This is a genomic window from Paenarthrobacter sp. UW852 (genome assembly GCF_024608385.1).
Taxonomy (GTDB): Bacteria; Actinomycetota; Actinomycetes; order Actinomycetales; family Micrococcaceae; genus Arthrobacter.
The window spans coordinates 57,672-169,733 of the sequence record NZ_JAMSGY010000004.1 but is presented as its reverse complement, the minus strand read 5'-3'; the positions used below and the strand labels follow the sequence as shown (position 1 = coordinate 169,733).

The 112,062-nt window shown below is 63.7% G+C and carries 113 protein-coding genes, 1 tRNA gene and 2 riboswitches (2 of these 116 running past the window's edge); of the genes, 67 read left to right on the top strand and 47 right to left on the bottom strand.

Going from position 1 to position 112,062, the window contains the following annotated elements; genetic code table 11:
* Positions 1-221, top strand: the end of a protein-coding gene (locus NEK97_RS08960) for a discoidin domain-containing protein (RefSeq protein WP_257369479.1). Its footprint begins 3,220 nt before the window's first position; only the last 221 of its 3,441 coding nucleotides appear in the window; the start codon falls outside the window, past its left edge; it ends in the stop codon at positions 219-221.
* 141 nt (positions 222-362) lie between these two features.
* Here the strand turns inward: NEK97_RS08960 and NEK97_RS08955 are convergent, their stop codons facing one another.
* The 4 genes from NEK97_RS08955 to NEK97_RS08940 form a co-directional block, all read right to left on the bottom strand.
* Positions 363-1,163, bottom strand: coding sequence for a GNAT family N-acetyltransferase (locus NEK97_RS08955; protein WP_257369478.1), 801 nt, complete (start codon positions 1,161-1,163; stop codon positions 363-365).
* A 104-nt stretch (positions 1,164-1,267) separates the two neighbouring features.
* Positions 1,268-3,157 (bottom strand): DUF2264 domain-containing protein, encoded by a 1,890-nt coding sequence (locus NEK97_RS08950; RefSeq protein WP_257369477.1) that lies wholly within the window; start codon positions 3,155-3,157, stop codon positions 1,268-1,270.
* The gene (locus tag NEK97_RS08945) at positions 3,157-4,308 is read right to left on the bottom strand and encodes a LacI family DNA-binding transcriptional regulator (RefSeq protein WP_257369476.1); all 1,152 of its coding nucleotides are present in this window, start codon (positions 4,306-4,308) and stop codon (positions 3,157-3,159) included. Before NEK97_RS08945 ends, NEK97_RS08950 begins: the two co-directional genes overlap by 1 nt.
* On the bottom strand, positions 4,305-6,269 hold the full coding sequence (locus NEK97_RS08940; RefSeq protein ID WP_257369475.1) for a heparinase II/III-family protein: 1,965 nt from the start codon (positions 6,267-6,269) through the stop codon (positions 4,305-4,307). The genes NEK97_RS08945 and NEK97_RS08940 overlap by 4 nt, the downstream gene beginning before the upstream one ends.
* Before the next feature lie 164 nt (positions 6,270-6,433).
* Here NEK97_RS08940 and NEK97_RS08935 point away from each other — a divergent pair, with 164 nt between their 5' ends.
* From NEK97_RS08935 to NEK97_RS08910, 6 genes are all read left to right on the top strand, one after another.
* Positions 6,434-7,447: a hydroxyacid dehydrogenase gene (locus NEK97_RS08935; protein WP_257369474.1), complete on the top strand. Its 1,014-nt coding sequence runs from the start codon at positions 6,434-6,436 to the stop codon at positions 7,445-7,447.
* Between the two features lie 60 nt (positions 7,448-7,507).
* A complete protein-coding gene (locus NEK97_RS08930) occupies positions 7,508-8,788 on the top strand; it encodes an ABC transporter substrate-binding protein (RefSeq protein ID WP_257369473.1) in 1,281 nt (426 codons plus the stop codon).
* Between the two features lie 112 nt (positions 8,789-8,900).
* Positions 8,901-9,827, top strand: coding sequence for a carbohydrate ABC transporter permease (locus tag NEK97_RS08925; protein ID WP_089596338.1), 927 nt, complete (start codon positions 8,901-8,903; stop codon positions 9,825-9,827).
* On the top strand, positions 9,827-10,768 hold the full coding sequence (locus NEK97_RS08920) for a carbohydrate ABC transporter permease (RefSeq protein ID WP_257369472.1): 942 nt from the start codon (positions 9,827-9,829) through the stop codon (positions 10,766-10,768). Before NEK97_RS08925 ends, NEK97_RS08920 begins: the two co-directional genes overlap by 1 nt.
* Positions 10,765-11,475: a DUF624 domain-containing protein gene (locus NEK97_RS08915; RefSeq protein ID WP_374111526.1), complete on the top strand. Its 711-nt coding sequence runs from the start codon at positions 10,765-10,767 to the stop codon at positions 11,473-11,475. The genes NEK97_RS08920 and NEK97_RS08915 overlap by 4 nt, the downstream gene beginning before the upstream one ends.
* A gap of 19 nt (positions 11,476-11,494) precedes the next feature.
* Positions 11,495-13,246: a beta-galactosidase family protein gene (locus NEK97_RS08910; RefSeq protein WP_257369470.1), complete on the top strand. Its 1,752-nt coding sequence runs from the start codon at positions 11,495-11,497 to the stop codon at positions 13,244-13,246.
* A 247-nt stretch (positions 13,247-13,493) separates the two neighbouring features.
* On the opposite strand, the gene NEK97_RS08905 is transcribed toward NEK97_RS08910, so the two are convergent.
* The 3 genes from NEK97_RS08905 to NEK97_RS08895 all read right to left on the bottom strand — a co-directional run bounded on the left by NEK97_RS08905 (position 13,494) and on the right by NEK97_RS08895 (position 16,818).
* Positions 13,494-13,835 carry a hypothetical protein gene (locus NEK97_RS08905; protein ID WP_235517772.1) on the bottom strand — a complete coding sequence of 114 codons (342 nt, stop codon included), beginning with the start codon at positions 13,833-13,835 and terminating at the stop codon, positions 13,494-13,496.
* A 206-nt stretch (positions 13,836-14,041) separates the two neighbouring features.
* Positions 14,042-15,760, bottom strand: coding sequence for an amidase (locus tag NEK97_RS08900; RefSeq protein WP_257369469.1), 1,719 nt, complete (start codon positions 15,758-15,760; stop codon positions 14,042-14,044).
* On the bottom strand, positions 15,760-16,818 hold the full coding sequence (locus NEK97_RS08895) for an agmatine/peptidylarginine deiminase (protein ID WP_257369468.1): 1,059 nt from the start codon (positions 16,816-16,818) through the stop codon (positions 15,760-15,762). The genes NEK97_RS08900 and NEK97_RS08895 overlap by 1 nt, the downstream gene beginning before the upstream one ends.
* An 82-nt stretch (positions 16,819-16,900) precedes the next feature.
* Here NEK97_RS08895 and NEK97_RS08890 point away from each other — a divergent pair, with 82 nt between their 5' ends.
* The 3 genes from NEK97_RS08890 to NEK97_RS08880 all read left to right on the top strand — a co-directional run bounded on the left by NEK97_RS08890 (position 16,901) and on the right by NEK97_RS08880 (position 18,737).
* Positions 16,901-17,566, top strand: a complete 666-nt coding sequence (locus NEK97_RS08890) for a TetR/AcrR family transcriptional regulator (RefSeq protein WP_257369466.1) — start codon at positions 16,901-16,903, stop codon at positions 17,564-17,566.
* A gap of 10 nt (positions 17,567-17,576) precedes the next feature.
* Entirely contained in the window at positions 17,577-18,227 is a 651-nt protein-coding gene (locus NEK97_RS08885; RefSeq protein ID WP_257369465.1) for a hypothetical protein, read from the top strand.
* Positions 18,228-18,314: 87 nt separating this feature from the next.
* The gene (locus tag NEK97_RS08880; RefSeq protein ID WP_257369464.1) at positions 18,315-18,737 is read left to right on the top strand and encodes a hypothetical protein; all 423 of its coding nucleotides are present in this window, start codon (positions 18,315-18,317) and stop codon (positions 18,735-18,737) included.
* Positions 18,738-18,767: 30 nt separating this feature from the next.
* On the opposite strand, the gene NEK97_RS08875 is transcribed toward NEK97_RS08880, so the two are convergent.
* Positions 18,768-19,070, bottom strand: a complete 303-nt coding sequence (locus NEK97_RS08875; RefSeq protein WP_257369463.1) for a DUF3040 domain-containing protein — start codon at positions 19,068-19,070, stop codon at positions 18,768-18,770.
* Positions 19,071-19,326: 256 nt separating this feature from the next.
* Here NEK97_RS08875 and NEK97_RS08870 point away from each other — a divergent pair, with 256 nt between their 5' ends.
* Positions 19,327-19,719, top strand: a complete 393-nt coding sequence (locus NEK97_RS08870) for a hypothetical protein (RefSeq protein ID WP_257369462.1) — start codon at positions 19,327-19,329, stop codon at positions 19,717-19,719.
* A gap of 19 nt (positions 19,720-19,738) precedes the next feature.
* The gene (locus tag NEK97_RS08865) at positions 19,739-20,137 is read left to right on the top strand and encodes a nuclear transport factor 2 family protein (protein WP_257369461.1); all 399 of its coding nucleotides are present in this window, start codon (positions 19,739-19,741) and stop codon (positions 20,135-20,137) included.
* Here NEK97_RS08865 and NEK97_RS08860 read toward each other — a convergent pair.
* The 7 genes from NEK97_RS08860 to NEK97_RS08830 form a co-directional block, all read right to left on the bottom strand.
* Entirely contained in the window at positions 20,134-20,562 is a 429-nt protein-coding gene (locus NEK97_RS08860; RefSeq protein WP_235517781.1) for a heat shock protein transcriptional repressor HspR, read from the bottom strand. The two genes, NEK97_RS08865 and NEK97_RS08860, sit on opposite strands and share 4 nt — an antisense overlap.
* A gap of 9 nt (positions 20,563-20,571) precedes the next feature.
* Entirely contained in the window at positions 20,572-21,552 is a 981-nt protein-coding gene (locus NEK97_RS08855; protein ID WP_257369459.1) for a DnaJ C-terminal domain-containing protein, read from the bottom strand.
* 169 nt (positions 21,553-21,721) lie between these two features.
* On the bottom strand, positions 21,722-22,381 hold the full coding sequence (locus NEK97_RS08850) for a nucleotide exchange factor GrpE (protein ID WP_257369457.1): 660 nt from the start codon (positions 22,379-22,381) through the stop codon (positions 21,722-21,724).
* Positions 22,382-22,383: 2 nt separating this feature from the next.
* On the bottom strand, positions 22,384-24,249 hold the full coding sequence (gene dnaK, locus NEK97_RS08845; protein ID WP_257369456.1) for a molecular chaperone DnaK: 1,866 nt from the start codon (positions 24,247-24,249) through the stop codon (positions 22,384-22,386).
* Between the two features lie 331 nt (positions 24,250-24,580).
* Positions 24,581-25,468: a DUF817 domain-containing protein gene (locus NEK97_RS08840; protein WP_257369455.1), complete on the bottom strand. Its 888-nt coding sequence runs from the start codon at positions 25,466-25,468 to the stop codon at positions 24,581-24,583.
* Positions 25,461-26,252 (bottom strand): oxygenase MpaB family protein, encoded by a 792-nt coding sequence (locus NEK97_RS08835; protein ID WP_257369453.1) that lies wholly within the window; start codon positions 26,250-26,252, stop codon positions 25,461-25,463. Before NEK97_RS08835 ends, NEK97_RS08840 begins: the two co-directional genes overlap by 8 nt.
* A gap of 23 nt (positions 26,253-26,275) precedes the next feature.
* The gene (locus NEK97_RS08830; protein WP_257369451.1) at positions 26,276-26,998 is read right to left on the bottom strand and encodes a TetR/AcrR family transcriptional regulator; all 723 of its coding nucleotides are present in this window, start codon (positions 26,996-26,998) and stop codon (positions 26,276-26,278) included.
* Positions 26,999-27,140: 142 nt separating this feature from the next.
* Here NEK97_RS08830 and NEK97_RS08825 point away from each other — a divergent pair, with 142 nt between their 5' ends.
* Genes NEK97_RS08825 through NEK97_RS08805 form a run of 5 tightly spaced genes read left to right on the top strand, consistent with a single transcriptional unit; the run spans position 27,141 to position 31,191 of the window.
* Entirely contained in the window at positions 27,141-28,073 is a 933-nt protein-coding gene (locus tag NEK97_RS08825) for an NAD-dependent epimerase/dehydratase family protein (RefSeq protein WP_257369450.1), read from the top strand.
* Positions 28,074-28,133: 60 nt separating this feature from the next.
* Positions 28,134-28,853 (top strand): phosphatase PAP2 family protein, encoded by a 720-nt coding sequence (locus NEK97_RS08820; protein ID WP_257369448.1) that lies wholly within the window; start codon positions 28,134-28,136, stop codon positions 28,851-28,853.
* Positions 28,850-29,533, top strand: a complete 684-nt coding sequence (locus NEK97_RS08815) for a DedA family protein (protein ID WP_257369446.1) — start codon at positions 28,850-28,852, stop codon at positions 29,531-29,533. The genes NEK97_RS08820 and NEK97_RS08815 overlap by 4 nt, the downstream gene beginning before the upstream one ends.
* Before the next feature lie 4 nt (positions 29,534-29,537).
* Positions 29,538-30,212 (top strand): response regulator transcription factor, encoded by a 675-nt coding sequence (locus NEK97_RS08810; RefSeq protein WP_257369445.1) that lies wholly within the window; start codon positions 29,538-29,540, stop codon positions 30,210-30,212.
* Positions 30,205-31,191 carry a HAMP domain-containing sensor histidine kinase gene (locus NEK97_RS08805; protein WP_257369443.1) on the top strand — a complete coding sequence of 329 codons (987 nt, stop codon included), beginning with the start codon at positions 30,205-30,207 and terminating at the stop codon, positions 31,189-31,191. Before NEK97_RS08810 ends, NEK97_RS08805 begins: the two co-directional genes overlap by 8 nt.
* A 93-nt stretch (positions 31,192-31,284) precedes the next feature.
* On the opposite strand, the gene NEK97_RS08800 is transcribed toward NEK97_RS08805, so the two are convergent.
* Entirely contained in the window at positions 31,285-31,893 is a 609-nt protein-coding gene (locus NEK97_RS08800; protein WP_257369442.1) for a dihydrofolate reductase family protein, read from the bottom strand.
* A gap of 195 nt (positions 31,894-32,088) precedes the next feature.
* Between NEK97_RS08800 and NEK97_RS08795 the strand changes: the two genes are divergently transcribed.
* Complete coding sequence (locus tag NEK97_RS08795) at positions 32,089-32,748, top strand: hypothetical protein (protein WP_257369440.1); 660 nt, start codon at positions 32,089-32,091, stop codon at positions 32,746-32,748.
* Between the two features lie 48 nt (positions 32,749-32,796).
* The gene (locus NEK97_RS08790; protein WP_257369438.1) at positions 32,797-34,032 is read left to right on the top strand and encodes a pyridoxal phosphate-dependent aminotransferase; all 1,236 of its coding nucleotides are present in this window, start codon (positions 32,797-32,799) and stop codon (positions 34,030-34,032) included.
* Here the strand turns inward: NEK97_RS08790 and NEK97_RS08785 are convergent, their stop codons facing one another.
* Complete coding sequence (locus NEK97_RS08785) at positions 34,033-35,070, bottom strand: zinc-dependent alcohol dehydrogenase family protein (RefSeq protein WP_257369436.1); 1,038 nt, start codon at positions 35,068-35,070, stop codon at positions 34,033-34,035. It abuts the gene before it with no gap.
* Positions 35,071-35,163: 93 nt separating this feature from the next.
* On the opposite strand from NEK97_RS08785, the gene NEK97_RS08780 reads away from it, so the two are divergent.
* Both NEK97_RS08780 and NEK97_RS08775 read left to right on the top strand, forming a co-directional pair.
* Positions 35,164-35,622 (top strand): carboxymuconolactone decarboxylase family protein, encoded by a 459-nt coding sequence (locus NEK97_RS08780; protein WP_257369434.1) that lies wholly within the window; start codon positions 35,164-35,166, stop codon positions 35,620-35,622.
* A gap of 17 nt (positions 35,623-35,639) precedes the next feature.
* Positions 35,640-36,536, top strand: coding sequence for a sigma-70 family RNA polymerase sigma factor (locus NEK97_RS08775; protein WP_257369432.1), 897 nt, complete (start codon positions 35,640-35,642; stop codon positions 36,534-36,536).
* Here NEK97_RS08775 and NEK97_RS08770 read toward each other — a convergent pair.
* The 3 genes from NEK97_RS08770 to NEK97_RS08760 form a co-directional block, all read right to left on the bottom strand.
* Positions 36,514-37,845, bottom strand: a complete 1,332-nt coding sequence (locus NEK97_RS08770) for an APC family permease (protein ID WP_257369431.1) — start codon at positions 37,843-37,845, stop codon at positions 36,514-36,516. The two genes, NEK97_RS08775 and NEK97_RS08770, sit on opposite strands and share 23 nt — an antisense overlap.
* Before the next feature lie 87 nt (positions 37,846-37,932).
* Positions 37,933-38,397, bottom strand: coding sequence for a hypothetical protein (locus NEK97_RS08765; protein WP_257369428.1), 465 nt, complete (start codon positions 38,395-38,397; stop codon positions 37,933-37,935).
* Positions 38,369-40,336: a primary-amine oxidase gene (locus NEK97_RS08760; protein ID WP_257369427.1), complete on the bottom strand. Its 1,968-nt coding sequence runs from the start codon at positions 40,334-40,336 to the stop codon at positions 38,369-38,371. The genes NEK97_RS08765 and NEK97_RS08760 overlap by 29 nt, the downstream gene beginning before the upstream one ends.
* Positions 40,337-40,458: 122 nt before the next feature.
* On the opposite strand from NEK97_RS08760, the gene NEK97_RS08755 reads away from it, so the two are divergent.
* Entirely contained in the window at positions 40,459-41,049 is a 591-nt protein-coding gene (locus NEK97_RS08755; RefSeq protein ID WP_257369425.1) for a TetR/AcrR family transcriptional regulator, read from the top strand.
* On the opposite strand, the gene NEK97_RS08750 is transcribed toward NEK97_RS08755, so the two are convergent.
* Positions 41,050-41,694, bottom strand: coding sequence for a LysE family translocator (locus NEK97_RS08750; RefSeq protein ID WP_257369423.1), 645 nt, complete (start codon positions 41,692-41,694; stop codon positions 41,050-41,052). It abuts the gene before it with no gap.
* A 161-nt stretch (positions 41,695-41,855) separates the two neighbouring features.
* On the opposite strand from NEK97_RS08750, the gene NEK97_RS08745 reads away from it, so the two are divergent.
* The gene (locus tag NEK97_RS08745) at positions 41,856-43,268 is read left to right on the top strand and encodes an aldehyde dehydrogenase family protein (RefSeq protein WP_257369422.1); all 1,413 of its coding nucleotides are present in this window, start codon (positions 41,856-41,858) and stop codon (positions 43,266-43,268) included.
* Between the two features lie 57 nt (positions 43,269-43,325).
* Here NEK97_RS08745 and NEK97_RS08740 read toward each other — a convergent pair whose 3' ends face one another.
* Positions 43,326-43,961, bottom strand: coding sequence for a flavin reductase family protein (locus NEK97_RS08740; RefSeq protein WP_257369420.1), 636 nt, complete (start codon positions 43,959-43,961; stop codon positions 43,326-43,328).
* Between the two features lie 66 nt (positions 43,962-44,027).
* On the opposite strand from NEK97_RS08740, the gene NEK97_RS08735 reads away from it, so the two are divergent.
* From NEK97_RS08735 to NEK97_RS08720, 4 genes are all read left to right on the top strand, one after another.
* The gene (locus tag NEK97_RS08735; protein ID WP_257369418.1) at positions 44,028-44,753 is read left to right on the top strand and encodes a helix-turn-helix transcriptional regulator; all 726 of its coding nucleotides are present in this window, start codon (positions 44,028-44,030) and stop codon (positions 44,751-44,753) included.
* 97 nt (positions 44,754-44,850) lie between these two features.
* Positions 44,851-45,708, top strand: a complete 858-nt coding sequence (locus NEK97_RS08730) for a prephenate dehydratase (RefSeq protein WP_235517805.1) — start codon at positions 44,851-44,853, stop codon at positions 45,706-45,708.
* 49 nt (positions 45,709-45,757) lie between these two features.
* Entirely contained in the window at positions 45,758-46,213 is a 456-nt protein-coding gene (locus NEK97_RS08725) for a prevent-host-death protein (RefSeq protein WP_235517806.1), read from the top strand.
* Positions 46,214-46,216: 3 nt separating this feature from the next.
* Positions 46,217-46,558 carry a hypothetical protein gene (locus NEK97_RS08720; RefSeq protein ID WP_257369416.1) on the top strand — a complete coding sequence of 114 codons (342 nt, stop codon included), beginning with the start codon at positions 46,217-46,219 and terminating at the stop codon, positions 46,556-46,558.
* Positions 46,559-46,572: 14 nt separating this feature from the next.
* Here NEK97_RS08720 and trxB read toward each other — a convergent pair whose 3' ends face one another.
* Together trxB and NEK97_RS08710 are read right to left on the bottom strand one after the other, a co-directional pair.
* Positions 46,573-47,550, bottom strand: coding sequence for a thioredoxin-disulfide reductase (trxB, locus tag NEK97_RS08715; RefSeq protein WP_257369414.1), 978 nt, complete (start codon positions 47,548-47,550; stop codon positions 46,573-46,575).
* Positions 47,551-47,735: 185 nt separating this feature from the next.
* Entirely contained in the window at positions 47,736-49,901 is a 2,166-nt protein-coding gene (locus NEK97_RS08710) for an MMPL family transporter (RefSeq protein ID WP_257369413.1), read from the bottom strand.
* Between the two features lie 165 nt (positions 49,902-50,066).
* Here NEK97_RS08710 and NEK97_RS08705 point away from each other — a divergent pair, with 165 nt between their 5' ends.
* The 7 genes from NEK97_RS08705 to NEK97_RS08675 all read left to right on the top strand — a co-directional run bounded on the left by NEK97_RS08705 (position 50,067) and on the right by NEK97_RS08675 (position 56,268).
* Positions 50,067-50,579 (top strand): MarR family winged helix-turn-helix transcriptional regulator, encoded by a 513-nt coding sequence (locus tag NEK97_RS08705; protein WP_235517812.1) that lies wholly within the window; start codon positions 50,067-50,069, stop codon positions 50,577-50,579.
* A gap of 69 nt (positions 50,580-50,648) precedes the next feature.
* The gene (locus tag NEK97_RS08700; RefSeq protein ID WP_257369412.1) at positions 50,649-51,464 is read left to right on the top strand and encodes a methyltransferase domain-containing protein; all 816 of its coding nucleotides are present in this window, start codon (positions 50,649-50,651) and stop codon (positions 51,462-51,464) included.
* A gap of 110 nt (positions 51,465-51,574) precedes the next feature.
* Positions 51,575-51,934, top strand: a complete 360-nt coding sequence (locus NEK97_RS08695; RefSeq protein WP_235517814.1) for a YciI family protein — start codon at positions 51,575-51,577, stop codon at positions 51,932-51,934.
* Positions 51,935-51,958: 24 nt separating this feature from the next.
* Complete coding sequence (locus tag NEK97_RS08690; protein ID WP_308292473.1) at positions 51,959-53,158, top strand: DUF6596 domain-containing protein; 1,200 nt, start codon at positions 51,959-51,961, stop codon at positions 53,156-53,158.
* 182 nt (positions 53,159-53,340) lie between these two features.
* Positions 53,341-54,807, top strand: a complete 1,467-nt coding sequence (locus tag NEK97_RS08685) for a C40 family peptidase (protein WP_257369410.1) — start codon at positions 53,341-53,343, stop codon at positions 54,805-54,807.
* Positions 54,808-54,894: 87 nt separating this feature from the next.
* The gene (locus tag NEK97_RS08680; RefSeq protein WP_257369409.1) at positions 54,895-55,212 is read left to right on the top strand and encodes a hypothetical protein; all 318 of its coding nucleotides are present in this window, start codon (positions 54,895-54,897) and stop codon (positions 55,210-55,212) included.
* A 72-nt stretch (positions 55,213-55,284) separates the two neighbouring features.
* Positions 55,285-56,268, top strand: a complete 984-nt coding sequence (locus NEK97_RS08675) for an aldo/keto reductase (RefSeq protein ID WP_257369407.1) — start codon at positions 55,285-55,287, stop codon at positions 56,266-56,268.
* A 27-nt stretch (positions 56,269-56,295) separates the two neighbouring features.
* Here NEK97_RS08675 and NEK97_RS08670 read toward each other — a convergent pair whose 3' ends face one another.
* Entirely contained in the window at positions 56,296-57,387 is a 1,092-nt protein-coding gene (locus tag NEK97_RS08670) for a DNA polymerase IV (RefSeq protein WP_257369404.1), read from the bottom strand.
* A gap of 660 nt (positions 57,388-58,047) precedes the next feature.
* Between NEK97_RS08670 and NEK97_RS08665 the strand changes: the two genes are divergently transcribed.
* Together NEK97_RS08665 and NEK97_RS08660 are read left to right on the top strand one after the other, a co-directional pair.
* Positions 58,048-58,671: a LysE family transporter gene (locus NEK97_RS08665; RefSeq protein WP_257369402.1), complete on the top strand. Its 624-nt coding sequence runs from the start codon at positions 58,048-58,050 to the stop codon at positions 58,669-58,671.
* A gap of 35 nt (positions 58,672-58,706) precedes the next feature.
* Positions 58,707-59,060, top strand: coding sequence for a hypothetical protein (locus tag NEK97_RS08660; protein WP_257369401.1), 354 nt, complete (start codon positions 58,707-58,709; stop codon positions 59,058-59,060).
* A gap of 12 nt (positions 59,061-59,072) precedes the next feature.
* Here the strand turns inward: NEK97_RS08660 and NEK97_RS08655 are convergent, their stop codons facing one another.
* A complete protein-coding gene (locus tag NEK97_RS08655) occupies positions 59,073-60,101 on the bottom strand; it encodes a LacI family DNA-binding transcriptional regulator (RefSeq protein ID WP_235517822.1) in 1,029 nt (342 codons plus the stop codon).
* 174 nt (positions 60,102-60,275) lie between these two features.
* On the opposite strand from NEK97_RS08655, the gene NEK97_RS08650 reads away from it, so the two are divergent.
* From NEK97_RS08650 to NEK97_RS08625, 6 genes are all read left to right on the top strand, one after another.
* Complete coding sequence (locus tag NEK97_RS08650; protein WP_257369720.1) at positions 60,276-61,313, top strand: nucleoside hydrolase; 1,038 nt, start codon at positions 60,276-60,278, stop codon at positions 61,311-61,313.
* Positions 61,313-62,755, top strand: coding sequence for an MFS transporter (locus NEK97_RS08645; RefSeq protein ID WP_257369400.1), 1,443 nt, complete (start codon positions 61,313-61,315; stop codon positions 62,753-62,755). Before NEK97_RS08650 ends, NEK97_RS08645 begins: the two co-directional genes overlap by 1 nt.
* Entirely contained in the window at positions 62,752-63,726 is a 975-nt protein-coding gene (locus NEK97_RS08640) for a ribokinase (protein WP_257369398.1), read from the top strand. The genes NEK97_RS08645 and NEK97_RS08640 overlap by 4 nt, the downstream gene beginning before the upstream one ends.
* Before the next feature lie 125 nt (positions 63,727-63,851).
* A complete protein-coding gene (locus tag NEK97_RS08635) occupies positions 63,852-64,718 on the top strand; it encodes an AraC family transcriptional regulator (protein WP_257369396.1) in 867 nt (288 codons plus the stop codon).
* A 30-nt stretch (positions 64,719-64,748) separates the two neighbouring features.
* Positions 64,749-65,243, top strand: coding sequence for a GNAT family N-acetyltransferase (locus NEK97_RS08630; RefSeq protein WP_257369394.1), 495 nt, complete (start codon positions 64,749-64,751; stop codon positions 65,241-65,243).
* Positions 65,244-65,359: 116 nt separating this feature from the next.
* Positions 65,360-65,683: a hypothetical protein gene (locus NEK97_RS08625; RefSeq protein WP_257369393.1), complete on the top strand. Its 324-nt coding sequence runs from the start codon at positions 65,360-65,362 to the stop codon at positions 65,681-65,683.
* Positions 65,684-65,736: 53 nt separating this feature from the next.
* Here the strand turns inward: NEK97_RS08625 and NEK97_RS08620 are convergent, their stop codons facing one another.
* Entirely contained in the window at positions 65,737-66,057 is a 321-nt protein-coding gene (locus NEK97_RS08620) for a hypothetical protein (RefSeq protein WP_257369391.1), read from the bottom strand.
* Positions 66,058-66,157: 100 nt separating this feature from the next.
* On the opposite strand from NEK97_RS08620, the gene NEK97_RS08615 reads away from it, so the two are divergent.
* The 3 genes from NEK97_RS08615 to pabB all read left to right on the top strand — a co-directional run bounded on the left by NEK97_RS08615 (position 66,158) and on the right by pabB (position 69,454).
* Positions 66,158-66,769, top strand: coding sequence for a TetR/AcrR family transcriptional regulator (locus NEK97_RS08615; protein WP_257369390.1), 612 nt, complete (start codon positions 66,158-66,160; stop codon positions 66,767-66,769).
* Positions 66,770-66,863: 94 nt separating this feature from the next.
* On the top strand, positions 66,864-67,424 hold the full coding sequence (locus tag NEK97_RS08610; protein ID WP_235517831.1) for a low molecular weight protein-tyrosine-phosphatase: 561 nt from the start codon (positions 66,864-66,866) through the stop codon (positions 67,422-67,424).
* Positions 67,421-69,454 carry an aminodeoxychorismate synthase component I gene (pabB, locus tag NEK97_RS08605; protein WP_257369388.1) on the top strand — a complete coding sequence of 678 codons (2,034 nt, stop codon included), beginning with the start codon at positions 67,421-67,423 and terminating at the stop codon, positions 69,452-69,454. Before NEK97_RS08610 ends, pabB begins: the two co-directional genes overlap by 4 nt.
* 4 nt (positions 69,455-69,458) lie before the next feature.
* Here the strand turns inward: pabB and cls are convergent, their stop codons facing one another.
* Positions 69,459-70,931 carry a cardiolipin synthase gene (cls, locus tag NEK97_RS08600; protein ID WP_257369719.1) on the bottom strand — a complete coding sequence of 491 codons (1,473 nt, stop codon included), beginning with the start codon at positions 70,929-70,931 and terminating at the stop codon, positions 69,459-69,461.
* Positions 70,932-71,017: 86 nt separating this feature from the next.
* Here cls and NEK97_RS08595 point away from each other — a divergent pair, with 86 nt between their 5' ends.
* From NEK97_RS08595 to NEK97_RS08585, 3 genes are all read left to right on the top strand, one after another.
* Positions 71,018-71,959: an aminodeoxychorismate lyase gene (locus tag NEK97_RS08595; protein ID WP_257369386.1), complete on the top strand. Its 942-nt coding sequence runs from the start codon at positions 71,018-71,020 to the stop codon at positions 71,957-71,959.
* Between the two features lie 251 nt (positions 71,960-72,210).
* Positions 72,211-73,665, top strand: a complete 1,455-nt coding sequence (locus NEK97_RS08590; RefSeq protein WP_235517835.1) for an amino acid permease — start codon at positions 72,211-72,213, stop codon at positions 73,663-73,665.
* 321 nt (positions 73,666-73,986) lie between these two features.
* Positions 73,987-74,469: a carboxymuconolactone decarboxylase family protein gene (locus tag NEK97_RS08585; protein WP_257369384.1), complete on the top strand. Its 483-nt coding sequence runs from the start codon at positions 73,987-73,989 to the stop codon at positions 74,467-74,469.
* 248 nt (positions 74,470-74,717) lie between these two features.
* On the opposite strand, the gene NEK97_RS08580 is transcribed toward NEK97_RS08585, so the two are convergent.
* The 3 genes from NEK97_RS08580 to NEK97_RS08570 are packed head-to-tail and all read right to left on the bottom strand — an operon-like array spanning position 74,718 to position 78,678.
* Positions 74,718-75,791, bottom strand: a complete 1,074-nt coding sequence (locus NEK97_RS08580; protein ID WP_257369383.1) for a PLP-dependent cysteine synthase family protein — start codon at positions 75,789-75,791, stop codon at positions 74,718-74,720.
* On the bottom strand, positions 75,785-77,350 hold the full coding sequence (locus NEK97_RS08575; RefSeq protein ID WP_257369382.1) for an aromatic amino acid ammonia-lyase: 1,566 nt from the start codon (positions 77,348-77,350) through the stop codon (positions 75,785-75,787). The genes NEK97_RS08580 and NEK97_RS08575 overlap by 7 nt, the downstream gene beginning before the upstream one ends.
* Positions 77,350-78,678 (bottom strand): NtaA/DmoA family FMN-dependent monooxygenase, encoded by a 1,329-nt coding sequence (locus tag NEK97_RS08570; RefSeq protein ID WP_308292459.1) that lies wholly within the window; start codon positions 78,676-78,678, stop codon positions 77,350-77,352. Before NEK97_RS08570 ends, NEK97_RS08575 begins: the two co-directional genes overlap by 1 nt.
* Positions 78,679-78,843: 165 nt before the next feature.
* Positions 78,844-78,957, top strand: a riboswitch (SAM riboswitch).
* 13 nt (positions 78,958-78,970) lie between these two features.
* Between NEK97_RS08570 and NEK97_RS08565 the strand changes: the two genes are divergently transcribed.
* The 3 genes from NEK97_RS08565 to NEK97_RS08555 are packed head-to-tail and all read left to right on the top strand — an operon-like array spanning position 78,971 to position 80,850.
* Positions 78,971-79,234, top strand: coding sequence for a DUF1737 domain-containing protein (locus tag NEK97_RS08565; RefSeq protein WP_211713632.1), 264 nt, complete (start codon positions 78,971-78,973; stop codon positions 79,232-79,234).
* Positions 79,231-79,641 (top strand): rhodanese-like domain-containing protein, encoded by a 411-nt coding sequence (locus tag NEK97_RS08560; RefSeq protein ID WP_257369377.1) that lies wholly within the window; start codon positions 79,231-79,233, stop codon positions 79,639-79,641. Before NEK97_RS08565 ends, NEK97_RS08560 begins: the two co-directional genes overlap by 4 nt.
* The gene (locus NEK97_RS08555) at positions 79,642-80,850 is read left to right on the top strand and encodes an O-succinylhomoserine sulfhydrylase (RefSeq protein ID WP_257369375.1); all 1,209 of its coding nucleotides are present in this window, start codon (positions 79,642-79,644) and stop codon (positions 80,848-80,850) included.
* 11 nt (positions 80,851-80,861) lie between these two features.
* Here the strand turns inward: NEK97_RS08555 and NEK97_RS08550 are convergent, their stop codons facing one another.
* Positions 80,862-82,385 carry a UDP-N-acetylglucosamine 1-carboxyvinyltransferase gene (locus NEK97_RS08550; protein WP_257369373.1) on the bottom strand — a complete coding sequence of 508 codons (1,524 nt, stop codon included), beginning with the start codon at positions 82,383-82,385 and terminating at the stop codon, positions 80,862-80,864.
* 210 nt (positions 82,386-82,595) lie between these two features.
* On the opposite strand from NEK97_RS08550, the gene NEK97_RS08545 reads away from it, so the two are divergent.
* Together NEK97_RS08545 and NEK97_RS08540 are read left to right on the top strand one after the other, a co-directional pair.
* Positions 82,596-83,195, top strand: coding sequence for a hypothetical protein (locus NEK97_RS08545; RefSeq protein WP_257369372.1), 600 nt, complete (start codon positions 82,596-82,598; stop codon positions 83,193-83,195).
* Positions 83,192-83,665 carry a hypothetical protein gene (locus NEK97_RS08540; protein WP_257369371.1) on the top strand — a complete coding sequence of 158 codons (474 nt, stop codon included), beginning with the start codon at positions 83,192-83,194 and terminating at the stop codon, positions 83,663-83,665. The genes NEK97_RS08545 and NEK97_RS08540 overlap by 4 nt, the downstream gene beginning before the upstream one ends.
* Here the strand turns inward: NEK97_RS08540 and NEK97_RS08535 are convergent.
* Positions 83,662-84,396 (bottom strand): siderophore-interacting protein, encoded by a 735-nt coding sequence (locus NEK97_RS08535; protein WP_257369370.1) that lies wholly within the window; start codon positions 84,394-84,396, stop codon positions 83,662-83,664. The genes NEK97_RS08540 and NEK97_RS08535 overlap by 4 nt on opposite strands.
* An 83-nt stretch (positions 84,397-84,479) precedes the next feature.
* Here NEK97_RS08535 and NEK97_RS08530 point away from each other — a divergent pair, with 83 nt between their 5' ends.
* On the top strand, positions 84,480-86,618 hold the full coding sequence (locus NEK97_RS08530) for a penicillin acylase family protein (protein ID WP_257369369.1): 2,139 nt from the start codon (positions 84,480-84,482) through the stop codon (positions 86,616-86,618).
* Between the two features lie 48 nt (positions 86,619-86,666).
* Complete coding sequence (locus NEK97_RS08525) at positions 86,667-87,266, top strand: GNAT family N-acetyltransferase (protein ID WP_257369367.1); 600 nt, start codon at positions 86,667-86,669, stop codon at positions 87,264-87,266.
* Here NEK97_RS08525 and NEK97_RS08520 read toward each other — a convergent pair.
* Genes NEK97_RS08520 through NEK97_RS08510 form a run of 3 tightly spaced genes read right to left on the bottom strand, consistent with a single transcriptional unit; the run spans position 87,263 to position 90,239 of the window.
* Complete coding sequence (locus NEK97_RS08520; RefSeq protein ID WP_257369366.1) at positions 87,263-88,057, bottom strand: energy-coupling factor transporter transmembrane protein EcfT; 795 nt, start codon at positions 88,055-88,057, stop codon at positions 87,263-87,265. The two genes, NEK97_RS08525 and NEK97_RS08520, sit on opposite strands and share 4 nt — an antisense overlap.
* The gene (locus NEK97_RS08515) at positions 88,054-89,619 is read right to left on the bottom strand and encodes an ABC transporter ATP-binding protein (protein WP_257369364.1); all 1,566 of its coding nucleotides are present in this window, start codon (positions 89,617-89,619) and stop codon (positions 88,054-88,056) included. The genes NEK97_RS08520 and NEK97_RS08515 overlap by 4 nt, the downstream gene beginning before the upstream one ends.
* On the bottom strand, positions 89,619-90,239 hold the full coding sequence (locus NEK97_RS08510; protein WP_235517858.1) for an ECF transporter S component: 621 nt from the start codon (positions 90,237-90,239) through the stop codon (positions 89,619-89,621). The genes NEK97_RS08515 and NEK97_RS08510 overlap by 1 nt, the downstream gene beginning before the upstream one ends.
* A 77-nt stretch (positions 90,240-90,316) precedes the next feature.
* Positions 90,317-90,453, bottom strand: a riboswitch (TPP riboswitch).
* A gap of 269 nt (positions 90,454-90,722) precedes the next feature.
* On the opposite strand from NEK97_RS08510, the gene NEK97_RS08505 reads away from it, so the two are divergent.
* The gene (locus NEK97_RS08505) at positions 90,723-91,406 is read left to right on the top strand and encodes an NUDIX hydrolase (RefSeq protein ID WP_257369363.1); all 684 of its coding nucleotides are present in this window, start codon (positions 90,723-90,725) and stop codon (positions 91,404-91,406) included.
* A gap of 36 nt (positions 91,407-91,442) precedes the next feature.
* Positions 91,443-91,703, top strand: a complete 261-nt coding sequence (locus NEK97_RS08500) for a DUF4235 domain-containing protein (RefSeq protein WP_257369362.1) — start codon at positions 91,443-91,445, stop codon at positions 91,701-91,703.
* An 83-nt stretch (positions 91,704-91,786) separates the two neighbouring features.
* On the opposite strand, the gene mnhG is transcribed toward NEK97_RS08500, so the two are convergent.
* Genes mnhG through NEK97_RS08470 form a run of 6 tightly spaced genes read right to left on the bottom strand, consistent with a single transcriptional unit; the run spans position 91,787 to position 98,071 of the window.
* Positions 91,787-92,176 (bottom strand): monovalent cation/H(+) antiporter subunit G, encoded by a 390-nt coding sequence (gene mnhG, locus NEK97_RS08495; protein WP_257369361.1) that lies wholly within the window; start codon positions 92,174-92,176, stop codon positions 91,787-91,789.
* Entirely contained in the window at positions 92,166-92,444 is a 279-nt protein-coding gene (locus tag NEK97_RS08490) for a monovalent cation/H+ antiporter complex subunit F (RefSeq protein ID WP_211713617.1), read from the bottom strand. Before NEK97_RS08490 ends, mnhG begins: the two co-directional genes overlap by 11 nt.
* Positions 92,441-93,007: a Na+/H+ antiporter subunit E gene (locus NEK97_RS08485; RefSeq protein WP_257369360.1), complete on the bottom strand. Its 567-nt coding sequence runs from the start codon at positions 93,005-93,007 to the stop codon at positions 92,441-92,443. The genes NEK97_RS08490 and NEK97_RS08485 overlap by 4 nt, the downstream gene beginning before the upstream one ends.
* The gene (locus tag NEK97_RS08480; protein ID WP_257369359.1) at positions 93,004-94,572 is read right to left on the bottom strand and encodes a Na+/H+ antiporter subunit D; all 1,569 of its coding nucleotides are present in this window, start codon (positions 94,570-94,572) and stop codon (positions 93,004-93,006) included. The genes NEK97_RS08485 and NEK97_RS08480 overlap by 4 nt, the downstream gene beginning before the upstream one ends.
* Positions 94,569-95,069, bottom strand: a complete 501-nt coding sequence (locus tag NEK97_RS08475; RefSeq protein WP_257369358.1) for a Na(+)/H(+) antiporter subunit C — start codon at positions 95,067-95,069, stop codon at positions 94,569-94,571. Before NEK97_RS08475 ends, NEK97_RS08480 begins: the two co-directional genes overlap by 4 nt.
* Positions 95,066-98,071: a Na+/H+ antiporter subunit A gene (locus NEK97_RS08470; protein ID WP_257369357.1), complete on the bottom strand. Its 3,006-nt coding sequence runs from the start codon at positions 98,069-98,071 to the stop codon at positions 95,066-95,068. The genes NEK97_RS08475 and NEK97_RS08470 overlap by 4 nt, the downstream gene beginning before the upstream one ends.
* 159 nt (positions 98,072-98,230) lie before the next feature.
* On the opposite strand from NEK97_RS08470, the gene NEK97_RS08465 reads away from it, so the two are divergent.
* The 3 genes from NEK97_RS08465 (at position 98,231) to NEK97_RS08455 (ending at position 101,382) form a co-directional block, all read left to right on the top strand.
* Positions 98,231-99,631, top strand: coding sequence for an MFS transporter (locus tag NEK97_RS08465; RefSeq protein ID WP_257369356.1), 1,401 nt, complete (start codon positions 98,231-98,233; stop codon positions 99,629-99,631).
* 63 nt (positions 99,632-99,694) lie between these two features.
* Entirely contained in the window at positions 99,695-100,177 is a 483-nt protein-coding gene (locus NEK97_RS08460; RefSeq protein ID WP_211713611.1) for a cation:proton antiporter regulatory subunit, read from the top strand.
* 5 nt (positions 100,178-100,182) lie between these two features.
* A complete protein-coding gene (locus NEK97_RS08455) occupies positions 100,183-101,382 on the top strand; it encodes a cation:proton antiporter (RefSeq protein WP_257369354.1) in 1,200 nt (399 codons plus the stop codon).
* A 109-nt stretch (positions 101,383-101,491) separates the two neighbouring features.
* Here the strand turns inward: NEK97_RS08455 and NEK97_RS08450 are convergent, their stop codons facing one another.
* The 3 genes from NEK97_RS08450 to NEK97_RS08440 all read right to left on the bottom strand — a co-directional run bounded on the left by NEK97_RS08450 (position 101,492) and on the right by NEK97_RS08440 (position 103,961).
* Complete coding sequence (locus tag NEK97_RS08450; protein ID WP_257369353.1) at positions 101,492-102,067, bottom strand: endonuclease domain-containing protein; 576 nt, start codon at positions 102,065-102,067, stop codon at positions 101,492-101,494.
* Positions 102,068-102,613: 546 nt separating this feature from the next.
* On the bottom strand, positions 102,614-103,189 hold the full coding sequence (dcd, locus tag NEK97_RS08445; protein ID WP_011776299.1) for a dCTP deaminase: 576 nt from the start codon (positions 103,187-103,189) through the stop codon (positions 102,614-102,616).
* A 604-nt stretch (positions 103,190-103,793) separates the two neighbouring features.
* Positions 103,794-103,961: a hypothetical protein gene (locus NEK97_RS08440; protein ID WP_257369350.1), complete on the bottom strand. Its 168-nt coding sequence runs from the start codon at positions 103,959-103,961 to the stop codon at positions 103,794-103,796.
* A gap of 64 nt (positions 103,962-104,025) precedes the next feature.
* Between NEK97_RS08440 and NEK97_RS08435 the strand changes: the two genes are divergently transcribed.
* Positions 104,026-105,294 (top strand): CAP domain-containing protein, encoded by a 1,269-nt coding sequence (locus tag NEK97_RS08435; protein ID WP_257369349.1) that lies wholly within the window; start codon positions 104,026-104,028, stop codon positions 105,292-105,294.
* Positions 105,295-105,345: 51 nt separating this feature from the next.
* Here the strand turns inward: NEK97_RS08435 and NEK97_RS08430 are convergent, their stop codons facing one another.
* Positions 105,346-105,789, bottom strand: a complete 444-nt coding sequence (locus tag NEK97_RS08430) for an SRPBCC family protein (protein ID WP_235517880.1) — start codon at positions 105,787-105,789, stop codon at positions 105,346-105,348.
* A gap of 241 nt (positions 105,790-106,030) precedes the next feature.
* Here NEK97_RS08430 and NEK97_RS08425 point away from each other — a divergent pair, with 241 nt between their 5' ends.
* The 4 genes from NEK97_RS08425 (at position 106,031) to NEK97_RS08410 (ending at position 109,161) form a co-directional block, all read left to right on the top strand.
* Complete coding sequence (locus tag NEK97_RS08425; RefSeq protein WP_257369348.1) at positions 106,031-107,488, top strand: D-alanyl-D-alanine carboxypeptidase family protein; 1,458 nt, start codon at positions 106,031-106,033, stop codon at positions 107,486-107,488.
* 99 nt (positions 107,489-107,587) lie between these two features.
* Positions 107,588-107,661: transfer RNA gene (locus NEK97_RS08420), tRNA-Gly, on the top strand.
* 211 nt (positions 107,662-107,872) lie between these two features.
* The gene (locus tag NEK97_RS08415) at positions 107,873-108,007 is read left to right on the top strand and encodes a hypothetical protein (RefSeq protein WP_011776304.1); all 135 of its coding nucleotides are present in this window, start codon (positions 107,873-107,875) and stop codon (positions 108,005-108,007) included.
* Positions 108,004-109,161 (top strand): N(5)-(carboxyethyl)ornithine synthase, encoded by a 1,158-nt coding sequence (locus NEK97_RS08410; protein ID WP_235517883.1) that lies wholly within the window; start codon positions 108,004-108,006, stop codon positions 109,159-109,161. Before NEK97_RS08415 ends, NEK97_RS08410 begins: the two co-directional genes overlap by 4 nt.
* A 51-nt stretch (positions 109,162-109,212) precedes the next feature.
* Here NEK97_RS08410 and NEK97_RS08405 read toward each other — a convergent pair whose 3' ends face one another.
* Positions 109,213-110,613, bottom strand: a complete 1,401-nt coding sequence (locus NEK97_RS08405; protein WP_235517884.1) for an MFS transporter — start codon at positions 110,611-110,613, stop codon at positions 109,213-109,215.
* A gap of 166 nt (positions 110,614-110,779) precedes the next feature.
* Here NEK97_RS08405 and NEK97_RS08400 point away from each other — a divergent pair, with 166 nt between their 5' ends.
* Positions 110,780-111,634: a LysR substrate-binding domain-containing protein gene (locus tag NEK97_RS08400; RefSeq protein ID WP_024818365.1), complete on the top strand. Its 855-nt coding sequence runs from the start codon at positions 110,780-110,782 to the stop codon at positions 111,632-111,634.
* Between the two features lie 48 nt (positions 111,635-111,682).
* Positions 111,683-112,062, top strand: partial view of a GNAT family N-acetyltransferase gene (locus NEK97_RS08395; protein ID WP_257369344.1) — the 5' portion only. The gene runs 187 nt beyond the window's last position; the window shows 380 of its 567 coding nt (coding positions 1-380); its start codon is at positions 111,683-111,685; its stop codon lies beyond the right edge, outside the window.

Genomic DNA, 112,062 nt, shown 5'->3' with positions numbered 1-112,062 from the left:
ACCCGCTGGACACGAACGCAAAGGTGACGGTTCAGCAGGCAACGGCGGAAAGCCCGACGGCGGTAATCACCGTGACAGCGCCCGACGGCACCACGAAGGAGTATCGCGTGAGTGTGTCCACCGGCAAGGACGCGTGCAAGAACGATGGGTGGAAGACGAGTCCGTCACCCGTATTCAAGAACCAGGGGCAGTGCGTGAGCTTCTTCGCGGCTGGTAAGTAGTGGATTCTTGAGCCAGCGAGGCCCCTCCGGATGTGGATCCTGGGGGGCCTTGCTGTGTCGTTACCGAAGCGGGACGAGCGCGCGCAAATGAACAGCGCATGGAACAAGGTAATTCCTTGGCCCTCAAAGCCGTCTGAGCCTTCAGCCACGCACCCAACGGTACGGCGTCGTCGTCGAAACTTTGAGCAGCCCGGAGCGCTCCAGGATTGGCCTCGAGAATTCGGTGGAGTCGCTGTGGATGAGTGTCTTTCCCAGCTCAAGGGCGGCCTGAGCGCGGCGGGCGGTCAATGCCCGGTAAATCCCCCGGCCGCGCCACTCCTCCCTTGTGGCACCACCCCAGATCCCGGCGAAGCTTGTGCCGGGCACTGGCTCCAGGCGTCCGGCGCTGACCATCCGGCCCTCCGCTTCGGCCACCCACAGTTGCATCCCGTCACCCAGCGAGAGCCGTCGCAGCAAGGCCTCAGCCATCTCATCCGACACCGGTTCGCCAAAGACTTCATCCTGCATCGCGCTCATGGCCCGAACGTCCGGCTCGTCCCTGACTTGCCGCAGCGTCACGCCGTCGGGAAGTGGCACGGCTGTGTTCAGAGCCTTCGCTTCACCGATCATGATCGACTCCGGCTCGTCCTGGGCGAAGCCGTTCTCAATGAGCGCCTCGTGCAAACCCGGAGCGTGATCGTGCCCGCGGGATTTCCATTCCACCCTGGTGATCTCAGGTTCAGCACGGAAGTAGGCGCCTGCCTCAGCGACGAGCCGCTTCACGGTCGGCGCGTCCGCATCATCCAGATCCCTGTACGTGACGAACCCGCGACCCTTCATGAAGGTCACCAAGCGCAGGGGGCCATACTGGGTCACTTTGAGGGCACTTGGGGTCTCAGCGTCGGTGCGAAGGTCCTGGTCATAGGCCGCGAGGAAGCGTGCCCGATCATCGGTTTGGCTCATCCAGCGAGCCTACTGCAGACCCTCGTGGGCTCCCCACGCACGCCCCGGGCAACCGACTCGATGGTTTGCTGCGCGTTAGACGGTAGGAGTCGTCTACTGTGCAGCTAGGCGTCGAAACGGGCGAGCCGCGCGAGGGCCACAGAGGCGCCGTCGGGGAACACGAAGCGGCCGCCATCCTCTCCGGCAACAAACGTGACACCAGTATCCGCCGCAGCACCTCCGTCACCGGCGAGAACCACGACGGCGGCGTAGTCGCCATCGTGCGCGGTGCCCAAGGTGCCCACCCACGGAATGGCGAGTTCCGACCCCATGGGGTGTGCGCCAGAACGGACGAAGGTCCCCGATGTATCCAAGGACAACCCAAACCCAGGCACGGGAAGCACCGAGCTAACCACGGAGGAGGCACTGTCCACCGGCCATCCCCCAATCCTGAGCGGAGCGACCGAAGAACCGGCAACGCGTACCAACCGCAGCTCAACAGCACCCCGCGTCGCTGACACCACGGTTACAGAAGGCCCAGGGGTCGCGGTGCCGGTGACGCCGCTGCCGTGATCGGGTCCGGCGTCGGGGTCGGGTTCGATCCAGTGGGCAGTGAACCGGGAAGCGCCCACCTGGACGCCGCCCTCGGCAAAGGAGCCCAAGTACTCAAACCCGGTCCGATGCGTCAAGGCGCCGTCAGGGGAAAGGAACACCACGGCATTGTCCCGGGATTCCGGGTTCAGGTCGGGGAACGTGTGCGTGGAGTAGCCAAAGCGGGCATACAGCGGAGAGTCGGACACCAAGGCCCCGGGAACGGCGTGATCCGTGGCATGGTTCCGGATCCGGACAACCCCGTCCGCCGCAGTCCCGTCCACCTGCCACCCCGGAGCAGTGATGAGGCGCTGCGTGTCGGCAACCTCAACGGGCAAAGGCGCCTCCACCGCAGTCCACACCCGGTGATCCGCGGGCAGCGCGAGCCCGAGCATGCCTTTCGCGGCCCAATACGGGGAGCCAAAGCCGGAGTACGCCTGCTTCATGCCCGCGAACTCGCCATGCCAACCGATGGAGAGGAGGCCGTCCTCAGTGATGGAGCCGTGGCGGGCAAAGTAGTCGAGCATCCCTGAGGCAGCCCGGCGGGCCATGCCCGGCGCCAACCGCGTGTGCCCGGACAATTCCCCTACCCAGAAGGGGGCGGCCGCCGCGAATCGGTAGATCAGGCTCCTGCCTTGGATCAGCGGAGCTCCGTTCGCACCGACCAAATACGCAGCGTCGTCCAGGTAATCTGCCAGCCGGTCGCCGTCGAGCGCTTTCCGGGCAATCACCCGCGGATCGTTGGGTGCCATCAGGGCCCACAGCTGCGGATAAACCTGAAACGCCCAACCCACGTAGTGGTCATACGCGCGCTCGGGACCGTCCGCGAACCAGCCACCGCCCCGGTACAGCGAGTCATGGATGGCGAGCCCTGCGTCGATGTCCTCGTCCGAAGACCGCCCGCCCACCGACGCCAGGAACGTCTCCACCACGATCTGGAACCACACCCAGTTGATGGGCGGATATTCCTCGCCGATCACGGTCTCCAACCACGCGATGAGCTGCTCCTGCACGCGCTCCGGCAGTTTGTCCCACAAAACGTCGCGGGTCAGTGCCAAGCCAACAGCCAACGACGCCGCCTCCACCTTCGCCTGCCCCAGCTCGCCCGGCGTCGGCCACCGGTCTGGATTCGCGGGGTTGGTTCCGGCATCAAGGCCCGCGGCGTACCAGTCGGCGATCCAGCCGGTGGTAGCTGGGTCGCCCGCGATTCGGAACGAGGCCAACAGGAAGGTCCGGGCGAAGGCTTCCAGTGAATCACTCCGCGGGCCGTACCGGCTGTTGGCCCCGGGAAGGTGGATGTTGGCGTGATCCGGGGTGCCAAAGTGGTGCGCCGAGCGCAGGAGGTGGTCGGCGTAAGCACACCAGTGTTCGCGGGTGAGGCCGGTGCAGGGTGAGAGCTGGTAATCCAGGGGCGGCAAAAGCATCAGAGCGAATCCTCCAAGACGACTCCAGCCAACCCTCGCGGTGCGCCTACGGATGATTCCCGGACAATGAGCTCCGGGTTCAGGTCAATTCGATGCACGGGGCGCATCCTTCCTTCGGCCAGGCGTGCAGCCATGAGCTGCACCGCAACCTTGCCGACGTAGCTTTTGGGAGGCCGGACGGCGGAGATGGCCGGTTCAGCCAGATAGGCGACTTCGTCGTCGTAGCCCACGATCGCCATGCTTCCGGGAACGTCCACGCCACGGTCCACGCAGTGCTGCACGAATGCCACAGCCTGGGTATCCGAATGCACCAGCATGGCGGTGGTCCCGGTGGAGCGGCAGAGTTCCAGGACGTGGTCGAAGTGCTTGGCACGGTCGCCGTTGTCCAGCTTCGCCGAATCCTCATGGATTGATGCGTCCAGCGGGATTTTCAGCGCAGCCAGTGCCTGCTTCCAGCCCCGGACCACGTGGGGACTGGTGGGGCTGGTGGAGTCCGTGAGGCAGCCAATCATGCGGTGCCCCTCCTGCCAGAGATGGCGTACGGCCATGCCGGCACCGAAGGAGTGATCGGTGGCGACCCACTCGAGCCGGTGCGCGGGGATTTCCGCCGGTGCCCGCCGTTCGGCCAGGATCACGGGAATCGGCAGGGCATTGAGCCAGCGGAGCAACTCCTTGCCGTGCTCGCCACCCATGTCCGGTGCCACGATCAGCCCGTCGATGTTCTGGGTGTCCAGCAACGCCTGGACTTGGCGGCGGTTGTCTGCGGCATCGTAGGCGGAGCCCCGGACCAGGATCCGGAGGTTCTGCGCTTCGGCCTCCCCGCGCGCACCGGAAATGACCTGCGGCCAGTAATAGTCCAGCGATGGAACCACCATGCCGATCGAATAGCTGTGCGCCGCCGGCCGTCCCACCGCCACCGACCGGTCCAGCGGACTCGGCAGCGTCGCCCCACCGTGGACGCGGGAGACCAGTCCTTCGTCCGCGAGCGTGTTCACGTCGCGCCGGATAGTCAGCTCACTGACGCCCAGTTTCGCGGCAATATCGCGGACCGTGATGGCCCCGTGGGCCCGTAACTCCTCCATCAGCCGTTCACGGCGCTGCAGGGAAAAGAGGGACTTGCCGCCCGTTTCCGGGGTCTGTTCGGAACTCAAGATGTTGCCTCCACCGTGAGGGTAAACGCGCCCGAGGCGCGGTTTTCGGCGGGCATGCGGAACCGGATCCGGGTCAGTTTCCCGCCCCAGATATCGCTGAGGAGCGGATCGTCGAGGTGCCATTCGTCCACCAGCACGACGGCGGTGGCGGGCTTCCAGCGGAGGTGCAGTCCCCGCCCGCCACTGACGGTTGGAATACCGTCGGGCGTGATGGTCGCCGTCGCGTCTGTACCGATGTGGACGGTGCCGGCAACCAGATAGGTGATGTCGACGTCGGGCGTTCCTTCGGGCGGGTGCATTCCCTCAGGCGCCTGTTCGGGCAGGTTCCAGCGGTCGTCAATCACCACGGACCCCTGCTCACGGTTCACTACCGAGGTGCGGATCCATTGCTCAGCGTGGTCCAGTCCGTAGGCGGCCCCGAGCCCGAGCGCGAGGGTCGGCTCCCCGGGAGTGGGCTCCTGGAGAACGGCCGCTTTGAATTCCGCGCCGGTCCCCTGTTCCAAGCCGAAGGGCGCCGGGACGCTGTGCCAGGCACTCTGCATGGCCCGGATCCGGTACCGATCAGGGCCGAACGTTTGCGCGGTGTATGTGGGCTGCCCGGCGTCGACCAGCAGGGGCACGCCATCGACGGCAACCACCACCGAACCGACGTCGCGGTGGTTGTGGTGCTCGCCGTTGTGTCCGCCCTTGGCCGCGAGCGTGAGCCCATCGCTGGAGCCTGGATTCTGGCGCGCGACCATGATCTGCACCGATGGCAGGTACGTCCCCCCACCAGGTAACGACAATTGTCCCGATGGACCCCCATTGCGAGGTCTGCTGTCGCTTAGTTGGGTGAGGACGCGGCCCAGGCCGGCGGCGGCGTTGGGCTCGGGCTCTGCCTCCATGAACGCGGCGGCGAGCCAGGCTGCTTCGGAGTCACCCAGCCGGACGGCCCAGCGGTGCAGCATGTCCCACGGGAGTCCTTGATGGGCACGGGCGGGGCCATCGGCAACGTTGAGGAACCACCGGTCCCCCAGGTGCATGCGGTGCGGGAAAGCGACCAGGGCGCGGATCACCGGCAAGTCCGGGTTGAGCACACCGCCACTGGCTTCTTCCAAGAGGGCGAGCCCTTCCAGCGCGCGGCCGGCACCATTCCACCAGTAGGCGAAGCCCTCGTCGATGGCGCCGTCTGCCGGGATGGAAGCGAGGAAGCGGTCCAGGCCCTCGATGCACCGGACAACAACCTGTGCCCGCAGCTCGGGATCGTCCACCAGCAACAGCGCGGCCACAATGATGTTCGAGTGGATCCACGGATTCCAGTTATGGACGTCTCCACGCAACCCCAGCCAGTGCCAGTCGAGGCGGTCCAGGAATGGTCGGATCACACGCTCGTGCGTCTCGAGCCGGAGGCGTTTCCGGAGGCCCGGGGCCCGCTCGTCCAGCGCATCACCGAGCACATGGTCCAGCCACGCCAACTGGGCCACCACTTCTCCGGCTCCCAGGTCCAGATAAGGCCGGGAACGATCCGGGACCACGTCGCCATTGCGGGTAAACACGTCGTCGTGCGCCGCCCAGCTCCACGAACTCTGCTCGCACAGGAGGTATGCCCCGTCGATCACCTCATCGAGCCAATTGGGCTCACCCACCGCAGCCATCACGACGGCGCGCGTCAGCCGTTGCTGTCTGCTCGCCACGAGCCCCTCGTATGCCGTGCGATTGCCGTCGCGGAAGTAGCGCGCGTAGTGGGAGACCAGTGGTTGGGGCCACGCGCTCCCCTTCTCCGCCGCTGCTTGGGCGCGCAGCTCCGTAAGGGGCTGGGCAGCAGCGCGCTGCCATCCGGCGTCGGACGCTGGACGGACGGTGAGGCGGTCACACGAGCCGCGGAGCGAATTCACCAAGGAGGGCGCGGCGGCTGCGGAGCCCCAGGCACTTCGCAAGGGATACAGGGGTGGCACCTCAACGGCGGCGATGCCGGTTGCCATAGGGATTCTTCTCTCATTTGTTCGAGTTTGAACGTTTCAGAACAAGTTCGATTGAGTTGAATGAACTGTCTTGTTTATGAGTATGTACTGATTATTAGATTTGATGCAACACATAAATCACGGTCGAACAGGCCACCGGAAATTTCGAAGGGAGGATCCCCTCAATGTCGCTCAAGCCCCAGGCACTGCTGGTCATGAATAGCGGAACCTTTGCTGACCAGTTCGATTCCACGCGACTGGAGCGGCTTGCCGGGCTCGTCGATCTTGGTGACCAACCGTGGACGGATTCCTTGGACGCACCTGAACTGGCGGGCCGCCTGGAAGAGGTGGAAATCCTCCTCACCAGCTGGGGGGTTCCCCAGCTGAACGCAGAGCGTTTGGAGCGCATGCCAAAACTTCGGGCAGTGTTCCACTGCGCAGGAACAGTCCGCAGCTTCGTCAGCGAAGCACTGTGGGACCGCGGCATCACCGTCACCAACGGCGCCGACGCCAACGCCATCCCGGTTGCGGAGTTCACGTTCGCCTCGATCGTCCTGGCAGGCAAGAAAGCACACGTGCTGGCCAACGACGCCCGTACGCACCGGGACAACTGGAGCTACATCAGCGATCGCGGCGAGCTGGGCAATATTGGCCGCGTCATCGGCGTCATCGGCTTCTCCCGCATCGGCCGCCGGGTGGTCCATCTGGTCCAGCAACTCCAGGACGTCACCTGCCTGGTGAGCGATCCCCATGCTGATCCTCTGGAGGTTGCGGCGGCCGGCGGTACGTTGGTCCCGCTTGAAGAGCTCTTGCCGGTATCGGACGTGGTCACCGTCCACGCACCCGCACTCCCAGAGACCCGACACATGATCAGCACGGCGGAACTCCAAGCCATGAAGGACCACGCGACGCTCATCAACACCGCGCGCGGGTCACTCATTGACACGGCAGCACTAGAGAAGGAGTGTGCCACAGGCAGGATCACGGCGCTGTTGGACGTCACGGAACCCGAGCCGTTGCCCGCCGAATCCACCCTGTACGACCTCCCCAACGTGATCATCACCCCGCACATCGCAGGTTCGCTCGGGACTGAGACCCGGCGGATGTCCGATGCCGCACTGGATGACCTTGAACGGTATCTCGCCGGCAAGGACCTCCTTGCCCAAGTAGTCCACGCGGACCTCGGCCTCAGCGCCTAGGCCCAAATACACCCGCCGCACCTGCGGCAAACTTGTAACCCAGTACTAAAGGAGAACGCAATGAAGCGCACAACCCTCGCCGCAATCGCCCTTGCGGTGACTGCAGGGCTTGGACTCACCGGTTGCGCAGGCGCCGCCGGTCCCGCGGAGCAACCGGCAGCAAACGGCAAAACCAAGCTGACCGTTTCGGTCTGGAACTACGAGGGCACCCCGGAGTTCAAGGCCCTCTTTGACGGCTACGAAGCTGCCAACCCGAACATCGACATTGAGCCCGTGGACATCCTGGCCGATGACTACCCCCAGAAAGTCACCACCATGCTTGCCGGTGGCGACACCACTGACGTCCTCACCATGAAGAACGTGATCGACTACTCCCGTTATGCCAACAACGGCCAGCTGCAGGAGATCAGCAGCGTTGTGGACAAGGTGGGCAAGGACAACCTGGCTGGCCTGGACGCTTTCGACATGGACGGCAAGTACTTCGCCGCCCCGTACCGCCAGGACTTCTGGCTCCTGTACTACAACAAGGACCTGTTCAAGGCTGCCGGGATCGAAGAGCCCAAGGACCTGACCTGGGAAAAGTACACGGAGATCGCCAAGAAGCTCACCACCGAGGCCGGCGGCAAGAAGGTCTACGGCACCTACCACCACATTTGGCGCTCCGTGGTCCAGGCCATCGCTGCCGCCCAGAACGGTGCTGACCAGAACAGCGGCGACTACGGCTTCATGGAGGATCAGTACAACACCGCTTTGGACCTGCAGAAGTCCGGCACCACCCTGGACTTCGGCACCGCCAAGAGCCAGAAGACCAGCTACCGCACCATGTTCGAGTCCGGCCAGGCTGCCATGATGCCCATGGGCACCTGGTACACCGCGGGCATCCTGCAGGCCAAGAAGGACGGGAAAACCAACGTCAACTGGGGCTTGGCTCCGATGCCGCAGAAGAACGACGACGGCAAGGTCACCACGTTCGGTTCGCCCACAGCCTTCGCTGTGAACAAGAACGCCAGCCACTCCGATGAGGCCAAGAACTTCATCGAGTGGGCCGCCGGAGAAGAAGGCGCCAAAGCCATCTCCAAGATCGGTGTTGTCCCTGCGCTGCAGAACGACGCCATCACGGACGAGTACTTCAAGCTGGACGGCATGCCCACGGACGAGCTCTCCAAGAAGGCGTTCTCGCCGGATGAGACCGCCCTGGAAATGCCCGTCAGCGACAAGTCCGCCGCCACCGACAAGATCCTCAACCAGGAGCACGACCTCATCATGGTCGGCGAGCGCTCCGTCACCGACGGCATCGCCGAGATGGGCAAGCGCGTCACCAGCGAAGTCCTGGGCAAGTAAGTCCAGACCAGCCACTGGCTCCGGTGCTGCGTCCCTGGACGCGGCACCGGGCCGGACCTGAATTCTCCGGATCCTGAAATGGAGGAACGCCCCCACCCCGGGAGCGGTCATCATGACTACAGAAACAATCACCCAGGCGCCTGCCCCCGTGCACAGCCGCGGCAACAGGAAGCAGGCCAGGCGTAACACGCTGATCGGCTGGACGTTCATCCTTCCGAACTTCCTTGGCTTCCTGGCCTTCACCCTCATTCCCGTCGTGGCCGCTTTCGCGCTCTCCTTCATGGAATGGACCTCATTCAGCGCTCCCAAGTGGGTTGGCCTGGCCAACTTCGAGCGCATGTTCGCATCCGACTCCTTCTGGATCGCGTTGCGGAACACCCTTGTCTACGCCCTCGGCCACGTCCCGCTCACGATGGCCTTGGCCCTCATCCTGGCGATGCTGCTGAACCGCAAGCTCAAGGGCATCGGCTTCTTCCGGGTCGCCATCTTCTTCCCGTACATCACCTCCCTGGTGGCCGTCGCAGTGGTCTGGAACATGCTGTTCAGCCCGGACAGCGGCCCCATCAACCAGTTCCTCGGCGCCATCGGCATCGCCAACCCGCCGGGCTGGACCTCCAGCTCCGATTGGGCCATGCCCGCCGTCATCATCACCAGCGTGTGGCGGGACATGGGCTACTACATGGTCCTGTATTTGGCCGGCCTGCAGGCCATCCCCACAGAGCTGTACGAGGCAGCTGAAGTGGACGGCGCCAGCGCCTGGCAGCGCTTCTGGAACGTCACCATCCCGTCGCTGCGTCCCACCACGTTCTTCGTCGTGGTCATGCTGACGGTCTCCAGCTTCAAGGTGTTCGACCTGATCGTGGTCATGACCAACGGTGGCCCGGGCCGCTCCACCACTGTGCTGTCCCAGCTGATCTACCAGGAGGGCATCGGCGAAGGTAAGTTCGGCTACTCCTCGGCCATTTCGCTGGTCCTGTTCATCATCGTGCTGACGGTCACCGTCCTGCAGTTCAAGATCCAACAGCGGAGGGAACGCTGATGACCAACATGGCCGAAGACCTCAAGGCGTCCCTTGTGAAGGACGCAGCTCCGTCCCCGTCAGGGGCACCCACTGCGGAAGACCGCCGTCGTACTGACCGTCAGCGTTCCCCGCGCGAGCAGAAGAAGCGGACCGCGAACATCGTGATCTACGGTGTCCTGGTGGTCCTGGTGGTGGCGCTCATGGTGCCGTTCATCTGGATGCTTTCGTCCTCGCTGAAGGAGAACAACCAGGTCCTCACGGTCCCCATCCAGTGGATTCCGCAGGAGTTCGTGTGGAGCAACTACACGGACATCTGGACCCGTATCCCCATGATGGGCTACCTGCAGAACTCGCTCTACCTGGCAGTGATCATCACCTGCCTGCAGGTCCTCACGGGCTCGTTGGCTGCCTATGGTTTCTCCAAAGTCCGATTCCCGGGCCGCGATGTCCTGTTCCTCGCCTACATCGGCACCATTGCCGTTCCGTGGCAGGCCTACATGGTGCCGCAGTACATCATGATGCAGAACCTTGGCCTGACCAACAGCTTCAACGCGTTGATTCTCCTGCAGGCATTCGGTGCTTTCGGTGTGTTCCTGATGCGCCAGTACTACATGACCATCCCGGACGAACTCTGCGAAGCAGCCCGCATCGACGGCCTCAGCGAGTACGGCATCTGGGCCCGCGTAATCCTGCCCCTGTCCAAGCCCGCCCTCGCCAGCCTTGCCCTGCTGACGTTCGTGAACACGTGGAACGACTACATGGGTCCGTTCATCTACCTCACGTCCAACCGACTCTGGACCGTCCAGCTGGGCCTTCGGTCCTTCGTGGGCCAGTTCGACGCTGAATACGCCATGATCATGACGGGCTCTGTGATTTCCGTGATCCCGATCCTCATCATCTTCCTCATCGGCCAGCGCTACTTCATCCAAGGCATCGCGACCAGCGGGATGAAAGGATGAGTGCCGTGGCTGGGCAGAAGCGACGGCGGTGGGCCGGACCGGGATTCGAAACCTTCGGGAGCATCTTCGGGTTCATCTACACCTTCCTGGCCGGCAACGCACTGCTCGCCGTGGCCAACGCGCCGCTGGTCCTCAGCCTCTCGCTCGTGGCAGACCCCGCCGCCGCATGGCCCTTCTTCCTGGCACTCTCGGTCACCCTTGCGCCGTCCCTCGCCGGCATCTTCGCTGCCTTCAAGGCATTGAACGACGACGGCGGCGCGGTCAAGCCGGTTGCCGCCTTCCTTCAGGGATACAAACGCAGTTTCGCGAAGGCCGCGGTGCTGGGTGTGGGCGCTGTGGCCCTGTTGATGTTCCTCGGCGTGGACCTTGCCCTGGTCCACAACCTGGGCGGGGACGTCCAGGGCATTGCCCTGCTGGTGCCGCTGATCGTCGTAGCAGCCGCCGTGACGGTGAGCCTCGCTGTCACGGCGATTGCCGGCGTCGTACTTCTGCCCGAGGCGAGGCTGAAAAGCATCCTCAAGGCGTCGCTGTATCTCGTGGTGCAGCGCTGGTACCTCAGCCTGGCGATGCTGATCCTGCTGGGGATCATCGTCTCCGCTGCCGTGCTGCAGCCGGTCCTGGGCATCGCGCTGGCTCCCGCGCCGCTGCTGTTCGTGATCTGGAGCAACGCTTCGTACGCATTCCACGCCGTGCTGCGCCCGGCGTAGACCCCTGTTAGGACCCTCCTTGGACACCTTCGCCATCGGCGATCAGGACTTCCTCCTGAACAACGAGCCTTTCCGTATCCTCTCCGGCGCCATCCACTACTTCCGCGTGCACCCCGACCTGTGGGTGGACCGGATCCATAAGGCCCGGTTGATGGGTTTGAACACCATCGAAACCTACGTGCCGTGGAACGAGCACTCGCCTGTTCCTGGCGCGTTTGTTACCGATGACGGCTTGGACCTCGGGCGATTCCTTGACCTTGTGGCCGAATCCGGGATGCACGCGATTGTCCGGCCCGGGCCGTACATCTGCGCCGAATGGGACAACGGCGGGCTCCCCGCTTGGCTGTTCGCCGACCCCACGGTGGGCATCCGCAGCAGCGAGCCCGCGTATCTGGACGCCGTCTCCGCGTACATGGAATCGGTGCTGGCCTTTGTAGTTCCCCGGCAGATCACGCACGGCGGTCCGGTGATCATGTTCCAGATCGAGAACGAGTACGGTGCCTACGGGGACGACAACGCCTACCTGCAGCATCTGGTGGGCCTGTCCAAGCGCCTGGGTGTGGACGTTCCGCTGTTCACGTGCGACCAGCCGTTCGGGACCATGATCGAGGACGGCTCGCTGCCGGAGCTGCACAAGACGGGGACGTTTGGGTCCCGTGCTGACGAACGGCTTGCGTTCCTGCGCGAACGGCAGCCCACAGGGCCGCTGATGTGCGCGGAGTTCTGGAACGGCTGGTTCGACAACTGGGGAACGCACCACCACACCACCGACGCCGCTGCTTCCGCCGCCGAACTCGACGCCCTTCTGACAGCCGGGGCTTCTGTGAACATTTACATGTTCCACGGCGGCACCAACTTCGGCTTCACCAACGGTGCCAACGACAAAGGCATCTACGAGCCCACCATCACCTCGTACGACTACGACGCACCACTGTCCGAGGACGGGCATCCGACGGCCAAGTACTTCGCCTTCCGGGACGTCATTGCCAAGCATTTCCCGGTTCCGGCCGAGGTCCCGCCTGGGCGGATGCCGGTTCCGACGTCCTCGCTCGCGGTCTCTCACTATGTGTCCTTGCTGGATGTTCCGGTTGCCACGCAGCTGGTTTCCGGCTCCGTCCCTCCTGTTGAAGTGACCGGTCACTACCGTGGCTTCTACCTGTACGAGGCCTCGCTGCCCGGTGGCGGAGTCCTGTCCTTTTCCGAAGTCCGGGACCGGGCACAGTTTTTCCTGGACGGCGTGCCCGTGGGGGTGCTGAGCCGGGAACTGGGCGAGCGTTCTGTCGTCATCCCCGCGGGTGGCCGCCTGCAGGTTCTCCTTGAGGACCAAGGCAGGGTGAATTACGGGCAGAGAATCGGCGAAGCCAAGGGTTTGATCGGACCGGCGCTGCTGAACGGTATGGAGGTTGTGGACTGGGAAGTGGCTGCTGTGGACCTGGACTCTCTGGAGGCATTCCGGTCCGCCGCGGTGCCGCTGCCACCCGGCGATGCTGCGGCCGGCGTGGCCGGCCCGTCCGTTTCCTTTGCGACCTTCGAGGCCGACGGCCCCGGTGACCGTTTCCTGCGCTTGGACGGTTGGACCAAAGGAGTTGTCTTCGTAAATGGCTTCAATCTCGGCCGCCACTGGAGCCGCGGCCCGCAGCGCACCCTGTACGTACCTGGTCCGTTGATCCGCGAAGGCACCAACGAGCTCGCCATCCTGGAACTCCACGGAAGCGCCACGCGCGAGGTGAGTTTCGCCGTCGGGCCTGACCTGGGCCCCGACGAAAAGTAGCCCTCTCTCACATCCCACCCCCTTTCCCCGATCGCTCTCTCACATCCCACCCCTTTTCTCCAATCGGTCACTCACTTGCTTGAAAGAAGTGAGAGACCGTTCCGGTTTTAGGGCCGTTAGGTGAGAGAGCGTCAGGGCGAAAGGGGTGGGATGTGAGAGAGCGTTGGGGGAACACGAAGGGGACCGGTTCTTCAACCGGTCCCCTTCACGCCGCAAAGTCGGCTTGGCCGCTAGGCCGCGGGCGTCATTAGCCGCGGCAGAGCTCGCCGTATTTGGTGCCGGCTTCCTGGTAGGCCTGACCAAGTTCGGCCAGTTTGGCCTCGTCCGGGCTTTCCTTGGACTGCTCATCCATGAACTCCAGGATCGCGGTCACCACTGGCTTCATCTCCGTGGAAGACACCGCTTCGAGGGGTCGGATGGCGTTGGCAACGCGGGTCGTGGCGGTCTTGCTTTGGTTGCTCGGGATGCCGGCTGCGGCGACGCCAACCCGGTCACAGGTTTCTGCTGTAGTCAGCTGCGGCTGGGCGGCGCAGGCGGATGCCGAGGCGATGAGCCCGGCAGCGATCAGGACAGTGGTGAGTTTCTTCATGATTCCCTCAGTGGTCGACGTCCCTTTGATTGTAATCAGAGCAGCGGCCCCCTCACGCATCGGGGCCAGGCCGCTTGCCCGCGTTCCTTCCCAGTTACCTCCCCCAGCAGGCGCAAAACGATGGCCGACGCGCGGGAGTCGCCGCAAAATTACGATGACAGCACGGAAGTAACCGGGCAGGAGCGCAGGGCCCGCCGTCGAATCCCCTATAGCGCCGGCGTCCGGGGTGGAGCCGTGCGGCGCCAACCCGTTGCTTCGAAGGCGGCGGCCAGTGCCAACAGTGCCGTGTCGTCGTAGGCGCGGCCTGCGAAGGTGAGGCCTACGGGCATGCCGATATCCGCCATGGTTCCCATCGGCACGGTGACCGTCGGGATGCCCAGGTGTCTGGGGACGAGGTTGCCGTTGGATACCCACACTCCGTTGCGCCAGCCGAGGTCCGCCGATGCCGGGTTGATGTCCATGTCGGCAGGTCCGACGTCGGCCGCTGCCGGGAACAGGACGGCGTCCAGTCCGAGCTCGTCCATCCAGTCCTCCAGGTCAATGCGCCGGGTTTCCTCCAAGCCGCGCACTCCGGCTTCCAGCTCTGGGATCTCAGTGAAATGGGAGACCCCGTACTCACGGACCTGCCGGGGGTAACCGGCGATGTGGTCGTCGAATCCGGTGTAGCGGTCCGCGAGGGCGCCCTTCGGGTGCGGGAAGATGGCCTCGCCATCCACATTGGCAAGCCTGTTGAGGGCGGGATCGCCGTTGGCCTGCAGGAAGTCGTCCCACGCCCAGGCCGAAAGGTCCTCGATTTCACGCTTGAGGTACCCGGAGCTGACCAGTCCGCGGGTGGCGATGGTGGGCGCGCCGGGCCGGTCGCCTTCGTAGTTGGAGACCACCGGGAAGTCCACCAGAACCACTTCGGCGCCGGCTGCTTCGAGGTCGCGCTTCGCAGCTTCCCAGAGGTCAATCACGGAAGCGCGTGTCTCAATGCGCTGCCCGGTAGGCCCGCCGATCCCCGGCTGCTCGCTGGTTCCGGCGTCTGGGTCTGCGTTGATGTACATGCGTGGCACGCCGAAGCGCTTGCCCCGCAAAGCCGACCGCCCGCCGTCGAGCGTTTCCGAACCGAGCGCCACGTAGGACTCCGGCCGGACCTCGGACGATTTCGGGATCTCAACCCACGGTTGTGCGCGCCAGAAATCACCCCGCGTCTCAGCGTCGTCGGCCACGATCACGTCCAGAAGCTCCAGCATGTCGGCCATGGTGCGGGTGTGCGGCACTACGACGTCCATGGTGGGGACCAGCGGCCAGTTGCCGCGCACCGAGATAACGCCGCGGGAGGGCGTGTAGGCGCACAAAGCATTGTTCGACGCCGGTGCGCGGCCACTTGACCAGGTCTCCTCGCCCAGGCCAAAGGCCGCGAAGCTGGCCGCTGTCGCGGTGCCGGAGCCGTTGGATGAACCGGAACCGAACGCTGCCGTCAGGAAGTCCGCGTTGTAGGGACTTTCGGCGCGTCCGTACACGCCACGCTGCATGCCGCCGTTGGCCATGGGCGGCATGTTGGTCAAACCGATCAGCACAGCACCGGCATCCCTGAGCCGTTCGATGGTGAACGCATCGCGCTGCGCCACCAGATTCACAAACGCAGGCGAGCCGGCAGCGGCAGTGAGCCCCTTGGCCAGGTAGCTGTCCTTGGCTGTGTAGGGGATGCCGTCCAGCGGTCCGAGCGCCGCCCCCTGCGCCCGACGTTCGTCCGAGGCCCGGGCATCTGCCAACGCATCGGGATTCATGACCACCAATGCGTTGAGTTTGATGCCGTTTCGGTCATAGGCCTCGATGCGGTCCAGGTATGCCTGGGTCAGTTCCTCGCTGGTCACCTCACCCGATTCAAGTGCCCCGCGCAGTTGCGCAATGGAGGCTTCAACGACGTCGAATGGAGCCATTACGCTGTGCCTCCGGCAATCGGTGTTCCGTTGAGACGCGGTTGCTGCTGGGTGATGCAATGGATGCCGCCGCCGCGGGCCAGGATGGGCCGGGCGTCCACAGTGACCACACGGCGGCCGGGGTAGGCCTCCGCCAGGATTTCTGCGGCAAGGGAGTCAGCCCGTTCTTCGCCGTAACCACAGGCGATGACGCCGCCATTGACCACCAGGTGGTTGACGTAGCTCCAGTCCACATAACCATCGTCGTCGCGGAGCGTTGCCGGGGCCGGCAGAGGGACAATCTCGAAGGGCTTGCCCGCCGCGTCCGTCTGAGTCTCAAGGAATGCCTGGAGCGTGCGGCTGACCTCGTGGTCCGGGTGCTCCGGGTTGGTCTGGGAATGCAGCAGGATACGGCCGGGAGTGGGCAAGGTGGCCACCATGTCGATGTGGCCCCGCGTGCCCAGGTCCTCGTAGTCACGGGTCAGTCCGCGGGGAACCCAAATGACCTTGGTGGCTCCGATGGTGCGGGCCAGTTCAGCCTCAACTGCGGCCTTGTCCGCATACGGATTTCGGCCCTTGTCCAGCTGCACGGTTTCGGTGACGAGCACGGTGCCTTCGCCGTCTACATGGATGGCGCCGCCCTCGTTGACCAGCAGTGAGCTGACCAGTTCGGCGCCCGACTGTTCCGCGACGAACCGTCCCATTCCTGCGCTCTTCTGCCATTCGGACCACGCCGGCGCACCCCAGCCGTTGAAGATCCAGTCCACGGCGCCAAGCACGCCGGGACGTTCGTCATCCAGCACGAAGGTGGGTCCGACGTCGCGCATCCAGAACTCGTCCAACGGCGCCTCAACCTGCTCGATGCCGCTGCCCAGCATCCGGGCAGCGCGCTGGCGCTCGCTCGGGTCAACCACCATGGTGACAGGTTCGAATTCTGCCACGGCATGCGCGACGGCGGTCCAGGCCGCGTAGGCCTCTTCAGCGGAGGCAGCGTCGTCGCCGAGGGTCAGTCCGGGGCGCGGAAAAGCCATCCAGGTGCGTTCATGTGGCGCGGTTTCGGCTGGCATTTTCCAAGCCATGGGTGACTCCTTCGTCTGCGTTTCATTGTCTTGTTGATCGCACGATCAATAATGCTGAAAAGGTAATCTAGACTGGTCCTTGATGTCAAGCACTCCACAGAAGCGCGCGGTCCGGAAGTCGCCGGCAGAACGCGCCACAGAAATCACGGAAGCCGCCCGCCAGATCGCACTGGAGACGGGCCTCACCGCCCTGACGCTGCGCAATGTAGCCGCCCGGGTAGGAGTCGCCTCGGGCCTGGTGGCGCACTATCAGCCCAACATGGACGCGCTCGTTTCCAACACGTTTGCCACCATCGTGGCTGCGGAGACACAGGAAATCGCAGCCCTGTTGAGTCAGCTCCCCGGGCCCTCCGAGCGGCTCAGCCTGCTGGTTGACACGCTCCTGGACAACAGCAGGCTCGATGTCACGGCCATCTGGGTTGAAGCATGGACGCTCGGGCGCCGCAACGAAGCCCTGGCCGCCTCCGTCCGCGAGCAAATGGACGCCTGGCAGAAGGTTTTCCAAGGAGTGGTTGAGGACGGGAACGCATCCGGAGCATTCAACGTTTCCGATGCAGCCGCCGTCGCCTGGCAGATCCTGGGCATGGTGGACGGCCTGAACGCGCAGGCCTTGGTCCGCTGGGACGGCGTCAACGACCGCGGCAGCCACCTGGCCCGCGCGGTGGAGGGAATGGTGGGCGCCGCATCCGGGTCACTCGTGCGCCAGCCATCGGTGCAGGGTGCCAGGGACCGCAGTCCCCTGCCCTAGGCTGGAGACCATGGCGATCATTCACAAGGCAACCCTGTCCCCGTCCAAGCTCGAACTCATCGCTGATTACCTGCCGAACCAACCTTGGTTCATCCAGGACGGCACGCCGGAGCTTATTGGCGCCTACCGCTTTGACGATCCCGCAGGTGAAGTGGGCCTCGAAACCCATGTGGTCACTGCTGGTGAGCGCATCTACCAGGTCCCCCTCAGCTACCGCGGTTACGAACTCGCGGGCGCCGAGGACTGGCTGATCGGAACCATGGAGCACTCGGTCCTGGGCAAGCGCTGGGTGTACGACGCCTGTGCTGACCCCATCTACGTCAAGGCCCTCGCAACGGCGATCCTGACAGGCCAACGGGAAGCTGAGCAGTTCGTCGACGGCGAGCCCGAACCGCGCCCCAGCACCGTTACGGTCAAGGGCAGCGGACAGCTCGACGACGGCGTACCCGCCCTGAGTGCTTCGGCGCCGGTATCGGGCAGTGGCGTGACGATTATTGATGCGGGCGGGTTGAGGCTGAAAGTAGCCAGGGTCCTGGATGTGGCCGCCGATGTCTCCGCGAACTCTGCTGCTGCGCCCGAGTTGCACGGAGAGCTGACCCTCAGCGGCACGTGGGCCGGCTTGGAGAACCCGGTGGAGCTGGCGGCCGTGGTCCGCGACTAGCCCGGGAACCGGGTCTGGCATCTGTTGGCCCATGGGACTCCAGCGTAGGCTGGCACACGAGGCCATCTACTCCGTTAGGGGCGCACCATGAACAAAGCACAGAACATCATTCCCGCTGCACAGGACCTGGCCCGCGAATGGGTAGGCCACGCCGCCGAAGGCACATCCGCGCAAACCGAGGCAGTGGTTGGATGGGCGTTGTCCCGGATCAACCACGCCGATGTCCCGTCCGTTGTCCACGGCGTGATGCTCACCCTGACCGGAAACAGGAAGACGGCCAAGGAAGCCCAACGCACTGCCGCGCGTGCCGTTAAGCGGGCCACCCAGGCGTTGAGTCGGAAAGCCCCGCAGCGGCGCTCCCGTCGTGGTGGTTTGTTGGTGGCGCTGGCCGCAGCTGTTGTCGGCGCGGCAGCCGTACTGGCGTGGCGCGCCATGGTTCCTCCGGGCGAACCCGAGCCAGCCAAGCGACCGGCTGAGCCCATCAAGCCGCCCGTGCCCCCGGCTCCCTAAGCAGCCCAACAAGCGGCGCGGGAGCGCCGACTAGGGTGCGGCTTCGCCGTCGTGCCGTTGGATCCGCCGCCGAAGGGGTGCCCTGGCGAAAAGCCAGTAGGCTCCTGCGCTGGCAAGCAGGAACCCCATTACGCCCAGGAACACCAGCTGGGTCATGATCCCCGCGATCACCATCACGAACCCGGCAAGGACAGCCAGGCTCCCCAGGATGATGCGGGCCATTTCTCCTCGCGGGCGGCCCGACGTCAGCTGGGAGGCGAGTTCGGGATCCGTTGCAGCAAGATCCCGTTCCAGCTCCTCCAAGCTCCTGCGTTCTTCTTCCGACAACGACACCGGAGTTCCTCACCACACGAGCAGGTCCGCGACAATGCGTCGATGCTCAGGCCATCAGCACGTGCGCTGCTTGCCGTGCCATGCCTTCATTATCTGCCCGATTCGGTGCGTGTGCCACAGGTTCCCTGGGACAGGTTCTAGCCGTGGTTCCACCTGCCGCGGGTTCCTCCAGCCCCTGAATATGCATACGCTGGAGCTGCGGGCCCATTGCGCCACGAGCACGGACAAAGATCGCCGACAGGAAAGTTGAATTCCCATGGCACACAAAACTGCAAAGAACACGGCGCTTCAGAAAACCACCCCCGCGGGCCGCGGACCCCGGCGAACGCTCTGGCTCATCGCGGCCGGCCTGGTCGCAGGCGTGGCGGGCGGAGTTTTCGCCTTCCACATGCTGGTGCCCCCAGCGCGGACGCCGGAACCTGCCCCGCCGAGCGAGCCCGAGGAGATCCTGGTCCGCGAGGAACCAGTCGAGATTTCGACCCGGATGCGGCCGGGCGAATGGACAGAAGAGTCCTTGCAGGCGCATATCGAGGACTATCGGCGGCAGATCAGGGCCATGGGTGCAGCTGAACAGCAGATCGTCACCAATGTGGAACGCACCGAGAACGGGGCTGTACGGGTTGTGGTCAGCTGGGACCGGCAGCGCTAGACAGGCGCATACTGGAGGCATGAGCGGGACCGAAGAATTCCTTGGATGGGTCAGGTCCACCCTTTATCAAGCGGAACTTGACCTCCATAACGGCGATGCCTCTGCACGCCGGGCGATCTGGTCACGGAACGAGCCCGTCAGCGTGTTCGGCGCGTTCCGTGACGCCCACGGCCAGCAGGAGTTGGACGAACTCTTTGCGGCGCTGGCCGAGAGTTTCTCTGACTGCCTCTCGTACAGCTTCGACCTTCAGGCCTACGACGTCATAGGAGACATGGCCTACACCGCCGGGTTGGAGCACACCTCGACCTCGATCAACGGCGAACCACGTCAGTATGTCCTCCGAGCCACCCAGGTCTACCGCCGTGAGGATGGGGAATGGAAAGTGGCCCACCGGCATGCCGACACGGTGACCGCCTAGCGGCTTTCACCCTGCCGCGGCCTCCAGACCACAACGGCTTGGGAGCGAGCCCGGGGACGCTGGCCACGTGCCAGCGAGACGACGTCGCCTGCAGCACCCGCCGCGAAAATGCGGGCGTCCCCTGTCGCGCGACGGCGGGTCAGTTCCTCTGTCAGTTCAGCTACCCGGTATTGCAGGGCAGCAACCTGGTTTTCGAGGTCTAGTATGCGCTTGATGCCTTCAAGTGAGACGCCGGACTGCGAGAGGCGCTGGACCTCCCGCAGTTTGTTGACGTCGTTCTGCGAGTAGCGGCGGGACTTGCCCGGCGCACGGCTGGGCGAGACGATGCCCAGCCGGTCGTACTGGCGCAACGTCTGCGGATGCATGTCGGCAAGCTCCGCAGCAACGGAGATGACGAAGATCGGCTGGTTGACGTCGATGCCCATACCGCCTCCTTACAACCGGGCCTTTGCGGCCAGGTCGTGCCGAGGATCAGCGTCGGTGGTGGCCGCAGCGAAAGCCTTCACGGCTTCCTCCGCTTCTTTGTTGAGGTTCTGCGGAACCGCGACGTCGATGGTCACCAGCAGGTCGCCTGTGGCCTTGGACGTCTTCACGCCACGGCCCTTAACCCTCAGGGTGCGGCCCGAGGGCGTGCCCGCCGGGACGCGAACTTTGACCGTCTCGCCGTCGAGCGTGGGAACCTCAATGGTGGCGCCAAGCGCGGCTTCCGCGAACGTGACGGGCACGTGGATACGGATGTTGTTGCCGTCGCGTTGGAAGAAGTCGTGCGGCTTCACGTTGACGGTGATGATGAGGTCGCCGTTGCCGGCCGGACCAACATTGCCCTTGCCCCGCTGCCGGACCTTCTGGCCATCCTTGATGCCAGCGGGAATCTTCACGTCGATGACGTTGCCGTTACTCTCACGCAGGCTCACAGTGGTGCCCTTGATGGAGCCGGCGAACGAGATGGTCGTGGTGGCGTTGCGATCCGAACCTTTTTGAGGCGCCCGCTGGAAGCCGGTCTGCCCGGCCCCGCCGAATCCGCCACCGAAAAGGTCGGCGAATTCCGGAGGAATACCGCCGCCTTGGGGCTGGCGGGCACCCGGTCCGCCGCCGAACAGGCCACCGAACAGGTCCTCGAACCCGCCATTGCCTCCCGCACCGCCCCGGCCGCCGGCGCCCGGGGCGAACCTGGCACCGCCGCCCATGGCACGGATGGCGTCGTACTGCTGCCGGTCCTCAGGACTCGACAACACCGAGTAGGCCTCTGAAATGTCCTTGAACCGCTTTTCTGCAGCAGCATCCCCGGAATTGGTATCCGGGTGGTACTGCCGGGCTAGCTTGCGGTAAGCCTTCTTGATATCCGCGTCGGACGCGTCCTTGGCGATACCAAGGATCGCGTAAAAATCCTTTTCAACCCAGTCCTGGCTGGCCAAGAGCGTTTCCTTTCTAAAACAAACAAAGCGTACGGCGAGACTACCTCTAAGCCGTAGCGGATGAGGGGGCCCGGGAGTGGCATCGGGCCTGCCGGAGCGTGGCGGCCGAGTCCGTAGGACTTAGCCGCCACGCGTAGGGGCGGGGGCCCCTCATCCGCGAAGGCGGAGGTTACGCCGGAACCGCGACGATCACCTGGGCTGCACGCAGGACACGCTCTCCTGAGCGGTATCCGGAGCGCAGGACCTGGCTGACCGTGTCCACCTGGATGTCCTCGCCGGGCTGCTGGATAAGTGCTTCGTGGATGGTGGGGTCGAATTCGACTCCAGTGTCCGCGATGCGCTCCAGTCCGTACGTCTTCAGCGCGGTCTCCAGCTTGGTGGCGATGGCGGCGAAGGGGCCGTCTTCGAGGTCACCGTGCTGGCGTGCAGCGTCGATATCGTCGAGCACCGGCAGGAGGGAATTCAGGACGCCGATGACGGCCATCTCTCCCGCTACGGCCCGGTCGCGTTCAACGCGCTTGCGGTAGTTGACGTACTCAGCCTGAAGGCGGAGGAGGTCGTTGCGGAGTTCGGCTGCCTGGGCTTCAGCTGCGGCACCGGAGGCTACCGACTCTGCAGCCGGCACCTCTACCCCGTTGAGGATTTCCTCAGCCTGGGAGAGGGCGTCACCGTCCGTGGGAGCAGCGTTGCCTTCGGCAGGAGCCGCGGCTTCGCCCTCAGGGTGGCGGGCCGCCCCGGTCTCCGGGTCAACCTTGCGGTTGTCCCGGATCACCGGCTTGCGCGGCTCGTTGCCTTCAGAGTGCTCTGCTTCGTTGCCGTGATGAGGCATGGCTACTTCTTCGCTTCGTCTTCGTCGATGATCTCGGCGTCGACGATGTCCTCGTCAGCCGAACCCTGCTCGCCGGCAGGTGCACCTTCTGCACCGGCACCCGGAGCATCAGCAGCGGAGGCCTGCGAGTAGATGGCTTCGCCCAGCTTGGTCTGGGAAGCCTGCAGCTTCTCAAACGCAGTCTTGACGGCGGCGTCGTCGGTGCCTTCCAGCGCGGACTTGAGGGCGTCGACGTCGGCCTTGACCTCGGTCTTGACCTCTTCAGGCAGCTTGTCGTCGTTGTCGGCGATCAGCTTGTCCACGGAGTAGGCGAGCTGCTCAGCGGAGTTGCGGGTGTCCGTAGCTTCGCGGCGTGCCTTGTCCTCTGCTGCGTGCTCCTCGGCTTCACGGACCATGCGGTCAATGTCGTCCTTGGACAGTGCAGTGCCACCGGTGATGGTCATGGACTGTTCCTTGCCGGTGCCCTTGTCCTTGGCGGACACGTGGACAATGCCGTTGGCGTCGATGTCGAAGGTGACCTCGACCTGCGGAACACCACGCGGCGCCGGAGCGATGCCGGTCAGTTCGAACGTGCCCAGCGGCTTGTTGTCGCGGGTAAATTCACGCTCGCCCTGGAAGACCTGGATGGCCACGGACGGCTGGTTGTCGTCAGCGGTGGTGAAGGTCTCGGAACGCTTGGTGGGGATAGCGGTGTTGCGCTCGATCAGGTGCGTCATGACGCCGCCCTTGGTTTCGATACCCAGGGACAGCGGGGTGACGTCGATGAGGAGGACGTCCTTGCGCTCACCCTTCAGGACACCGGCCTGGAGTGCAGCACCGACGGCTACGACTTCATCCGGGTTGACGCCCTTGTTGGGCTCCTTGCCACCGGCGAGTTCCTTCACGAGCTCGGAGACAGCAGGCATACGGGTGGAGCCACCGACGAGCACGATGTGGTCGATGTCGGAAACCTTGATGCCGGCTTCTGCGATGACGTCGTGGAACGGCTTCTTGGTGCGGTCCAGCAGGTCCTTGGTGAGGTCCTGGAACTTGGCACGGGTCAGCTGCTCGTCCAGGTGGACCGGGCCATCGGGGGTGACGGAGAGGTACTGGAGGGAGATGTTGGTGCTGGTGGAGGAGGACAGTTCCTTCTTTGCCTGCTCCGCAGCTTCACGCAGACGCTGCAGGGCGATCTTGTCCTTGGAGAGGTCGATGCCCTTGACCTTGAGCTGGCTCAGGAGCCACTCGACAACGCGGTTGTCCCAGTCGTCGCCACCGAGTCGGTTGTCACCGGCGGTTGCGCGGACCTGGATGGTGGAGAAGTTGTCTTCGTCCTTGCCAACTTCCAGGAGGGAAACGTCGAAGGTTCCGCCACCGAGGTCGAAGACCAGGATGAGTTCGTCTTCTTTACCCTTGTCCAGGCCGTAGGCCAGTGCAGCCGCGGTGGGCTCGTTGACGATGCGGAGGACGTTGAGGCCTGCGATTTCGCCGGCTTCCTTGGTGGACTGGCGCTCGGCGTCGTTGAAGTAGGCCGGAACGGTGATCACAGCGTCGGTGACCTTTTCACCCAAGTAGCTCTCGGCGTCGTTCTTGAGCTTCATGAGGATACGCGCGGAGATTTCCTGCGGCGTGTACTTCTTGTCATCGACGGCGACGGTCCAGTCGGTGCCCATGTGGCGCTTGACGGAAGCGATGGTGCGGTCGATGTTGTTGACGGCCTGGCGCTTGGCGATTTCGCCAACCAGGACTTCACCGGATTTGGAGAACGCAACGACGGACGGCGTGGTGCGGCCGCCTTCAGCGTTGGCGATGACGGTGGGCTCGCCACCTTCGAGAACAGAGACCACGGAGTTGGTTGTTCCGAGGTCGATACCTACTGCACGTGACATATCTTGTTTCCTTTCAATGGCCGATGTTGGAGATTGCATCCGGCATTGGTCCGCTGGGCGGTTGTCGTGCCGGGAGCTTGCTCAACAATCGGCTAGTTGAGCGTTCTGCACTCAACTGTACTCAGGCTCAGAAAGATGTCAATCCAAAGTTGAGTCAGGTTCGCTCAACTTTGGCTCACCCACCCGCAAAAGTCCCGTAATTACGGGGCTACAGGGCTGGTTTCGCCCACGGTGAACTGCCAGCAAAGCCTCACGACGCGCAAATCCACTGTGCCACTCAGCCGGAGTGGCGACGCCCATATTTGGGTGTCACGACTGAATGTGGGTGGCGTCAAACCGTTTGGGTGGCGTCAGCCGCTTGGGTAGCGGCAGCGCCAAGCGGCTCGGGTTTGTACACCCACGCCACCAGCACCACCGAGATGATCATCAGCAGGAACCACGCCAGGAGCTTGTCGATCGAGACAGCCTGCCAGCCGTTCAACTGGTTCGGATAAAGCCACGCACGCGACCATGTACCGATGTTCTCGGCGAACCAGATGAACAGCGCCACCAGCAGGAAGGACACCAGGATGGGCATGCGGAAGCGACGCCGGAACACCCGGAAGTGCATCACGCACCGTCCGTAGATAAGAACGACGGCGGCCAGCAGCACCCAGCGCAGGTCAACGATGTAGTGGTGCGAGAAGAAGTTCACGTAGATCGCCCCTGCCACAAGGGCCGTGATCCACCGTCGGGGATACCTGTCAAAGCGGAGATCGAACAAGCGGAAAACGCGCACCATATAGGAACCCACGGCCGCGTACATGAAGCCGCTGAACAACGGGACGGCGCCGATCCGGAGGAGGCCCTCGGCCTCGTAAGCCCAGGAGCCAACGTCGGTTTTGAACAACTCCATGACCGTTCCCACCACGTGGAACAGCAGGATGACACGCAGCTCCCGCAGCGTCTCCAGCCTGAACGTGATCATTAGGACCTGGATGACGACGGCGGCAAGGGTGAGGAAGTCGTTCCGGGCGAGAGCGGCGTTGTCGGGGTACCAAAGACGGACGGCGATGATCACGGCGAGCAGCGCTGCACCGAACACGCAAGCCCAGGCCTGCTTCAGCCCGAACACCACGAACTCGGTGAGCCCGGACTGCAAGCGGCTGCCCTTCCTGCCGTCCAGATACCGGTGGGCGAGGTTGTCGATGGCCTGTTCAACCGGGGTGGAGTTACGCATTGCCACCCTTCGGAGCGGCTCCGAGTTGGCCCAGGTAGTAGTCGCGCGGCCAATGCCGGATCCGCTGGGGCAGCCGAGGGTAGAGACGGCCAACCATCCGCATGGTCCGTTCGAAACGCCGGGCTCGGGCCGGCCCCCACTCGAATCCGAAACCGGCACGCACATGATCAGGCAGCAGGCCGGCCGTGAGGAACCGGGCCAGCGGCATCGCCAGGCGCAGGAGTTGTGGGCCGCCCGCCGGGTAGAGGAGGTCCCGCGCGACCCTGACCGCTTTGTCGTCCGGTTGAAGTCCCCGCACACGGGAGTCCCAGTAGGCGGCAAAGGCGGCCCGGTCGGCCGGCCAACTGTCCGCCGGGAGCTGCAGGGCTGTCCCGATCCGCGCATACTCGCGGTAGATCCGGTCGGCATCGCCGTCGTCGAGCGGTCCGTGGACCTGCTCGTAAACGGTGACTGCGGTGTCGTAAAGAGTGGCGACCACCCAGAGTTGGGACTCCGCGTCGAAGGCGCTGTACCCGCTGGAGGTGGAGTCGGGTCCGCGCCGGACAGGGGCATGGGCACGATTAACGGAACGTCGGACGGCCTTGAGTTGGTCTTCCGAGCCGTACACCACCGCGTACACGTAGGTCATGGTGGCGCGGAGACGGTCCATGGGGCGCTCGGCGAAGTTGCTGTGCTCAGCCACGCCGTGGCCTACCTTGGGGTCGGCGATCTGCAGGAGGATTGCGCGGCCCGCTCCGGCGAGGAGGACGCCCTCCGCACCAATGTCAGCCAGTCCACGAACCATCTGAATACTTTACCGTTCGCGGCTTAGAGCCCCACGACGCCCTGGAGAACGCTCAGTTGATGCTCGAAAAGCTCATCGCGGGCGGCGAAAGTATCGGCTCCATACTGCCCAAAGACCTCGAAACTAACGGCCCCGAACACGGACGTCCAGACCAGCACGCCCCGCGCCAGGGAAGGGTCGGGAGCTGTGAGGTTCAGGTCTTCGCGGATGGCCGCCAGGTCTTTGGCCAGGGCCGGAGGAACGACGACGGCGGGACTCACCTCGGCGTTCATGGCGCCGGCGCGGTATGCGGCGTCAAAGATGCCCACGAGACGGACGATGACACGGGTTCCAGGGACGGTGGTGCGCTCGCCCGGCGCCTGGTAGCCGGGGACGGGGCTACCGAAAAGCAGGGCGTAGCTGGCCGGTTCACGAAGCGCCCACGATCGGACAGCGTTGCCGAGCGCCCGGAACTGCCCGGCGAAATCGCTGCCAGGAACGGCCTCCACGGCGGCGTCTACATGGTCGCCGAGCTCGTTGTACGCGTCGATGAGCAGGAGGGTGAGGAGCTCGTCGCGGTTCTCGACGTAACGATATACGGCTGAGGACACGACTCCGAGATCCCTGGCCACTGCGCGGAGGGACAGTGCCGCAGCGCCGTGGAGGGCCAAGTGCTCACGGCCGAGCCGGATGATGTCCGCAATGGTTTGGGCGCGGGCGCGCTCCCTGGGAGTTGGGGGCTTGGCCTTGGTCGCAGCTGACGTCATGCCCCTAGCTTGCCACAAAGGAGAGCGGCGTCAACAAACAAGAGCACTGCTCTTGACTTTGTGTAAAAGTGTCGTCATTCTGGATTCAGAGAGCACTGCTCTTGTTTTGAAATCCACGGGAAGAATGAGAAAGAAGGCCACCATGTACGTCGTCACAGGAGCAGGGCCCGTTGGCTACACCATCGCGGAGCAACTCGCAGGTCTCGGGCACCCCGTACGCGTTTTGACCCGCTCGGGCAGCGGCCCGGACCATCCCCTGGTGGAAAAGATGCGCGTCGATGCATCCGATCCCGACCAGCTCAAGGAAGCCGTCGCCGGTGCCACGGCCGTCTTCCACTGCATCCACGGATCCGCCTACAGGGCGGCGGCCTGGGCAGCGGAACTCCCCCAAGCCGAGCAAGTGGTGATGGACGCAGCCGCAGCCGCGGGCGCCGTCGTCGTATTTCCTGAAAGCCTGTACTCGTACAGTGAGCCCGAACGCATCATGACCGAATCGAGTCCCCGCGAAGCCGCCGGTGGGAAGCGCGGTATCCGGACGGCGCTGCTGAAGGCTCGACGCGAGCACGCGGCAAACACCGTGAGCGTAGTGGCGGGTGACTTCTTTGGGCCGCGCGTGAAGATGGCACATGCCGGCGAGCGCATGGTCACGCCGATCCTGTCGGGCAAACGGCTGCAGTTCATTGGCAGCGCGAACCAGCCCCATTCATTCACCTACGTACCGGACCTCGCTGCGGCCATGATCGCTGCCGCGGGGAGGCCCGAAGTCTGGAACAGCGTGCTGCATGCCCCCACCGGCGCGGCCGTGACCCAGCGGGAAATCGCGGTTGCGCACGCACGCGCGGCGGGCCTGACGACGCCGAAGGTGAGCGCCGTCCCAGGTTGGGTACTGCGGGCCGCCGGACTGGTCTCAACCGATATGCGCGAACTGGCTGAATTGCTGTATCAGTTTGAGCGCCCATTCGTGATGGATTCCTCCGAAAGCCAGCGGATACTGGGCTTGGACCCAACTCCCCTGCCGGAAGCCGCCGCCACAACCATGGCGTGGTGGCGCGGGGCGGACCGGGGCAATTCTTAGCGGGTTCTTAAAACCCTCGGCGCAGAATCGAAGAAACGATTCGTCCTGTCGAGGGGTTCCATGATTCAGCAGTCCACACCGCATCCCGTGCGCTTCATGCCTCTGCCCGCACCGAAACACTGGCTGGCCATAGGGCTGGTACTCGCGGCGGCCGTCGTCTTGGCGGGGTGGGCAATCCAAGCAGTTCCTGGGCTGACCCTGGCTGAACTGGCTGTTGACGATGACTTCAGCCGTCACCACTCATCCGTGCTGACGGGGCTTGCCTTGGTTTTGAACGTGCTGTTCGGCCCGGTCGCGGGCGCGGTAATCGTGATCGTTGTCAGTCTGTATCTCGCACTGATCCGACGTTCCCCGCAGGATGCAGCACTTTTTTCGCTCACAGTGGCCTCCGGGTGGTTGACGTGCCAAGTGTTCAAGGCAGTTATTGGCAGGATCAGGCCGGACCCTGCCCTTTTGTTCGATCCCTTGGTACCGGAGCCTGTATCCAACAGCTTTCCCAGCGGCCACACGTGTCTGGCCGTCGCACTCACGCTGGCAGTGTTCTTTCTGGTCCGTGAAACACGATGGGCGAAGCCTGCCCTCTGCACGGGGGCGGTCGTGACTGTTGTGGTTGCCTGGTCCCGCGTGTACATCGGGGCCCATTACCCGCTGGACGTTGTTGCCTCTCTCCCTGCATCAATTGCGGCAGTAATGATCATGGCCGGAATCTGGAACCGCTACGCACCCGCCCTCACGACCGCCGTCCGTTCCCGCGCAATGTCCCGACGCACCCCCAAATGAAAGAGTCCCTTATGGATCCCTTTGCCTTGGCGCCTGCGCTGAACCATTCCGAGCTCCTCCCCATCCTGGATCCCGCCAGCCTGCTGCAGGGCTTGGGTCCGGCAACCCTCGCAGTGGTGGCCCTGATGATCTTCATTGAATCGGGGGGCCTGTTCCCGTTCCTGCCAGGTGACTCGTTGCTCTTCACTGCCGGACTCCTTCACCAGCAATTGAACCTGACACTTCCTGTGTTGATTACGGTGGTGACAGTGGCCGCCATAGCGGGCGACCAGGTGGGTTACCTGTTGGGACGCCGCTTCGGACGCCGGTGGTTCTCCGATGATGCCCGGGTCCTGAAAACGTCACATCTGGCAAAGGCCGAAGACTTCTTCAGACGTCGTGGCGGCCCCGCGCTGATCCTTGCCCGCTTCGTGCCGGTGGTGCGCACCTTTGCGCCCCTCAGCGCAGGAATCGCCCGGTATCACTACAAGTCCTTTGCCCTCTGGAACATCACGGGTGCGATCCTTTGGGCGGGCTCCGTTACCCTCCTTGGCTCCTGGTTGGGCCATTTCGAGGTCATCGCAAAGAACATCGACGTCATAGCCGTGGTCATGGTGTTGGTGTCTGTGCTGCCCTGGGGCATCGAATACCTCAAACACAGGCGTGCCCGCGCATCGGAGTCCTCCTCCGCGCAAGAATAGATCCGTGATCACTGACTCCAAGCTGTCCGTCCTGCTGGTGGAAGACGATCCTGCCTTGGGACCCCTGATCGCCGAGCTCCTTGAGCCCGACTACCAGGTACGCATCGCCGTCGACGGCCGTGAGGGTTTGCGGCAGGCCATGATGGGAGGCTGGGATGCGATGGTGATCGACCGGGGGCTTCCGGGCCTGGATGGCATCTCGTTGATCGCCACGCTCCGTTCCAAGGGTTTCGCCACCCCAATCCTCATCCTCACCGCCCTGGGCGCTGTGGACGAGAAGGTCCGGGGGCTCGATGCCGGCGCGAATGACTACATGACCAAGCCCTTCGACGCCATGGAATTGGGAGCGCGGCTGAGGGCCTTGACCCGCAGCTACCACCAGCCGCCCCGGACCGTCGTTATCGGCGACTGGGAACTGGACCCCACCACCAGGTCCATGCGTTCCATTCACGGCTTCCTTGCCTCCTTGACCGCGACCGAATCGGAGTTGCTGTCGGTTCTTGCTGCCGAGCCGGACCGGGTGTTCACCAGGGAGGAGCTGATTGTCGCCACTGACAGCCAAGGTGACCTGCCAGGTGTCATTGACACCCACGTCCATCACCTCCGGCGAAAAGTCGCCAGGTCGGTCATCCGTACCGTCCACGGGGTGGGTTACCAGATAGGCGAAGCGCATGACTGATCAGTCCATGGCCGCGTCCCAGGACCAGGCCATCCTTCGCAAGGCTTCCCTGAAGATCGCGGTCCGAATCAGCGCAGTCTGCGCCCTGCTGGTCCTGTGCCTCCTGGCCGCGGCCACCGCTTACCTGCTTAACCGGGCCGGCAATACGGAACCCGCCGAACCCGGGGCCGTTTACGCCTATCTCGACACCAAAGACCTGATCAAAGCCATGGTCATCGCCGGGGCAGCAGGCATCCTGCTGGCCGGCGGCGTTGGCTGGCTCAGTGCGCGCAGCGCCATCCGGCCCCTCGGCGAAGCACTGACCCTGCAACGACGCTTCATCCAGGACGCCAGCCACGAGATGCGGACACCCTTGGCAATCCTTGATGCCAGAATCCAGGTGGCACAACGCAGCACTGCTCCGGAATCACCTGCCGGCCAGCAACTCTCGCGGATCCGGGACGACACAGCTGCCCTGACCGGAATCGTCAACGAACTCCTCGAATCCGCCACGGGCTCCCGCCAGGAACCGGCCGCAGCGCCAACGAACATCTCCGACGTCACCCAGGAAGTGGTGGACAGCCTCCAGCAGTTGGCAGCGGACCGGGGCATCACCCTGCACTGTTCAAGCACCGGCCACCCCCGGGCAATGATCACGCCACAGCGACTTCACCGTGCCATCCTCGGTCTGGCCGAGAACGCCCTTGGCCATACGCCGGCGGGCGGCCACATCACGGTTGCCAGTGACGAGACCGCTCACCAGGCGGTCATCACCGTCACCGATACGGGCCACGGAATTACTGGGATAGATCGCGACCGGATCTTCGACCGTTTCGCCCGGACAACCGCCCCACGCGCGGGCCAACAGCAGCGTAGCTTCGGGATCGGGCTGTCGCTGGTCCGCGATATTGCCGTGGCAGCGGGCGGCACCGCAGACGTCGCATACACAGGCCCGGAAGGCACCTGCATGCGGATTACGCTGCCCTTGGCAACCGGCTGACGATGCCGGGCGCCCACCCAAAGAAGAAGAAAACAGAAGCGTTCGACGGCGGGTGCGCACCGCCATCGAACGCTTTAGTTGGATGTGGGCCCGCTACATCTGGCCGATGTCAATGCCCGTAACGGGCTCGCCGGCGCGGTCGTAGGCGAGCAGGATGGCGCCGTTGGGAAATGCCTGTGGCGGCTGGGCCAACCGGAAGGCGGCGGGCACGCCTGCGCCGTCCGGGAACAACCGCTTGCCCATTCCGAACGTCAGTGGGTAGAGGTACAGGTTGAGCCTGTCCAGGAGGTCCGCTTCAAGGAGCGAGCGTGCCAGGACGCCGCTGCCTATGATGTGGATGTCGTTGAACCGTTCCTTCACCGCCGCCACGTCATCTGCCTCGGCCAAGACCGTGGTCCCTTCCCATTTGGCATCTGCCAGGGTGCTCGAGACCACGAACTTGGGCAGGCCATTGAGCTTGTCGGCTATGTGACCGCTTTGCTCTGGCCAATACTGGGCGAAGATGTCGTAGGTTTTTCGACCCAGGAGGAGCGCGTCCATGCGGTCGATGCCCGCTGTAATCGCGGCGCCGGCCTCTTCGTCTGAATACGCAGCCTGCCAACCGCCGTATTCGAAGCCGTCCGAGGTGTCCTCGTCGGGACCGCCCGGTGCCTGGTAGACGCCGTCGAGGGTGAGGAAAAGGTCAACAGAAAGTGTGCCCATAGTGTGTTCCTTCGGTGGAAGTCCGAGCCTGCCCTTGGATGCGGGCCATCCTAGTCCGGCTGGCGGCCAAGGGCTACGAGGAACCTCCCCGGCTTTTGTACAGAAAGTGCCCTAATAAGGCTCCATCAGGGGCATTTGCGGGAGTAGCCTTGTTCCAGTTGATGTAGTGGATCTCTGTCCGGCTGGGGTTCTGCCGTGGGCCAAGTGCGTTCGTCGCTGTCCGACCTCCTGGGGGTACTTTCCGACGCCGTCGCCCCTCAGCACGTAAGGTTCGACGACGGGTCCCCCACCGCCGTCGTTCCGCCACCGGACGCTCCAGTCACCGTACGGGCCGTAACCCTCAGCAGGGTGGGAAGGTCACGCCGCGAGGGGCCGGTCCTGGACCTGGAACTGAGGGTTGCCGTGGAATGCCACGGTCCGGAACAGCTGGACAACATGGAGCAATTGCTGCTGGCTGTTGAACTCCACAGCCAGTACTCCGTGGTCTCCAACGGTGAACTCCAGCTCGACGAGTACTCCGGCGCCATCCGGCAAGGACTGGGGTTCCTGGTGCGCATCCCGGTATCCCTCCGCTTCGAGGAACCGTCCGGTCCTTCCACCCAGCCTGCTGCGGGCACGCCAGGTGCAGGCCGCCGGATCCGGGGCCGGCTGGTGGACGTACATAACAAGGGGATCCCCGACGCCTACATCCACGCCCACTCATCCGCATCAGCTGCTGTCAGTGATGCGACCGGGCACTTTGAGGTGCTGACATCCACCGATGAACTCCAGCACTTCGCTGTTGCCGTGGACGGCACTGAACGGGAAGTTTCGGCGAGCACCAGGAGCCTTCCCCTGATCATCCGCTGGACCTGATTCTGGAATCATTTGCTCCCCGGGGCCGCTCCCATGAAAAGATCAACCATGCGTCCGATGCAGCACTCCAGCAAACTCCAGAACGTCCGCTACGAACTCCGCGGTCCCCTCCTCCAAGCCGCCAAGGCCATGGAAGCGGAAGGCCACAGGATCCTCAAGATGAACCTCGGGGACACCGCACCGTTCGGCCTGGAAGCGCCGGAGTCCGTTGTGGTGGACATGATCCACCACCTCCGTGGAGCGCAGGGCTACAGCGACTCCAAAGGGATCTTCTCCGCCCGCACCGCCATCTCGCAGTACTACCAAACCCGCGGACTGATGAACATCGGCGTCGAGGACCTCTTCATCGGCAACGGCGTCAGCGAACTGATTTCCATGACCCTCCAGGCGTTCATGGAGAACGGCGACGAGATCCTCATCCCCGCCCCTGACTACCCCCTGTGGACCGCCGCTGTGACGTTCACCGGTGGCCAAGCCGTCCACTACCTCTGCGATGAGGACGAGAACTGGTGGCCGGACATGGCCGACGTCGAAGCGAAGATCACCCCGCGCACCAAGGGCATCGTGATCATCAACCCGAACAATCCCACCGGGGCCGTCTACCCGCGGCACATCCTTGAGCAGTTCGCCGCCCTGGCCCGGAAGTATGACCTCGTGCTGTTCTCGGACGAGATCTACGAAAAGATCCGCTACGTCGACGCACCCCACATCCACACCGCGGCAGTGGCTGAGGACGTGTGTGTCCTGACGTTCAGCGGACTGTCCAAGGCCTACCGCATGCCCGGGTACCGGGCCGGCTGGGTCGCTGTGACGGGGCCACTTGCTGCCACTGCCGCGTACCGTGAGTCTTTGGAACTGCTGGCTTCCTTGCGCCTCTGCGCCAATGTTCCGGCGCAACACGCCATCCAGACCTGCCTGGGCGGGTACCAGAGCATCGAGGCCCTCATTCGTCCTGGCGGGCGGTTGCGCGAGCAACGGGACTTGGCCTGGAAACTGTTGACGGCCATCCCGGGTGTTTCCTGTGTCCCCGCCGCCGGCGCCATGTACCTGTTCCCGCGTTTGGACCCTGAGATTTACCCGATCGAGAGCGACGAGAAGTTCGTCCTCCAACTCCTGCAGGAGCAGAAAATCTTGGTCTCGCACGGCACGGCCTTCAACTGGCCAACACCGGACCACTTCCGCTTCGTGATCCTGCCGGCAGTGGAGGACATCGAAGAAGCTGTGCGCCGGATATCGCACTTCCTCGCGGCATACCGGAACCGGCCGGCATGGGAAACCAACTGACTAAAGGGCCGGGTCCACCATGGTCATGCCGGCCGGACTGGCCTGATCGAAGCCGGGCAACAACGCCGCCGCTTCTTCCAGGCCGATGGTGCGTTCGATCAGCAGCTGCGGCTCAAGCGAGCCTTGCTCGATGAGCGTCATCATCCCCGGATAGTCCACAGCGGCCATGCCGTGACTGCCCAACAGGTCCAGTTCCCAACCGATCACCCTTGCCATGGGCACTTGCGGGTTGCCGTCGATGGACGGCAGCAAACCAATCTGGACGTGCCGGCCACGGCGGCGGAGGCTGAGGATCGCGTCGGCGCAGGTCTGTTCACTTCCGACGGCGTCCACCGCCACGTGGCTGCCTCCGCCGGAGAGGACGTTTACGGTGGCAGGGATGTCCGTGCCATCAGCGAGGACCGTGTGTTCTGCGCCCAGCCGTGCGGCCACAGCCAGGGCTGACGGGTTCCGGTCCACAGCAATGACCCTCGCTCCCATGGCTTTTGCGATCATCACGGCGCTGAGGCCGACGCCTCCCGCGCCTACCACGGTCACCCATTCACCGGCCTTGACCTGCGCCCGGGCTGCCAACGCACGGTAGGCCGTGGCGAAGCGGCAGCCGAGGCTGGCCGCCGTCGTGAATTCAATATTGTCCGGGATGGCAACCAGGTTGCTGTCGGCTGCGTGCAGTGCCACGTACTCGGCGAACGATCCCCAGTGGGTGAAACCGGGTTGCTGCTGCTCGGGGCAGACCTGCGCGTCGCCTGCCAGGCACCATTCGCACGTGCCGCACCCGCAGACGAAGGGGACGGTGACGCGGTCGCCCACCTTCCAGTTCCGGACGCCCTCGCCTACTGCGTCGATGACACCGGCAAGCTCGTGCCCGGGGACATGGGGCACGGCGATGTCGTCGTGGCCGGCCCACGCGTGCCAGTCGCTGCGGCACATGCCCGTAGCGAGCACTTTCACCACAACGCCCCCTGCTGGTGCCTCCGGTTTGTCGACCTCCCGAACGTAGGGCTGGGTCCGGACTTCATCAAAAATCACTGCTCGCACGGACTGACTCTAACAATCGGGCAGCACTGTCACACTTTCGCTGCTGCTTCCGACATCACTGTTGTAACGCACCAACTCTGAAGGGAAGTCAGCATGACCCGCATCAACATCGGCCGCAGCAACAAGCTCGGCTACGCTGCCGTCATTGGCCTGGAAGGCTACGCCCGCACCTCGGTGGATCCCGATATTTATGAGCTGATCAAGCTCCGCGCCTCGATCCTCAACGGCTGCGGTTTCTGCGTGGATATGCACGCGACCGATGGCCACAAGCGTGGCATCCCGTCACGGAAGTTGCATGCTGTGGCCGCCTGGCAGCACTCGAAAGTCTTTTTCGACGCCCGCGAGCAGGCCGTCCTTGCCCTCACCGACGCCTTGACCCAGTTGGGACCCGACACTGTGACCGACGAGATCTGGAACGCTGCCGCAACCCATTTCGACGACGGCCAGATGGGCGGTTTGGTCTTGGCGATCTCCACCATCAATGTTTGGAACAGGATTGCGATCAGCACACAGATGGAGCCGCCGGTGGACGAGAAGAATCCGCTGGTCTGAACGGTAACGTGGGCAGCATGACGCTTGCAGTCTCGGCCACGGTGGCGTGGCAAAGCGAACGGAACCGCCTGCTGGGGATTGCCTACCGGATGCTGGGCGACTTCGGCCATGCCGAGGATGTGGTCTCCGAGGTTGGGATCGACGCCGTACGGCAGGAACGGAAGACTGACGGCGGCCGCGTGGACTCCTGGCCGGCGTGGCTGACCACCGTGTGCGTGCGCCGTTCCATCGATCGGGTGCGCCAACTCGCGGCGGTGCGGGAGGACTACACCGGACCGTGGCTGCCTGAGCCCGTGGACACCGCCCAATTGCCGGAGGAGGCAGTGGCCAACCGCGAACTGCTGTCCTTGACCTTGCTGCATCTGGCCGAGCAACTGGCACCGGAGGCGCGGGCGGCGTTGGTCCTGCACCGCGCCTTCGGAATGACCGCGCCGGAGATCGCGGACGTCCTGGGCAAGACGCCGGCCGCCGTTCGCCAGCTGATTTCGAGGGCCGAACGCCGCCTGGATATTGACCCCGACGCACCCGCACCCCGGGCGAAGGACCGGGGTGCCTTGGAGAAACTCGTCCAAGCCATTGAGCAGGGTGAGATCAACACGGTGGTCTCGATGCTCCACCGCGACGCAGTGCTGTGGGCCGACGGCGGTGGCAAGGTCAAGAGCGCCATGAACCCGCTGTTCGGGGCCTCGAGGATCGCACGCTTCTTTGCGGGCATCCTCGGCAAGGCAGTGGACTTCGATCCTGTGGAGCCGATCCGGGCCTGGGTTGTGGAGATCAACGGCGGAGCGGCTTTGGTGCTCAGGCATAACGGCCGCTCCGACGTCATGGAGCTGGACGCCGCCCCGGATGGAAGCATCCGGGGCCTGCGGCAAGTGTCCAATCCGGACAAACTTACGAGGGTCTCCCGTTCCTAGCCGCGAGTTCGCGGGAAGGCTGCGGGTTCGTCTGGAAACTTCCGTGCGAAGCGGCAGGCTTCCCGCGAACTCGCCAGGCAGCCAGGGCCGCCGCACCCAGGCCGGCCGGGACCAGCAGCGCCCATCCGCTGAACACGAGCACAACGAGCATCACCACCGCCGCCACGATCACCCCGTACCAAGCCGGAGTTCCACGGCGGAGAAGTACCACTCCGGCGGCCAAGCCAAAGGCCGTCACCGCGGTGAAGCACGCCGAGGCCGCCCCAATTTGGAACTCCATGCTCAGCAAACCGGTCGCGGCGAGAGCAAAGGAGATCGACGCCAACACGCCCAGGACGCCGAGACTCACCGATGGGACCTCCCCCGGCCCGGCGCCGCGCGCCAAAGCCCGCGGCAGCACGCCGTCGGACGCCAACCTGGCACCGAGCTTGCTGGCACCGGCCACGAAAGTATTCAACGGACCGAACGTGAGCACCGCCGCCGCGACGGCGGTCACCGGTGCTGCCGCAGGGCCGAGCCCTTTCGCCAGCAGCTCGGCAACCGGGACGCTGCTGCCCGCAAGCGCGGGGCCCAGGACTGCTACGCATGCAGCCACGAGCCCGATGTACACCACACCGACGACGACGAGCGTCAGCCAAGTTGCCCGCTTCAGGTCACGCTCGGGGTTGCGGAACTCGCCGGCCAGGTGGGTGACGGCTTCCCACCCCGCGAAACAGAAGAACAACAAGCTGGCCGCACCTCCCACAGCCCAGTAGCCATGCGGAGCGAAGGGCTCGAAATTCTCCGCCCGGGCATACGGCGCGGCCACGGCAACAGCGAAGGCAAGCAAAGCAACCAGCAAGACCATGAGGAGCAGCTGCAGTTTGCTGGAGACCCTGATGCCCACCGCGTTGCTCAGAAAACCAGCCGCCAGGATCAGCCCGGCGGCAATAAGGGCCGTCTCCCGGCCACCTCCCATGGCGTGGGCGATGTACTCCCCGCCAATCACCGCGGTCGCGGGCGCGCCGAAGGGAATCGCGAAGTAGAACAGGTAGCCGGCCACTGCTGACGCCCGGTGCCCGAAGGCCCTCGTGACGAACGTTGCTATGCCACCGGCGTCGGGCTGTTGCCGGGACATTTCGGCGAAACTAAATGCCACGGGCGTGCAGAACACCAGGAGCAAGCCCCACGCCAATATCGACGCCGGCCCAGCCACCTGAGCGGCAATGGCGGGCAGAACCAGCACGCCTGAACCAAGAATGGCACCAACATAGATTCCCGTTGCACGGAAGAGACCCAGACCCGAACCATTGACCGCTTTATTCACCATTCCACTGAACAGTATTCGGAAGGCTCCCAACAAGCAGGGATACTGCCTGCGAACAGCAATATCCTGCCGAATTTGCGGGCACTCCGGTTAGTTGGACTGCGCCCGGACCCGCCTGAGGCGGGCCACCAGCGTCGCGGCGAGCAACGCCGTCGTGATTTCCAGTCCGATCACCAGCAGGAGTTGAGTTGCCCCGGTTGTGTCAACAACGTTCGACGCCGGCCTGCCGCCATGGGCGTGTCCGGAACCGCCCGCTCCGAGCAGCAGCACAGCGTGCAGGGCGACCATGGCAAGGGCTGAGCCGGTGACTTGGTGGAGTGCACCGACGCGGCTGTGGCGCCAGATGTGGACTGTGCAGGGGAAGCACACGGCTGCCAGGGCGATCATGAGGACACCCAGCCAGGCGTCGTGGTGCCCTGATGCTGCGAGTCCAAGATGCACCACGCAGGAGAGTGCCGTCAGGACGGCGCAGGCACGCGGGTGGAGGACGGGCCGGGCCCGCCCTCCACTGATGGCCGTGGCCACGTTAGTGGCAGTGCCCGGCTGGCTCGCCATGCTCTTCGCCTGACGCGCCGGCCTCGCCGTGGCAGCTTGAACCCGAGGCGTTGGCTGGAACGTCCAGCACCGGGCTGCGGTCGAAGAACCCTTCCGGGCGCAGCTTGAAGCCAACCGTGTCCACAGGCATGATCGGCCAGTCTTCGACGCGGGGGAAGTGCGTGAGGCCGAAGGTGTGCCACAGCACGATGTCCTGGCTGTCGATGTCGCGGTCCTGGGCCACATACGCGGGCAGCCCGGCGCCGCCGGAGTGCTGGTTCACGAAGTCGCCCGTAGGGTAGCGTTCCTCGTCCGCGTAACGGGTGACCCACACGTCCTTGGTGGCGAATGCGGCGCGTTTGGCAATGGAAGAACCCGGGTCTGCCAGGAGGGTGGGCTGGTTCTCGGCGTGGAGCTTGTAGCCAACAGGCTCGCCCAGGCGGTTCCTGGATTCGGGGTTGGAGATGATCCAGGTTCTTCCGGCGCGCGCGTCGGCTTCCCGGACGGCCTCGGACTCTTTGGCCAGGACCGTACGCTTGCGGGAAAACGCGTTGCCGCGCTCGTTGCCTGGGCCTATGGCCTGGCGGACCACATCTTCTTCTTCCACCCGGTTGGTGAAGCCATCGATGGCCATGTCCAGACGCGCGCTGAAGAGGTGCTGGTGGAAGGGGGCTCCAAGTCCTGGCGCGAGCTGGGAAATGTTGTCCGAGCCGCCTTCCGGGAAAGCGCTGGTGAACACAACGCCGGTGGCTTTGGCCTCGAATTCGATGGTGCCGTCCAGGTAGAGGTACCAGTAGAAGCCGTAGTCGTAGTTGCCGATGGTGGTGAAGAAGGAGATCACCAGGCGGCGGTTGCGGCGGGTGTAGTTGATGCCGGTCCAGAGGTCGGAGTGCTTGGAGAGGATTCCCCAGTCTTCCTCGTGCATGCAGATGCCGTTGCGGATTTCGCGGGGATTACCGAAGGCGTCGCTGATGACCGGGCTCAGGTAGGTGATATCGCCCAGGCAATCGCAGCCGAGTTCCAGGGAGTTGGCGTACTGGCCCACCAGGTATTCGCCGGTGTCGAAGTAGTTCTGCCATGACCGGATTGGGGAGGGATCGCCGTAGGGCACCACCATTTCGGCGATCGAGGCGCGGTTGATGATGGGCCGCTTCTTGCCTCCGTCCTGGAACGCCAGATTGTGGAGGACAACTCCTTCGCGCACGTCGAAGCCGACGTCCACGCTCCATTTTTCCCACTCCACATGGTTGCCTCCGGTGACCGTGAAGCTGGGGCCCTCCGGCTGGGTGATGCTGATGGGCTTCTGGGTTTCCCGGAGCGGGCCGGTCAGTTCCGGGTCCGTGTAGTTCCCGTGCTCAGCCGGAATGGGCATCACGCCCAGGTCGATCACCTGTGTGACTTCCTTGTTGACTACGTCCACGTAGGCAACCAGGCCATCCACCGGGTGGGCCCAGGCGCTGTCCTCGGGAAAGTCCTGCACGAAAGCCAGTCCGCGGAGGATGCGACGGCCCTTCTCGTCGTCGTACTCGAAGACGCCGGCGGACAGCGGCGCCACCCGGACTTTGGCGACGTCGAGGTCGCGGGCCGCGAGCGCCGCGAGCCAACGCTCATCAGTTGCCAGGAGCGTCTCGACTACCTCGAACTCTTCTTCCAGGACAGGCAGTTCGCCGGAGACTTTGGTGTCAAGCTCGACGGCGGAGAGGACCTCGCCGCGGGTCACGGAGACCAGGATGTCCGTGGGTGCGCCACCGGAGATGTCGTGGATGAAGATGCGGAAGCGACGGTCTTCGTCTGCCTGTCCGCGGGAGGGGTCCACCAGCCCCAGGTAGGCAATCCGCTTTTCGGGGCCGAGGTGTCCGGCGGCCTGCAGGATTCCCTGGACCTGGGAGATTTCGGCACCCGCGGCAAGTCGGTACTGCGTTTCCTCAATGGCGGCTGTCTCAGTTGCTGTGGGCGTCATGGCTGCCTCTTGTCCGGGACCGCGTGCGGTCAGGATTTATTTTCTATAGGTGTAGAGAATAACCAAAACGTAAGATGAGTCACAAGACCTTTCCGCCGATTATTTTTCCGGGAGACCACCCAGTGCCAAAGATTGTGGACCACGATCAACGACGCCTCGAGCTGGTCGACGCAACGTGGCGGATCATTGCCCGGCTCGGCATGGAAGGCGCCACCATGCGCGAAATCGCCGAGGAAGCCGGCTTCGCCAACGGCGCCCTCAAGCCCTACTTCCCCACCAAGGACATGCTCCTGACCTCGGCGTTCGGGCACGTGTTCAACCGCACCAACCAGCGCATCGCCTCGATGACTGAAGGGCTGGCGGGAGTAGCGGCGCTGCGGGCGTTCTGCGCGGAGGTATTGCCGCTGGATGAAGAACGCGTCAACGAAGCCCGCATCGTGATCCCGTTCTGGCAGAAAGCGCTGAACGACGCCGACATGGCCGCCCTCCACAGCGAATCCATGAACCAGTGGCACACCACCATCACGGCGCATGCCGCAGCAGCCCGCGCGGCCGGTGAGATCAGCACCCCCATCGGTGACGCCGCCGTCGCCGACCACCTGCTCAACATGATGCTCGGCGCGCAGATCGTGGCGGCATTGTCCCCCGACGAAAACTTTTCGCAGGACCTTGCCGGGCAGTTGGACAACTACCTGGCACTGCTGGCTGGATAGTTAGCTCGCTGCCCCCGACGCCACCACACCAACGCCCAGGCCCGCGATCACGCCGCTGCTGACACGCTCGACGGCGGTGCTCACCTTGGGCCGCTTCAGCCACCGCATGGCCTTGAAAGCGACCATCGCGATCATCGAGAGGTACGCGAAGGCAATGACGGCCACCACCACTCCCAGAATCAGGGAAGTGCCCATGGTGTCGCCGCCGTGCGGAATGAACTGCGGGACCACGGCCAAGTAGAAGAGCCCAACCTTGGGGTTGAGCAGCGTTGACAGCGCTCCGGCACCCAAAGCGGAAAGCCGGCTGTAAGGGAGGGGCGCATTCTCCGTTGCCCCGTCCATGGTCGCGGCCTTGGCGGCTTTCCGGGACTTGATGAATGAGGAGACGCCCAGGTACAGCAGGTACAAACCACCTGCGATCTTGAGCCAACGGAACAGTTCGGCCGACTGCTCCAGAAGTGCGGCCAGCCCGACGCCCACCAGGGCTGCCCAGACAATCGCGCCAGCCGCCGAACCCGCGGCGGCAGCAATCCCCGCACTGGGTCGGTTCAACGCAATCCGCAACACGAGGAATGTGTCAGGGCCTGGTGTCACGGACAAGACGAGGCAGAGGCCAGCGAAGGCCGCGAGGGAAGCAAGGGTCACAAGCTCGATTATCAGGGACGGGCGCCGTGAGGGAAAGCGTTCACTTCCCGTCAAGGGCTGTTCGTGCATAGACAAGGCCCATACCCGTGACGCCCACCACACTGGAAACATCGCCGCGTGCCTAACCGGCCGCCAAGACTTACTACCCGAGCGGAGTACCAATGGAGACTTACGACGCCCTGCTGGCATCGATCACACCAGCCCCCGGCCAGAACAGCCTCACCATCTTCGACCCGGCCACGGGTCAGGCGGTTGGCGAAGCCCCTGTTCACACCGTCGAAGACCTTCAAACTGCGATCGACGCTGCAGCAGCAGCGCAACCCGCATGGGCTGCCTTGGGTCACGACGCCAGATCCGCTGCGCTCCTGAAAGCAGCCGACGCCGTCGAACGGTCCGCCGAAGAGCTCGCCCAACTGCTCTCCCGCGAGCAAGGCAAGCCGTTGAACGGCCCGAACGCGCGTTTCGAAGTCGGCGCCTGCGCGGCGTGGCTGCGCGCCACCGCCGCTACGCCGCTCGACCCGGAAACCGTGGTGGATGACGGCGAAACCCACGCCGAACTGCACTACCGGCCCATCGGCGTCGTGGGTGCCATTGGACCGTGGAACTGGCCCATGATGATCACCGTCTGGCAGATCGCCCCGGCACTGCGCATGGGCAACGCCGTCGTGGTCAAACCGTCCGAGTACACACCGTTGTCAGTGCTGGCGCTGGCTGCCATCATCAACGAAGAGCTTCCTGAGGGGCTGCTCAGCGTGGTGTCCGGCGGCCGTGATGTCGGCGAAGCGTTGGCCTCGCATGACGCGATCGGCAAGGTCATGTTCACCGGTTCCACCGCCACGGGCAAGGCGATCATCCGTTCCTCGGCCGACACCGTCAAGCGCCTCACCTTGGAACTCGGCGGCAACGACGCCGGCATCGTCCTCCCCGACTCGGATCCCAAAGCCATTGCTGAGGGTCTGTTCTGGGGCGCGTTCATCAACACCGGCCAGACCTGCGCCGCGCTGAAGCGACTCTACGTCCACGAATCCCAGTACGAGGCCGTGTGCACGGAGCTCGCCGCCGTCGCTGCCGCCATGCCCATGGGTAACGGACTGGACGAGAACAACGTCCTGGGCCCGCTGCAGAACCGGCAGCAGTACGACATCGTGGCCCGGCTGGTTGAGGCCGCCCGCGACTCGGGCGCCCGCATCCTGGTGGGCGGCAACCCTGACGCTGACCAGCCCGGCAATTTCTACCCGACGACGTTGGTGGCGGACATCGACAACGACAACCCGCTGGTCGCGGAGGAACAGTTCGGCCCTGCCCTGCCCATCATCAAGTACAGCACCGTTGACGAGGCAGTCGCCAAGGCGAACGCGCTCGACGTCGGACTCGGCGCCTCGGTCTGGTCGTCCGACCTGGGCGCGGCCCGCGAAGTCGCCGCCCGTATCCAAGCCGGAACCGTGTGGATCAACAAGCACGGCGCCGTGGACCCCCGTGTCCCGTTTGGTGGCGCAAAGCAGTCCGGTTATGGCCTGGAGTTCGGCGCCGAAGGCCTCAAGGCCCTGGGCGTCCCGCAGGTCATCAACGGCTGACATCTCCTTCCCAAACCAGGTAGCTGCTAACGCCCTTTGGACTTTCCCATAAGGGCGTTAGCTGCTGCCCAGTTGGGTTTTCGGGCGCCCTCCCGGGGTTTCGGAACGGTAGGAGAAGCCTTGTTCCGGGCCGAGCCCGAAATAGTGCCTGAAGTTGTAGATCAACGGTTCCCATTGCGTCGGATCGATGTGCTGGGTATTCGGCAGGACCAAGGATTCGCGCACGTGGATCTTCTCCACCTGGCATTCGACGACCGCAAATTCTCCTGCGCCTGATGGAGAGATTACTGTCGCGCGGGCTTCAAGTTGAATGCCGCACTCCTGTACCCGCGGCGGACGAACACCAACCGAGCCTTGGCTGTTGAGTCGGGCGGCCGCGAACTTGTTGGCTTCGAAGGTAGTGCGGGCAGGTTTCGTCGGTGGCACCGGATTCGCTCCTGTCAGCGAAGCAAGCCGCTCGACAGCCGGCCAAAGGTGGGGCTCGGGGTAGTTCAAGGTCAGCTCCGGGCGTGAGCGGAGGTTGCTGATGGTGTGCCCGTCCTCCCCTAACCCCAGGACAATGGTGCGACCAAGCGCCCACGCGGAGGAGATAGGTGCGAGGTTAAAGGATCTATCGGAATTCTCAGTGCAAACCAAGACCACGGGTGTGCCGAAGTAAAGGATCTTGGGGTCCAATTCAATATGCGGTGACATGGTTTAGAAGCGTAGGGCGCCAACGGTTCGGCACGGACCGAACTATGCAGGGCCAATAATGGACGCATGGCTACCGACGTTCTTCCGGCTGGAGAGGGGTTTGCTTCCCTCGCTGCACTCTTTGCTGACAGGACTCGTGCGACGTTCTGCCTGGCGCTCTTGGACCGGCGCGCATGGACCGCCTCTGAACTGGCAAACTACGCCCAGGTGCCGAAGTCTTCAGCCACCGAGCACCTCAACAAGCTCATCGGAGCAGGGATACTCACGGAGATACGCCAAGGCAGGCACCGTTACGTGCGGCTGGAAGATGCCCGGATCGCGGAGCTGATCGAGACCATGGCCAGCCACGTCGAGCCGGTTCCCAGCAATCGCCGCTCGTACACCTCCATCACTCGTGACCAAGCCCTACGGCGGGCCCGCACCTGCTATGACCACCTTGCAGGTGACCTGGGGGTCAGTTTGATGAACGCCCTCGTCGCCAGGAACATCATCAATCTCGACTCCGGGGTACAGCTGACCCCCAAAGGTGAGCAGGATCTGGCGCGGGCCGGAATCTCAATCGAGAGACAAGGAACAAGACCGCTGATACGAACTTGCTTGGACTGGACCGGGCGCCAGTACCATGCGGCTGGGCTGGTGGGCGGGGCGATCTGCAGGCATGCCCTTGCCAGCGGATGGGTACTTCCCACGCCTCAAAGCCGGGCCCTGAAGATCACTGACCTCGGCGTGATGGAAATGAAAAGGCACTTCGGGCTCGAACCAGCGCGGGGAGAACGGCGACTGCAAGGATGACCGCACCGCACCCGATCACGGCAACACCGGCCCATAGTCGGGTCACAGGGCGGACGCGTTTGCGCAGCCGCATACCCGTCGTGAAAGCATGAGCACCATGTCCCAGAAGATTGCGTACCAAGGCGAGCCCGGAGCCAACTCGGACCTCGCGTGCAAGGAAATGTTCCCCGAACTCGAAAGCGTTCCGTGTGCCAGCTTTGAGGACGCGTTTGAGCTCGTCGCCACCGGCGCGGTTGACCTTGCCATGATCCCGATCGAGAACTCCATCGCCGGCCGCGTGGCCGACATCCACGTTCTCCTTCCCCAGTCGAAACTGCAGATCGTGGGCGAATACTTCCTGCCCATCCGCTTTGACCTCATGGGAATTCCGGGCAGCACCATTGAAGGCGCCACGGAGGTCCACAGTCACATCCACGCACTGGGACAGTGCCGCCGGATCATCCGCGAAGCGGGCCTCAAGCCTGTAATCGCCGGCGACACGGCGGGTTCAGCCCGTGAAGTCAGGGACTGGAACGATCCCCGCAAACTGTCGTTGGCGCCGCCGCTTGCCGCCCAACTGTACGGCCTGGAGGTCCTGGCGTCCGGCGTCGAGGACGACCCCACCAACACCACCCGCTTCGTTGTCCTGGCACGGGAACGCGAGCTTCCCACCAAGGAAGAACTGCCGGGTCCGGCGATCACCAGTTTCGTGTTCCGCGTCCGCAACGTTCCATCAGCCCTCTACAAGGCACTGGGCGGATTCGCTACCAATGGCCTCAACATGACCCGGCTCGAAAGTTACATGGTGGGCGATGAGTTTGCCGCCACAATGTTCCTTTCCGACGTTGAAGGCCACCCCGAGGACGCACGCCTCCGGCGCGCGCTTGAGGAACTCGAATTCTTCACCACCGAAGTCCGGGTCCTGGGCGTCTACGCAGCCGACGGATACCGCGAACGGAACACGGTCAAGGCCTGAAAGGCAAGCCATCTTTCATTCAGAACACATTCTGAATACAATTGAGGGCATGAGTACCGCCACCACCTCAAGGACAACTTTCCAGTCTTCTGAGCTCAGCAGGTCTTCCGCAGAGGTCTTTGCGGCCGCGGCGGATCACCCTGTCCGGGTCACCCGCCGAGATGGGGAGGCACTCGTATTGATGTCAGAAAGCGCAGATCAAGCTAGAGTTTCCCTTCTGGAGCTTGCAGCCCAACTCGTGGCTGTCTCAACCAGCACCGAGGGGACGCTGGCCGGCCGCATGAGCGACCGCTTCCCATGGATGCTGGCTCTGAGCAAAGCCGACCAGGAAACCTGTGCGAGCGGAATTTTGGCAGCTGCCCGGGCGTCGTTCGCTACGAACCAACCTCACCTGGCCATTGCCGAGCTGACTGCTTGGCGTGAGTCGGCAACGGCAATGGCAGCCGGTCTGGGCCGGGAACCCATTGAGTGGCTTGAAGAGCCCGAACCCGTAGAGCGTCCCTAGGGCATGGCGAAGGATTCAAAGGTTGAGCGCCCTATAAAAAAGACTGAATACGAACTTCGGTTCGCCTCTGTTCAAGCGAGACGCGGGTGGATAGATCTGCGAGCAACCACTCGTAATGCGCTGGCTGACTCTTGGGACTTTCTCACGCGGACACCTCAACTCAGCACTCCAACCAATTACCCACTGCGTGGCGAGTTGGGGCTTGTCACCCACAACGGCTCGACGTATGAGCGCTGGCAGCACAAGCCAACGCTCAAGGGCAACGCCAGAATCTGGTTCTTCGTCGTGGAACAAGTGGTCTATCTGGAACAAGTGCACACTCACCACCCGAACGAAACCAAGTAACTGCCCAAGTCCACCTAGAAGTGCGTCGGTTCCTCCACCAGCGCCGTCGCTATGCTGGCTGCGTCCTCCAAGGCGGCGAGATAGCGCTCAGCGTCCAACGCCGCAGCACATCCGGTTCCCGCAGCGGTGATGGCTTGGCGATAGCGATGGTCAACGGCATCACCGCAGGCGAAGACTCCTGAAAGGTTGGTGCACGTGGTGGGTGAGTCAACCTTGATGTAGCCTTCGGCGTCGAGCTCCACCTGGCCGGCCACCAGTTCCGTCCGCGGCAAGTGGCCGATCGCCACAAAGATGCCCGCCGCCGCCTGTTCGCGGGTTTCTCCGGTGCGGGTGTCCTTGAGCGTCACGCCTGTGACCTTTGTGTCTCCGTGGATTGCGGTGATGGCCGAGTTCCAGGCGAAGCTGATCTTCGGGTTATCTTTGGCACGCTGCGCCATGATCCGGGAAGCGCGAAGTTCACCTTTACGCACGACGACGGTCACTGACTTCCCGAACCGAGTCAGGAAGGTCGCTTCCTCCATGGCGGAATCACCGCCGCCCACCACGATGATGTCCTGTTCGCGGAAGAAGAATCCATCGCAGGTGGCACACCAGGAGACGCCGTGTCCGCTGAGCTTCTTCTCCTCGGGCAAGCCAAGTTCTTTGTACGCAGAGCCCGTGGCAAGGATGACGGCCGGTGCTTCGTGGGTTTCGCCGCCTCCGGTGACCACGCTCTTCAGGTGACCCTGCAGCGAGACCGAGGTGACGTCGTCGAACACTATGCGGGCCCCGAATTTTTCGGCCTGTTCCTGCAAGCCGTCCATGAGCTCGGGGCCCTGGATGCCGGCCGGGAAGCCGGGGAAGTTCTCCACCTCGGTGGTATTCATGAGCGCGCCGCCGGAAGTCACCGACCCGGCCAGGACCAGGGGTTTCAGACCGGCACGTGCAGCGTAGATGGCTGCCGTGTAACCGGCAGGACCGGACCCGATGATAATCAGTTGTTCGTTACTCATGGGAGACGCTCCTGGTGGTCGAGTTCAGCTGGCAGCGGGGATCAACGAGTCGATCAAAGTTTCAAATTGTGCACACAGACGAACAGTACGGACGCCTTTCGTTGCGGATCCTGGGCCACACAATCTCCTTAAGCTGAAGCGGGTACTTGTTCAAGTGCAACAAGTACCCGCCCGGCAATCAAGGCCTATCGGACAACCGATGCCTCACGTTCCTTCACCGGAGGTGGGGTGATACCGCGTCCCAGCTTGCTGGGCCACCAGATCTTGGCCCCGATGTCGTAGGCAAGTGCGGGCACCAGGAGCGAGCGGACCAGCACCGTATCCAGCAGCACCCCGAATGCCACGATGAACGCCAACTGCACCAGGAACATGATCGGGATGACTCCCAGGGCTGCGAACGTCGCGGCCAGCACCACGCCTGCGGAGGTGATGACGCCACCGGTTACGGCCAGGCCACGGAGGATACCGGGGCGGGTCCCGTGCTTCAGGGATTCCTCGCGGACCCTGCTCATCAGGAAGATGTTGTAGTCCACCCCCAACGCAACCAGGAACACGAATCCGAACAACGGCACGGTGGCATCAGCTCCGGAGAACTTGAAGATCCCGTTGAACACCCATGCAGAGACACCAAGGGCTGCCGCGTAAGAAAGCACCACGGAGAGCACCAAGAGTACTGGCGCCACCACGGATCGCAACAGGAGCATCAGGATGAACAGGATGACCACCAGGACCACCGGGATGATGACTACCAGGTCACGCTGCGCGGTGGTGTTGGTATCCAACGCAGTGGCCGTCACACCGCCCACCAGGGCTTGGGAGTCAACGTCCCGGACCTCGGTTCGCAGGGCCTTCACGGCGTTCTCTGCTTCGATCGAATCGGCCGCAGAGTTCAACGTGGCGTTGATCAGCACCTTGCCATCGCGGACTGCCGGTTCGGAGGGGGCGCCCGGAGCTCCGGTGATCGGCACGTTCCCGTCAGCCAGGAAGTAAGCGTCGCCCACGCCGTCGGCCGCTTTGACCTTTTCCAGGACCTGCTGCGCGGCGCCCTGGGAGGCGACCACGACGGCGGGGCTGCCGCTGCCGGCGTCGAAATGGCGCGCCAGCGCGTTCTGGCCGTCCACAGCATCGGACTTGGCCAGGATGACGTCGGTTTGTGGGACGCCGTTGGCTTTGAGCTGCAGCACCCCGGCGGAGGCCACGAGCAGCAGGAGCACAGAGGCGATCCAAACCACACGCGGGCGCTTGGAGACCAGGGTTCCGACGCCCTTCCAGAGACCCTTCTGCCCCTCAAGGCCAGTAACAAGCTCAGGTTCGCGTTCGTCGTCGGGCAGTAGCTTGGGCCGGAAGGGCCAGAAGGCTGCGCGGCCCAGCAGTGCCATGAGCGCGGGCAGAAGAGTCAGCGCAGCGAACAGAGAGCAGAGGATGCCGGCCGCAGCCACGGGCCCCAACGCCTTGTTCGAGTTGAGGTCGGAGAAAAGGAGGCAGAGCAGGGCGATGATGACCGTGGCGCCGGAGGCGAGGATCGGCTCAAACGAAGCCTTCCACGCAGTGATGACGGCCCGGGTGCGGTTGGTGGTGTGCGTCAGCGCTTCCCGGAAACGCGCCACATAGAGCAGCGCGTAGTCCGTGGCGGCACCGATCACCAGGATGGACAGGATGCCCTGGCTTTGTCCGTTGAGTTGGATCCAGCCGAGCTTGGCCATACCGAAGACCAGCAGGATCGCTGCGCACAGCGCGAACACCGACGTGAAGAGTACCGCCAGAGGCAGCACCACGGACCGGTAGACGAGCAGCAGGATCACGAACACTGCCCCCAGGGCCACCAGCAACAGGATGCCGTCAATCCCGCCGAACGCATTCACAAGGTCCGCGGTCAGCCCGGCAGGCCCCGTAACGAACGCCTTCATGCCATCCGGAGCCCCCGGCTGAACCACGTCGCGCAGCTCCTTGACCTTTTCCCTCAGCTCGTCCGAGGAAGCCATGGGGACAATGAACTGAACAGCCTTGCTGTCCTGCGACGGGATGGGGCCGACGACGGCGCTCCCCAGCTTGAGTGCCTCAATGTCGCCTTTGAGCTTGGCTGCTTGAGCCAGCTGGGCGGGGCTGAAAGGAGCGTCGTTTTCGACGATGACCACTGCCGGGATCTCTTCCGAATCCCTGAACTTGGCCTGCCATTCACCGGCCTCGGTGGCTTCGGCGCCGGCAGGCAAGAATGAGGCTTGGTCGTTGGAGGACACTTCACTGAGCCGGCCGAACGTCGGGCCGCCAATGCCGGCGATACCCAGCCAAGTGATGACCAGCACCACAGGTACCAGCCATCTCAGCCAGAACGGTACTTTCTGCGCGTTCATATGTCCTTCTTCTCCAGGGATGATCAAGGGCTTTATTCCATCATAGATTATCTCTATGATGGAACTATTCCAAGAGTGCCCATCAACTGATGCCGGAATCTGTGGCAGCTGGGAGTAATATCCGGAAGGCAGTAAACAAGAGACGAACGCTGGCAGGAGGGCGCAATGTCTGACCCATCAGCTCCGCGCCATGACGCCGGCAGGCCCGAGAACGCAGCCCCGCAGGAACTCGTACGGCTCCTCCAGGACTTCACACTCGAAGCCAACCATTACGTCGACGCAGCCGGCGGACGCAACGACATGCACCGCACGGACTTGAATGCGCTCGCCGTGATCATGCGCCACTCCGCCGCGGGCCGGGTGGTCACTCCTGGCGTCCTGCGGACCGAGCTCCGGCTTAGTTCCCCTGCCACGACGGCATTGATCGACAGGCTCCATGCGTCCGGGCACGTTGTCAGGGAGCGGCTGGGCACTGACCGTCGGCAGGTCCAACTCCATATGACGCCCAAGGCCTACCGCGACGGCAGCGCCATGTTCATGCCGCTGGCCCTCCGAATGGGCAAGGCCATGGCCGCTTACAGTGCCGAGGAACTGGACCTTGTCAGCCGCTTCATGACGGACATGGTGGAAGCAACGATGGCTGCCCGCGAGGAAGCCACGCACCCCCAATCCAACTAGCTCGCATTAGTCCGCGTTTTCAGCGCTCAAAACGCGAAATAATGCCACCCGGTTGGGTAGCGTTTGCCTATGAACGCGCAGCAGCCTGAAGATGTCTATACCCACGGGCACCACGAGTCGGTTGTCCGGGCCCACGCCTCACGGACGGTCGAGAATTCGGCGGCGTTCGTCATACCGCACCTAACCCCTGGCACGTCAGTGCTCGACGTCGGATGCGGACCGGGGAGCATCACGTGCGATTTCGCCGGGCTGGTTGCGCCCGCCCAGGTGATCGGCCTGGACCGCTCACCTGACATCGTTGCCCAGGCCACCGAACTTGCCGCGGAGCGTGGCGTGGACAACGTGAGCTTCCAGACCGGCAACATCTATGACCTGGATTTCGAGGATGAGAGCTTCGACCTCGTCCACGCCCACCAGGTCCTCCAGCACCTGACCGACCCGGTCGCGGCGCTCCGGGAGATGCGCAGGGTAGCCAAACCCGGAGCCATCGTTGCGGTTCGCGACGCCGATTTCCATGGCATGAGCTGGTTCCCGGAAGTCCCGGAGCTCGACGATTGGATGGAGCTGTACCAGAAGATCGCCCGACGCAACGGAGCAGAACCCGATGCCGGCCGACGCTTGGTCTCCTGGGCCCAGCAAGCCGGATTCACCCAGGTGGCACCCACCAGCAGCAACTGGCTCTACGCCACCGCCCAGCAGCGCGCCTGGCAATCCCGGGTTTGGAGCGAACGTGTGCTCCACTCCGCTTTCGCTGAACAGGCTCTTGAATACGGCTTGGCAAACGAAGCCGATCTTGCCCGGATCGCCGCGGGCTGGCACCGGTGGGGTGCCACGGAAGATGGCTATTTCCTCATTCCCAACGGTGAGGTCATCGCCCGCGCATAAAAACCCGCAAGATTCCGGAAAAGTTTGCCGCACCATGTAGAAATGTCCACCGCGGTTCCGACCCATGGATGAAAGCACCCACACGGGGTGCCGTTCATAAGGAGTTTGAGATGAAATACATGATCATGATGTTCGGGTCGGCTGAGGGCATGATGGAAACCGCCGACCCTGAGTGGATCCGGGAAATGATCGGGTTCATGATCCAGATCGACAAGGACCTGACGGAGTCCGGCGAACTGGTCTTCAACGCAGGCCTGACTGACGGAAGCACAGCCAAACTGGTCAAGCAGACACCCGACGGCGTGATCACCACGGACGGCCCCTACGCCGAATCCAAAGAGTCACTGGTGGGCTATTGGGTGATCGATGTTGCCAGCGAGGAACGCGCCGTGGAGATCTGTTCCAGCATTGTGAAGTACTCCCAGGTCGTGGAGCTCCGTGCCCTCGCCGATGGGCCGCCGGAGGTCTGACTGGGACTTCCACCGCACGAACGAATCGAGGACCTGCTGCGCACGCTGGCGCCGCAGGTCCTCGGCGTGCTGGCACGCAAGCACGGGCAGTTCGACGCCTGTGAGGACGCCGTCCAGGAAGCCCTGCTGGAGGCTTCGCTGAAGTGGCCTGCCGAGCTGCCGCGCGAACCAAAAGCCTGGCTGATGGCTGTCGCCAACCGGCGCCTGGTGGATTTTTACCGAAGCGAAAGCGCACGACGTTCCCGTGAGGAACATTTCACCGCCATGGATACCCAGTCCACCTCAGTATCAGGGGCGGACGATACCCTGACCTTGATGTTCCTCTGCTGCCACCCGGCGCTCTCGGCTCCGTCGCAACTCGCCTTGACGCTGCGGGCAGTTGGAGGACTCACGACGGCGGAAATCGCCTCAGCTTTCCTTGTCCCCGAAGCCACCATGGGACAACGCATCAGCCGCGCAAAACAAGGAATCCAGAAGGCGGGAGCAACCTTCACCATGCCGCCGCCTGCCGAACAAAAGGCGAGGCTCGGCGTCGTACTCCACGTCCTGTACCTGATCTTCAACGAAGGCTACGCGGCCAGTTCCGGGGCCTCACTACAGCGCGAAGACCTCACCACAGAGGCGATCCGGCTAACGCGGTTGCTGATGGCGGCCGTGCCTGATGACGGGGAAGTCGCCGGTTTACTGGCGCTGATGCTCCTCACGGATTCGCGTCGGAAGGCACGGACGCTGACTGACGGGACTCCGGTGCCGCTGGCGGAGCAGGACCGGAGCCTGTGGAACCACCAACAGATCCAGGACGGCATTGCCCTCCTGACTTCGGTCCTGGGGCGGACCCGTCCGGGCCCTTACCAGCTGCAGGCTGCGATCGCCGCGGTGCATGCCGAAGCCGCCACAGACGCCGCGACCGACTGGCCACAGATCCTGGCCCTGTATACGGTTCTGGAGAAGATGGCTCCCAGTCCCGTGGTGACCCTCAACCGTGCCGTTGCTGTGGCGATGGTGAAGGGCCCTGCAGCTGGACTCGCCCTGCTGGATGGTCTCGATTCGGCGCTGGGGAAATCCCACCGGCTTGATGTTGTTCGGGGACATCTTCATGAGCTGGCCGGAGACAGCGCCGAAGCCCGGAACGCCTACCTCGCGGCGGCCGCCAAAGCCGGAAGCCTCCCGGAGCGGCGGTATCTGATGGGGAAGGTGGCAGGGATGGAAACCGGCGGGGCTTGACCTGCGACACACCCGCAGTGTCCGCCGAAATCACAACGTTGTGGTTTATGTTACTGGTGTGACTGCTGTTGCCAATGTGCAAGTGCTCACGTAACCTCAGGACTGCCGGGAGCATCTGAGGGGCCGCAGTCGTGCCTCCTCCAGAACCTCGCTCCCCCTGTCCCTTTTCGAGGTTTCTGTACATGGCTTTATCCCGATCCGCCCGCGGGGCCGCGGTGCTGTGCGCCGTCGTCGTACTCGCCGGGGCAGTGGTAACTCCCTCAGCGGCTGTACCCGCAACAACTGTGCCCCTCACTGTCCGGGCATCTCCGGAGGTGCCCTCGCCCGAAGAAATCGCGGCGGCCAAAGCCAGTGAAGCGGCGACGGCGGACCAGGTCGCCTCCATTGAGCGGATCCTCGCAGACGCGGCCGCTAACCAGCAGGCAGCCTCTACGGCTGCCATGCAGGCCAACAACGCCTACAGCGAGGCCCTGGTGGAGCTGCAGCAAAGGACCAAAACCGCCTCCACAGCCCGCGCCCAAGCCTCTGCCGCCCGGGAACAGCAGGACAGGACGCGCAAACAAGTGGGACAGATCGCCGGTGACCTGTACCGCAACGGTGGAGTGAATCCCGCACTCGTTACGCTGGCCGGCGGTAGTGAAAGCTTCCAGCAGGCCGCCACGCTGGAGGCCCTCTCAGCCAGGCGAAACCGCGATCTTGAAGTTGCCATCGGCGCCGCCGCCGCATCCAAGTCCCTCTCCGCAGCTGCGGATGACGCCACCAAAGCCGCGGACGACGCGGCCAAGACAGCCGAACAGCGTAAAACGCAGGCCGAACAGGCCAACGCGGCGCAGGTCAAGGTAGTGGCCGACGCAAAAGCGCAGCGGACCACTTTGGTGGACCAGTTGGCCCAGCTCCGCAACACCACTGTTGAGCTTGAGGCGGCCAGAGTGGATGCTCTGGACCGGCAGCGCGAAGAGGCACGGCTCGCGGCATTGACCGCCAGTGCCGACAAGGCAGAGCAGGATCAGGCCGCCCGGGATCAGGCAACGCCGCCGGATGCGCCTGGGCCCGCCGCACCGGCTCCGGCAGCCCCAGTCCAGGGTCCCGTAGCCCCTCCCGCCCCGGCGCCAGCGCCCGCTCCTGCACCTGCGCCCGCCCCGGCGCCAGCACCCGCTCCTGCACCCGCACCAGCGCCAGCACCTGCCCCTGCACCCGCGCCAGCGCCTGCGCCAGCACCTGCCCCTGCACCCGCGCCAGCGCCTGCGCCCGCCCCGGCGCCTGCGCCGCCATCGAGCGGGTCTTACGAAACAGCAATTTCCAGCGCCTTGGGTAAGGTCGGTTCGCCGTTCTACTACCAGTGGGGCGGTACCGGACCCTACGGCTTTGACTGCTCAGGACTGGTGCAGGCCGCCTTTGGCACCGCCGGGATGCGACTACCGCGCACCGCCTCACAGCAGTATGCCGCAGCCCCGGTACACGTCCCGCTGTCACAGGCGCGCCGTGGAGACCTCCTGGTATGGGGTTCGCCGTCCAACTTTTACCATGTGGCAATCTACCTGGGGAACGGGCAGGTAGTGCAGGCTTTGAACCCCCAGGAAGGCATCACGGTCTCGAACATCAGTTCAATGGTGGGTATGGAGCTCTACCCCTTCGCGGCCAGATACTAGGCATCGGCTCACGGCTGCCGCAGACATCGACCGTCCCATGCCTGGGTTTGTTCACCAAACCGCGGAAGGCTGCGGGATGATGAAGTCATGAGCAATCCGGACCCGGACCTCTGGGCAGAATTCGACAACCTCAAACCTGCCCGCCCCGATCCCATGGGCGGCCATCCAAACAACCAACCTGCGGGTTTCGGTTTCAGAACGGGTGTGCGCAGCGCGAAAGTCGCCCTCGGATTCGCCGTGTATGCCCTTGTTCTGGGAACCACGCTGGTAGTTACAGGCGCCGTAGTCTTCATCGCCCGGAGTCAGTGGCTGCTCCTGGGATTGATGGTGCTTGTGCAAGCAGCTTTCGTTTATGGGTTCATTCAGCTGGCCCGCCAAGCGCGCAATCGGCGTTCCCCGAGCTAAGGATCCCGGAGCGGCGGTGTCTTCAGGCAAAATGGCAGCGCTAACAAAGGAAGAACCCTTATAGTCGAACCCATGGAACAGCGCATACTTGGCAAGACCGGCCGATCTGTCTCAACAGTAGGGCTCGGCACCTGGCAACTCGGGGCCGACTGGGGAGACGTCAGCGAAGCGGATGCGGTTGCTGTGCTTGAGGCTTCCGTGGACCACGGCGTCACATTCTTCGACACTGCCGACGTTTACGGCGATGGCCGCAGCGAGGAAATCATCGGAAAATTCCTCCGCGCCAACCCCGGTCTGGATATCACCGTGGCCACCAAGATGGGCCGCCGCGTGGACCAGGTGCCCGAAAACTACACACTTGAGAACTTCCGCGCATGGACAGACCGGTCGAGGCGCAACCTCCAACAGGACACACTGGAGCTCGTCCAACTCCACTGCCCGCCAACTGCCGTCTACAGCCGCGATGAAGTCTACGACGCACTGGACACGCTGGTCAGCGAAGGGGCCATCCGCAACTACGGGGTCAGCGTCGAACGGACAGACGAGGCCCTCGAAGCCATCAAGCGCGGGAACACCGCCTCAGTGCAGATCATCCTCAACGCCTTCCGCCTGAAGCCCCTCGATGAGGTGCTGCCCGCCGCGAAAGCGGCCAACGTGGGGATCATTGCCCGTGTTCCCTTGGCCTCAGGCCTGCTGTCCGGGAAGTACACGGCCGCAACTGAGTTCCCGGCTAACGATCACCGCAACTACAACCGCGACGGATCATCGTTCGATGTCGGCGAGACCTTCTCCGGTGTCGACTTCGAAACCGGCGTCAAAGCCGCCCAGGAGTTCAGCGCATTGGTTCCCGACGGCGTCACCACCTCCCAAGCGGCCCTCGCCTGGGTCGTGGCACAGGACGGCGTCACATCCGTGATCCCCGGAGCACGGTCCGCCGAGCAGGCGCGCGTCAACGCCGAGGCCGGAGAAATGCCGGTGGTCGGTGCGGGATTGGCCGACGGGGTCCGGGACATCTACGACCGCTACTTCCGCGAAGCGATTCACCCGCGCTGGTAGCCGCCGGGCCGCCGTCGGGCGTGGTTTTTACCAGCCACTCCTGGTGGGGGTGTGTCCCTTCCGGGCGTCGTCCGGCATGGCCATTTCGGCGCGCAATCCAAGGAGCCGTATGGGGCGGTCCGGTTCGATTTTTCCGGTGAGGTCCAAGGCCTGGGCCAGGACTTCGTCGCGGCTGAAGGTCTCGGGAATTTTCCTCGCGTAGGTCTTGGTGAAGAACGGCTTGTAACGGACTTTCAGCGTAAGGCCCACCACTGGCCGGTCCTCGGCCGCAACATCCTCAAGGACTCGGGCGGTCAGCTCCTTGACGGCGGCTTCCACTTGCTCCGGCTCGGTGAGGTCCTGCTGGAAGGTGGTCTCGCGGCCGTGGGCGCGGGCAACCCACGGGGTGTCGTCCACTTCGGTGGCACCTTCGCCGCGACCTAACTGCGCGTACCAAGGCCCCATCTTGGGGCCAAATTCCGGGACCAGCTCCTGCGGGTCGGCTGCGGCGAGTTGGTTCACCGTGGTGATGCCGTGCTTCGCGAGGCGCTGTGAGATTTTGCTTCCGACGCCCCACAAATCCTTGGTGGGCTTGTCTCCCATGACCTCCAGCCAGTTTTCCTTGGTCAGCCTGAAGATCCCTGCCGGCTTGCCGAAGTCTGTGGCATTCTTTGCACGGACCAGGGTGTCCCCGATGCCGATACTGCAGTGAAGCCGGGTCTGTTCCAGGATGGCTTTTTGGATCTGCCGTGCGTAAGCTTCGGGATCCTCCGTTGTGACGCCGACAAAAGCCTCGTCCCAGCCGAGCACCTGAACAGTTGCGCCCGGCTGTTCCCGGAGGGTCTCCATCACCACCTCTGATGCCGCCAGGTAGGCCTCCTGGTCCACTGGCAGGATGATGGCGTCGGGGACTTTCCGGGCCGCAATCCGCAGGGGCATCCCTGAGCCAACACCGAAGGCCCTTGCTTCGTAGGATGCCGTGGAAACCACAGCCCGTTCTGTGGGATCTCCCCTGCCTCCCACAATGACCGGTTTGCCCGCAAGTTCGGGCCGCCGGCGTATCTCGACCGCTGCAATGAACTGGTCGAGATCAACGTGCAACACCCACGGAATTCCGCTCACGGGATCAGTCTGCCCCATGGCCCCGGGCCTTGGCTGTACCCTCCACCGCCTACTTTGGGATCGGTTGCCGGTGGAATCAACCTTTTTCGGGCGCATTCCCCGCCCGACACCGGAAAGTGGGTGGTGAAGGAAAGCGTCCTGATCCCGCCCCTGCGCATAGATTGTCGCCTCAATCCACAGTGCACCGTGAATGCATCCCCAAGGTCCGTAAATAGGAGCCCATGTCTCTAGAGTTGGGGGATCAGGAGAAAGTCCTGTGGGCCGTAACGAACAATGGACCCGACGGCAATCGAGTCCATGTTCAGCGCGGTGCGCTCATTTGGTGCGGCTAGAGGGCCATAGAACCTCAAACATCACCCTTTGAGTTTATGGCCCCACGCACTTGGGCGCAACGACAGTTGCGTCCTCGGAGCGTGCGGCCGTGCCCTGTTCCTTCGGGAGGAGGTGCCCACCATGATTTCCAAACGCAAACGTGAGGAACCATGGGGCGCCTGGAACCTCGCGGTTAACATCATCCGACTAGTCGTTGATGTTGCCCGCTTGTTCTGGCACAACATCCCCTAACCGGGAGCGGTGGCCGCCAGCAATGTCTGGCGGCCACCGTCCCGGCAGCGTGCTGCGGCACACGGGCGGAACCTTGCGTCCTGGCCACTCCCCTCTCCGGCATAAGCTGAGGTGGTGCAATTTTCTCTTTGGCTGGCCTTGGTTGGTGCCGGCACGCTGATCAGTTTCACTCCCGGTGCCGGGGCAATCTTCACCATGAGCAACTCGCTCAACTCCGGCTTCCGACGCTCCATCTGGGGCATCCTGGGCCAGCAGGTGGCATTGATCATCCACATCCTGATCGTTGCCCTCGGTGTTGGTGTCCTGGTTTCCAACTCGCCTGTCATCTTCAACGTGATCCGCTACGCGGGCGCGGCCTATCTGGTGTACCTCGGCATCCGGCAGTTCCTTCGGAAACCCGATCTGGACGAAGAGCAGGTCGAAGACATGAAGAACGAACCCGCCCTCTCCATGTTCCAGCGGGGCGTCTGGGTCAATCTGCTGAACCCAAAAGCAATCGTCTTTTTCCTGGCTTTCATGCCGCAGTTCATCCGCCCCGACCAGCCGCTGGTCCAGCAATACGTGGTGCTGACCGCTACCGTCCTGGCGATCGACATCATGGTGATGTGGTTCTTCTTCGCATTGGCAGCCCGCTCATTCCAGCGTTTCACCCACGACCAACGTGGCCAGATGATCCTCAACCGCATTTTCGGTTGCTTGTTCGTGCTGGTGGGCATTCTGCTGGCAGTCATCCACTAGCCCCCACAGCCAGGGCGAATGCTACGGTCGGAGGCATGGAGTCGAACTGGATCGAGCATCGACGCGCGGATGACGGCGAGCATGTTGGATGGATGAAACCCGTGGCCGATGGGTTCGTCGCCATTGATCTGCTTGGCCGTCCGCGGACCGAGGTTGTGGACTGGTTGAGCGCGGAGGAAGTCCTCGATGACCTTGGCTTGCGCTACCTGGCCGATCCCCACGAATTGCGGCTCGACGACGGCAACTGGCTGCGCGTGCGGATTGCGGAAGTCACGCCCTCCTCGGTCCGGGTGAAGAAGGACGACTGGGGCGACATGACCGCTCCCCAAATCTATTTCATGGTCTCGCTTCCTGTGACGGAGGAACAGCTTCGCCCACTGTTGCGATGATTTCCGGGCTTCCTACGAAGTAGAACCCCGCACTACCAACGAACTCTCCAAGGTTACATGCGGTTCCGACAACTCGAGGCCCTCCATGAGCCCGCGCAGTTGCTCCCCCGCTTTGCGTCCCAGGGGGGTTGCTGGCAGGTGGACGCTGGTAAGGCTGGGGTTGCTGGTGGCCGAATAGGGCAGGTCATCGAAGCCGGCCACCGCCAGCTCATCGGGGATGCGGACCCCCTCCACGCGCGCCTCCTGCAGCAGTCCATAAGCATGCGTATCGGTACCACAGACGACGGCGGTCACCCCCTCGCGCTGCCAGCCCGGCCAGGCGTCGGCGAAAGCGGCAGCGGCAGCACCGACGTCGATCGCTGTTCTGATGATGTGCTCCTGTGAGACGGACAGGCCCAACGAAGCGGCTTCCTCCAGGAAAGCGTCCCGGCGCAACTTGAACGTTTCCGTTCCAGTAATGCCGTCCACATACGCCGCCCTCGTGTGCCCGGAGGCGGCCAAGTGCCGGGCAAGTTCGCGGGCACCCTGGGCAACGTCGAGGTTGACGGATGGTGCGAAACTTTCAAGTCCGGGCGCATCCAGGAGCACCAGGGGTCCGGCCGCGGAGAGATCTTCCAGGAATTCGGCACTGGGAGCGCCCACCAGCAGGCCAGCGGGGCGGAGGGCCAGCAATTTGCGCACGTCGGAGGCTTGTGGCGATTCCCCGGAGTCTGCCACTGACAGCAGCAACTGGTATTCGGCGCCCAGCGATTCCCGCACGCCTGCGATCACGTTGGCGAAGAACGGGTTGGACACGTCCGGGGTCACCAGAATGACAATGGAGCTCACGCCGCGGGCCAGCGAACTGCCGATGCTGTCCACCACGTAACCAAGCTCGGAAATGGCGGTACGAACGCGGGAGATGTTGTCGTCGGAGACGCGTCCCTGCGTCTTGCCGTTGGCCACCAGCGATACGGTCGCCGTGGAAACACCCGCCCGGGCGGCCACCATCGCGGCGGTCACTCGTGGCGCGCGGGCATGGCGCCGTTCCAAGGATTCCATGCATCGATCGTAGCGCTGTTATGCCGCCCTGACCTGCGAGAAGGCATCAAGCGCTTAACGCAGTGACCACAGCAATCACGTTAAGCGTTTGACGCGACACCCTTCGCAGTGCCAGAATCACCCCTGAATGCTTACCGCCCTGCCCCGGGCAAGTACCTGGCAGGCCCCAATGACGTGGAGAGAAACGTGGATCCCAACACCCGCAAGAAGATCATTCTTGACTGCGACCCTGGCCATGACGACGCTGTGGCAATGCTGCTGGCTCATGGCAACCCGGACATCGAACTGCTCGCAGTAACAACGGTGGTGGGCAACCAGACCCTCGAGAAGGTCACCCGCAACGCCCTTTCAGTGGCCACCATCGCGGGCATCACCGGCGTTCCCTTCGCTGCCGGCTGCGACCGTCCCTTGGTCCGCACCATTGAAACCGCACCCGCCATCCACGGCGATTCCGGCATGGATGGCCCCGAGCAGCCCCAGTCCGCCATTGAGCTGGACCCGCGCCACGCCGTCGACCTCATCATTGACACCGTCATGGCGCATGAGCCGGGCACGGTCACCCTGGTTCCCACGGCGGGCCTGACCAACATCGCCATGGCAGCCCGCAAGGAACCGCGCATTGTTGAACGCGTCAAGGAAGTCGTCCTCATGGGCGGCGGCTACCACGTGGGCAACTGGAGCGCCGTGGCGGAGTTCAACATCATCATCGACCCCGAGGCCGCACACATCGTGTTCAACGAAAAGTGGCCCGTAGTGATGGTGGGCCTGGACCTCACGCACCAGGCTCTGGCCACGGACGAAGTGGTGGAGCGCATCGCAAAGATCGGCACCAAGCCCGCCAAGTTCGTCATGGAGCTGATGGACTTCTTCCAGAAGACCTACAAGGATGCCCAGGGCTTCGACTTCCCGCCCGTCCACGACCCCTGCGCCGTGGCCTACGTCATCGATCCCTCCGTCATGACCACCCGCAAGGTCCCCGTGGACATCGAACTCCAAGGCAAGCTCACGCTCGGCATGACTGTTGCCGATTTCCGCGCCCCCGCGCCGGAAGACTGCCACACCTCGGTGGCCGTGGACCTGGACCACAAGAAGTTCTGGGATCTTGTCACCGATGCGATCGTCAGGATTGGCGAGCCAACGCTCGACGGCGGCGCTGACGCCACCACTGTTGACGCTACGGCCCAGGCCGTTCTGGCAGGAGAGGCAAAGTAATGTCCACCCTCGCCGAGACCAAGTCCACCCGCGGCAACGTCACCGCGCTCATGGTGGCCCTGCTGGCCGCCTGCGTTGCCTTCCAACTCAACGCCTCCATGCTCAGCCCCGCCCTGGTCACCATGGGCAACGAGCTCCAGACCGACCAAGCAACCATCGGGCTTTCCCAGACCTGGTTCTTCACCGCCGCAGCACTGTTCTCCCTCTTCCTCCCCCGGCTCAGCGACATCGTGGGACGCAAGAAGATCCTGGTGGGCATGATGCTCCTCATGGCCGTGGGCTCCGTCATCGCCGCCCTGGCCCCCGATGTCACGTGGCTGTTCGTAGGCCGCATCATCCAGGGTGTCAGCGGTCCCACGGTTCCGTTGTGCCTGATCATGCTCCGCTCTGCGGTCAGCAACCCGCGCAAATACGGCACCCTCATGGGCCTCATCACGGCGGTCAACGGCGGCGTGGCCGGTGTTGACTCCTTTGTTGGTGGCTACTTCGCTGAGAACTTCGGCTTCCGGAGCATCTTCTGGCTCATGGTGGCGCTGGCCGTCGTAGCGACCGCCCTGGTCGCAGTCCTGGCCGGTGAAAGCAAGCCTGCCGCGGGCACCACCATGGACTGGCTGGGCGTCTTCTTCATCGTGATCGCCGTGGGCGCGCTGCTGACGGCCCTGAACGAGGGCTCCAAGCTGGCCAGCGCTTTCGACTCCGGCACCCTCACCCTCGCGATCGTCCTCACGGTGATTGCCGCCGTCGCGTTCTACGCGTTCTGGACCGTTGAGAAGCGCGCCAAGCAGCCCATGGTGGAAACCGTGCACCTCCGCCAGCGTTCCACCTGGGCTCCGCTGCTGACCACCACGCTGACCATGACCGGTATCTTCGCGGTCATCAACGGCATCGTGCCCGCCTACGTTCAGGCAGCAGAGCCCGGTTTCGGCGTTGGCCCCACCGAGATGTCCCTGATGATCCTCACGCCCTACGCCCTCCTGGGGTGGGTCTTCGGTCCAATCAGCGGCCGCCTGGCACCGGTCCTCGGCTACACCAAGGTCCTGCGCATCGGCATGATCGGCAGCATCGTAGCCCTGGCCATCATCGCGTTCTTTGGCCTCAGCAGCCTGCCCCTGATGATCGTCGGAACCGCCTTGCTGGGCATCATGTACGCCGGTACGGTCAACATCATGCTCAATGGCCTTGGCGTTGTGCTCTCTCCCAAGGGAAACCCCGGATTCCTTCCCGGCATGAACGCGGGCGCCTTCAACCTCGGCGCCGGGTTGAGCTTCCTTGTACTCCCCGCCGTCTTGGTGGCTACGGCCTCATTGGGCGACGCGAAGGCGTCCTACCTGACTGTCATTATGGTGGGACTCGCCATTACCCTGGCGGCCTTCGCAGCGTCCCTGCTGATCCCCAAGCCCGTTGAAGCCGAGGTTTCGGCAGAGGAAGAGGTCACCGCATGAGCACCGCAGCCAACGCGCCCAAGGCTGGAATCGTCGTCGTCGGCTCCCTCAATGCGGACCTGACCATCTACACGGACCGGCTCCCCAAACCCGGCGAGACGGTTCACGGTAACGGATTCGCAGTCAATCCCGGCGGCAAAAGCGCCAACCAAGCGGTGGCTGCGAGCAAGCTCGGCGGCGACGTCAGCCTGATCGGCGCGGTAGGTGAGGACTCCAACGGCACTATGCTCCTGGATTCAACGGCCAGCGCCGGGGTGGACGTGTCCCGCGTCCGTCGGTCCGGGACAGCCACCGGCGTGGCCGTAATTTCGGTGGACAGCAGCGGCGAAAACAGCATCATCATCTCGGCTGGCGCCAACGGCACCCTGGCCCCTGCCGACGTCGAACCCGCTGCTTTCAGCGACGCCGCCGTCGTCTGCCTCTGCCTGGAGGTATGCACGGACACCGTCGTTGCGGCGGCCCAAGCAGGGCACGACGCCGGCGCAACGGTTCTTCTGAACCTCTCGCCTTACGCTGAGGTGCCGGAGGAATTGGTGCGGTTGAGCGACGTCCTGCTGGTGAACGCCCACGAGGCCGCGCTGTTCTTGGGCAACGAGGCAGGCATCCCTTCCGCCGACGCGGACGCCGAAGCCTGGGAACCCGTCCGGAGCCGGTTTGCGGACCGCGGGATGCAGCGCGTTCTGGTGACGCTCGGCGCCCAAGGGTCTGTGGTGCTGGACTCGTCGGCTCGCGGCGAGGATCGGATCACCCGGATTGAGCCCACCCGCGTCACGGCCGTGGACACCACCGGTGCCGGAGACGCGTTCACCGGCGGAGTCGCCGCACGGTTGGCCGCGGGCGATTCCTTGGCCGATGCCGCAGCCTTCGCTTCCGTGGCCGCCGCTCTGGCTGCCACCAAGAAGGGAACGCAGGCCGCGTACCCGAGTGCCGCTGAGGTTGGGGAATTGCGGCAGCAGGCAGGCCTGGGCTGAGTGACCTGACCAGCGGGCCGCCGACCGGCGGCCGATGGCCGGTGGCCCGCTGGTGACGATTTCGGACCGCAATAGTAGGGTGCGGGGTACGCCGGCCGTGCAGACTTGAAACCGAAGGGGGGACCGTGATTCAAGCACTGAACCAACTGGTCGATTACATCGAGGGCCACCTCTCCGAGGAGATCGACATTGATGTTGTGGCGGTCAGCCTGGGCATGACGGAGTACCATCTCCGGCGGATGTTCTCGGCATTGGCCGGTCTGCCGCTCTCCGAGTACGTCCGACGACGCCGCATGACCGTGGCTGCAACGGATGTTCTGGGAGAAGACGGTCTGCTGGCGATCTCGGTGCGCTACGGTTACGGCTCGACCGAAGCCTTTAACCGGGCCTTCCGATCAGTACACGGCGTGGGCCCCGGCCATATACGCCGGAACGGCGGTCCCCTTCATACGCAACCGCAGCTCAGGTTCCACCTGACCGTTGAAGGGAACACCACCATGAAAACCCGCATCGTGGACCGGCCGGCATTCCGGCTGGCAGGCCATTCTGTTCGTGTGCCGCTTATCCACCACGGCCCCAACCCCCACATTCAGGCGCACATCGCCTCACTGCCAGTGGAAGAACACGCCCGGCTTAAGGACTTGAGCGGCACTGACCCTAAGGGCCTGCTCCAGGTGAGCGCCGACGTCGACCCCGACTACAAAGAGGGCAGCGACTTGACCTACCTTCACGGCGTCGCCGTCACCGAAACCGCAACGGTGCCCGAAGAACTTGACGTGATCAAGGTACCTGCAGGGACTTGGGCAGTGTTCCACGCTGAAGGGGCTTATCCGGAGGTCCTGCAATCCACCTGGGCCGCCACGACCACCGATTGGTTCCCATCCAATCCCTGGCGGCTGCGCCCCGGGCCCTCGATGGTGGCAATACTGGATCGCACCGCCGACTTCAGCGAAGCCACCTGCGAACTTTGGCTTCCGATCGAACGTTCCTAGTGCACACCGGGCCTTTGGCAGAATAAGGCCATGGGAACCGGATCAGGAATGCACACCGTCCGACCGGCGGATCTCCGTGGCCCGGACGCCGGGGCGGTGAGTCGGCTGGTCGAGGCCTATCTCATGCAGACTGAGCGCGAGAAGGCCGACCACTTGGGCGGCATCTTCGACGACGCGGCGCTCCCTGGACGCTACCGCGAGGAAGTCGACGCCCCAGAGCTGGCCTACCGGAATGGGGCTGTTTACCTCGCTGAACTCGACGATCTGCCGGTCGGAATCGTGGTGGTGCAGCAGAGTGCAGAGGCGCGCGAGGTCAAGCGGTTTTGGGTTGAACCCAGCGCGCGGGGACACCGGGTGGGCTCTGCCTTGATGGATGCCGCCATGAAACAGAGGGACCTTCCTATCCGCCTGACGGTCTGGGACTGGCGGGACGATGCAATACGCATGTACGCGAAACGTGGTTTCGCTCCCGTTCCATCTTGGGAAGACCGGCCACGCCTTCTGTGCATGGAGGCCGTCCTTTAGCGGCCTGCGGCTTCCGGCCAAAGCTGCGTCGGATTCAACCGCCGGCCCGCTTCCCGACTCTCGTTTCACGTCCCTTTGCTATAGGCTCTCCAAGTCATCGGGAACTTGGGGGAACCATGAATAAACGATCTAAATCTGCCATCGCGGCCTTGGCTATTGCGCCAATAATTGGACTCGGATTTGCGTGGGCTGTCCCTTCCTCACCCTCGCGGGCTGTGACCGCAGGGGCAGGCGAAAAAAGTCACCCGGAGTGCTACAACGCCACCAAGCTCAACGATCCAAATGACTTCTGCTACCAGACAATAGGTCCTTGGAACAGCACCAGGTCCTCAGACGAGGAAGTCCGTTCGCTCATGTCCCTTGAACGCATGGTTGAGTTCGGTTTGAAAGTCGAAGAGATCCAGCGGTACTACCCCGACTACACTCCGTCTTCCAAGTAGGACCGACGGCGCCGCGCTCCGCCGGGCACCAGCTCAACCTCCGGCTACGCCGCTTAGGCGGACCGGCGGGCAGCGCGTTGGCTTGAGCGTTCCGCTGCCTTGCGGCTGAGTGCGCCGTGACCGGCCATGAGCCGGGGAACCACAACGTATACCGCAGCGGGAACCACCAGAGCCGTCAGCATCAAGGCGCGAAGCACGGGGTGCAAGGGTTCCATGATGGGGCCCAGCAGCAGCATGCCGATGGAAACCAGCGGGAAAATTGCCAGCCAGGTGATCAGGGCCCGCATGTGGACCGAGGGGGCTTTCGGGGGCACTGGCGTTGCTGGCTGGACGCGGGTAGGCGTGGCCTGTTCTGTAGTGGCTTCGATGGTCATGAGGTTTCTCCAACCAGATAGTTGCAATTGACTGGGATCACCATAACCCCGGCCATCAGGAAATTACAACCACTTAGTTGGAAAATGCTAAGATGACTGCATGGCCTGGGACACGGAGCGAACCAAGGGGCTGCTGCTCAGTGCAGCAACCACAGAATTTTGCACGCGCGGACTGGCTGGCGCCCGCATCGACCGGATCGCTGCCGAAGCCGGCGTCAACAAGGAACGGATTTACCAGTATTTCGGCAACAAGAACGCATTGTTCGACGCCGTGATTGTCACCGCCCTGACCAACCTCATGGACGAAGTCCCCATCGAGGGCTCCGGCCCTGAAGCCATGGCTGATTACGCCGGGAGGCTTTTCGATCACCACCGGGTGGATGCCACTGCCCCGCGACTGCTGTTCTGGGAGGGATTGGAACGCGGAACCGACGTTGTGGGCCTACCCAAACGGATGGCCAACTGCGCATCCAAGGTCAACAGCACCATTGCAGCGCTCCCCGGCATCTCGCGGGAGGACGCGGGTGATCTCCTCATCACCATCGTCAGCCTGTGCGATTCCGCTCCCGTGCTGCCGGCTCTCGACGGGCTGATGGCCGGCGATAACCCGGGCCGCACCGAAAGGCGACGCGCCGCCGTCGTACGTACCGTCCACTTGATGGCCGCCGCGCTGGCCGCCGAAGCGGCGGCATCCGAAGCGGCAACAGCCTGACTCCAGCGACCTTGTGACAGGTTTGACACGAAAAGTGACTCGCTTGTGAAGTAGCCCCTAGCCAAGAGGGGGTGCCATCAATCATGCTTGCCTCATGTACTCAACGTCGAGCCCATACCGCATCATTACGGTCTGCACAGGGAACATCTGCCGCTCACCCATGGCAGCCCTCATGCTCACCGAAGCCTTCGCAGCGGAAGGGCTCAGCGACGTCGTTGTGGTGGACTCCGCCGGCACCACCGGGTACGAGGTTGGACACCCCATAGACCCCCGGGCCGCGCGTGTCCTGACCGCCAAGCACATACCCTCGGAGAACCACGTTGCCCGCCAGTGGCGCAGTGAATGGTTCACTGAGCGGGACCTGATCCTCGCCTTGGATGTTGACCACTTCGGGTGGCTACAGGAGGGCGCTCCGGACGCCGGCGCACTGGAAAGAGTCCGGATGCTGCGCAGTTTCGACCCCGCCACGGCGGGTCGCAGCTCCCTCGATCTGGGCATCGAAGACCCCTGGTATGGGGGCCACACGGACTTCGACACCACGTGGACCCTCATCAAGGACGCCATTCCCGGGATCGTCCAACACGTCAAAACAGCCATCGGCCCCCAGGTCGAGGCCAAATCCGGCGATCACCAGCAGGTAACCTCTATGTCATGACCCCTGCACCCGTGATCATTGCTGTTGACGGCAGGTCCGGTGCAGGAAAGACCACTTTGGCCGTCGAATTGGCGGCCCGGTTGCGCCAGCACCACAAAGTTTCACTGTTCCACCTGGAAGACATCTATCCGGGCTGGAACGGCCTCATGCCCGGCATCGAACGGTACGTTGCCACGGTCCTCCCGCCCCTGAATGCCGGCCTCGCTGCCGAATGGACAAGTTGGGATTGGGAACGCCATTACGACGGCGGCCTGAAAGTTACCCTGCCCGCCGAGATCGTGATCGTGGAAGGCGTGGGCGCCGCTGCGGAAGCCGCCCGGCCGATGCTGGACGCCGTAGTGTGGGTCGAGTCCCCCGGGGACGACCGCCGCCGTCGAGCCCTGACGCGTGACGGAAGTACCTACGAACCGTACTGGGACACTTGGGCGGCGCAGGAAGACGCCTGGCTGGAATCGGACCCGGTGGCCAGCGCCGCGGACGTCCGCGTCCTCAACCGTGCCGATGGGAGCGCCCCCGACGACGTCCTGCAGGCCCTCATGTACCTGCCGTCCATGGCGGCAATCCTCGCCCCGGAGCTCAGTGCCCGCAGGGGACTTCAGCTCCGGTCCGAGCGCGTGGACACCACGCCTGACGCAGCCCGGCTTTTTGAGGCGCTCTACGGCCAGTCCGCCAACGCTGTCTGGCTGGACTCCTCCAACGCGTCGGCCGTTGCCGGGACGTCCCAGGCCGCGGCACGCAGCCGCTTCAGCATTTTGGCTGACGACGGCGGCACTTACGGCCAGCTGGCGATGCACCGATCCGGCGTCACGCAAGTTACTGCCGGCTGCGCCACCGTGGCCACATCCGGGACGTTTTTCCGGTGGCTCGACTCCGTGTGGGGCCGCCGGGCAGTCCGGGCACCCCACGGTTACGACGGCCAGTTCACGCTCGGCTGGCTCGGATACCTTGGGTATGAGCTCAAACGCGAAACCGGCGGGAGCGACGTCCAGTCCGAAACCCCCGACGCAGCGCTGCTCTTCGCCGGCCGCGCCATCGTCCTTGATCACCGCGAACAAACCGCATGGCTGCTGGCCCTGGATGCGCCCGACGCCGACGCCTGGTTCCGCACGGCACGCACCGCCGTCGTGGCCGCCGCCGTCCCGGCTGCCACCGCCGTCGACGCTCCTTCGGGGACGGTCCCTGAATTCGTCAGCCGCGACTCCGCTACAGACTACAAGCGGAAAATCGCGGCCTCCCAACACGAAATTTCTGAAGGCAACTCGTACGAGGTCTGCCTCACGACCACCCTTGAAGCACCCGCCGGCAGCCTGGATCCTTGGGTTGCGTACCTCAACCTTCGACGCCGTAACCCGGCACCGTTTGCCAGTTACCTCCGGTTCGGCGAACTGGTGGTCGCGAGTACGTCACCCGAACGGTTCCTCCGGATCCTGTCCGACGGCGGTATGCGCGCCGAGCCGATCAAGGGCACGCGTGGGCGCAGTTCCGATCCGGCTGAGGACGCAGCCTTGCGGCACGACCTGGTGACCTCGCTGAAGGACCGCGCGGAGAACATCATGATCGTGGACCTGCTACGCAACGACCTTAGCCATTTCGCGATCCCGGGTTCGGTCACTGTGAGCCGGCTGTGCGCGATCGAAAGCTACGCCACGGTCCACCAAATGGTGAGCACAGTGGATGCGCACCTCAATCCGGGGGCTCCCCGGGCCGAAGCGGTTGCTGCCGCATTCCCTGCGGGCTCCATGACGGGTGCGCCCAAAATCAGCACCATGGACATTCTCGACCAGCTTGAGTCGGGGCCCCGGGGGATCTACTCGGGAGCTATCGGCTACTTCTCACTCAACGCTGCCACGGACCTCGCCGTGGTCATACGAACCCTGGTGGTAAACCCTTCCGGAGCGAACGGGCGGACCCTGAGCCTGGGCGTGGGCGGGGCCATCACGGCGGATTCAGTGGCCGATGACGAGTACGAGGAAATCCGGACCAAGGCGTACGGCGTGCTGTCCACGCTTGGCGCAGGCTTCCCGGGCTGAGGAACTACTGGAGCGTCGCCGTCAATCTGGCCACGTTATCCACATACTTGGCCAGCGGGGGCCTATCGACCCAGTCTTCCAACATAAGCTCACGGGACACCTCGCGATACGTGGACTCCACGGCGCGCATGAGGTTCACGGTTTCGGCGCCCAACAACATCACCGAAACCTCCATGTTCAGGGAGAAGGAGCGCATGTCCATGTTGCTGGAACCAAGAACTGCCACTTCATCGTCAATGGTGAAGTGCTTGGCGTGGAGGACGTACGGTGCCCGGTACAGGTAAATGCGCACGCCGGCATCCAGGAGGGCCTCGTAGTAGGAGCGTTGGGCGTGGTGGACCAGGAACTGGTCGCCTTTCTCGGAGACGAACAGCTCCACGTCCACGCCGCGCTGCGCCGCAGTGGTGATGGCGTAGAGCAACGAGTCATCCGGAACGAAGTACGGGCTGCAGATGGAGATTCTGTGCTGCGCGGAGTAGATCAGGGTGTTGAACAGGCGGAGGTTGTTCTCGGTTGCAAAACCCGGACCACTCGGAACCACCTGAGCCGTGACGTTGCCCGGAGACGGCTGGGAAGGCAGCCGGAGCTGGTCCTCCAGGGATTCGTCCGTCTCGCTGAGCCAGTCCGTCGCGAACACGACGTTGAGGGTCGCCACGATCGGGCCTTCAAGTCGGGACATGAGTTCAACCCACTTGCGGCCCACCTTGCGGTGCTTGGGGTTGTTGTATGAAGGCTCAATCAGGTTCTGCGAGCCTGTGAAGGCAACGATTCCGTCAATCACCAGGATCTTGCGGTGGTTCCGGAGATCAGGGCGCCGCCACTGGCCATGGATGGGAAGCAAAGGAAGCATCCGCCGCCACTGGATCTTTCCAGCCTTGAGCCTGCGGATCAGCCGCCGGTAGCCCTTCACCCTGAGCGTCCCGATGTGGTCGAAAAGCAGCCTGACTTCAACCCCACGTTCAGCCGCTTTTTCCAACTCCGTCAGCAGCTCGTCCGTGACGGAGTCGCTGCTCATGATGTAGAACTCTGCGTTGACGTACCTGGTGGCACCCCTGACTGCCTCGGCCATGGCCTTGATGGACTCTTCGTAGCCAGGAATGAGCTCTACTTTGTTGCCGTCAACCATGGGCAGGGATCCCAGCCGATGGTTGAGTTCTCCTGCCGATTTCACCCATTCGGCGCCCGAGTAATCGCTCACGGGGTCGGACAGATCGGAGGTTACGGCGCGGACCCTGCGGTTGACTTCTTCCTGCTGCTCACGCCTGCGCTTTGACAGCTTGAAGTTTCCGAAAAGAAGGAACAGGACGAAGCCGACCGATGGGATGAGGAACACAGCCAGGAGCCACGCCATGGCCGTGGTGGGACGACGGTTGCCGGGAATGATGCCAAGCAGCACGATGCGCATGGCAATTTCCACAATGGCCCAAACACCCAGTAACCAGGTCCACTCCTGGCCCAAAGGAAAAGGAAAGAGCACCGACCAACCCCCACGTTCCGTGAACAACAGTGACCACAGCCTATCCGGCAAAGTCATATCCAATGGCCCGGCACTAAGCTGGGACCATGACTTCACCTGCCCCCACGGTCCTGGTTTTCCTGGATCCCGCGTTCGAAAACGGCCGACTTGCCGATTCCAGCCAACCTCAGCTCATGGCAACGGATCTGGGCGCCACACGTGGCGATGGAGTGTTCGAATCGCTGCTGGCGGTCCAGGGACACCCGCGTAAGGTCCAGGCGCACCTGAACCGTTTGGGCGGTTCCGCGGATGCGCTCGATCTCACACTTCCGGAGCAGGACGCCTGGCGCAGGGCCATAGATACCGCCATAACCGAGTTCCGCCGCGTCCACCCGGCCCCGACGCCGGAGGAGGACGAGGTAGTCGTCAAGCTGATCGTGACCCGCGGCGTCGAAGGCGCGGCCAGTCCCACCTGCTGGGTACAGGCCTCGCCGTCCCCCGCGGGCGGCCGCCGGCAGCGCGAGACGGGCATCGACGTCGTCCTTTTGGACCGCGGCTTCGACACCGAAGCCGGAGAGCGTGCACCCTGGCTGCTGCTGGGCGCCAAGACGCTCTCCTATGCGGTCAACATGGCGGCCCTTCGCTACGCGCACAAGCAGGGCGCGGACGACGCCATCTTCACCTCCACAGACGGCCGCGTCCTGGAAGGCCCGACGTCCACCGTGCTGCTGGCTCACCTTGAGGAAATCGACGACGGCGAGGGTTCGGTCAGGACTGTACGCCGGCTCATCACACCCCAACACGACAGCGGCATTCTGCCCGGAACCTCCCAAGGCGCCCTCTTTGCTGCAGCGAAGGCAGCAGGTTGGGAGCTTGGCTACGGGCCGCTCGTCCCACAGGACCTGTTCGACGCCGACGCTGTCTGGCTTATCTCGAGCATCCGTTTGATCGCTCCCGTGAACCACATCAACGGCAAGGAAATCGGCACGCCCGCTGTACGGAAGCAGCTCACAGCCGAGTTGAACGAGCTGTTCGCCGGAATCGAGTAGGCCGGCCCCGCGGAGCCCACGGCTAGGGGGCTCCGCTTGGAACCTAACAGGTCACAAGCAGAGTAATCGCTCGCGTGACTTATAGATAAGAAATGCTTGGCCTCAGCCACAACGTTCCTGCAGGTCCAATCGCAATTCTTATCCTCCTTGAAATGCTCATCCGTCATGTGATGAATCTTGTTCTCGTGTTAGTTGGATCACGTCCGGCTGGCACAACCCGAAACTTTGCTGGCTAACTTCCCGGAGGGAATATGGGACTCAGCTCCCCCACAGAGGCCGAAGCATCGGCAACCAAGGCGCAGCCCCAGACTGACGCCCCGTCAACAGGTCTTCGCCGGTCCATGGAGGCCCGGCACCTGGTGATGATCGCCATGGGCGGCGTCATCGGCTCTGGCCTGTTCGTCAGTTCCGGTTACACAATCGCCACCGCGGGCCCACTCGGCGCGGTCCTGGCGTTCCTTATCGGCGCTGTCGTCGTTTATCTGGTGATGGCCTGCCTCGGGGAACTCGCCGTAGCGTTCCCCGTTTCCGGCGCTTTCCACATCTACGCGGCCCGGACCATCGGCCCTGCAACGGGCTTCGCCACCGCTTGGCTTTACTGGCTTTGCTGGGCAGTTGCCTTGGGCTCCGAATTCACCGCGGCCGGCCTCCTGATGCAACGTTGGTTCCCCGGTGTCGACGTATGGATCTGGTGCTTCGTCTTCGCAACAGTCCTTTTCACACTGAATGCCATCTCATCGCGTGTCTTCGGCGAATCTGAGTTTTGGTTCGCGCTGATCAAGGTCGCCGCCGTCGTCGGCCTCATCATCCTGGGCGGTGCCGCGCTGGCTGGCTTCCACCCGCTCGCCACCGGCGACTATCCCTCATTTGGCTCGAACTTCACCACTCCGGATGGTCTTTTCCCCAACGGCTTCACAGGGGTCTTCGTCACCTGCTTGGCCGTGTTCTACGCCTTCTCCGGCTCCGAACTGATCGGCGTCGCAGCAGGGGAAACGGCCAACCCCGGTGCCACCATCCCCAAGGCCATGCGTACCACGGTCATCCGGCTCATGATCTTCTTTGTCGGCGCAATCGTGGTCATCGCGGCCACCATCCCGTACGAGCAGGTCAGCGTGGATGAGAGCCCGTTCGTCACCGTCTTCTCCATGCTCGGGATCCCCTTCGCCGCGGACATCATGAACTTCGTGATCATCACGGCGCTGCTCTCGGCCGGTAACTGCGGGCTCTTCTCTTGTGCCCGCATGCTGTTCTCGCTGGCAGACGAAGGCCACGCACCCAAGGCCTTCAAGAAGCTGACCAAACGCGGCATCCCCATGATCGCCCTGTGTGTCAGCATGCTTGGCGGCCTGGCTTCGCTGATCAGCAGCGTTGTGGCGCCTTCCACTGTCTACCTCGTGTTGGTGTCCGTGGCCGGCTTCGCGACGGTGGGTGTCTGGATGTCGATCGTCGCTTCACACTTCATCTACCGCCGGACCTTCGTGAAGAACGGAGGGGACCTCTCAACGCTCCCCTACAAGGCCCCGCTGTTCCCCTTGGTCCCGATCCTGGCCTTCGCCTTATGCCTGGTGTCGCTGATCGGCATAGCCTTTGATCCCAACCAGGTCGCCGCGCTGTTGTTCGGTGTTCCGTTTGTTGGAGCCTGCTACGCGTTCTTCTACTTCAAGTACGGACGACGGCGGTCGCTCAAGAAGGTTGCCGGCGCTTAGGCCCGGAGCTTCCCGACCTCGCGTGACGAAGGACCAGCCCCTGGACAACCTGAACGGTTTCCCAGGGGCTGGTCCCGTCTGACGCTCACTCACATCCCACCCCCATCACCCCAACGCTCACTCACACCCCACCCCCATCACCCCGACCCTCACTCACATCCCACCCCCATCACCCCAACGCTCACTCACACCCCACCCCCATCACCCCAACGCTCACTCACATCCCACCCCCATCAACCCAACCCTCACTCACAACCCACCGCCTTCACCCGAACGCTCACTCACTTCGTGGGCCCGCGTGCGTTGCGTTAGGCTCCAACCATGCCCGAACAGGAAACAAAACCACGTCTTTCCGGCTATCTGGATAAGCAGCAGCCCGACCTCTACGCCACGCTGAGCCACTATTCCCAACAGCTCGTCAATGAAGCTGATCGGCTGGGCGTTCCGCGCCGGACCCTGGAGCTCATTAACTACCTTTCCTCACAGATCAACGGCTGCGCATTCTGCCTCGATCTTCACCATCGCCGGGCGCTGAAGTACGGCGAAACAGAACAGCGGCTTTCTTTGGTGGCCGTTTACCAGGAAGTCCAGTTGTTCGAAGCAGCTGAAGTGGTAGCCATGGAGATCGCAGAACAGATCACGCGTATGAGCAGCTCGAGGCCCAGTCCTGAACTCTTCGAACAGGCGCGCCAGCACTATAGCGACGAACAGATCAGCGTCCTCTGCATGGCAGCAATCGGGATCAACGCCTTCAATCGACTGTCGATTCTGAGCGAGCACCCCGTCCGCGCGGCCAAGAAGTAGACACCCGGAACATGAGAGAGCGTCCAGCCCAAACGGGCTGAACATGAGAGAGCGTCACCCCCCAAACGGGCGGAACGTGAGAGAGCGTCACCCCCAAACAGCCGGAACGTGAGAGAGCGTCACCCCCAAACGGGCGGAACGTGAGAGAGCGTCACCCCCAAACGGCCGGAACGTGAGCGAGCGCCCAGCCCAAACACCCGGAACGTGAGAGAGCGTCCGGCCCAAACGGGCGGAACGTGAGAGAGCGTCTACTCGCGGGGGTTGCGGGCGTCGGGAACGTCGGCGGCGAGGCGGATGCCGTGCTCAGCCAGCCACACCGGATTGAAAGCCTTGCTCAGGTAGTTGGTGCCGGCGTCGGGGGCTATGGCTACCACCACCGAACCGTGCGGCGCAGCGCGGGCCACCCGGAGGGCTGCAGCCACCGCAAGCCCGGACGACGGCCCCAGGGCGAGCCCCTCTTCGTCCAGGAGCCGGTGCACGGTGGTGTAGACCTCGTCGTTGGGTATCCGGAGGAAACGGTCCACGATCCCACGGTTGAATGCCTTGGGCCACTCGGGTTCGGGCCACGAGTTGCCCACGCCATCCACCAGGATTTCGCCGGGGTGGCCGCCACTGTACGCGGATCCGTAGGGGTCTGCACCCACGACTTCCAGGTGGCCGCCCGGGCGTGAAGCTGCCACCTGCTCCTTCAGGAACCGCCCGTTGCCGCTGATGGTCCCTCCGGTCCCGATGCTTGCCACGAAATGTGTGATCAGGCCACCCGTCTGTTCCCAGATTTCAGGACCCGTGTTCTCATAATGCGCGGCGGGATTGGCTGGGTTGTCGAACTGCATCGGCCGCCAGGCGCCGGGCGTCTCTGCGGTGATGCGGGCTGCCACGGCACGGGCATTCTCCGGCGATTCGGAGGGGGCGTTCCAGTCGGTGAGGATCACACGCGCGCCGTAGTTGTGCAGTGCGGCGAGCTTCTCCTGCGAGATGGTGTCACCGGTGATGACAATAACAGGGTGGCCGGTGAGGTGCCCGATCAGGGCCAGCCCGATCCCGGTGTTTCCCGAGGTGCTCTCCACGATCGTGGCGCCCGGTTTTAACTCCCCGGAGCGTTCGGCGGCACGGACCATGCTCAACGCCGTGCGGTCCTTAATGGAGCCGCCGGGATTCTCGGATTCGAGTTTGATGTGGACGGCGCTGCCCAACCCACGGCTCAGGGCCTCTAGTTTCACCAGCGGGGTGTTTCCCACCTTCTCCAGGACTGAAGCATCCAGCACGTCCGGTGTTGGACCGGCTGAATGCGCGCCGTGTTTGCGGATATCGGTGTTCACCATGGTTCCCCTCCTTCGGGCCCGATGACGTGGTGCACGAGATCGCGCAGTTCCGTCCGCGCCCGCTCCACCAGGTCCGGCGCGGACGGACGGTCCGCCAGCACATCGGCCAAGCGACCGACGACGGCGCCCGTCCCCTTACCGAGCGGCTGCGCAGCCCCTGCCTCGAGCAGCAGGTAGGACGCTGTGAGGGCCTCAATCGTCAACAGCTTCTCCAAGGCCACCACCGACTTTTCGAGTTGTTGCAACGCGAGCGGGGCCAGTGTGGAGTGGTCTTCGACGTCGGCGGACAGGGTTGGTGCTCCAAGGGTCGCCGGCGCGGCGAGGAATTTGAGTTCAGCGAGGAGCCCCGCTGCGGAGTACCAGAGCAGTCCCGGCAATTCTTCCTGCGCAAGGCCCGACCCGTTGGCGGCCGCGGCCAGGTGTTTGGCCCGGATGGCTCGCTGCGGCGGGTACAACTTGGCGATGCGCCGCTCGCTGGAGATGCCCACATGGGCCAAAGCGAGCCGCAACACTTCAAAGGACAGCGCCAACTGGGTGGGCTGGAAATTCCCGCCAGACACCACCTGCCCGGACCCGACATCCACCAACGGGTTATCACCGCGACCGTTGAGTTCCACCTCCAGCGCCTCACCCAGATCCGACACCAAGGACCGGAATGCCCCGTGTGTCTGCGGTGCGGCCCGGAAGGAGAGGGCGTCCTGAACCGAAACCTCAGCCCGGACATCCTCCAGCCAGCCGCCGCTCAAAAGTCGACGAACAGCAGCGGCCGAGTCCCGCTGCCCGTTCACTGCCTTGGCTGCCTGGATCGCCGGCGAAAACGGGCTGAGGTTCCCGCCGCCGTCGTACCTTGCGATGGTTTCAAGGGACAAGGAAAGCGCGACGTCGGCAAGTTCGGCCAGGTGCCGCAGTCGCCTAAGGACCAGGGCACCGACGCCCACGGAGTAGGAGTTCGCGCTCACCAGTGACAGGGCCTCACCGGCTGCGAGAGTGAGGGGCTGCAGCCCGGCATCGGCGAGCGCTTTGGCCCCCGGGACCAAAGTGCCGTGGGCATCGAACGCTTCACCTTCGCCGAGGGCCACAGCCGCGACGGCGGCGAGTTGGGTGAGGTCCGATGAGCCCACTGAGCCTTCGGAAGGGATGGCGGGGTGGACGCCGTGGTTCAGAAGTTCGGCATAGAAACGGGCAGTCTCGGGACGCACTCCTGAGCCACCGCGGCTGAATCCCACAAGGCGGGCAAGAATGACGGCCCGGGCGGCGGCGCGGTCCAGATATTGGCCCACGCCGCTGTTGTGATACCGGACAACCTGAACCTGATAGCTGAGGATCGACTTGTCCTCCACAACGGTGTCACGACCGGATCCCAGCAGGGTATTGAGCCCGTAGACCCGCTGGCCGGACGCCGCGGCCTGCTCCAGGATCTCCCGGGATCGGCCGATCAAAGTCAACGCATCATGGTTGAGTTTCACGTGAAACGAGTCGTCGCTGGCTGCCAGGGCCAAGCGTTCAGCGCGTATCGGGGCCGTTCCTATCACCAGGGTCCCTGCATCATCGGACGTCATCAGAAGTCCAGGAGGTTCTGCCGGAATCCGCCGTTGCCGTAACTCTTCCTCAACAGCCCCCGCCGGCGCAGCTCAGGGGTGAGTTTGTCCAGCACTCCGTGCACCGTCACGGGATCAACGAAGCCGGAGAAAAGGAACCCGTCGCCGCCCACCGCGGAGCCGGTTTCTTCGAGGTAGTCGGCGATTTCGCCCACCGTACCGATGATCGAGTCCCCTGCCCCACCGCTGCGGGCTTGCAGGATCTGGCGAAGCGTGGAACCTGGCGGCGCTGCTTTGGCGAAGTGCTCCAAGGTTCCTTGGTTGCTGTTGGTAGTCAGCTCGGGCAACGGGGCATCGAGGTCGAACTGCTTGAAGTCGATCACGGAGAGGTAGGAGATGGAGTTGAGCTGGCTGTCGATGTCGCGTTGGGTGAGCTCACGCCGCTGGGCACGCAGTTCCTCGGCTTCGGCAGCGGAACCGACCACCGTGGGCTTGAGGACAAACAAGACCTTCACGTCATCAGGGTTCCTGCCGGCCTTCGCAGCCTCGGCGCGGATCGAGTCCCGGTACGCTTTCATCCCGTCCACACCACGTGCCAGGGCGATCGCCACATCGGCATGTCCGCCGGCAAACGCCTTGCCGCGTGGTGAAGCCCCCGCCTGAACCAACACGGGCTCCTCCGGCAGGGGCGCCGTGTTCAGGGGGCCCCGGACCTTGAAGAAGTCGCCTTCATGGTTGATCGGGTGAACTTTGGTGTGGTCGGCGAATACCCCGGCGGAAACGTCCTCCATCACGGCGCCTGGTTCCCAACTCCGCCAAAGCCGCCTCACGACGTCGACGAATTCCTCCGCCTTCTCGTACCGCAGGTCATGTTCAATCTGCTGGTCCAGTCCGTAGTTTTGCGCCGCGAGGTCGCTGCCGGACGTCACCACGTTCCAGCCAAGCTGACCCTCTGAGAAGTGCTGCAAGGTGGCCAGCAGCCGGGCGGCGGTGAAGGGCGGATAGAAGGAAGCGCTGACCGTGGGCACAATCCCCAGGTGCTCGGTGGCGGAGAGCAGGTAGGGAACCAACGCGAGGGGGTCGTGCTTGGGTGCGAAGGATGCATGCGCCAGGGACACCTCGGCCGTACCGCCGTAGGTATCAGGAACGGTAAGCGAGTCCTCGATGATGAACAGGTCGAGCCCGGACCGCTCGAAGGCGCGCACGGCCTCTTGGTACAGGGCCGGCTTCTTCCAGTCATAGCCCAGCCCGTAGCCGGGCGTCCCCCAACCCTGAACTCCGAATCCGTGGCCCACGAACCATCCAAAATGCAGCATGGGCTTGAGTGTAGGACTGCTCTGTTCGTTCACCGCGACCTGGTTTCTTGCGAAGTTACAGGGGGACGTACTGCGTCAATTATGCTCCCGGGACGTCATAAATGGGCCCTGCCACAGCACCCTCCGGTTACGCAACATGACGGCGGGCAAACCTCCGCCACATGCAGCCCAGGCGCCCTGAATGCTACGTTTTTCTTGAGTAATGAGTACCAGCGCGAAGCCCTGACTTGCTGGTCGGCAACCCTCTCTCCGGCGGGGTGCCTCAGGTGACTACTCGGCGTATCGGACAAATTCGAACTGCAAGCGTGACTGAGGAGCACCAGCAATGCCTGAACCCACTGAAGAAAAACTTTCTTACCGCCTGATCACAGGCCCGGACACCCGCGATTTCTGCGAGCGGATCAGCTCCGCACTCGCCGAGGGCTATGTGCTCCATGGCAGCCCGGCAGCCACCTTTAACGGCACGGACGTCATCGTCGCCCAGGCAATCGTGCTTCCCGCAGCGATCGCCCACGCAGACGCCGCCGTGGCCGACGCCGTGGACCAGCTTGAAAATGACGACGACGAAGCATTCGAGGGCCACGCATGAGCTACGCAGGCGACCTGACCCCGCAGGACGCGTGGGCCAAACTTGAGGCGGGTGCCATCCTGGTGGATGTCCGTACCGAGGGCGAATGGGCCCACATCGGTATCCCGGACACCAAAGCTACGGACAACGATCCCCTGTTCATCCAGTGGAACCTTGCCGGCGGCATCCCCAACTCCCGCTTCATCGAGGACCTACGGCAGCAAGCGCCCGAAGACGACGGCGTGGAGCTCGTCTTCCTGTGCCGCTCCGGCCAGCGTTCAATCGCAGCAGCCATCGCCGCAACCCAGGCAGGCTTCACCGCGTACAACGTCCTTGAGGGCTTTGAAGGCGAGCCTGACCGTTATGGCGAGCGCACTGTAAATGGCTGGAAAAACCGTGGCCTTCCGACGAACCTGGGGACCGACTAAGTGACTTTCAATCCTGACGCCGCTGGCTGGAATCCTGATACCCAGGCCGTCCGTGGCGGTCTTGACCGCACCAACTTCCAGGAAACGTCCGAGGCCGTCTTCCTGAACTCTGGCTTCGTCTACGAATCGGCTGCCGCTGCCGAACGTGCCTTCACCGGTGAGGACGAGCGATTCGTCTACTCCCGTTACGGCAACCCCTCCGTGGCCACCTTCCAGGAACGGCTCCGCCTGCTGGAAGGCACCGAGGCTTGCTTTGCGACGGCGTCCGGCATGTCTGCGGTATTCACCGCCTTGGGTGCCCTGCTGGCTGCCGGTGACCGCGTAGTCGCCGCCCGCTCCCTGTTCGGGTCCTGCTTCGTGATCCTCAACGAAATTCTTCCGCGCTGGGGCGTGGAGACAGTATTCGTTGATGGACCCGACCTGGACCAGTGGCGTGAAGCCCTGTCCAAGCCCACCACGGCCGTGTTTTTCGAATCTCCGTCCAACCCCATGCAGGAGATCGTCGACATCGCCGCCGTCAGCGAGCTGGCGCATGCCGCCGGCGCGACCGTCGTCGTCGACAATGTCTTTGCCACTCCACTGCTGCAGCGCTGTGGTGAGCTGGGCGCCGACGTGATCGTGTATTCCGGCACCAAGCACATCGACGGCCAGGGCCGCGTTCTTGGCGGCGCCATCCTGGGCACCAAGGAGTTCATCGACGGCCCGGTCAAGCAGCTCATGCGGCACACCGGACCTTCGCTGTCCGCGTTCAACGCCTGGGTGCTGACCAAGGGTTTGGAGACCATGGGGCTGCGCGTGAATCACAGCTCTGCGTCCGCTTTGAAGATCGCGGAATGGCTCGAGCAGCAGCCCGCCATCAGCTGGGTCAAGTACCCGCTGTTGAAGTCGCACCCGCAATACGAGCTCGCGGCAAAGCAGATGAAGGCCGGCGGTACGGTCCTGACATTCGAGCTTTCGCCGTCGGCTGGACGTTCCGCGAAGGAGGCCGCCTTCGCTTTGCTGGACGGCCTCGGAGTCATCGACATCTCCAACAACCTTGGCGACTCCAAGTCCCTCATCACCCACCCGGCCACGACGACCCACCGGGCCATGGGTCCGGAGGGCCGCGCAGCAATTGGGCTAAGCGATGGCGTGGTTCGCCTGTCCGTGGGCCTGGAGGACGTCGACGACCTCATCCTGGATCTGGAGAAGGCCCTCAAACAGGTCTGAACCTGCGTGGCTTAGTCCTGGAAGTACTCGATTTTCGCGCCGATGGTGTTCAGTCGCTCTGCCAGGTCCTCGTATCCACGCTCGATCACGTAGATGTTGCGCAGCTCGGACGTTCCCCGGGCCGCCAGCATCGCCAGGAGCAGGCAGGCTGCCGGACGCAGGGCCGGCGGGCAGCCGATTTCCGCGGCACGCCACTTGGTGGGTCCGTTGACGTAGATCCGGTGTGGATCCAGCAGCTGCACCTGGGCACCGAGCTTGTTGAGCTCAGTCAGGTAGATCGCGCGGTTCTCGTAGACCCAGTCGTGGATCATGGTCTGGCCCTCGGCGTTGCCTGCGATCACGGCGAAGAACGGCAGGTTGTCGATGTTCAGGCCGGGGAAGGGCATCGGGTGGATCTTGTCCTGGGGAGCCCGGAGTTCGGAGGGCTTGGTGGTCACATCCACCAGGCGGGTGCGGCCGTTGCGGGCCATGTACTCGCCGGAGACCTCCAGGTTTTGGCCCATCTGCTCCAGGGTGGCGAGCTCGATCTCCATGAACTCGATGGGCACCCGGCGGATGGTGACCTCCGAGTTGGTGACGATGCCCGCGGTGATGAGGCTCATGGCCTCGATGGGGTCCTCTGAAGGGAAGTATTCAATATCGACGTCAATGGCGGACCGGCCCGTGATCTTGAGGGTAGTGGTTCCTACGCCGTCGATCTCCACGCCAAGCCCCTGCAGGTAGAAGCAGAGGTCCTGGACCATGTAGTTGGGGCTGGCGTTGCGGATGACCGTCGTACCTTCGCGGTGGGCGGCGGCCATGATGGCGTTCTCGGTAACGGTGTCGCCGCGTTCGGTCAGGACGAAGGACCGGTTATCGCCGTCGGCGGGTGGTGCGGTCACCGAGTAGAACCCGGAGCGGGCCTCCACAGCGAGTCCAAACTGACGCAAGGCCTGCATGTGCGGCTCAACAGTGCGGGTTCCGAGGTCGCAACCCCCGGCGTAGGGCAGCAGGTACTCGCTGGTCTCGTCCAGGAGCGGACCCAAAAGCATGATGACGCTGCGGGTACGGCGGGCGGCGTCGACGTCCATCGATTCGAGGTCCAGGACCTCGGGCCTGCGGATCCGGAGATCACTGCCGTTGAGCCACGTGCACTCGACACCGATGGAGGTCAGGACCTCTACGATCCTGTTGACTTCCTCGATGCGGGCCAAGCGGCGCAGCGTGGTGGTGCCACGATTGATGAGGCTTGCACAAAGAAGCGCCACGCCGGCGTTCTTGCTGCTGTTGACGTCCACCTCGCCGGAGAGCGTCCGGCCACCTTCTACCCGCAGGTGGGTCATCTGGGGCTTGCCGACTTTGACGATCGATCGCCCAAAAATCGCTTCAAGGCGTTCGATCATTCTGAGGCTCAGGTTCTGTTTGCCCTGTTCCATGCGGGCGATTGCGCTTTGGCTGGTTCCCAGCTCGGTAGCCAACTGCCCCTGCGTCCAGCCCTTTTCGCTCCGAGCGTTGCGGAGCAGGAGGCCTATATGTTCTGGCGTAGCTTGCGTCATAACCAAGAAATATCACAAATGAGCTAGAAGTGGCCAGCAGAACTCCGCTCGAGCGGTTAATGTCACACCGTACCCGTACCGTGAGATATGAAGCTCGACGTCGGTAGTCGCCTATGCGGGTGAGGCGCCTCCCTTTCCACAGGGGAAGTTGTCCCCGTTGTGCTCAACAGCCCGATGGCGAAACATTGCACCAAAGTTCAAGGGGGAAACATGGCTTTCTACGGCGCCGACGTCGACCAGCTCAAAGCACTCTCAAAGTCTTTGGCGCACGGCGCCTCCATGCTGACGGCGCGGGCACGCGAGCTGGACTCTCAGGTGCTTCCACGGAAGCCTCCGTCGGTGGCGGGTCCGGTGGAAGCGGAACCATTCAGTGGGCCGCCACGAACACCGACCCCGGCCGCCCCAGCGCAGGAAATCCTCGAGGAATACCAGGTCAGCGATGCGGAGACAACCAACTGGCCGGGCGATTGGGACCCTTTGAAGTTCGTGGTGGACCAGAGGGTTGTCACCGAGAAGGAGGCCGAAATGCTGAATGGTCTTGGACCTTTCGAACTGAACGCTTTCAAGGGCATCCACGATGACGCCTTCAATGTCGCTGATGAACGCTTCCCCAGCGCAGACCAAAACGACGACCAGAACGACGCCTTCCGCCATGCGTACTGGAACGCCCTGATGGTGAAGGAATTCGGCGCAGAGTGGGCTGAGGACTACGCCACGGCACACGAGCAACTCCCCGGTAACCCTGCCCCGCGCGAGGCCATGGATCTGTACAACAATGAAGTAGGCCGGGAATCGCGGACCACCTCGTGAACCCACCACATCTTGACCCGGCCCGACCCCAAGGGCGAACGTCCGCTGCCCTGCTGGGCCTGGCCGCCCTCGTCCTGGCCTGCATACTGGCCGCCTGCTCCCTGGGAGGATCTGTCATGCCCGAATCCAACGACAAACTCAACAGCCAAGTACTCGAAGCCGCAACGAAGGGCACCGCTTTGAAGCTTGCCGATGCCACTGATTTCGAATGGGACCAGGCCGGCTTCGTGATGGAGGGGACCTTGGCCAAAGACATCGAAGCGGCTTTCGGCGAACCCATCACCAAGGAAAACCGCTATACGGCATCGCCGGCATTGTTCGTCTTCATGAAGGACGGCAAAGTTGCCAAGGCGGTCCGGATCGTTCCCGACGCGTTCATCGGATCCGAAGCCAAAAAGAAGTACGGCCGTGATGTGGTCCTTACGCCGCCGGACGGGCAGAAGGGTTTCCTGAGCTGGAGGGAGTCCTAAGCCCGCCAGTATCCCAAGGCGTCAATGCGGTGCTTGTCCACACCGAGCTCCTTGCGCAGATGCTTGACGATGGCCCTCGTGCTGGACGCTTCACAGGCTACCCAGAAGAAGTCCTCAGAGGCCGAGACCACGTCAGCATCAAGGGCGCGGCAGACCTCCTCCACCAAGGCAGCCCCGTCACGTTTGCGCGGAATCCAGGTGACGACGTCGGAACCGGACGTGCGCACCTGCAGTGAGGTGTCGGCGTCGTGCTGGTATTCCAACCAGGCCGTCACCGGCGCCGCTCCGGGGGCACATCGGTCCCGTTCGTCCAGCAGTGAGTTGATGGCGGGGACGGACGCGGGGTCCCCCACCACCCAGATGCGGCGCGGGGTGGGTTGTGGGAAGGTGAATGAGCTGCCCTGGACGGTGGCCTCGATGGTTTCGCCGGCTTGTACCGACCATGCCCAATCCGCCGCCACGCCGTCGTGCATCGCGAAGTCCATACTGAACGTGCATGCCGCCGGGTCCGCGTTCACCACGGTGTAGGCGCGCTGGTGCGCTTTTCCGGAGTCGTCGAACCACAATCGGATCCACATGGTGGGGTGCACGCCACTGCGCTCCAGGAGTCCGCCGTCCCGTACATGGATTCGGAGGAAATCCGGGGTGATCTCCTCGCGCCCCGTCACCTTCAGGGTGAAGTCCTTGGCGCCCATCACCTTGAGGACCACGCCTTCCCAATTGCGCTTCAAGGAACTCTCCTTCACGAATGGCCACGATTTGGTGCACGGAGCCAAAGCCACTTATCTTGAACTTAAGTAAGCCTAACCTAAGCATGAAAGTGATCGAGAAGATGACGCCTGCCCCGACGCAGCAATCCGGTCCGGCAGGCGGCCCGGGAACGTACCGGGACACATGGGGAATCCCGCATCTCTGGGCCGGATCTGCCAATGAACTAGCCTTCCTGCAGGGCCACAATGCCGCGATTGACCGGTCCTGGCAGATCGAATTGGAGCGCTGGCGATCCGAGGGGCGCACAGCGGAAGTACTTGGCGCAGACGCGGTGGCCTGGGACCGGTTCGCCCGGCAGGCACGGCTGGATGACACCGCCCGCCGTTGCTTCGAGAACCTCGACGCCGACACCCACCGTTGGTGTGGTCAGTATGTGGACGGCGTCAACCGCGCACTGGCCGACGGCCTCCGGGACAGCCAGGAATTCACCGAGTCGGGTAGCAGTCCAGAGCCGTGGAATCCCTGGACCCCCCTTGGCGTCTTCCTGGTTCACCACATCCTCTTTTCCACGTTCCCGAACAAGCTGTTCCGCGCCCACGTCGCAAGGACCCTCGGCGAGGATGCCGTCAGCCTGTTCAGTATCGAAGCTCCGGTTTGGTCCGGCAGCAACGCCTGGGCGGCCCATGGTTCGGTATCCGTGAGCGGTTTTCCACTGGTTGCCGGTGACCCGCACCGCCTCATGGAACTGCCCGGCGTGTACCAGCAGGTGCGGCTCGCCTGCCCGGAATTCGACGCCGTCGGGTTCGCGTTTCCAGGAGTTCCCGGCCTTCCGCACTTCGCCCAGACAGAGCACACCGCGTGGGCCGTCACCAACGCCATGGGCGACTACCAGGACCTCTTCGAGGAAGAGCTGCGCCGGGTCACCGACTACTCCGGCGAGCGCATCGAGGCACGGGGCGCGGAAGGCTGGGAAACCGTCGTCGTGAATCTGGAAACCATTCACGTCCGCAACGGTGAGTCCGTGTCCGTGGACGCTATTGAGACGGCCCGCGGACCTGTCATCTCCGAAACGTCCGACGGCGGCGCCCTGAGTTTGCGGTTCCCCGCGCGGGTTGAGGGGCGGCTGGGTTTTGAGGCCCTCCTGCCGCTGCTGCGGAGCCGGAGCGTCTCCGCGGTGGAAGCGGCCTTGGATGCATGGGTGGAGCCCGTCAACAGTGTGATTGCCGCTGACACGTCCGGAAACGTGACGCAGTTTGTCGCCGGGCTCGTCCCCCAGCGGAATCCCGCCAACCGTCGCCTGCCCGCACCCGGGTACTCAGCCCGCCATGCGTGGGACGGGCAATACGTGATCCTTCCCCGGTCTGCGGTTGAAACGTTCGCCGTCAGCGCGAATGACCGCGCAGCAGGCGGTGGGGACGCCGTCGCAATGGAGTTTGCACCCGCATACCGCGCCGCGCGGATCCGCGAGCTGCTTGAAGCGGTTGAAGGCCCTCTCGCTCCCGACCACATGCAGGCCATCCACATGGATACTCTGCTGGGTCCATGGCCGTTGTACCGCTCGATCCTGGCCGCCTTGGATCCCGCTGACCTGTCCCGGGAGGCCAAGGAAGTGCGCTCACGACTGCTTCGCTGGGATGGCCGGATGGACGCCGGCAGCAAGCCGGCTGCCCTCTTTTCCGGGTGGAGGGGTGCCTTGGTCCAACGCTTGGCCAAGCACCCATCCCTTGCTGCATTGAACGACCCCGCAGGCTATTCACCGTTATTCGGGCCGTGGTTGTCCGTTCCCTCCCGGGTCGGTTTCGCCCTTGAGACGCTGCTGCTCCGAGGTTCGGAGCTCGGCATCGATGCTGGAGTGGAAGCGGCTGCAAGTCTTGAAGACGCGGCGCTGGAAGAGGCACTTCTGGACGGAGCTTCATGGGGTGACCGCCATCAGCTGCTGGCCGTTCATCTCCTCCCCGGTTCCCTTGCCGACGCCGCGCCAACTGCCGGTCTCAGCGGCGACACCGGATGCGTGCTGTGCACCGAGAGCCTCCCGGGCGTGGATGACCGGAGCTTCCGCGGCCCCGTGGCCCGCTACGTCTGGGACCTGTCCGAGCGCCGGAACAGCCGGTGGATTGTTCCCTTCGGCGCCGCCGGGACGCCGGGCCACCAGCATTTCGCCGACCAATTGCCCCTGTGGACCGCCGGGCAGCTTGCCCCGGTGGCCACGGATTGGTCGGTCCTCAGCAAAGACGAACCCTGACACTTCTGCACCCAGTCGCACCCGAATACCCAGCACCCGAAGGAAGCCATGACCACCACCGCCCCGGACTTCTCCGCCCGCACCACCGTCTACTCGGAAGAACTCGAAGGATGGGGTGCCCTGCGGATCGTCCCGCTGGTCCCCAACGAGGACTTAGGGCTTGTCTTCGAGTGGGTGACCCAGCCCCGCGCCAGGTTCTGGGGAATGACCGAGCACACCTTTGAGGAGGTCCTAGGCATCTACGAATTCCTGGACTCACTGGAGACACACCACGCGTTCCTGGTGACCCTGGACGGGGAGGCACTGGCGTTGTTCCAGACCTACGAGCCCCTGCACGACCCCGTGGGCGAGGCGTACCCCGCCCGCGAGGAAGACATCGGCATGCACCTGCTGCTGGCTCCGGCCACGCGCCCCATCCCGCACTTCACGCCCCGGCTGGCCACGTCATTGATCAAGTACATGTTTTCCCTGCCGGGCAAGGACCGGATCGTTGTGGAGCCCGATGCCCGCAACGCCAAGGCCCTCCGTCGCCTCGAAGCAACATGCTTCGAGCTTGGACCCATCGTCCAGCTCGCGGAAAAGGAGGCACAGCTGGGTTTCCTCACCCGGGCGGGATTCGATGAAGTCCAGGACCGCGCCGCCCGTTAGCGCCAGACGAAGCTCCACGTCCCGGCGCCTACGGCGGCCAGCACAGCACCCGCTGCGATGACCACTCCGCCAAGGACCACCCAGATATCCAGCACCGAGTACGTGGATTCGCGCGCCCACGTCCGCTGGCCGCCGCCAAAGCCCCGCGCTTCCATGGTCACAGCCAACCGCGAAGCCCGCCGGACAGCCTGGACCAGCAACCCGAAGCTCTGGCCGAGGGTGGCTTTCAACCGCTGGAACGGGTTGCCTTGCGAACCGACACCCCGTGCACGGCGGGCCATGCCAATGGTCTGCCATTCTTCGGCCATGAGGCCCACCAAGCGCATGGCAGCGAGGGATCCCAGGACAAACCGGTGCGGCAGCTTCGCTTTCTGTGCCAAGGCATCGGCCAGGTCCGTGGGGTCGGTGCAGGTCATCAGGAGGATCGCCGGAAGGGCAATCGCCAGGCCGCGCAGCATGAAACCCAGCCCGAGCTCAAGGGAACCTTCGCTGATGGACCAGAGTCCGACGTCGAGCAGTACAGCGCCGCTATCAGCCGCCACGATCGCTGTGCTCCAGCCACCAATCGCCGCAGCGATGATCAACGGCCACGCCCGCTGCCACAAAAGCCGCAGCGTGAGCCCGGCAAGCGGGAACAGCGCCAGTTCGGCCACCAGCGCGGTGGTTGCCGAAACCCAGTCGATGGAGAGGGCCAGCACCAGCGAAATCAGGAAGACCGCGGCGAACTTGGCCAGCGGGTTCGCTGTGGTCAGCAGGGCGTGATTACCCCGCAGGTTCAATGCGTCCCTCATGCTGCACCGGCTTCCTGGCGGCTTGCTGCACGTGCCGCGGGGTTCAGGCGAAGCTCCGTGCCGCCCAGCACGGCACTGAACTCTTGGTCGTGGGTTACGGAGACCACAGCCGTTCCGGCGTCGAGCAACTCCGAAAGAAACGACGCCAGCTCGGCCCAAGTGTTCGCGTCCTGGCCGAACGTGGGCTCATCGAGGACAAGGACTTTGGGATGCGCGGCGAGCACCGTGGCCACCGAAAGCCTGCGCTTCTCGCCGCCGGACAGCGTGTACGGGTTCGCGTCCACCAGGTGGGTGAGCCGCAACCGCTCCAGCAGTTCGTCCACGCGTTCCTCGCCATGGCCAAGGTGCTTCGGACCAAACATCAGCTCATCTAGCACCTTGCCCGTGACAAACTGGTGCTCGGGCTCCTGAAACACTGTCCCGATGCGTGAAATCAGCTGGTCGGCCTTCCACTTGAACGGGTCGATCCCGGCCCCTTCTGAAAGCGCGACGGCGGCACTCACTTTGCCGTCCACCGGCGCCAAAAGGCCGGCCAGCGTGAGCGCGAACGTAGACTTACCGGCACCATTCGGACCAGTGACGGAGAGCGCTTGGCCCGCCCTGACCTGGGCGCTGACATCGGATTGCACAGCAACCGGAGGGATGGTCCGGAATCCCTTTCGGCGGGGCTTTTCTCGCGAGACTGCCACATCCTGGGCGGCAAGGAGCAGTTGCGCGGTGGCGGTTTCACTTCGCCGGGCACGGGTTGCCGGGACGTATCCGGGAACCCAGACGCCGGCTGCCATCAGCATGGTCCGGGCCTCGGACAGGACCTGCTCCGGCGCCCCGTCCAACAGGACGCCCGGAGTGCCGTTGCCGCCGGATCCTGGCTGCAACACCACAATCCGGTCCACCAGGTCCTTCCACACGGACACGCGGTGTTCCACCACAACGAGGGTGGCTCCGGTCTTGTCGAGGCAGCGGCCCACTGCGTCCCGCACCTCAAGGACCCCTGCCGGGTCCAGGTTGGCCGTTGGTTCGTCCAGCAGGATCAGCCCGGGCCGCATCGCCAAAATCCCCGCAAGCGCGAGGCGCTGTTTCTGCCCGCCGGACAGGGCCGCCGTCGGATGATCCAACGCCAGTCCGCCGCCGGCAGCGGTCCGCAACCCGACGTCGTCGAGCGCTTCATGGACGCGGGCCCAAATTTCCTCCCGCGGCACGGCCAGGTTCTCGGCGCCGAAGGCGACGTCGTCCCCCACGCGGGACAGGACAACCTGCGTTTCCGGGTCCTGTTGCATCAGGCCGGCGCGGCCGCGCTGCTCCCGGGGAGAAGCGCCGTCCAGCAGCAGCGAGCCGGTCTCGTCCGAGTCGTCTTCTTCGTCCCCCAACACCCCCGCGAGGGCATGCAGGAGCGTGGACTTGCCCGCACCCGAGGGGCCGAGCAGCAGCACCCGCTCCCCAGGTTCGATCCGGAGGTCAAGGCCTTGGATGGCTGGCGAGGTCCTGCCGGCGTGCCGCCATCCCCAGCCCTCGGCTGTGATGGCGGCAGGCCGGACGTGGCTGCCGCGTTCAATGACGGGCATCAGCTGAAGACGGGCTCCGAAGCGGCCTTGCGCGACGCGAAGGAACTAAGGACGCCGGTTTTCGCCAGGCCGCGGGTGGCAATCCATGACAGTGCGCCCGCAATGATCGCCCCGGAGATTGTGGTGAACGTGATGTAAGTGAGCTTGTCGATTGCCTCGTAGGCGATGTTCCAGCCCCAGGGAAGGAACGAGTCGTTGAGGCCGCAGAAGAGGCCCGCACCTGCACCGGCAAGGAGCGAGGTGGGCAGGTTGAACTTCTTGTAGAGGAACGCGGCGAAGATGAGCTCCGCGCCGAGGCCCTGAAGGACGCCGGAGATCAGTACGGTTGTGCCGTACTGGGAGCCCATGATGAGTTCGCCTGTGGCTGCAACGGACTCGCAGAACAGGGCGGCACCCGGCTTACGGATAATGAGCATGCCCAGGACCGCCGGAATCATCCAACCGCCAGCGATCAGGCCCGTCAGCGGCGGATACGCCGCGTTCATGGGGATGGATACCAGTGCGGCGCCTTGGGACCATGCCCAGAAAATCACGCCGCCGGCGATGGCGATCAAGGCTGCCACCACAATGTCTACAACACGCCAGTTATAACTGGTCTTCTTCACGCTTACCGTGGTCATTTTTCTGCCTCCTGAGTTACAGGAGGGGAAAGTGCTCCCCGGAATACCCGGCTGGCCTGCGCCGCCCGGTTCCGGACACTCTGAGAAGCTCGACTCCCTTGCGCCGGTACTAACCGGATCAGGTTCGAGGGTCTGCGGCTGTCCGCACTCTCAGCGCCCTCGCGGCTCCCGCATCTCTGCAGGTTCCGACGGCGGCGCTCCCCTGTCGTTATTAAATCTGCCCTGCTGGGCTGGTTCAGTTTACACCTGCACTCCGCGGTGGGGACTGCTGTCCGGTCACAATCCGGCCCACCCTCACCGTTGCAAGGCCCACTCAGCACCCTTGCCCCACGCTTTGGCACGCACACCAGGCCTCGCAACCCAACGAACGCGCCTTGCGAGGCCCACTCTGCGCCCTTTCCCCACGCTTTGGCACGCACACCAGGCCTCGCAACGGACCTGAGAGAATAATCCAGCAGCATCCAAAGCGAAGGGGCACACTTCATGACGGACCAACCCGGCTCTGGCCTCCCAGACAACGTTGACGTGGCTGAAGCACGCCTCGCCGCAAGCGTCATCCTGCTCCGCGATACCCCGTCCGGGCTCGAGGCGTTCGTCCAGCACAGGGTCAGCACCATGGACTTCGCCGCAGGAATGGTGGTTTTCCCGGGAGGACGCGTGGACCCCGCCGACCACTCCGGGTGGGACTACGCCCCCGAACTGCTCAGCAGCCATGCGGCGGACTGGCAGGCCAGCTCCATCGGTTCCGACGATGCCGCTGCCAAAACAGGAATGGTGCTCACAGCCGCGATCCGGGAGGTCCGTGAGGAAGCCGGGCTGAGCATCGACGCCAGTGACCTGCGCCCATGGGCCAACTGGATTACCCCGATCGACATGCCCAAGCGTTTCGACACGTTCTTCTATGTGGCCAGGCCCTCGACGGACAGGGAGCCCCACCACCAAACAACCGAAGCGTGGCAATCCCTGTGGATGCCCGTGGAGGGAATCCTCGCGGCAGAGGCAGCAGGCACCCTGAAACTGATGCCGCCCACCTTCTACCTCCTCAAGGAAATCGCCGGATACGGGACCGTCGATGCCATATGGTCGGCCGAGCACACTGTCGTCCCCGTCCTGGCGCCCGTGGGCTCCCTGGCCGCGTTCCTCAAGGAACGGGAAAGCCGCCGCTAGCGTTGCCGGTCCACGCGTTGCAGCTAGGCTGGTGGCATGAACCTCTTCTTCAAGCTGATCGGCGCCGGAGTGAGCCTCGGGGCGGGCTTCGTCGGAACAAAACTCGTCAACAAAGGGTGGGAAAAGGCCACAGGCAACAAGCCGCCCACAGGCAACGATGACATGGAAACGAGCCTTCGCTCCGCCCTCACCTTCGCCCTGATCTCGGCGTTCGTGAGCACACTCATCCAGGTGCTGGCCAGCAGGGGCACCCAGCGTGCCATCGCCCGCTTCGCGAAGTCCCAGGACATCGTCTAGCGCATCACCGTTTGAAGCAACGCGGGGTCACTTCCGGCCCATAAATCCCCCTGGGATGGGCCGGAAGTGACCCCGCGTTGGCTTTAACCCTCCGGGTCGACTTGCCCCGCAGCCGCCCTCTGAACGACGGCCTCAAGTTCGTCCTTGGTCAGCATCTCCCGGTGTCCGTGCTTGGTGCGGTACGCGGCCCGACCCACCATGTGTGCCGACACGGGCGCGGTCAGCAGCTGGAAAATCCATGCCACCAACAGCACGGGCCAAACCCACCAGGTCCGCATTTGCAGGCCGATGGCCGCCAGCATGAGGAACAAGCCCAGGACCTGCGGTTTGGTAGCAGCGTGCATGCGGCTCATCAGGTCAGGGAAACGCAGCAAACCCACCGCGGCACCGAGGGACATCAGCGCTCCCACCACCAGGAACACAGCGGTCACACCGTCGATGACGGCATCCACGCCGGTGGCATCAGGACTCATTGCTCTGTTCCCTCCGCTCAGCCACGAACCGGGCTACTGTCACCGAGCCAATAAAGCCGATCACGGCCAGCGCTACCAGCAGCATCAGGTTATTCAGGTGCCGGTTCACCGCCATGTCGATCGCCAAGGCTGCGCCGAGAATGGCCAGCAAAACGTCGGATGCCAAGACCCGGTCCAGCAGCGAAGGACCGATCGCGATCCGCACAATGGCGCCGGCAGCGGCCAGGCTAAGAATCACGGCCGTAACTATGAGGACGATTTCCTTCACAGGGCTGCCCCTTTCACGCCTGGACTGATCTCGGCTCCCAACGCCTGGACTTCCTCGCGGGTGCCCATGATGCGGATCAAGCCGGCTTCAATGTTCTGGACTTCCTGACGGATCTTTTCGATGTCAGCCTCTTGGTAAATGTTGAGCGCGTGCAGGTACAGAGTGGACGTCGACCGGTCCACTTCCACCACCAACGAGCCCGGAATCAGGGAGATGACGTGCCCTGTTGCCGTCACCATGAGGTCGGAATGGCTACGCAACGGAACGGCGACGACGGCGCTGCGCACCTTTGGCCCTTTGACCACAGCAAGGTACAGCACGAGGAAGCTCGCTGCCACCACTTTGGCGAGGAAGATCAGCGCGAACGGAATGGCGCGCAGCACGTTGAACCTGCCGCTGAGCTCAACGGGAGGCAGGTAGAAGAACTTTGCCACCAGGACCGCGATCAGAGCACCGAACAGCAGGTTGCCCGGGCTGAAATCCCGCCACAGGGCACCCCAGACGATGACCAGCCAGATGAGCAGCGGCAGTTCAGTACGGAAGGAGTTCGGTTTACGGCTCATTTGGCACCAGCCCTCTGCGGCAACGCCGGAATCTCCACCGAATCACCCAGGACGGAATGGATGTACGCCGAGCGGTCCAGCATGATCTCGGCCGAACCGTCTGCGAGGTGGAAGAGCGGCCCGGCAAACACCGTCAACGCCACCCCGAAAACCACCAGTCCCGCCGTCGAACCCACCATGGTGCGCGGGAGCACCCCGACGTTCCCACTGGCCAACAGCACAGGATCCGGGTATTCAGCGTCCTCGGGCTTGCGCCAGAAAGCCCTGTTCCAAACCCTGGCGATTGCCAACAAGGTCAGCAGGCTGGTGACCACGCCGCCGACCACCAAGGTGATGGCCAGCGGTGTGCCCAGTTCCACGCCTGCCTGCAGGAGGCCCAACTTGCCAAGGAAGCCGGAGAAGGGCGGTATGCCCGCCAAATTCATGGCTGGAACGAAGAACAAGAGGGCCAGCAGAGGCGAGAGTTTGGCCAAACCACCCACTCGGTCGATGGACGAACTGCCACCCCGGCGCTCGATAAGGCCCGTCACCAGGAACAGACTGGTCTGGACGGTGATGTGGTGCGCCACGTAGAAGACCGCGGCGCCCAGGCCTGCGACGGAACTCATGGCGAGGCCGAACACCATGTACCCGATGTGGCTCACCAACGTGAAGGACAGGAGACGCTTTATGTCGCTTTGGGCCAAAGCGCCCAAGATACCCACCACCATGGTCAGCAACGCCACCACCATCAAGGGGACGTTGAGGGTATCTCCCGGGAACAGCAACGTCTCGGTGCGGACCATGGCGTAAACGCCCACCTTGGTGAGCAAACCAGCGAACACCGCGGTAACGGGGGCCGGCGCTGTTGGGTAGGAGTCGGGAAGCCAGAAGGACAGCGGGAATACTGCGGCCTTGATGCCGAACGCCACCAGCAACATGACGTGCAGGAGGTTCTGGGTACCTTGGTCCAATTCGGCGAGCTTTACCGCAAGGTCGGCCATGGTGATGGTTCCAGTGGCACCGTAAATCATGGCGATGGCCACCAGGAACAACACGGACGACACCACTGAGACAACCACGTACGTGACGCCGGCCCGGATACGTGGCCCCGTCCCGCCCAAGGTCATCAGGACGTAGCTTGCCGTGAGCAGGATCTCGAAGCCAACGTAAAGGTTGAAGAGGTCGCCGGTGAGGAACGCGTTGGACACGCCTGCCACCAGGATCAGGTATGTGGGGTGGAAGATCGAGACCGGCGCTTCCTGGTCGCCATCAGCCATGCCCTGGCCGGTGGCGTAGATCAACACCGCGAGGCTCACCACGGTGGACACCACCAGCATCAGCGAGGAGAACTGGTCCACTACAAGGACGACGCCCCACGGAGGCAGCCAACCGCCCAGGGTTACGGACGTGGTGCCGCCGTTCCACACGGATACCAGGAGCAGGCACTCGAGCAAGAGGGTGGCGCTCAGGATGCCGATGCTCACCGCCCGCTGGGCTGAGTGGTGCCGGATCAACAGGAATGCGAGTGCTGCACCCAGGATCGGCAGGAGGACTGCTAGCGGCGACAGGCTCGCGAGATTCACGCGCTGCCTCCTTCCTGGGTGGTGCTGGTGTGCGGCTTTTCCGTGGCTTCCGGATGGCTCCGGTCCGTCGTCGTGATGGGCGTTACGGCGAACTCCGAGGTTTCCAAGGGAACAATGGCGTCGTCTTCGGCGTCGAAGCTCGGAGTCTTGGCCACGCGGACGTCCTCAAGGTCGTCCTGGATCTCGTCCTGGCGGGCCAGGACCCACGTCCGGTAGATGATGCCCAACATGAAGGCGGTCACCGCGAACGAGATCACGATAGATGTCAGGATCAGTGCCTGCGGCAAGGGATCACTGTAAGCATCGGGGTTCGTCTCCTTGCTGAACAGCGGTGCCAGCCCCGCGTAGCCTCCGGTGCTCAGGATCAGGATGTTGGTGGCATTGGCCAGCAACATCAAGCCCAACAGCACACGCGTCAGGCTCCGTTCAAGGATCAGGTAGATGCCGCAGGCGTAAAGCACGCCCATGACGATCAGCAGGGTCAGGTTGATACTCATGCGGTACCCTTCCCGGATGCGGCTGACTCGGCTGCTTCTTCGGCCAGTCCAGCTGCGTCTTCCTCTGCCAGCGAATTTTGGCCTTCAAAATGTTCGTCGATCTCGGCACCGAGACTACGGAGGACGTCAAGGGCCAAGCCCACCACCACGATGTACACGCCAATATCGAAAATTGTGGAGGTGACGAACTTGATGTTGCCGAACACCGGCAGCCAGAACTCGATAATCGCGCTTTGGAAAACCTGCCCGCCCAGGAAAAGCGGAACCACGCCGGAGGCCGCCGCCGTCGCAAGACCCGTCCCCAAGAGGGTTCCGGCGCTGACTGTCGCCGCCTCGCTCAACTCGAACCGCCCACCAGCCAGGTAACGGATGGTCAGGGCGAGTCCTGCGGTGAGACCGCCCGCGAAGCCGCCACCGGGCAGGTTATGCCCAGCCAGGAGAAGGTAGAGGGAGAACACGATCATCGAGTGGAAGATCAGCCGGGTCACCACTTCGAAGATGATCGAACGGCGCTCCGGTGCCAAGGTGCGGCCGGCCACGAGCCAGGCATCGCGGGTCACGCCGGTGAACTTTTTCGCCACGGCCAGCGTGGCATCGGCCCGGGAACCACGTTCGACGCCGGTGCGGCGCCCCACGCTGCCTTCGGGCACCGCTTCGGACGTCTTGATCCGGTCGCCACGGCTGCGGACGAAGATCAGGCTGGCGACACCCGTGGCGGCAATAGCCAACACGGAGATCTCACCAAAGGTGTCCCAGGCACGGATGTCCACGAGGGTCACGTTGACCACGTTCAATCCCCCGCCGCCTTCGTAGGCCAGGCGCGGGAAATCCAGGGAAACAGGCGTTGCCACGCGGGCGCCCATGGCGTAGATCGCGACGAAGATCATGGTGATGCCGAACGCTGCACCGATGATCACACGGATCACCCTGAGCCTGCCGCCGGTCCTGTCCCGCAGCTCCGCGGGGAGGCTGCGCATGGCCAGCACGAAGGCCACCAGCACAATGGTTTCCACCAGCATCTGCGTCAGGGCCAGGTCCGGGGCGCCCTGCAGCGCGAACATCAGGGCGATTCCGTAGCCCGTCACGGACACCATGAGCACGGCAAGGAAGCGCTTGTTGGCGCGAACGGCCGCAAGAGCTCCCACCACGATGCCTGCGCCGGCCACTATTTGCAGCGGGGAATTGGGGTCGATGAAGTAGATGCCCTCCGGCAAGGGCTTATTGGCCATGATCAGCGCCGTGGCCGGGACCGCGAACGCGACCGTCAGGATGACAGCCAGGTAGAAGTACAGCGAACCACGCTGGGTGCGGCCCGTGACCCACACAGCAATATCGTCCAAGGCGCCAATGGTGTTCTGGTAGGCGCGGTCGCCGTCCACCCAGTCCGGGACCAGGCCTTGGGCGCGGGAAACGAGATTGCGGCCGTAGAACATCGCGGCGCCGGCCGCGAACGTTATCGCTGTCAGACCCAAAGCCGGGGTGACGCCGTGCCACAAAGCCAAGTGTCCGGCGTCGACCGCGTCCGGACGGCCTGCGAACAATGCCGCGTAAGGCTGGATCCACGTATCCACCGGCACGGGCCACAGGCCGTAGGCGATCGTGAGCAGGCTCAAGATGGCGGGAGCTGCAAGGAACGCGGGTTTGATGGGCTTGAAAGGTGTGGGCTCCACACCGGGCTTCGTGGCGAAGGCTCCCCACATGAAGCGGGCGCTGTAGGCGAAGGTGAGGATCGATCCCACCACCAGGCCAACCAGTATCCAGATACCCCACGCCGGCGCGTCATGGCCCGTTCCGTAGTGGACGAACGCCTCAAAGACCGACTCCTTGGCCACGAAACCTGCCAAAGGCGGGACGCCGGCCATGGACGCTGCGGCGATTGCGGCCACAACACCCAATGCCCGTGAAGACCGGAATACACCGGAAAGCTTACGGATATCGCGTGTGCCGGATTGGTGGTCGATGATGCCAACCACCAAGAAGAGCGCCGCTTTGAACAGGCCGTGAGCCAGCAGAAGCCCGAGCCCCGCCAGCGCAGCATCGGGACGCCCGAGCCCCACCACCATAGTCAGGAAGCCGAGTTGGCTGACCGTGCCATAGGCGAGGATGAGCTTGATGTCGGTCTGCCTGAGCGCCCGGTAACCGCCAACAAGCATGGTGGCCAGGCCAAGCCCCAGGACCACGGGCAGCCAGAACTGCGATTCGGCAAACCCAGGGGCCAGACGGGCCACAATGTAGATGCCCGCCTTCACCATCGCGGCCGCGTGCAGGTAGGCGCTCACAGGAGTAGGTGCAGCCATCGCGCCAGGCAGCCAGAAGTGGAACGGAACCAGCGCCGATTTGGTCACCGCACCGGTCAGGACAAGCACGACGGCGGCAGCAACCGCCCCCTGCATGGGCCCGGCCATGAGGGACCCGGCTTGGTCCAGGATGGTTGAAATGCGGTACGTTCCCGCGGCCTGGCCCAGGATGATGAGGCCCACCAGCATGGCAAGGCCACCGGCTGTGGTGACCATCAGGGCTTGAAGCGCCGATCGGCGGGCGGCCAGGCGGGTCCGGGCGTAGCCGATCAAAAGGTAGGACAGGATGGTGGTGAGCTCCCAGAAGATGAAGAGCATCAGGAGGTCATCGGAGGTAACCAAACCGAACATGGCTCCCGCAAAGGCGAGGAGTTGGGCGCCGAATCCACCAAGATCGGGATCTTTGTCCTTGAAGTACCGGGCGCAATAGACCAGCACCAATGAACCCACCCCGAGGATCAGCAAGGACATCACCCACGCCAGCGGGTCCATGCGGAACGCGAGCTCAAGCTTCAGGGTGGGTATCCACGGGAGGATCTCTTCTATGCCGCCGGCGGAATATGCGGATTCATACTGGAAGAGCAGCCACACGAACCCGGCCGCGGGAACGGCAGCCAGGGCGTAGAACGCGTTCCTGCCCATTTTGCGGAAGATCAAGGGCGCCACAGTTGCCGCTACAAAGGTGATGGCGAGAACTGTGATCACTGTTTTCTCCGCAAAGTAAGGAACGAATTGTCAAAAGTTGGAGCAAGCGGTCATACGTTGGGTTCGGTTTATCCAGTTTATCAAGGGGCACGGACAGTCATATCCACATATGGTCTGTCATGCCAGCACTGTTCGCGTGCTCCCGATAGCATTCAAGCTATGAACGCGGCTGCAGTTCCCGAAACCCACCCATCGTCCGAGCTCGCCTCCGGTCCCGTCGCGTCAAAGAAGGGGCAAATCCTTGCTTGGGCCTCCTGGGATTGGGGTTCGGCAGCCTTCAATGCCGTGATGACCACCTTTGTTTTCACCGTCTACCTGACATCGAATGCTTTCGGCGGAGAAGACGCAGCGTCGGCGGCCCTGGGAGCCGCTTTGGCCATAGCGGGCCTCGCCATTGCCCTGCTCGCTCCGGTCACAGGCCAGCGGTCGGATGCGGGAGGTCGGCGCAAGCTGTGGCTCGGGGTCAACACTGCCGCCACTGCGGTCCTCACGGCGCTATGCTTCTTCGTCTTCCCCCGCCCGGAGTTTCTCTTGCTGGGCGTCTGCCTCATTGCACTGGCCAACATCTTCTTCGAGTTCGCAGGCGTCAACTACAACGCCATGCTGGCCCAGATCTCGACGCCGCGGAATATCGGCAAGGTCAGTGGCTTCGGATGGGGCATGGGATACCTCGGCGGAATCGTGGCGCTCCTGCTGGTGCTCCAACTCTTTGTCCAGCCGTCGTTTGAATGGTTCGGTGCGTCCACCCAGGACTCCCTCAACATCCGGCTCGTCGCGATCTTCTCGGCGCTCTGGTTTTTCATCTTCGCCCTGCCGGTCATGTTCGCGGTACCCGAAGTATCCGTGAAAAAAGAAGCCGCCTCACTGGGATTCTTCGCGTCCTACAAGTTGCTCATCCGGCGCATCGCGGCCATCTACCGGACCAGCCCCCACACCATCTACTTCCTGCTCTCCAGTGCCATCTTCCGCGACGGCCTGGCCGCAGTGTTCACCTTCGGCGGCGTCATCGCGGCGGGCACCTTCGGTTTTGAGCTCAAGGACGTCATCTTCTTTGCGATCTTCGGCAACGTTGTCGCAGCAGTCGGTGCCATCATCGGCGGCTTCCTTGACGACAGGATCGGTCCCAAGGCCGTCATCGTCCTGTCTTTGGTGGGCCTCCTCGTGGCAGGTACGCTCATCCTGGTCTTGGGCAACGGGGACTACGTGTTCTTCGGCAATGACTGGCCGGGGTCCGCCACGTTCTGGGTCTTCGGGCTGATGCTTTGCTTGTTCGTCGGACCTGCCCAGTCATCCTCACGCGCGTATTTGGCCAGGCTTGCACCAGCCGGCGAATCCGGTGAACTGTTCGGCCTCTACGCCACCACGGGACGTGCCGTGAGCTTCCTGGCTCCTACGCTCTTTACGCTCTGCATCGCCATTGCCTCTCCCCTTGTTGCGGAGGGCCAGGCCCAACGTTGGGGCATCCTTGGGATCATGGTGGTTCTCCTCGCCGGTCTGTTGGTGATCCTGCCCGTAAAGCCGCCCGCGAAAGTGGAAATAGCTGTGGTGCCAGAGCGTTAACTACATAGGACCGGCGGAGGGCAACCCCCACACCAGACCGGTTCCCAGAGTTAGGGTGTAGCTATGAATGTGGATGAGACTGAACTCCCGGGCCTTGGTGTCCGCAAGGATTTCGTCACGGCCTCCGGCCGGCGTATCGGCGTGGTGGAACTGCGGGAAGGTGAAACCCAACTCTTCGTCTCCACGTGGGACGACCCCGACACGTGCCAGGCGACCATACCCCTGACAGCCGATGAAGCAGCCGCCCTGGGCAACCTCCTCGGCGGCCAGCACATCGCCATGCGCCTGGCCGAAGCCCACCGCGAGGTCCCGGGCATCGTCACCCGGCAATTCTCCATCACCCCGGATTCGCCCTTCGTCAACCAGCCCATGGGCAAAGCCCAGGTTCGTACCCGCAGTGGCGTTTCCATCGTCGCAATCATGCGGGAAGGCGAGGTCGTCCCCTCGCCCGCGCCCGACGTCGTACTCCACACCGGTGACTTACTTGTAGCAGTCGGCACGCAGGAAGGTCTTGACTCAGCAGCCGACATCCTGCGTAACGGCTAACCCGGATGGATCCGCTGGCCCTAGCCCTCGTTGAACTGGGGGCCGTCGTCTTCTGCCTCGGTCTCCTGGCTCGGTTAGCGGGTCGGATTGGTATGTCGCCCATTCCGCTCTACCTTGTGGGCGGCTTGGCCTTCGGTGCCGGCGGGTTCGTCAAGCTGGACGGCATGCACGAGTTCTCGCACCTCTCCGGCGAAATCGGCGTCATACTGCTCCTGCTGATGCTCGGACTGGAATACACGGCATCAGAGCTCGTTACCGGGCTGAGGCGCTCCTGGCAGGCCGGCGTCCTGGACTTCATCCTGAACTTCATTCCTGGAGCCGGCATAGCTGTCCTCCTGGGGTGGGGCCTGGTTGGCGCCATTGTCATGGGCGGCGTCACATACATCTCATCGTCTGGCATTGCAGCGAAAGTCATCACCGACCTGGGCCGCATCGGTAACCGCGAGACGCCGGTGGTGCTGTCCATCCTGGTGTTCGAGGACCTCGCCATGGCCATCTACCTCCCCATCCTCACCGCGATCCTTGCCGGTGTCGGCTTTCTGGGCGGACTGCAGACCGTGGGCATCGCCCTGGCAGTGGTCACGGTGGTGCTCGTAATCGCCCTCAAGCACGGCCACCGCGTGTCCCAAGCAATCCACAGCGAAAACTCCGAGGTGTTCCTTCTCAACGTGCTGGGTCTCGCCCTCTTGGTCGCGGGCATAGCCTCGGCATTGCAGGTATCGGCTGCTGTGGGCGCCTTCATGTTGGGCATCGCGATCTCGGGGGCGACCGCCCACAACGCCGTCCGGATCCTGGAACCCTTGCGGGACCTTTTCGCGGCCATCTTCTTCGTGGCATTCGGGCTCAACACAGACCCCACGTCCATCCCACCTGTGCTCGGGTGGGCCCTGATCCTGGCCGTGGTGACCACCCTCACCAAGATGCTCACGGGATTCTGGGCTGCGAAACGTGCCGGCATCGCGGTGCCTGGTCGATTCCGCGCAGGGGCAGCGCTGATCGCACGCGGCGAGTTCTCCATCGTCATCGCAGGCCTCGCCGTCACGTCCGGGGCAGTCCCAGGCCAGGTCGCCGCTCTCGCCACGGCCTACGTCCTCATCATGGCCATCCTCGGTCCGCTGGCGGCACGGTTCGTCGAACCCGTGGTCAAGGTGTTCCGCAAAACCCCAGGAGCCCCACCCCGCCGCCCCGAGCGCGCCCCCGCCTAAGCCATCCCCGCCCCCACCCTCCCTATTCCGCCGAGGGGCGACATCTCAACCTCCCCTCCCGTCGAGGGGCGACGTCTCGGCTGAATGAAGCCCGCGAAAGAGTCGAAAGCTAACCCCTCGGGGACCATCCACCACGGATGAGGGCCTCCCGGATGAGCCGGGCAACGCCGTCGTACCCATGCTCGCTAACTTGCTCGACCGTAATCACCACGGAGATCCAGCCGTTTTCTGCGAGCAAAGCCTCTCGTCTGCGGTCGAATTCCTTCTGCGCGGCGCTGAGGTGATGACCGCCGTCGTAATTTATTGCGACTTTGAACTCCGGAAAGGTGAGATCGGGCCACACCACTTCCCGGCCAAAGGGGTCGCGAACGACGTAGCTCAGCACCGGTTCGGGCAGGAACGCGCGGCCAATGGCGAGTCGCAGCCTTGTCTCGGGGGCGGAATCGGCTCCCACGCGTGCCAATTCCAGCGCCGCACGTGCTTTCCGAATGCCTCGTGCGCCGCGATGCCGATCGACCTGGGCCTTCAAATCCTCGGCAGAACAGAACGGCACCCTGTTATGCCCAAAGCTTCGCGTCTGCCGACAGATGAAATGATCCGCGGCCGCGACGAGGTCCTCGAAGGGAAGCACCGCGGCGAGATCGAGCCACGTCCTGGCAGGACTGGTGACAGGAATGCCGTCCACTTCGCAAACATCCCCACGCGATAGAACCATCCGGTGGCCTCGAACCCCCTTGCGCTGGGGTCGAAAACTGCCGTCAAGCCTGGTCAAATGCACCAGGAGGTCGTGCTGGGAATCCCACGGCAACGGGCAACCCCACAGTGTCGCCGCGGTTTCACGGCAGCACACTGCACCCTCACTTAGAGCCGTAAGGAGCCGGGCTGTATGCGCGGGATCCTGCGCCTGGCCCCATGGAACGCGAACTCCCCTGCTGGCAACGCGGAGATCAGCGTTCCACGCCCGGTGGTCCGGGAGGGCGGCAGCTCGTTGTTCGGCGAGCGTGAACGAACGTCCTTGAAGTTTAGGCGGAAGCGGCGGAGTGATCCTCATCAGCCATTGTTGGCACGTTTGAGCAGCACCTATGGGGTTACCCACAGTGTGGAGGGATAGTGGGGCCTTGGGACCTCATCGAAGGGTGAGATCTCGGGAGAAAGCACCACCCAAAGGGCCGAGAGCTAACCCCTCAGCGCCGACGAAAGACGCGAGAGCTAACCCCTCGACGCAATGGAACTAGATGGACGTCCGGTGGAAGTTCTGGTGGCTGCGGCTGGCGGTGGGACCGCGCTGGCCCTGATAGCGGTTGCCGTATTCGCCGGAGCCGTAGGGGTGCTCGGCGGACGACGTGAGCCGGAAGAAGCAGAGCTGGCCGATCTTCATGCCCGGCCACAGCTTGATGGGGAGAGTGGCGACGTTCGACAACTCCAGGGTCACGTGCCCGGAAAATCCGGGGTCGATGAAGCCGGCAGTGGAGTGCGTCAGCAGCCCGAGACGGCCCAGGGACGACTTTCCTTCGAGGCGCGCGGCGATATCGTCCGCCAGGCTGACTGTTTCGTAGGTGGAGCCCAGTACGAACTCGCCGGGGTGCAGGATGAAGGGTTCGTCGCCTTCGACCTCTACCAGCCGCGTCAGTTCCGGCTGTTCTTCGGCGGGGTCAATGTGGGCGTACTTGTGGTTGTCGAACAGCCGGAAGAACCGGTCAATCCGGACGTCCACGGAAGACGGCTGGACCATCGCAGGGTCGTACGGTTCAAGAACAATCCGTTGGGAGTCTATTTCGGCACGAATATCGCGGTCAGAGATCAGCACAGCATCAAAAATACCCCATGCACCAAATACCCGATGCATTGTCCGGGCCGCCCCATGGGACTATAGTTCCCGGACATGTAGAACCGCGCCCGTACCTGGGGGCATCGAGCATTCGCGGGGTAATTGTGAAAAAACTGGCAGCGCCTGCCGCTATTGTGCTGGCCGGAGCGCTGGCCTTGTGCGTGGCTGCTTCAAGCCAGCTCCTCCCGGCCACCCAAACCGTCCCTGACGGCACGGCTTCTTCAGCCGGCGTCCCGTCGGGACTGAACGCCCCGGAAGCGAGCACGACGGCGGACCCGGCACCGATCGCCGACCCTGTACCTTCCGAAGCCCCTCCAGTAGCCGGCAGCGCCGATGATCCCGCAAGCATTCCGGCTGCGGAACCAGCTGGCGGCGGTGGGCCGGTGGCGATTGATCCAGTGTTCGAGACGCCGCCGCCGGTACCGAACATCGGCCCGTCGTGGGGACCGGACAACCCCAGTGTCCCGGATACCGGCATCACTGACCCTCCCTCAGCGGATGCTGAGCCCGCACCAAGGGACACCACATCCGCCGTGGTACCCGATCCCGCGCCAACGGCTCCCGCTATCGGACCGGTTCCACATCAGACGCCGACTCCAACGCCGTCCGCTGCAACAACGCCAAGCCCCGCGCCGTCGGTCCCTACCCAGACTCCAAGCCCATCGCCGTCGGCTGCAACAACGCCGTCCGCCCCTACCCAGACGCCAAGCCCAACGCCGTCGGTGGTAACCCCGAAACCGACATCACCCACGACAACCCCAACCCCCTTCCCTGGCAAGGCACCCAGCGAGTCAACCGGACCCGACAATGGAGCATTGGCGCTCCTTCCTGACAGCAATGCGGCCGCGATCCTGACGGTCTTCAACGCGATCAACAGCTACCGCGCGTCCCTCGGCTTGGCACCGGTGAAGTACCACGCAACGGTGGCAAGCCTGGCCCAGGAGTGGTCCAACAACATCGCGACCCGCGAAGTGATCCAGCACCGTCCCAATTTCTGGACCGACCCCCGGGCACTCAACCCGAACAACGGCGCGGGCGAAGTCATCGCAGTCCGCTGGGACCGTGACGCCGCGCAGCTTGTGGAGTGGTGGAAGCAGTCACCGGGCCACGATGCCCTCCTCCGGGATCCGCGGTTCAACGTGATGGGCATTGGCATCACGTACACGGACGGCAACTGGCAGACCACGCCGAACCGATACACGATTTGGGGTGTGGTGAACTTCTTTGGCTACACCACCCTCCCGGCGGGGACCACCACACGGCCCGGGGGAACGGTCACACCGCCCACCGATCCGGTGGCTGTGTGCCAACCCGACAACAAATACCAACCCCCAACCGTGAACTTGAGCAAAGCATCCATCCGCAGTGCGGCCGATCTTGTCTCCATTTCCGGGAACGGCTCCGTGGTGGCTTACCCGTCCTTGGGCGGCGGCCGCTACGGTGCGGGCAGAACGATTGGTAGTGGGTTCACCGGCATCAAGGACCTCTTCATTGTGGACTGGGACCGTGATGGCGTATTCGACCTCGTCTCGCAGAGGATCGATGGCGCCCTCTTGGTGTTCCCCGGCCTCCAGGCCGGTGGTTTCAAGCCGCCGATCACGTTGGGCCAGGGATGGGGGACGCTCAACATTGCAATCGGCACATGGTGCGCCAACAACAGGCTCCCCCAGATTGTGGCCATGGACTCCGGCGGCAACTTGTATTTGTACAGAAACGCGGGCTTGGGCCCCATAAAGACGCAGTCCGCCATCGGTACCGGCAACCCAGCGATCCGTCTGAGCATGGTGGACTACAACGCGGATGGCTTCCAGGACCTCCTGACCACCGAGGCCAACGGCACCTTGCGGCTCTATCGCGGCAGCGGCCTGGGCACTCCGAAACAGGAATCACGGCCGGCAGTCGGCGCAGCCTGGACCGACTACACGGGATTGCGCGCCCTGCGGGGTGTCACAGGGCCCGATTCGGTGGGGATCGCCGGCTTGGACCGCAACGGAGTGGTGGAATATTGGGACCTGACTACCGGGCGTCTCACAACCCCCGTGACCATCGGGGTTGGTTGGGGCGGACTGAAGTTCGCGCAGTAGACCAGTTTGGGGCACCCAAGGCTGGCTACCGCCGTCGTGAATTAACGCGGCCTAAGCCGCCGAGCGCGACTCAATCACTGTTTTGAGCCGTTCCAGCTGGGCTACTTCGCTTTCCATGGTCTTCTGGATCATGCCATTCATCAGCTTCTGCAGGCCCTTGGGGTGGTATTCCAGCGCGAAGCGGAGGCGCGTGGTGGCGCCCTCGGTGCTGAGGTAATAACCCCCGGTGGGTTTCGCCGGTCCGTTGACTACCTCAAAGCGGACTTCAGCGCCGGGTCGGGCGTCGGTGATTTTGAAGTCGGCGGCAATCGGGCGGCCACCGGGCCCGGTGAGCGTCTGCTGGTACACAGCACCCTTTTCTCCGCGAATTCCGGATCGGAGCGAGATGCTGCGAACACCTGACCGCCAGAGGGAATTGTTGGTGCCATCCATCAGGAACTGGAAAACAGTCATGGCATCCTTGTTGATCACCACTTCATGGGCTGCGAATGCCACGGAAACCTCTTTCGGCGCACGGTTCAATTGTCGTAGCCGGGTTCCCCATACACTGCAGCTAACACCTTCAGAATAGTCAGCCTCGAACGTGTTCGACACAGGACTGACGAGCCTTGACCGAATGGTTACCTGCGAATTTTCGGGGCATGGCTGACATGCGCGGCTTGGCCCGGTAGAGTGCCTGCCGCTGGCTAAAACCAAAATTGGGGGCGTAATGCGGGTTTATAACGGTCGGGTTTCCATGGGGAACGTCCGACGGCGGCTTGCGGCTTGCGCAGCTTTCCTCAGTCTTGCGGTGGTTGGCGGAGCCGTGCTCGCCGCTCCTGCGTCGGCGGTGGATACCCGGGTCGCGGCAGCGGTTCCGGCTGCGGCGAATCCGCTCCCTGGCGTGGTCCCCTTGGGCGATCCGGCCGGCCTGTCTGTGCTGGTCAACAAGTCGCGACCGCTCAACCCGGCAAGTTACGCACCCGGCGACCTCGTCAATGCCCGCGGCTCGGGGCAGTATTTGCGCGCGGAAGCAGCGGCATGGCTGAATGGTTTGTTCCAGGGTGCTGCGGACGCCGGAACGGGCGGGCTTGCGGTGGTCAGCGGTTACCGCTCATACGCCCAGCAGCAGCAGTTGTATGCGTACTACGTCAGCATTTATGGTCAGGCGCAAGCCGATTTGATCTCCGCCCGTCCCGGGTACAGCGAGCATCAGACAGGCCTGGCCGTGGATGTCGGGAATGCCAACGGCTCGTGCGGATTGAGCACGTGCTTCGGGGACACCGCGGCTGGTATTTGGGTGGCTGCCAACGCTTATAAGTACGGCTTCATTGTCCGCTACCCCAACGGTTACACGGGCACCACGGGGTATAGCTATGAGCCGTGGCACCTGCGCTATGTGGGCGTGGATTTGGCCACCGATATGAAACGTCGCGGCATTCCCACCATGGAGCATTATTTCGCCGGCAATCCGTCGGCCTATGCAAGCATCACGTCCGGAGCGGACCTCGTGGCCGCAGACCCGAACGGCCGGCTTCTGCGTTATCCGGCTCAGGCGTGGGGAGGCTACGGAGCCCCCGTGCAGATTGGTTCCAATTGGACTGGCCTGAAGCAGGCATTCGTTGTGGACTGGGACTCCGATGGCGTCTACGACATCCTTGCTCAGTGGAACAACGGCACCCTTGGCCTGTTCAAAGGTTGGCCGGGCGGGGCTTTCTCAACCCAGATTGTGGTGGGAACGGGCGACTGGGACAAGATGACCATCACGGTAGGTAAATGGTCGAATGCCCAGGGTTACCCGGGCATCGTGGGTTACTTCCCGGATGGCGGGCTCCGGTATTACCCCAACACGTCAGGGAGGGCGCTGACTTACCGCGTCGACATCGGCAGCGGGTGGGCGGGCATGGGATTGACCATGGCCGACTGGGACGCTGATGGCGCCAACGACATCCTTGCCACCAACACGTCCGGGCAACTCCTCAGTTACCGCGGCAACGGCGCGGGCGGCTTTGCGGGCCTTCCTGTCACGGTGGGCTCAGGTTGGGGAACCATGAAGGCGTTGGTCCCCACTTTCGGATTGTCCGGGCCCGGTACGCGCAGCATCACGGCCCAAACCGTGGACGGCTACCTGGTCAGCTACGGCTTGGGACTGGGCGCTTGGACGACGCAACGCCAGGTGGGCAACGGTTGGAGCGGCATGAAGCTGTTCAAGTAAATGCCACAGGGAGTGGCGCACGGGAACCGCGGCGCGGTCAAGAGCAGCGCTGGAACTGCGCTAAGCTAGGACTCGCTCAGGGGATTTTCCCGGGGCAGTGCGGGCGTAGCTCAATGGTAGAGCGCTAGCTTCCCAAGCTCGATACGCGGGTTCGATTCCCGTCGCCCGCTCCAAGGAAACCCCTGATCCAGCGATCCGGGGTTTCTTCTGTCCCAGGCCTGATCTCCGGCCGCCTGCCCGAGGCTGACCGCCCCGCGGGCCGCCTGCCCGAGGCTCACCTCTCCCTTGCGCGCAGATCCCCAGTGACCCCGGCCACAGCGTGTTCCGCGGAGGTGTATCGTCAGGAGTCAGGAGTCATGTCGACTCCGCTCTAAGGGAGCCATCATGGGCGACAAATCACCGCGCCAAACTGCATCGAAAAAGTCCAGTAAGTCCATCAAGGAAAAGCGGGCGGACAAGCGGGCTTCCGAGTCCTCCGCCACCGAGGCCGCGAAGCCTTCCACCGGCAACAAGAAGTGACCGCGCCAACTGGCCAGCTGAGCATAGGCGTCCTCGCTTCCTCGCTGAAGCCCAATGAGCGCCGCCTGCCCATCCATCCCCAGCATTTGGAGCGCATTGCTCCGGAAGTGCGTCAACAGCTCCGGTTCGAATACGGCTACGGCGAACGGTTCGGCGTCCCGGACAGCAAACTTGAATCTTTGGTGGGCGGGCTCGGGACGCGCGAGGAGTTGATCGCCAACAGCGACGTCATCCTGCTCCCGAAGCCGCAGGCCCAGGATTTGGCCGAACTCCGCGACGGCCAAACGTTGTGGGGATGGCCTCACTGCGTGCAGGACCGGGCTATCACCCAGTTGGCGATAGATAAGAAGCTCACGCTCATTGCCTTCGAGGCAATGAACCATTGGGCAGGGGACGGCGGTTTTGGCCTTCACGTCTTTCACAAGAACAACGAACTCGCCGGGTACTGCTCCGTGCTGCATGCCTTGGCCCTGACGGGTTCCACGGGCGACTACGGCCGGCGCTTGAGTGCGGTGGTCATCGGTTTCGGGGCCACTGCCCGCGGTGCCGTCACCGCGTTGAACGCCCATGGCGTCCACGATGTGCAGGTCCTGACCAACCGGGGTGTCGCTGCCGTGGGATCGCCGATCCATTCAGTTCGAATCGTACAGTTCGACCATGACAGTAAGGCCCCGTTCCTCAGCGAAGTCATCACGAACAACGGTCGCAAGCCGTTGGCGCCCTTCCTTGCGGCGGCCGACATCGTGGTCAATTGCACCCTGCAGGACCCGAACGCGCCGCTGACATACTTGCGAACCGAGGACCTGGCGGAATTCCAGCCGGACAGCTTGATCGTGGATGTGTCCTGCGACGAAGGCATGGGCTTCAGCTGGGCGCGGACCACCACGTTCGACGAGCCGATGTTCCGCGTGGGCGGGCACGTCAACTACTACGCCGTGGACCACAGTCCGTCCTACCTGTGGAACTCGGCCAGCTGGGAAATCAGCGAGGCTTTGTTGCCCTTCTTGGACACTGTGGTGGCGGGACCGGACGCGTGGGATGCCAACGAGACCATCAGCCGCGCCATCGAAATCCGCGACGGCGTCATCCGCAACTTGGACGTCCTGGAGTTCCAGGGTCGCTCGGCGGAGTACCCGCACCTCGCAACGTCGTAGCACCAAACAGAAGGCAGCGCCGGCGGTTCACCGCCGGCGCTGCTTTCCCTGTTAAGCCGTCTGGGGCTCCTGCACAATCCGCAGCACCCGGCGCCGGTCGCGCAGGTCTACCTTCAGGTGCAAGGACGACTTCCTGGCCAGTACGACGGCGACTACCGCGGCCGCGATGGCCGGCACGCCGCCCGCTATCAAAATAGCCAGGTGCGGACCGAGGTGTTCGGCGAGCCAACCCATCATGGGGCCGCCGATGGCCTGGCCACCGATCAGCACCACGAGGTACAGGCTCATGACGCGGCCGCGGATGCTCATGTTGGAGCTGGTCTGCACCATCTGGTTGGCGGCGGTCAGGAACATCAGGCACCAGAATCCGGCGAGCACCATGATGACGCTGAACCACACCATGGACGGCATGATCGAGGACAGGCAGAGCATCAGGCCGTACAACCCGGCGGACGTGACCACCGAACGTAACCGCAACTGCCGACGTCGGGTGGACGCCACCGCGCCGGTCAGTGCACCGAGCGCAACCATCGCGTTCAGCAGGCCGTAGCCTCCGGCGCCGGCGTCGTACACGTGGTCCGCAAAAGCCGCCAACAGCACCGGAAGGCTCATCGCGAAAACTGCGACGAAGCCCGCCATAAGCCAAGGCCAGTAGATGGTGGGCTTGCTGAGCGCATAGTTCAGGCCTTCGCGCAGCATGCCCTTCTTGCGCGGTGTGGGCTGGCTGAGGTGCAGTTGGTCCTTGCGCAAGATGAGCAGCATGGTCACGGTGGAGCAGCACGCAACCGCGTTGGCGGCGAAGGCCCAGCCCGCACCCACGGCGGTGAGCAGCACACCGGCCAGGGCCGGCCCGATCAGGCCGCCGAGCTGGAAGGTCGTTGAGTTCACGCTGATGGCGTTGCGCAGGTATTTTGGCCCGACGAGTTCATTGACGAAGACCTGCCGTGCCGGTTGGTCGAGGACCGTCACGAAGCCCAACGCCAGGGCAATGGCATACACGTGCCAGACCTCAACCCGCTGGCTCAGTGACAGCACGGCCAACAAGGCAGCCAGCACCGCAGCTGCCGACTGGCAGATAATGAGGATCTTCCGTTTGGGGAAACGGTCGGCAATCATGCCGCCCCACGGTCCCAGGAAAAGCGACGGCATGAACTGCAGCGCCACGGTAATTCCGACAGCGGTGACGGAACCGGAAAGTTCCAGCACCATCCAGTCCTGGGCGATGCGCTGCATCCAGATGGCGATCACGGCGATGAAGTGGCCGATCGCGAAAATCCTGAAGTTGGGGACCTTCAGGGAGATGAAGGTATGCCGCCAGGGCAGCTTTTCACTCACGACGGCGAGTGGCTGGGTGACGGTGTCCGGTTGGTTTGTGTCCGGCAAGGGACGGGCGGACAGAGAATCGATGACGGGCTGGCTGACGTGTGCCGCTGAAGGCGGTGGGGGTGCCAAAAGTAGTCCTCGGATGGAGAGTTTCGGTGGGATGCGTTTAACGCTATGGTTGCCAGCAGCAATTATGGAAGCGTATTGCGCCTATAACTAGCATTGCGGAATGCAATGAGCGGTGTTCGGTGGCGCAGTGCTCCGGCCCGGCGTTGACCTGCGCTTTAGGAGTTCCGTGTTCGAACCTGTCCAGCTCCGTTCCTTCTTGGCCGTCGCAGAGACGCTGAGTTTCACCAAAGCCGCAGAGCGTCTGGGACTTGCGCAACCGACGGTCAGCCAGCACGTCCGTAAGCTCGAGGCTGCCGCGAAACGGGTGCTTGTGGCCCGCGATACCCGCGAAGTCAGGCTGACGGACAACGGTGACGCCATGGCCGGCTTTGCCCGAAGTATCCTTGCCGCCCACGACTCCGCCGCACGATACTTTTCGGGTTCTGCCATGCGCGGCCGACTCCGATTTGGAACCGCCGACGACCTTGCCATCACGGGCCTCCCCCGCATCCTCCGCGAGTTCCGGCAGCTGTACCCGCAAATCAACCTCGAGCTCACCGTCAGCCAGAGCGACCAGCTCTACAAGCGACTCAACGCCGGGCAGCTTGACCTTGTATTCGTAAAGTGGGTGGCCGGCGCCAAGGAAGGCACAGTAGTCCGGCATGACAACTTCGCCTGGGTTGGCGTCGAGCAGACCGTGCTGGAACCTGGAGCTCCGGTTCCCCTTATCGCCTATCCGGCTCCCAGCCTGAGCCGGAAGCTGGCTATAGATGCGCTGGAAGCCGAGGGCCGCACCTGGCGGATCACGTGCAGTACCAAGCAGATCAGCGGTGTCCTGGCTGCGGTCCGGGCAGGCATCGGCGTCGCCGTGATGCCGGCATCACTGGTTCCGGAGGACCTGAAAGTCATCACCCAGCGGTTTGGACTGCCGCCGGTGGGGGATGTCGACTTCACCCTGATCCGCAACCCGCTGGCCAACGCCGAAGTGATCGATGCCCTGACCCAGGCCATCATGGGCCGGACGCTGAGTAAGTCGAATTAATGGCCACGTGTGCCGGTCCCGTTGACGCGGCCGTAGTACGCTCACCCAATGATTGACGCCAAGCTCACGAGGCCGTCCGCAAACTTCCATGCTTCCTGGGTGGACAGCTGGAACGAGTGGGGGACCCTTAATCAGGATGGCTCGGCGGCTTTTGTGGCCGCGAGGTACGGCCTGGATCTCCGCGACAGCAGCGACTTCGCGGAATGGGTTGGCCTGCTGCACGAGTTGCCCAAGGAGAGCTTCCAACCTCCCGAAGGCTTGGCCAACCAGACCACCATCTGGGTTGTCGAGGGCAACGCGTACATGGGGGCTGCCAGCCTCAGGCACTCGTTGGTCAATGACTACCTCGTTGAGGTGGGAGGCAACATCGGCTACGGCATCCGGCCCAGTGCGCGGGGCCGGGGGCTCGCCAAACTAGCACTGAAAAG

What these genes read in the sequence shown, in the direction of transcription:
- NEK97_RS08955 (WP_257369478.1), bottom strand. Translation starts at nt 1,163, where the DNA reads ATGAGCCAAACCGATGATCGGGCACGCTTCCTCGCGGCCTATGACCAG.
- NEK97_RS08950 (WP_257369477.1), bottom strand. Translation starts at nt 3,157, where the DNA reads ATGCTTTTGCCGCCCCTGGATTACCAGCTCTCACCCTGCACCGGCCTC.
- NEK97_RS08940 (WP_257369475.1), bottom strand. Translation starts at nt 6,269, where the DNA reads ATGGCAACCGGCATCGCCGCCGTTGAGGTGCCACCCCTGTATCCCTTG.
- NEK97_RS08935 (WP_257369474.1), top strand. Translation starts at nt 6,434, where the DNA reads ATGTCGCTCAAGCCCCAGGCACTGCTGGTCATGAATAGCGGAACCTTT.
- NEK97_RS08930 (WP_257369473.1), top strand. Translation starts at nt 7,508, where the DNA reads ATGAAGCGCACAACCCTCGCCGCAATCGCCCTTGCGGTGACTGCAGGG.
- NEK97_RS08925 (WP_089596338.1), top strand. Translation starts at nt 8,901, where the DNA reads ATGACTACAGAAACAATCACCCAGGCGCCTGCCCCCGTGCACAGCCGC.
- NEK97_RS08920 (WP_257369472.1), top strand. Translation starts at nt 9,827, where the DNA reads ATGACCAACATGGCCGAAGACCTCAAGGCGTCCCTTGTGAAGGACGCA.
- NEK97_RS08915 (WP_374111526.1), top strand. Translation starts at nt 10,765, where the DNA reads ATGAGTGCCGTGGCTGGGCAGAAGCGACGGCGGTGGGCCGGACCGGGA.
- NEK97_RS08905 (WP_235517772.1), bottom strand. Translation starts at nt 13,835, where the DNA reads ATGAAGAAACTCACCACTGTCCTGATCGCTGCCGGGCTCATCGCCTCG.
- NEK97_RS08900 (WP_257369469.1), bottom strand. Translation starts at nt 15,760, where the DNA reads ATGGCTCCATTCGACGTCGTTGAAGCCTCCATTGCGCAACTGCGCGGG.
- NEK97_RS08895 (WP_257369468.1), bottom strand. Translation starts at nt 16,818, where the DNA reads ATGGCTTGGAAAATGCCAGCCGAAACCGCGCCACATGAACGCACCTGG.
- NEK97_RS08890 (WP_257369466.1), top strand. Translation starts at nt 16,901, where the DNA reads ATGTCAAGCACTCCACAGAAGCGCGCGGTCCGGAAGTCGCCGGCAGAA.
- NEK97_RS08885 (WP_257369465.1), top strand. Translation starts at nt 17,577, where the DNA reads ATGGCGATCATTCACAAGGCAACCCTGTCCCCGTCCAAGCTCGAACTC.
- NEK97_RS08880 (WP_257369464.1), top strand. Translation starts at nt 18,315, where the DNA reads ATGAACAAAGCACAGAACATCATTCCCGCTGCACAGGACCTGGCCCGC.
- NEK97_RS08870 (WP_257369462.1), top strand. Translation starts at nt 19,327, where the DNA reads ATGGCACACAAAACTGCAAAGAACACGGCGCTTCAGAAAACCACCCCC.
- NEK97_RS08865 (WP_257369461.1), top strand. Translation starts at nt 19,739, where the DNA reads ATGAGCGGGACCGAAGAATTCCTTGGATGGGTCAGGTCCACCCTTTAT.
- NEK97_RS08860 (WP_235517781.1), bottom strand. Translation starts at nt 20,562, where the DNA reads ATGGGCATCGACGTCAACCAGCCGATCTTCGTCATCTCCGTTGCTGCG.
- NEK97_RS08850 (WP_257369457.1), bottom strand. Translation starts at nt 22,381, where the DNA reads ATGCCTCATCACGGCAACGAAGCAGAGCACTCTGAAGGCAACGAGCCG.
- dnaK (WP_257369456.1), bottom strand. Translation starts at nt 24,249, where the DNA reads ATGTCACGTGCAGTAGGTATCGACCTCGGAACAACCAACTCCGTGGTC.
- NEK97_RS08840 (WP_257369455.1), bottom strand. Translation starts at nt 25,468, where the DNA reads ATGCGTAACTCCACCCCGGTTGAACAGGCCATCGACAACCTCGCCCAC.
- NEK97_RS08835 (WP_257369453.1), bottom strand. Translation starts at nt 26,252, where the DNA reads ATGGTTCGTGGACTGGCTGACATTGGTGCGGAGGGCGTCCTCCTCGCC.
- NEK97_RS08830 (WP_257369451.1), bottom strand. Translation starts at nt 26,998, where the DNA reads ATGACGTCAGCTGCGACCAAGGCCAAGCCCCCAACTCCCAGGGAGCGC.
- NEK97_RS08825 (WP_257369450.1), top strand. Translation starts at nt 27,141, where the DNA reads ATGTACGTCGTCACAGGAGCAGGGCCCGTTGGCTACACCATCGCGGAG.
- NEK97_RS08820 (WP_257369448.1), top strand. Translation starts at nt 28,134, where the DNA reads ATGATTCAGCAGTCCACACCGCATCCCGTGCGCTTCATGCCTCTGCCC.
- NEK97_RS08815 (WP_257369446.1), top strand. Translation starts at nt 28,850, where the DNA reads ATGAAAGAGTCCCTTATGGATCCCTTTGCCTTGGCGCCTGCGCTGAAC.
- NEK97_RS08805 (WP_257369443.1), top strand. Translation starts at nt 30,205, where the DNA reads ATGACTGATCAGTCCATGGCCGCGTCCCAGGACCAGGCCATCCTTCGC.
- NEK97_RS08800 (WP_257369442.1), bottom strand. Translation starts at nt 31,893, where the DNA reads ATGGGCACACTTTCTGTTGACCTTTTCCTCACCCTCGACGGCGTCTAC.
- NEK97_RS08790 (WP_257369438.1), top strand. Translation starts at nt 32,797, where the DNA reads ATGCGTCCGATGCAGCACTCCAGCAAACTCCAGAACGTCCGCTACGAA.
- NEK97_RS08780 (WP_257369434.1), top strand. Translation starts at nt 35,164, where the DNA reads ATGACCCGCATCAACATCGGCCGCAGCAACAAGCTCGGCTACGCTGCC.
- NEK97_RS08775 (WP_257369432.1), top strand. Translation starts at nt 35,640, where the DNA reads ATGACGCTTGCAGTCTCGGCCACGGTGGCGTGGCAAAGCGAACGGAAC.
- NEK97_RS08770 (WP_257369431.1), bottom strand. Translation starts at nt 37,845, where the DNA reads ATGGTGAATAAAGCGGTCAATGGTTCGGGTCTGGGTCTCTTCCGTGCA.
- NEK97_RS08765 (WP_257369428.1), bottom strand. Translation starts at nt 38,397, where the DNA reads ATGGCGAGCCAGCCGGGCACTGCCACTAACGTGGCCACGGCCATCAGT.
- NEK97_RS08760 (WP_257369427.1), bottom strand. Translation starts at nt 40,336, where the DNA reads ATGACGCCCACAGCAACTGAGACAGCCGCCATTGAGGAAACGCAGTAC.
- NEK97_RS08745 (WP_257369422.1), top strand. Translation starts at nt 41,856, where the DNA reads ATGGAGACTTACGACGCCCTGCTGGCATCGATCACACCAGCCCCCGGC.
- NEK97_RS08740 (WP_257369420.1), bottom strand. Translation starts at nt 43,961, where the DNA reads ATGTCACCGCATATTGAATTGGACCCCAAGATCCTTTACTTCGGCACA.
- NEK97_RS08735 (WP_257369418.1), top strand. Translation starts at nt 44,028, where the DNA reads ATGGCTACCGACGTTCTTCCGGCTGGAGAGGGGTTTGCTTCCCTCGCT.
- NEK97_RS08730 (WP_235517805.1), top strand. Translation starts at nt 44,851, where the DNA reads ATGTCCCAGAAGATTGCGTACCAAGGCGAGCCCGGAGCCAACTCGGAC.
- NEK97_RS08725 (WP_235517806.1), top strand. Translation starts at nt 45,758, where the DNA reads ATGAGTACCGCCACCACCTCAAGGACAACTTTCCAGTCTTCTGAGCTC.
- NEK97_RS08720 (WP_257369416.1), top strand. Translation starts at nt 46,217, where the DNA reads ATGGCGAAGGATTCAAAGGTTGAGCGCCCTATAAAAAAGACTGAATAC.
- trxB (WP_257369414.1), bottom strand. Translation starts at nt 47,550, where the DNA reads ATGAGTAACGAACAACTGATTATCATCGGGTCCGGTCCTGCCGGTTAC.
- NEK97_RS08710 (WP_257369413.1), bottom strand. Translation starts at nt 49,901, where the DNA reads ATGAACGCGCAGAAAGTACCGTTCTGGCTGAGATGGCTGGTACCTGTG.
- NEK97_RS08705 (WP_235517812.1), top strand. Translation starts at nt 50,067, where the DNA reads ATGTCTGACCCATCAGCTCCGCGCCATGACGCCGGCAGGCCCGAGAAC.
- NEK97_RS08700 (WP_257369412.1), top strand. Translation starts at nt 50,649, where the DNA reads ATGAACGCGCAGCAGCCTGAAGATGTCTATACCCACGGGCACCACGAG.
- NEK97_RS08695 (WP_235517814.1), top strand. Translation starts at nt 51,575, where the DNA reads ATGAAATACATGATCATGATGTTCGGGTCGGCTGAGGGCATGATGGAA.
- NEK97_RS08685 (WP_257369410.1), top strand. Translation starts at nt 53,341, where the DNA reads ATGGCTTTATCCCGATCCGCCCGCGGGGCCGCGGTGCTGTGCGCCGTC.
- NEK97_RS08680 (WP_257369409.1), top strand. Translation starts at nt 54,895, where the DNA reads ATGAGCAATCCGGACCCGGACCTCTGGGCAGAATTCGACAACCTCAAA.
- NEK97_RS08675 (WP_257369407.1), top strand. Translation starts at nt 55,285, where the DNA reads ATGGAACAGCGCATACTTGGCAAGACCGGCCGATCTGTCTCAACAGTA.
- NEK97_RS08670 (WP_257369404.1), bottom strand. Translation starts at nt 57,387, where the DNA reads ATGGGGCAGACTGATCCCGTGAGCGGAATTCCGTGGGTGTTGCACGTT.
- NEK97_RS08660 (WP_257369401.1), top strand. Translation starts at nt 58,707, where the DNA reads ATGGAGTCGAACTGGATCGAGCATCGACGCGCGGATGACGGCGAGCAT.
- NEK97_RS08655 (WP_235517822.1), bottom strand. Translation starts at nt 60,101, where the DNA reads ATGGAATCCTTGGAACGGCGCCATGCCCGCGCGCCACGAGTGACCGCC.
- NEK97_RS08645 (WP_257369400.1), top strand. Translation starts at nt 61,313, where the DNA reads ATGTCCACCCTCGCCGAGACCAAGTCCACCCGCGGCAACGTCACCGCG.
- NEK97_RS08640 (WP_257369398.1), top strand. Translation starts at nt 62,752, where the DNA reads ATGAGCACCGCAGCCAACGCGCCCAAGGCTGGAATCGTCGTCGTCGGC.
- NEK97_RS08630 (WP_257369394.1), top strand. Translation starts at nt 64,749, where the DNA reads ATGGGAACCGGATCAGGAATGCACACCGTCCGACCGGCGGATCTCCGT.
- NEK97_RS08625 (WP_257369393.1), top strand. Translation starts at nt 65,360, where the DNA reads ATGAATAAACGATCTAAATCTGCCATCGCGGCCTTGGCTATTGCGCCA.
- NEK97_RS08620 (WP_257369391.1), bottom strand. Translation starts at nt 66,057, where the DNA reads ATGACCATCGAAGCCACTACAGAACAGGCCACGCCTACCCGCGTCCAG.
- NEK97_RS08615 (WP_257369390.1), top strand. Translation starts at nt 66,158, where the DNA reads ATGGCCTGGGACACGGAGCGAACCAAGGGGCTGCTGCTCAGTGCAGCA.
- NEK97_RS08610 (WP_235517831.1), top strand. Translation starts at nt 66,864, where the DNA reads ATGTACTCAACGTCGAGCCCATACCGCATCATTACGGTCTGCACAGGG.
- pabB (WP_257369388.1), top strand. Translation starts at nt 67,421, where the DNA reads ATGACCCCTGCACCCGTGATCATTGCTGTTGACGGCAGGTCCGGTGCA.
- NEK97_RS08595 (WP_257369386.1), top strand. Translation starts at nt 71,018, where the DNA reads ATGACTTCACCTGCCCCCACGGTCCTGGTTTTCCTGGATCCCGCGTTC.
- NEK97_RS08590 (WP_235517835.1), top strand. Translation starts at nt 72,211, where the DNA reads ATGGGACTCAGCTCCCCCACAGAGGCCGAAGCATCGGCAACCAAGGCG.
- NEK97_RS08585 (WP_257369384.1), top strand. Translation starts at nt 73,987, where the DNA reads ATGCCCGAACAGGAAACAAAACCACGTCTTTCCGGCTATCTGGATAAG.
- NEK97_RS08580 (WP_257369383.1), bottom strand. Translation starts at nt 75,791, where the DNA reads ATGGTGAACACCGATATCCGCAAACACGGCGCGCATTCAGCCGGTCCA.
- NEK97_RS08575 (WP_257369382.1), bottom strand. Translation starts at nt 77,350, where the DNA reads ATGACGTCCGATGATGCAGGGACCCTGGTGATAGGAACGGCCCCGATA.
- NEK97_RS08565 (WP_211713632.1), top strand. Translation starts at nt 78,971, where the DNA reads ATGCCTGAACCCACTGAAGAAAAACTTTCTTACCGCCTGATCACAGGC.
- NEK97_RS08560 (WP_257369377.1), top strand. Translation starts at nt 79,231, where the DNA reads ATGAGCTACGCAGGCGACCTGACCCCGCAGGACGCGTGGGCCAAACTT.
- NEK97_RS08550 (WP_257369373.1), bottom strand. Translation starts at nt 82,385, where the DNA reads ATGACGCAAGCTACGCCAGAACATATAGGCCTCCTGCTCCGCAACGCT.
- NEK97_RS08545 (WP_257369372.1), top strand. Translation starts at nt 82,596, where the DNA reads ATGGCTTTCTACGGCGCCGACGTCGACCAGCTCAAAGCACTCTCAAAG.
- NEK97_RS08530 (WP_257369369.1), top strand. Translation starts at nt 84,480, where the DNA reads ATGAAAGTGATCGAGAAGATGACGCCTGCCCCGACGCAGCAATCCGGT.
- NEK97_RS08525 (WP_257369367.1), top strand. Translation starts at nt 86,667, where the DNA reads ATGACCACCACCGCCCCGGACTTCTCCGCCCGCACCACCGTCTACTCG.
- NEK97_RS08520 (WP_257369366.1), bottom strand. Translation starts at nt 88,057, where the DNA reads ATGAGGGACGCATTGAACCTGCGGGGTAATCACGCCCTGCTGACCACA.
- NEK97_RS08515 (WP_257369364.1), bottom strand. Translation starts at nt 89,619, where the DNA reads ATGCCCGTCATTGAACGCGGCAGCCACGTCCGGCCTGCCGCCATCACA.
- NEK97_RS08510 (WP_235517858.1), bottom strand. Translation starts at nt 90,239, where the DNA reads ATGACCACGGTAAGCGTGAAGAAGACCAGTTATAACTGGCGTGTTGTA.
- NEK97_RS08505 (WP_257369363.1), top strand. Translation starts at nt 90,723, where the DNA reads ATGACGGACCAACCCGGCTCTGGCCTCCCAGACAACGTTGACGTGGCT.
- NEK97_RS08500 (WP_257369362.1), top strand. Translation starts at nt 91,443, where the DNA reads ATGAACCTCTTCTTCAAGCTGATCGGCGCCGGAGTGAGCCTCGGGGCG.
- mnhG (WP_257369361.1), bottom strand. Translation starts at nt 92,176, where the DNA reads ATGAGTCCTGATGCCACCGGCGTGGATGCCGTCATCGACGGTGTGACC.
- NEK97_RS08485 (WP_257369360.1), bottom strand. Translation starts at nt 93,007, where the DNA reads ATGAGCCGTAAACCGAACTCCTTCCGTACTGAACTGCCGCTGCTCATC.
- NEK97_RS08475 (WP_257369358.1), bottom strand. Translation starts at nt 95,069, where the DNA reads ATGAGTATCAACCTGACCCTGCTGATCGTCATGGGCGTGCTTTACGCC.
- NEK97_RS08465 (WP_257369356.1), top strand. Translation starts at nt 98,231, where the DNA reads ATGAACGCGGCTGCAGTTCCCGAAACCCACCCATCGTCCGAGCTCGCC.
- NEK97_RS08460 (WP_211713611.1), top strand. Translation starts at nt 99,695, where the DNA reads ATGAATGTGGATGAGACTGAACTCCCGGGCCTTGGTGTCCGCAAGGAT.
- NEK97_RS08455 (WP_257369354.1), top strand. Translation starts at nt 100,183, where the DNA reads ATGGATCCGCTGGCCCTAGCCCTCGTTGAACTGGGGGCCGTCGTCTTC.
- NEK97_RS08425 (WP_257369348.1), top strand. Translation starts at nt 106,031, where the DNA reads ATGGGGAACGTCCGACGGCGGCTTGCGGCTTGCGCAGCTTTCCTCAGT.
- NEK97_RS08415 (WP_011776304.1), top strand. Translation starts at nt 107,873, where the DNA reads ATGGGCGACAAATCACCGCGCCAAACTGCATCGAAAAAGTCCAGTAAG.